Raw genomic sequence first — 113,056 nt, forward strand, 5'->3', positions numbered from 1 at the left:
TCGGTGGCTTGGTCCTGCATTGCGACGATCATGTTGTTGTTTGTCCTTAGTGAATAAAAACTTAACTCTGCTTTTCATCTCGACGTTGCAAAGTCCGCATCACGTCGATAATGCGTTCGTAAATGTGTTGCATCTCTGCATTCGGAAGCGGGCCCGGATTGGCGGCAAGTACGTTCTGGAAGACGATCTTTTCGCGATCGGGTTCATACACCGGCAGGGCGCTTCCCTGCTTTAGCTTGCCAATCTCCTGTGCCGCTGCGGCCCGCTCGGAGATAAGCTTTACGATCCGCGCGTCCAACTCATCGATCTTCTTACGCCAGTCTGCGATTTCCATGGTGACGATTCCCTTGCAAATATGCGTTAAGCCGGACTGCAATGCTTCGCCGGGCGGCAGATTCCATCATATCGATTCAGCGCCGCCGCGAAGGGTACGGATGAACTGGCCCACGGCCTGGGCAGCTTCTGTTGCAGGGGTATCTTCAATCAATTTCACAATGGCGGAGCCCACCACAGCGGCATCCGCGAACTTCGCAATGGCGGCGACGTGTCCCGGGTTGGAGACGCCAAATCCGATCGCAATGGGAAGATCGCCCGCAAATTTGCGCAGCCGCGCCACGAGATCTTCCGCCTCGCTGGTAAACGCAGAGGTCTGCGTACCCGTAATGCCCGTGCGCGAAATCGCATACACGAAGCCCTGCGAGTTCTCCGCAATCGCCTTCAGCCGTTGATCCGGACTGGTAACCGCCGCCAGGAAGATCGGCTGCAGACCGTTCGCATGCATCGCCGCGAGATACTCGTCCGCTTCTTCGACGATCAGATCGGTGAGCAGAACACCGTCCGCGCCGCTTTCTTTCGCGAGCTTGCAGAACTCAACCATGCCCACGCGCACCACAGGATTCAGGTAGCTGAACAACACGATCCCTGCTTCCGGACGCGCTTCGCGGATCTTTTTTGATAGCGCGAGCACATCGGTCAGGCGCGTCCCGCGAGCCACGGCACGTTCACTCGCTCGTTGGATCACAGGGCCATCGGCCAGGGGATCGGAGAACGGAACACCAAGCTCCAGCACCTCCGCTCCGTTATCCAGAGCAGCCAGGGCAATGTCGTAGGTCGTCTCAAGATCGGGATCGCCCACGGTCAGGTAGACGACGATGCTGGGTTTGTTCTTGAAGGAAATCGCCATGGTTATTTGGCTCCCTTCAGATCGAGCTCACGCGAGATGATGCCCATGTCCTTATCGCCACGCCCTGAGAGATTCACCATAATCGACGCCGTCTTCGGCATCGTTGGTGCAAGCTTCAACGCCTCCGCCACTGCATGCGCGCTCTCCAGCGCAGGCAAAATGCCCTCCGTCCGTGAAAGCACCTTCGTTGCGTTCAATGCTTCGTCATCCGTAGCGGAGGTGTACTCCGCGCGCTTGGAGTCATGCAGCATGGCATGCTCCGGCCCAACGCTGGCGTAGTCCAGACCCGCCGAAACCGAGTGCGTCGAAGCCACCTGTCCCGCGTTGTTCTGCAGAACATAGGAGTACGTTCCCTGCAGAACGCCGGGGAGACCGCCCTTGAAACGCGCGGCATGTTCGCCCAGCGCGGTTCCACGTCCACCGGCTTCTACACCGATCAGGCGCACATTCTCATCCGGCAAGAACTCGTAGAAAGCACCGATCGCGTTGGATCCGCCGCCGACGCAGGCCACCACCGCATCGGGAAGCTTGCCCTCCTGCTCCAGGAACTGGCGGCGCGCCTCGATCGAAATCACGCGATGAAAGTCGCGCACCATCGTGGGATACGGATGCGACCCAAGCGCCGAACCGAGGATATAAAACGTCGTGCGGACATTCGTAACCCAGTCGCGCATCGCTTCATTAATAGCGTCTTTCAGCGTGGCCGAACCCGACGCGACACCGCGCACTTCCGCGCCCAGCAGACGCATGCGGTACACATTCAACTCCTGGCGGTGCATGTCCTCTTCGCCCATGTAGATCACGCACTCCATACCAAAGAGCGCACACACCGTCGCCGTCGCTACACCGTGCTGGCCTGCACCGGTCTCGGCGATGATGCGCTGCTTGCCCATGCGGCGCGCCAGCATGCCCTGGCCGAGCGCGTTGTTGATTTTGTGCGCACCGGTGTGGAGAAGGTCTTCGCGCTTCAAATAGATCTTCGCCCCGCCCGCCTGCTCGCTCAGACGCTTCGCGTAGTAAAGCGGCGTGGGACGTCCACAGTAATTCTTCAGCAGATCGGCAAGTTCGGCCTGAAACGCCGGATCTTCCTTGGCTTCGGCGTAGGCATGCTCCAGCTCCTGGAGCGCCGCCATCAGCGTCTCCGGCACATAGCGGCCGCCATAGGCGCCAAAGCGTCCCGCACCCAGTGTGCGCATGACTTCTGTCGTAGAGGTAAGAACGGTTTCCGGCACGGTGTAACTCCTGTCAATCAAAAAACAAGAGCCGCGACCTGGTTTGGGTCGCGGCTCCGGTGGATGTCGTCTGAAACTTTCGCTCTGCGGGTGGTGCGGTGTTGCAGGCTTGCCCGTTTAGAGAGAGTTGACTCCGCCGTTGCCGCTCTTGAAACGCCAAGAGCGGTAAGTAAATCCCGTAAACGGACGGAAGTAGTTCATATCGACTTAGAGATTACACGCTTCGACGATGGGTGTGCAAGGCACACGAAGAAGAGGATAAGGAGAGCTTCTTCCGGATTGCTGCGTTATCGGGGCGTTTGTACCCCTAACAGAGCCGATACGAGGAGGTCGAGGTCGGCGGGGTTGACATCACTGACGGCGATGATGCGCAGGTCATGCGTCATCGCTTGACGCATGGCGAAACCAGACTGAGTTCCAGGCAGCACCGTGACCATAGGACGACCAGATCTCTGGGTAAGAAAGACCGAGACCTCGTGCTTATGGATGGTGAAGAGGAGCAGCGCGGCGGGCTGTCCGTTCAGATACGCCAGATCGCCGCCCTTGAGAGTCGTATCTGCGGGAAGAACGTCTGGCAGGTTGAAGCTGAACGGCAGCTTGCCCTGGAACCAGGGCTTTACCGTGTGGCGGTCTGTGGAGACGACTTCGGGGGATGCGCCGCTGGATAAGGCGGCCAGGTGCTGATCAAGCAATTCAGCGGAGAGAGTATTGGCTTCACGGGTTTGCCTCCAACCAAGGAGTGATACCGCAAGCACGAGAGCTGCGGCCGCTGCGGCCCATGTGGCGGAGCGAAACGAGTAAATACGCGCAATCTTCTTCGGTTCCTGCGGACGGAGTTGCGCTGTCAGGCGGGCGAGAGCATCGGCGGGAACGTCGAATTGTTGCGCGGCACGCGCTGTGGCAGCTTTGAGTCGCGTGGCAGAGAGAACGCGTAACGCACATTCATGGCAATCGGTCAGATGTTGCTGAACTTCGTAACTCTCACTGGAAGATAGCTCGCCGTCGATGAACGCACTGAGTTGATCCGGGCCGAGATGTTCGTTGGCTTGTGTCGTTTGAGTCATAGCGATTCCCCGAGTTGCACTTTCAATTCTTGATGAAGCGTGCGCCGAGCGCGAGAGATGCGTGACATGACAGTACCGATCGGAACATCGAGGACGAGCGCAATGTCCTTATATTTGAGCTCCTCCACATCGCACAGGAGTAACACCTCTCGAAGCTGCGGGTGGAGATGATCGAGGGCCCGGTTGACAGCCGCTTGGTTGTCGAGACGGATAAGGTGGTCTTCCGGAGTCGGACTCTCATCGGTGGCGTCGGGCAGATCGGAATAGTCTTCCAGAAAAACGGTGCGTGCGGCCGCGATGCCCGTACGCGAGGTGAGGAAGGTGTTGCGGAGGATGCGGAAGATCCACGCTTTGAAGTTAGTGCCGGCCTGAAAAGAGTCGAAAGCACGAAGCGCTTTGGAGAGAGCTTCCTGCACAAGGTCTTCCGCGTCCGCATGATTGCGGCTGAGCCAGAAGGCGTGGCTGTAGAGCGAGGGTAAGAGAGGCAGCGTAAGGTGTTCGAACGACGCGCTATGGAAGGGGGAGGACATGGTGCGAAGTTCCTCGAAGTATCTGGAGGCGGAGCTGCTCTGCCGGTTGGGACGTGGTCGACGAGATGGCCTTGAAGATGAGACACACTCCCTGTAACTAAATTACAGCCGGTTTATTCCATTCTATTTATTTGCGGATTTTCGAGAATAAAAGCGTGCTTCCTCAGTTCTCCATCGTGCAGGCAATCAAACAATGGAGCGAGATATGAATAAATTTACAGAAGATGAGATAGCGCGGGACAAACAGGCGGAGCCTGCGGGCGACGGAATCGACAGGCGTAACTTTCTGGGGTGCATGGCCTGGGCAGGTACGGGGCTCCTTTGGTCCATGGTAGGAGGAGTTCCGGCATCCAGGCTGCTGTCTCAGACCATGAAGGTCGGTGGGCCGGCCGCAGGAAAGATCGAGGACTTCTCCTTTGTCCAGATCAGTGACAGCCACATTGGGTTCAACAAAGGCGCGAATCCGGATGTAACGGGAACGCTGCAAAAGGCCATCGATAAGATCAATCTCGTCCCGGCAGGCATGAAGCTGCCAGACTTCATGATCCATACCGGTGACATTACGCAGAACTCCAAGGCTTCGGAATTTGACACGGCGGCACAGGTGATCAAAAGTGCGAAGGTCGGCGAGGTCTTCTACGTCCCCGGAGAGCATGATTTCTCGCTCGACGATGGTGCACTGTATAAGCAGCGATTCGGCAAGGGCACCGTTGGGAATGGCTGGTATAGCTACAACCACAAGGGCGTGCACTTCGTTGGACTGAACAACTGCGTGCAGGTCGATGCGATGGGAAACCTTGGCGCGGAGCAGCTTGCGTGGATGAAGTCCGATCTGGCGGGCTTGAGTTCATCGACGCCGATTGTAGTATTCGCGCATATCCCGTTGTGGATGGTCTACGAGAAGTGGGGCTGGGGAACGGCCGATGGTGCGCAGGCGCTGGCCCTTCTGAAACGTTTTGGCTCGGTCACTGTGTTGAACGGTCACATCCATCAGGTGGTGCAAAAGGTAGAGGGCAATGTCGCGTTCCACACGGCAATGGCGACGGCGTTTCCGCAGCCCGCACCGGGAACTGCTCCGAACCCTGGACCGATGACTGTTCCCCCCGGCAAGTTGCAGAGTGTGCTCGGCGTAACCAACGTCAAGGTCGTTCGTGGACACAGCCACCTCGCCGTGGTCGATCACTCACTGGCGGAGGGAGCTTGAAACGCCTTGGTGCTGTGATCGTGCTTTCTGCTGTTTCTCTCACGGGACTTGCGTTTGTACATCCCTTCGGTAATCCGCGTGTCGAGCCCGCAAAGGGGCTCGACACGTTGTTTCAAGGCGCCAGGATGTCTTCGGATACAAAAAGGGTTCTGGTTACGAAGTGCGCTGACTGCCACTCAAACGAGACGCGGTGGCCGGTCTATGCACGTCTGGCACCTGGTTCCTGGCTGATCGAGCGGGATATCGTTGAGGCGCGCAGGAAGATGAATCTCTCGCTTTGGGACCAGATGCCCGCCGATGCGCAGAGTGTATTGGCCGGACAGATCATTCATGAAGCGAAGAGTGGGGACATGCCACCTCTGCAATACCGTCTTCTGCATTGGAACTCCGAGCTGACAGCAACGGACATTGCAGCGCTCTCGATGATGGAAACCGGGGCGCAACAGGAGGCGAGCGTGGGCGGCTCCGGCGATGCCGCGCGCGGCAAGTCCGTATTCGATAAGCGATGCACCGGCTGTCATGCGATGGAGGGAGATCGGGAAGGGCCGAGGCTTGCCGGAGTCTTTGGCAGAAAGGCTGGAAGCGTGGCAGGCTTCGACTACTCTGCCGGGTTGAAGAACTCCGGAATCACATGGGATGAAACCACGTTGGAGAAATGGCTCAGCGATCCCGACACGTTAGTGCCTGACAACAAGATGGACTTCCATGTTCCGGCCGCCCAGGAACGCTCCGATTTGATCGCCTATTTCAAACATCAAAAGGGTCAGAACTAGATAGACCCAAAGCAAACGCTCATTCTTAACCGTGGCTTGCCACGATAAGTAAGGATAGGCCGTCTTCTGTTGAGTGGTTGGAAGCGATCCGGAGTTGCAAATAGGCGATAAAACGATCCTTCGCCCACATGGTTACCTCCGGATCGCCCTCGATCCGCCAAAGACCTCTCGCGACATGAAAGGTGATCCAGCTTTTTAGTTCGACTTCAAGCGCATATTTTCCGGCAGGAAGTCGGTGTAAAAGAGCTTCGCATCCTGCGTAAGGTAGAACGTCGGAATGTTTGGAAACTTCTCTTCCACGCGCTGGAGGGTGCGGAAGTCAAAGCTCTGGATTTCGACGCGATCTTCCATGTGATGCCGCGCGATGGTACCGGCAAGTGTATCTGCGAAGACCTCGGGGCCTACGGTATGGTTTGGCGCAAAGAGTTCTTTCGGAATCTTTTCTCCACGGACGACGCTTGGGAACTGCATGCCTCCAAGTGGACGCAGGTTCGGCATGATCTTGGTTTCGATATTGAAGCGGACATGCGCTGCGTTTTCTGCGCGCGCCTTTGCTTCGGGAAGATGGCGTCCCTCTCCCGTGCGGTAGTACTGCACATAGAAATCGACAAAGCGGAAGAGCTGATCGACATTGGTGGCGGCATAGGGGTTGATCATCCCATCCTTCTTCGCAAAGGCCACGGAGACCGGCGAGAGCGATAGGTCGTTGCTCTGATCGAGCGGGAAGCGGAGCTTGTCGCAGATAAACGTCTTGCCGGCGTCAACGGACGAGATGTCGCTCAGATACACGCGGTTTTCCATCGTGTACTCTGCTCCATCGGCGCGACGGCAGGATTCGGGATTGTAGAACTGGTCGTGCCAGAGCGTGGAGACATGGTCGGTGGCCACGCCGGAGTCCGTCTCAAGCGAGCTGCTCAGTTGGTCCAGGCCGCCTTCAAAGGAAGGCAGGGTGTTCTCCGGACGCAGACGGCGTCCGCCGCGATGCGCCGAGACATCGAACTTGGCGAGCCGCTCCCGATCGTCCCCTGTGGCGCGCTCGCGTTCTTCGCGCAGCACGCGCTGCAGAAGGTCGGGCCGGTCTGTGATCAGCCCATCGACTCCGGTACGAATGATGCGGCGCATCGACTCGGAATCATTCGTCGTCCACGGAACGACGCGGATGCCCATGCGATGCATCTCCTGAACATCCACCATGATCTGGCCCGGCTTTCCGTCCTCCAGGGTCACAACGGAGACATCCATGGGAGAGAGCGTGGGTGCGACTGCGTGAAACTGCTTCGCGTGCGCTGCCGCTTCGGCCATCACGGCGGCGTAGGGATGCTCCTGTTGAGCGTGCAGAGAGACGGAGCCAAGGAAAGTAATACAGGCGAAAGCAAGCAGACGGGTAGGATTCATGCGGCGAGGTTAACATCCCTCCGTTACGTTCTGATGAAACAGGCGTTTCTGCGAACGAACGAATCAGGGCGCATTGCCAATACTGCGTTCTTGCGCACCGGCTTTGCCTACGGGTCCTGGCCACCCTACTGGAGGCCGTACACCACATCCATCATTGAGCCGCGCATCACATTTGAGGTGAAACGGCTGCGAGGATCGTTTCGCGCAAATTCTAACTATTTGGTGAGCTTGGTGGCGGAGCCGTGAACCTAAACCCCGGCGCCCGCAAATAGCAGTTTGTATTTTTCCCCCTTTGAAAAAGCATAACGAGCACTCTCCGGCCCATCTTATTCTTCACAATAAATTCAGCATCCTCTTTGGTGATCCTCAATTTGGTTTCGACAGTCCTTTTGTATGAAGAAGTTCCCATGCTCCACACCTTCACGATCACATCGTAGTCGCCGGGTAGTATGTCAAATGCATGCAGCGTTTCGATTGCCACTCGTTTGCTGACAGCCTCTTCTCCCGGAATGAACCACGTGGATGGAAAACTCTCGAATCTTGTATCGCGTCTACGATCCTCCTCCACAAAAATAGTTGTAACGTTTTCCGTCCATATCAGGGGCTCTCGTCTGTCATCTGCAATACGTAGAACTTCAAACTCCATCTGCTTGATCACCGCTGTTTTTGAACCGGGGTTATAAATAGCAACTTCGGGCGTAATCCGAATTCGACTATCATCGAACATCTGTAATTGCAGTACCTCGCCGAACTTAATCATGAGGGTGCCTTTACGGAAAACAGAATAGTAGAGATTTCCGATGGAAACGGCGAGGGCGGATGCAGAAAGTACCTGTGTCCATCCAAAGGCGCCTAGAGATGAGATCACACGAAACCATGTCATGGGTCACGCTCCACTCGGCAGGAATTTTACCGTAACTAAACGCGTATCCTGCAAATCTGGACGCAAATATCTGTCAAAGAACACATTGGCTGCGGCTAAGAAAAAGACAGAGGTAATCATTCGTCTTACTTTTTGCAAATAGTCAAAACCCTGAGTTGCATCAGACAAACCTTGCCCAGATTTCCATTGCGGCGAATCTCGGCGGGGCGGAAGCCATCGAGCTATGGAACGAGCGGTTCGCATGTTGGTTGGATTGACCGCTCTTGCTCTCGGTCTCATATCTGAGCCTTTGCAGGTTTCCTGACATCAAGGGGTTTACCCGCATTCCTCCATTCAGGGACGACTCCTGGAAACCGGGCTGCATCCTATTCCTCGTAAGACGTACCGGAAGTACGCTTTTCATTCTCCTGAAGCAATGGAGAAGCGATCTCGAGAGGAGCACACATGGCACTCACAAAGACGTTTTCCACTCTGGTTCTTCTGGCGACCTTTTCTCTCCCCGCTGTGATTACCGCACAGGACACCGCAGCGGAGCGCCGTCACCGCCGCGCTCAACGCGCGCAGGATGCACACGATAAAGCGCATCACAACACCGCTAAGGTCGTCGGCGGATCTGCTGCCGGAGGAGCCGCTTTAGGAGCCGTTGCAGGCGGCGGAAAAGGCGCTCTTATCGGCGGTGCCGTCGGAGCCGGCGGTGGCGTTGTCGCCGACAAAATCCGCAAACACAAAGGCGTGGAGAAGCGCGAAAATCAGGATCCCCGCTAGGAACCGGATCAGATCAGCTAAACCGCGGCGCATCGGGATTCTCGTCCCGGATGCGCTTCGTCCGCGGTCGCCTTCGCGTTGGCGATGAACAACCGCACTTTCTCTGGATCCTTAATCCCAGGCTCAGCTTCTACTCCGCTGGCAACGTCTACTCCCCACGGGCAGAGTGTCTCCACGGCCTCGGCAACGTTGATCGGACGCAGCCCTCCGGCAACGACAATCGGGATCTCCGCAGCGGCGATGGCCTGGGCCGCGCGCTTCCAGTTGAACGAGATCCCGGTGCCTCCGCTACCCGACTTCGTGGAAGAGTCGACCAGAATCGCGTCGGCCATCCCGTCCCCTGCGATCTGCCTGATCTGCTTTGTAAACCGTTCCAACTGACTCGCACTCTCGCTGTCACTGGCCGCAATATCCCAGTGAACCGTCTGCAGAATACGGACGCGACCTTCTTCTCTCGGCAGCGCCCGACGCAACTCCGCTACCAGCCCAGGCACATAAGAGCGATGAAGCTGCACGCCCGTCAGGGCCGCCTCCTTCACGACGGAAAGAATCTCTTCAGCATCCTGCGAGTGAAAGACGCCGATCTTGTCCAGCTCCGCAGGGAGGAGCGGCGTAATCGCCGCCACCTCCACCGCCGTCACCTGCCGCGTACTGGGAGCGAAGACGAACCCCACCGCATCCGCATGGAGCGAAGCGGCGAGATGAGCGTCCGCGAGATTTGTGTTAGCGCAGATCTTGACCCACATGAGGATCTATTTTACTGCCGCAGCGTGACTAATTGACCGCGACCACCGGACTAAGCAATGCGCGTAACGGTACAGCCGGGTCCGGTTGACGCATCAGACTCTCGCCCACCAGAAAGGCGTTGTAACCCACGGCCTTCAGGCGTTCGATGTCCGCTGGCGTGTGAATACCGCTCTCTGCCACACGTACCGCATTGCCAGGAAGCTGCGCACACATACTCTCCGCAACGTCCAGCGACACCTCGAATGTCTTCAGATTGCGGCTGTTCACGCCAAACGCTTCGCAATCCAGATCGAGGACGCGATGCAGTTCATCCTCGTTATGGACTTCGCAGAGCACATCCAAATGCATCGACCGAGCCGCGTTCCGCAACGTCCGTAGTTCACCATCGGTAAGCGCCGCAGCGATCAGCAGAATCGCATCCGCGTGGTTGGCCCTGGCCTCCAAAACCTGGAAGGTGTCCACCATGAAGTCCTTACGCAGGCAGGGAATATTGCACGCCGCCGAAGCCGCGCGCAGGTTATCGAGCGACCCCAGGAAAAACTTCTCGTCCGTCAGAACGGAGAGACAGGCCGCACCTGCAGCTGCCAGCGTCGTGGCAAGCGGAGCCGCGTCAAAGTCAGGACGGATCATTCCCTTGGAGGGTGAAGCCTTTTTCAACTCGGCAATGACGGCAACCCCGTCGGTGGAGGCCCGCAGAAGGGCCGAGGCAAAGCCCCGCGGCGTATGTTTCGCCGCAGCACGCTCCAACTCCGCAAGATTTGCACTTTGTTTGCGTTCGGCAACCACGATACGTGTGTGGCTCAGGATGTTATCGAGGTGTGTGCTAGACATGATGCAGTACTTCTCCAATCTAAGAAGCTCTCGTGAACTTCTGACTTAAAGACGAAACGCGCAGAACAATAGAAAGCGCTGCGCGTTCAAAATGTCTTTGGTGCCGAAAAGAGGACTCGAACCTCCACACCCTTGCGAGTACGTGGACCTGAACCACGCGCGTCTGCCAATTCCGCCATTTCGGCACTGGATGCCGGGACATGGCAAAACCAAACTCCCGCCAGCAGAGCTTTCAGTCTTTCAAAGCAGGGGCCTGCTGTCAATGCAGCCTACCATTTGCCCTTCCACTACCGTATGCTGCGATGCAGTGTCAACTTCTAGTCGGCAAAGACCGTCTATGGAAACGATCCTGTATTGGAGACATAATTTCTACCATGGTTGAAAAAAACAAATTGAAGGAAGCTGAGTCAGCAGAGACGATCCCGGAAGATCTCGCCATCGAAATCCGCAAACTCGCGCACGATCTCAGCAACTCGCTGGAGATCATCGTGCAAACAAGCTATCTCCTCGGTACGACTGAGCTGAAACCGCCCGCTGACGACTGGATGCGCATGCTCGACAACGGCGTGCAAAAATCGCTCGAAATCAATCTGCGCCTGCGTGAATACATCAAAAACCACACCACCCGCTAACAAAAGGTTTAGTGCCCCATTCCCTCGCAGCTTCATCGCGAAACCGGGGTCCCCGGCGAACGGCTTTTTGTTCGCTGGAGTGGGATAGGGTGGGGTCGCGCGGAGCGCACAAACAGATTCCTTAGGAAACTCAAAGCTGGGTGCCCCATACATCGCGTTCTTTGCGATGTGTGGGTATGCGCAAAGCGCATCGTTCGCTCGAAGAGCGACCAGCGTATCCCTCCGCTTCGCTACGGGATGACGAAAATTCAGGTTGGTGAATGATCAGGATCGTGAACTTACCCCACCCTTTCGCAAAGAGCGCGAAAGAATGGGGCACGAAGCCTTCCAATCAGAGACATTTGCGTTCTTCAAAGCACAGAGAGGGCGGCCACCATGGCCGCCCTCTCTGTGTTAACTCCAACAAAACTACCGCTTCTTAGCAGCCTTCTTCACAACCACTTTCTTTTTCTTCGCGGGAGGCTTGGCTTTCTTGGCGGGAGCAACCTTCTTCGCTGGCGCAACCACCTTCTTCGCCGCAACTCTCTTCTTCACCACAGCCTTCTTAGCCGCCGTCTTCGTCGACTTCTTCACCGTAGCCGAGCGCTTCGCAGCGGACTTACCCGTCGTCCTCACAGGCGCAGCCTTCTTCACGGTCACGCCGCTCAATTCATTCTGGCGCGCCACGAAAAGATCCTCCAGCTGCTGCAGAAGCACACGCGTATGCATCGGCTTCACCAGCATCTGGTCCGCTCCCATGTCCTGCCAGGAGATATCGTCCACCGGAAACGCCGTCAGCAGCGCGACCGCAGGTTTGTAGGAAACCTTGCGCGCCTCGGCGATCACATCCTCACCCGCGCGCTCATCTTCCATGCGCATATCGGTGATCACCATCTCGTACTCGCGATGGCGGATACGCGCCTTCCCCTCGCGGGCAGAGGTGGCAGTATCTACATCGAATCCACTGATCTCCAGCACAGCTTTAAGCGTAAGCAGAACAGCAACTTCATCATCGACAAGCAGAATGCGGCGTTTCATATCTTTTGATGTTCCTCTTCATTCGAATATGCTTCCATCGCACTGCGCAGTCTGCTGTGTAGCAGGCGCAACACTACGTTTTACAGCATAGAAGGTTTGCGCCCTCCGCGGGGCTCTTGGGCTACTATCCCTCACAACAACCCTTTACTTTTCGCGCAAATGATATACTTTGCCTTGCAGACGACCCTGTGAAACGCGTGCAGCATCCAACTTCTCGCGCATGATTTCACCAGAGAGTCGCATCTGCGGAGGCAATTATTCCACCGTTTACTGACAAGCGAGCCATCAAAAGCTTCATCCGTACCAACGAAAAGATCCGCGCGAGAGAGATCCGCGTCATCGACGAAAACGGCGAACAGATGGGCATTATGGCCCCGTTCGACGCTCTGAAGGTCGCCCGCGAACGTGGGCTGGATCTCGTCGAGATCTCCCCCAACGCCGTTCCCCCCGTCTGCCGCATCCAGGACTACGGCAAGTACCTCTACGAAAAAGATAAGAGCGACCGGGCTGCCCGCAAGAAGCAGAAGGTCATCGTCATCAAGGAAGTCAAATTCTCGGTCACCGTGGACGAGCATGACTACCAGACGAAGAAGAACATGGCTGTCCGCTTCCTCGGCGACGGCGACAAGGTGAAAGCCTCCCTGCGTTTCCGCGGCCGCCAGATGGCGCATCGCGACCTGGGCTACAAGATCATCAACCGCCTCATCATGGATATCGGCGACGCTGGCATCGTAGAGTTCATGCCCCGCATGGAAGGCACCACGCTGCACGCCATCATCGCCCCGACCAAGAAGGCGGAAGCCCCCGCACCGCCCAAGAAGGTCGAAGCTCCAGCGGCTCCAAAAGCCGCCGAAGCCGCCGCACCTGTTCCCGCTCCGGTCGCAGAGACAGTTCCCCAGGCCTAGCTCTACCGCAACAAACCAAAAAGGGCGTGCCTTCCGGCACGCCCTTTGTTTTCCCGTGACCCATTCTTTCGCAGTTTTATCGCGAAAGGGTGGGGTTCGCGCGGAGCGCATAAACCAGATTTCTCAGGAAACCCATAATCGGGTGCCCCACACATCGCGCTCTTTGCGATGTGTGGGTATTCGCGCGGAAGCGCGAACCGCTTTTACAACTTCCACTCCATCGGATCCAATAACGGAACCAGCATCCCTCCCGCACATCGCAAAAACGCGATGTACGGAGCACCCGGCACCCGGATCTGCGGCTTTCCCGAAAGAAAGCGCGTTTATCCCGCCTTCTGCCCCCGCCGACAGACAATACTCAACTTCTCCGTAGCCAGAATTCGCCGCGCCTGGGTCCGCGCATGCGTCGCCCAGGGTCCCACCGGGTCCAGACGGACATAGGCCTGCCAGTATTTCAGGGCTTTCCGACGCTGCCCCTGCCTTTCGTAGGCCAGCGCGAGGTTGTAATGGGCGTCCGCGTACTCAGGGACCAGCGCAATGGCACGCTGGTACGCCACAATGGCCTCTGGAAGCCGCTGGAGCTCGTCCAGGACGTTCCCAAGGTCGAAGAAGGCCAGGGCGTAGAAGGGATCGACCTCGGTGGCGTAGCGATACCTCTGCTCCGCTTCCTCAAACTCTCTCTGGTTGTACAAAATCGTCCCCAGATTGATCGAAGAAGCCGCATGCTTCGGCTGAATCCGCAGGACCTCGCGATAAAGCCCGGCGGCCTCTGTCACAGTCGTGGGCTCCTCTTCCTTCTGGACGGCCTTCAGGAAGAGCTCCTGCGCCTGTTGGGCGATGCGAGAGACGTGCTCGGCGTCCGGTTTGCGGGTCGCCACCATCTGCGAGGGAATCTTTCCCGCCAGCTCAAAATCGAAGACCAGCTGGTGCGTCTGGGGATCCACCAGCGCTCCGCTATGGCGGAAGACGAGCCGCGAACCCCGCGGGACCGGGCTGGCCTCGCGCAGTGGGTTGAGCGTGCCAACCAGCTTCTGCATGGCGGAGACCGAGTTGCGAATATTCCGCGGCGAGATACGCGCCGCGCAGATCTCCCGCAAGCGGCGGAGATGCGATAGATCTTCAAAAGTGTACGATTCGGCCACGTGCATCAGGCCAGAGCGCTGCCACGACGCAATCTGCCGCGCAGGCAGACGCAGAATCCGCGCCAGATCCTGACGGGTAAACCGCGTCACAGGCGAGGAAGCATTCAGCGCAGCAATGGCAAGCGTTTCAGGCACGTTACGTGCGAGTATGCGGCCACAGACACGCACAATCAAGGCTTCGCAAGCGCCAAACGCAGAAATGCGTGGATAACTTGTACCAACATGGGTTCCGGAGGCTACGGAAGGGTGACTGGAGCCGACGAGCGGACTTGAACCGCTGACCTGCTGATTACGAATCAGCTGCTCTACCAACTGAGCTACGTCGGCCTGCAAGGTCGATTCTAACGGCAAGTTACTGGTTCCACCAAACGCGAGAGCCTATGCCGCCCTGAGAGTCGCCAAAGCCGCCTCAGACGCCCCCGGAAACATGAAAAGGCCGCCCGGAAACCGGGCGGCCTTTTCGTCAGGGAGAATAGTTCCAACGGAGGCAAAGCCATCAGAACTTTCTGGCGAAATACTATGTTTCATGGAAAGCCCATGTCAAGGATAAACCTATGGCATATTCAAATACTTTAGAATCAATAGTTTGAAGATTTGCATGAATCGCTAATCGGCCATCTTGCTTTGCCTTTTGTTCGCCTTTTTCCTAAGCTTCGCCGAGCCCGCCTATGGCCGCTGCGGCTCAACCGGCGGTTTGGAATGCTGGAGTTTCGTACTCGGTTTTCCACCGAGATCGAGCCGAATAATTTCCATGTCTTCGAGCGAAGAGAGCGGCTTGCCCTGCATCTTGCGGACCAGCGCTCTACCTCCTCCGAAGAAGATTCCGAGAATCAGCGCGGCGAAGGTCATGATCCCAACGAACGCGAGGATCTTCACCATCACGCTCGCCGTCTGTTGCACCTTATCGACAAAGCCTTCCGGTTTGTTCCACGTGACCTGCGCGTTCTCCGTGACCTTGCCCACCAATGCAGTCGCCTGCGCCTGCGTGAAGCCATGCGTCGCAATCGCCACCATCGTGCTCACGCGCCGCACTGCCGTGTTGGGCTCCGATTTGAAAGCGGCTTCGATCGCGCGACTACGGTCTGCGGCGATCTGCGGCGTCGGGTAGAAGAAGATGGCCAGCGTTCCGCTTCCCGGCCGGCCAACGTAATGTGCTGTGATGATCTCCGGCGATTTGCTGAACTCCACCACGTCCGCAGGCAAGGAAAATCCAAGCTTCGCGTACGTTGCCGGTCCCACCGCGTAGCGAATGCTCTCCGCCTCCAGGCCCTGCTTGGGAAGACGCGTCGGTAGCAGCGGCAGAGCTCCCTTCGTTCCGCCAGGCTTGGGCAGCGTCGTCAACAGGTCGCGCAGTGCGGACAGCTTAATCCCCTGCAGGCCCGTCGCCGTCACATCGACTGCGGTATCGCCCGCCCAGAACATCAGGTGTCCCGGAGCCAGAGCGCAGTCTTCCCCCAGCGTGGCAGAAGGATCGCAGCGATGCATCTCCGCGCGGTGTAGCGTGAAGTAGCTATAAGCGCCCGTCGCGTCCTGCATCTCCGTGGCGGCGATGGTGAGCGTGGTCTTGCCCCCGTCCGTCTGGTTGTACTCGGCGGTCTCGCTGCGCTTCACACCGAACTCTTTGGCCTCATCCGGTGCAATGACGACCGCAGCGGAAGCCGTGCTTGTGCGATGAAAGACACCGAAGCTCTCCGGAAGCAGAGGTGCCGGAGGAAGAGAGACATTGGCGGGCGAGGGTCCCTGCGCGAACACAGCAAGGGACAGAAGAGGAAGGAGAACAGCGGCGATACGAAGGGGAGGCATACAGCCGTCAGACTACCACCGCCCCCGGAAGGTGAGCAGCCCCCGTTAGGTCAGGTCACTGCCCGCCAGATTCCGAACCTGCACCCCGCGCGGCAACGCGCATCCCGCTCAGCCCCCCGGCGTAGCGGGCGACCCCCTTGTACAGACTCTCCGCCACGCGCTGACGATACTCCGGCTGTCGCAGCTGCGCCGCGTCGCGAGGATTGGTCACAAACGAGATCTCCGCCAGGATCGAAGGCATATTTGCCCCGATCAGCACCACAAACGGGGCTTTCTTCACGCCACGGTTCTTCAAACCGGCGTTCCCTTGCTGCAATCCCTTGTAGAGCGAGTCCTCTACGTCCGAGGCAAACTCGCGCGACTCGTCAATCTTGTCCTTCAGCGTGATCTTCTTTACCAGGTCAGCCAGCTGGTGGATGCTCTGGTCGGAGACGGCGTTTTCGCGCGCGGCAACATCCAGAGCGTCCGGCGAAGAGGTGAAGTTCAGGTAATACGTCTCCACGCCCCGCGCCGTCTCGTCGCTCGAAGAGTTCGCATGCACGGAGATAAACAGGTCCGCCTGCGCCTTGTTAGCAATCGCCGTACGCGTCTCCAGCGGGATAAACGTATCGTCCGAGCGTGTGTAGATAATCTCAGCGCCGAGGTGATCATGCAGCATCTTGCCCAGGCGCAACGCGACGTCCAGTACGACGTCCTTCTCCATGATGCCGCCCGCGCCCAGCGTTCCGGAGTCATGTCCGCCGTGTCCGGCGTCGATCACAATCCGCCCGATCTTCAGCCCCAAGGCACGCACCAGAGATCGCTGCCCATCCGCCGTAGGCATCGCGGCATGGTCTGCGGGAACATCCGAATCGCTGTCCTTCGTCGCTGCCTTGCGCCGTCCCTTGCGTGTGGCGACGCCCGAAGTGCTCGCGGCGTCCACGTCCGGTTGTAACGGAGAAACCACCTGCGCAATCGGCCTGCTAGTCGGTTGCGTCGTAGCCGTCTGCCGGTCCGGTTGCTGGCTCAGCGCAGCCACGTCATGCGAAGAGAGCGCATGTGTCACGGTCGTGCTGGGCACATTGGCCACCGGAGCAGCCGAGCGTTCGGTCGTGGAAAAACTGGGAAGCTGGGTAGAGCGGGCTGGAGGAGGAACGGTGTGGACTCCATCCGTCGGCAGTTTCTCCAGATAAGGCTTCGCCGAAGCGGGCGCGCGGAAGACCGGGAGGTCAGGGTTCACTACCGTCGCCGTCGGCGCGGGCGCCGGTGCCGGATCTCCCGTCGTCGGGATCTTTTGTTTGCCGTGGATATCGATGATGAGCCGATATGGATTGGGTAGAAGAAACGCCGAATACTCCGTGACGTCGTTCACATCCAGAACGACGCGCGTCATGTCATTCGAAAACTGCGCGATGCGGATCTTCTTCAGAAAGCCATCGTCCGTAACCGTAAAGCTCTTGCCCGTAAGCTCCTGCGCCAGACGTGTTCCGTGCAGATCGAAGTAGATGCGGTCAGGATGCGGAACACGTGCCGCTTCGTACTCAATGTCATCGCCGAGGTCAATCACCACGCGTGTGTACGTCGGCGTGCTCCAGTGCCGAATGCCCGTGACAGAAGCCAGGCGTCCCGGCTTGCGCGGCGCGGTATGCTGCGGCCCCGGAACCGGTACTGCCGTAGGAGCCGCCGCTGCACTCGCTGCTGAAGAACCCGGAATGACTACCGGCGTCGCCACAGGTGGAGGAAGCGGTGCGGAAGCCGCATCCGCATTCTCAGGGATCGGTGTCGTGACCACCGGCGTCGACTTCCGCCCCGCACGAATGTCCGCGAGTGCGGTCTGCGCATCGGCCACCTGAGACGCTCGCGGATACTTCTCTATATAGAGTGAGTACTTTTCTTTCGCCAGCTTCGTGTCCGAAAGATCGTTCTGCGCGATCTGCCCTTCGGCAAACAAAGCGGAGATACGCAGGCTCGACGTCGGATACTGTGTGCGCAAAAATTCATATTGTCCAATCGCATTCCGCAGCGCCTTCTGATCATGCAACACACGTCCCTCATCGGCCAGCAACGATGCCACTGTGAAGATCGCATCCGGAGCCTTCAAAGCACCGGGGCTGTCATGATAGATCGCGCGATAGGCATCCATCACCACGGTGTAGTCATTGCGCGTGCGTGTTTCGGCGGGCTCCTGCAACAGCGTTGCCCGCGCACTTTCGGCGAGCTCCCACGGCGTCTGCTCCAGCGCTTTTCGCTTCGTCGCTCCATGCGCAAACAGGAATGCAGAGCCAACGCAGACAGCGACAGCGATACGAGAAGAGCGAGATGTGCGACGTGCTGTCATGGCTTCGACGGACCTTGGGGAAGGGGTCCGTTCGGCTTCAGTTTACCGACCCGCCGAGGCCAACCGGTCTGCAATCGCCGGGGGGTGCTCACGCTGGCACCTCCCGGCAGATCTGAAACTTTCTTTAGGCCAGCAGATCTTCCACGACCTTCGCCGCTGCCGCGAGCGCCGCGTCCAGTTGCGACGGATCGCTGCCGCCCGCCTCGGCCAGATCGGGACGTCCGCCACCCTTGCCGCCAACCTTTGCCGCAAGAGCGCCGACCACCTTGCCCGCCTGCACTTTGCTCGTAAGGTCTTTCGTTACACCGGCGATGAGCGCTACCTTGCCGTCCTCCGTCGCCATTCCCAAAACGACAACGCCTTCGCCAATCTGCGTCCGAAGATTATCCACAAGCTGACGCATCTGATTGCGATCCAGGCCGCTTACACGCTGCGCCAGCACCTTGATGCCCTTCACCTCAACCGCAGACTCCGCCGCGTTCGCCGTCGCCGAAGAAGCCGACTTCATCCGCGCCTGGTCCAGCTCCCGCCGCAGCTTCTTCAGCTCTTCATCCTGCGCGGATAACTTCTGTTGTAACGCTTCAGCAGGAGGAAGACTCGATCCACCAATCACCTGCGTGGCCACGCGCGCCACATCGAAGTCGCGCCGGAACTCCTTCAGCGATCCCGTTCCCGTCACTGCTTCGACGCGACGTATTCCCGAAGCGGCACTGGACTCACCCACGAGCTTCAGCAAACCGATCTCGCCCGTCGCCTTGGTGTGGATACCGCCGCAGAGCTCCGTCGAAAAATCGCCGATCTTCACAACGCGCACCTTGTCGCCGTACTTCTCGCCAAACAGAGCCGTTGCTTTGAACTCATGCACCGCGACATCGATGGGCACATCCTCGAAGGTTTCGACGCGCGTGTTGCCGAGCACCTGCGCGTTCACGATGTCCTCGATCTCCTGCAGGTCTTCCGGCGCGATGCCCGCGAAGTGCGAGAAGTCGAAGCGCAGACGCGCGGAGTTCACCAGCGAGCCCGCCTGTTTCACATGCGTTCCCAGGACCTCGCGCAGGGCCGCATGCAGAAGATGCGTTCCCGTGTGGTTCCGGATCGTCGCCGAACGTACCTCGCCATTCACCACGGCATCCAGACGATCGCCCACGGAAATGTCCCGCTTCACCACAACCTTGTGCGCGAAGACGCCCTGCACCGGCTTGGTACATCCCTTCACCTCGGCGAGAGCGCCGGTATGGTCCGTCGGATAGAGCCAACCTACATCGCCGACCTGTCCGCCTGAATCTGCATAAAAGCTAGTCGCATCGAGTACGACCTCGCCCTCGTCACCGGGATGCAGCGCCTGCACGCCAACGCCATCCTTCACCAGCGCCAGCACCGTAACGCCATCGGCACGCAGACCGCCGTAGCCGAGGAAATCCGTCTTCGCCAGCTCGCGGAACGCGGGGCTCGCCGACTTCTGCGATCCACCCCTCCACGAAGCGCGTGCACGCTGCTGTTCTTCTTCCTTGGCCGCTTCGAAACCCGGCAGATCGAACTCGATGCCAGCATCGCGCGCAGCGTCGGTCATGAAATCCAATGGCATACCGAAGGTCTCGTAGAGACGAAATGCGGCAGCGCCGGAGCTTAGCGTCTCGTTGGTCATCTGCGAAAGACCAAGCTGCAACGTCCGCGCAAACTGCTGCTCTTCCGCTAGCACCACCTTCGCCACGCGCTCTGCAGAGTCAATCAACTCCGGATAGGCCACCTGCATCTCGTCGCGCACGGCATAGACCATCTCGTGCATGAACGGCTGCTCCTGCCCGAGAAGACGTCCATGCCGAATCCCGCGACGAAGGATCTTGCGCAACACATAGCCGCGCCCTTCGTTCAGAGGAATCACACCGTCGGAGATAAGAAACGTAGCCGCGCGCGCATGGTCCGCAATGATCTTCAGCGACGACGAAGTCAGGTCGGTTGCTCCGCTAAGCTCTGCAGCCTTCGCGATCAGTGGAGTAAATAAGTCCGTCTCAAAGTTGCTCGTTACGCCCTGCAACACTGCCGCAATCCGCTCCAGCCCCATGCCCGTATCGATGGAAGGCTTCGGCAGCGGGGTAAGTTGCGCGCCGCCCGTGGCCGCGTCTATCATGCGGTCGAACTGCATGAAGACGAGGTTCCAGATCTCGACGTAACGCTGCTCATCCAGCGGAAACGGCTTGTCCGTTCCGGGTTCATCGGCAGCTTCCAGGCCGAGGTCATAATAGATCTCGCTGCACGGTCCGCAGGGGCCGGTTTCGCCCATCTGCCAGAAGTTGTCCTTCGCGGACATCTCGAAGATGCGTTCCTTCGGAACGCCCGCTTCGATCCAGAACTGCTCCGCCTCATCGTCGCGCGGTACCTGCGCATCGCCCTCGAAGATGGTTACGTAGAGCTTCGATTTGTCGATGCCGAACCACTCCGCAGCAGTCAGCAGCTCCCACGCATACGCAATCGCGTCGCGCTTGAAGTAGTCGCCAAAGCTGAAGTTACCGAGCATCTCGAAGAAGGTGTGATGACGCCGCGTGAAGCCCACGTTCTCCAGATCGTTGTGCTTGCCGCCAGCCCGAACGCACTTCTGCGAAGTCGCCGCGCGCACATAGCTGCGCTTCTCCGCGCCCAGAAAAACATCCTTGAACTGATTCATCCCGGCGTTGGTAAAAAGCAGCGTTGGGTCGTTATGCGGAACGAGCGACGAGGAATGGACGCGGCGGTGTTCTTTGGTCTCAAAAAATCGTAGAAAATCTTCGCGAATCTGGCTTCCGGAACGATAGGTCATAGGACTTTAAGTCTAGCAGTGACGCGAGTAATGCTTCTTTTGTGGGATGCGATAAGGGCGTTGCTGTGAGAGAGTAGAGGCATCCATCTGAGCGCCTAAAGATCTGTAGAGGAAAGTAGTACCCATGGACCGTCATACGGTCTTCACCATGCAAGCGGTAATGCTGATCTTTCTCAGCCTGATCCTGGCTGTTTGCTTTCGCTCTCAGCGTCGCGAACGGGAGGACAAAGGTCCGTATTGGCTTGCTGCCGGGTTCTTCCTCGGTGGCCTAGGTCTTCTGCTCCAGGCGGAGCGCGGCTTGATCACGCCCGTGCTGGCGATTCTTGTAGGGAACGGCCTCTTCCTGCTCCTGAGCACCTTCATGAACCGCGGCTTAGCGGAGACTACCGGACAGGGCAAAGGGCAGTTCTATTACATGCTCGCGCTCTCCGCCGCTACCGTCGCCAATTTCTGGTACTACACCTGGATCAAACCGGACGTTCTGCTGCGGGTCATTGAAGCGGCGATTGTCATTCTGGTGATGCACGCGGTCACGGCGATCATGCTCCTGCGGTCGAAAGATCCGGTGACACGTCCGGCAGTGCGCATGATGGCTACCTTTCTCCTGATGCACGCCTTCGGAAGCGTTCTCCGCGTCACCGTCGCCTGGCGTCTCCATCAGGCAGATGCATGGTTCACATGGACCGGGACCATGAGCATCATCGGTCTGGCGCTCTGCTTCCTGTGGATGGAAGGCCTGCGCCAAACCGCCGATCTGAAATATCGCGCGATGACGGACTCCCTGACGGGTCTCTTCAATCGACATGGGCTCGATATGCTTTCGGTACCTGAGCTCGATCTCGCCGCCCGCTATAACTGGCCGTGCTCGGCGCTCATGATGGACGTCAACCACTTCAAAGAGATCAATGATCGCCGCGGACACGCCGCCGGAGATCTTGCGCTCTCTTCCATCGCTGGCATTCTGAAATCCACGCTGCGCACAAGCGATCTGGCGACGCGCGTCGGCGGCGACGAGTTCTTCGTCCTGCTTCCCAACGCGGACGCGAATACCACGGCCATTGTGGTAGCGCGCATCCGCGTGGCACTGAAATCTCTCATCCTGCAGGGACCCACAGGGGCAGCCTTCAGCGTCTCGGCCAGCATCGGCACGGTCACCATGCCCGGCAGAACGACCAGCCTGGGAGAGCTCCTGCGCGAAAGCGATGAAGCTCTTTATCGCGAAAAATTCGGCCGAACTGGGGTCTCGCAGGCAAGAATGGGTTCTGGGGCGAGCACCCAGGTTCAGACCTCGCTGGGATAGCTGTCAGGCGCCCGGCTCCGGTGCCCAGGTCCAACCCTCCAGCATATAAAGCGGATCGCGCGGACGCGGCAGTGTAGCAAACTCCCCGCGTCGCTCCGCCATCACCATACAGCTCACCAACGCATCGAAAGCGTCTTCCCCCGCAAGCGCCTTTGCCATTGCCGTGCGTCCGATGGCCGCGTAGGCGGGATCTTCTTTCTTCTTCCGCGAGAGATACGCCTTGCGCGCCTCCGGATTCGATTTGTGCACCGGGCCGGTGTTCAGGCGCGAGTACATCTCCACCACAACCGGAGCGCACATCTGCGGATCGGGTCTGTCGAAGGGCCAGATGCGAAAACCCGCTTCCTGCAGACGAATCAGGGTTGGCATGCCGCGCAGGCTCGCCGTACCGACTGAGCCCGAACCACCGATCTGAAACACCGACTTCGGCGTGATGCCCTTCACACGCATCTGCCGCTCTTCTTCTGGGATATGCGCGATCAGCTTGCAGTCGATGTCGGTCGCCCGCATCATGCGGTGGAGGTTCTCTCCGCTGAACTCTGCGGGTCGCTTATGCGGTTTGCCCCAGAAGCGGCGGTCGTGCGTTCCCGGAACAGTCTCCCGCGTGAGCCAGCGCTCGCCGTGTTCCGCCGCGACGATGCGCCAGAACTCGGGCGCCGACTTCGCTCCATGCTCGTCCCGCACGAACCATGCCGGAAAGCTGAAGCAGAAATCGAAGCCGACCACCAGCGCTGGCTCTTTGGCGGCGAGCGCGATCAGCCACTCGGCGATCTCCTCGCGCGTTCGGCCACTCTCCACGCGCACTTTGCCCTGGTTCCAGACGGCGGCCACGATGTGGCGGCGCTGTCCCGCGACGTCCACGCGGCCAGACCAGTCAATCCCAACAACTGTCTTTGCCTCGCTCACCTGGCCCATCGAGCCTTGAGTCCGTCCCACTTATGCCGCCCCTTCTCCAATACCTTGCGTGCCCAGGCATAATCCTTCGCCAGCAGAGCCAGGCCCGCGATCAGCAACGGAAGCCCCGGCGCAATCGGCAACAGGCAGCCGACGAGACCCAACACGATAAGTGCCCAGCCGCAGACCTTGCGCCACAGCGGACTCTTCGGTGTCAGCGGCTTTAGCTTTTCGGCAACCGAGGGCATTTCGGTTGGATGCAGGCTTCTACGACTCCGGTTCGTCCAATCCCTCGACGTCCAGCTCTTCAATCGGCGCTTTCAACTCGCGGAGAACCTTGAAGATCGTCGGCGTGGAGAACCCCGCACGAATCAGCCGCCGGAGAACGCGCGCGGTCTCCTTCTGGTCCTGCGGAATCTTGATGCGCTTGCGCTCGATGTACTGCTTCGCCAGCGCGGCCTCGTTCACGTCTTCGTAGGCCGTTTCCAGCGTGGTCTGCACCAACTCCTTGTCGATGCCCTTGTTGGCGAGGTCCTGCTGGACGCGGCGGCGGCCAAAGCTTTGGTTTTCCTGGCGAAGCCGTGTGAAATCAGCGGCAAAGCGCGGATCGGAGAGGTATTTCAGCTCCTCCAGCCGCTGAATGATGCGGTCCATCTGCGCTTCGCCTTCGCTGCCGGGTTCGGCGCGGAGCTTCATCAGGCGGCGGAGGTCGCGGACGCTGCGCATCTTCGACCCCAGCGTTTTGACTGCGTATTCAAAAAGCTCCGCCTCGGTTGCAGGTGGCTTACCTTGACGTGAGCGCTGAAAGGCCATGAGGAGAAGGATACTGCTACTCGCGCGCCGTTGCTGCGTCTAACCTTAGTACGAGGGACTTCTGATGCGTTGGTTGGCTTTGGTACTGGTGGGATTGGCTTTGGGCGCGCAGGCGCAGGATCAGGAAGGCTTCGGCAAGCTCGACTCCTCCCCACCGAACGGCAAGACCGCCGAAGAGATCATCGCCTCCTTCGGCGTGAAGGAAGCCCAGTTCGCCGAAGCGCGCTCGAACTACACCTTCCGCCAAAGCGTCCGCTTCCAGACCATCAATGACGACACCAACAAGCCCGACGGCGAGTACTTTCAGGTCACCGATGTCGGCCTGAACAAAGACGGAAGCCGCAACGAAAACGTGGTCTTCGCCCCGCAGAACACCATCGAACGCCTCATTCTGGAACGCAAGGACTTCGACGATCTCGAACACCGTCTGCCCTTCGTCCTCACCACCGCCGACCTGCCGCAGTACGACGTGACCTACGTCGGCAAGCAGAAGGTCGATGAGATCGACACCTACGTCTTCGACGCCGCGCCCAAGGTGATGGAGAAGAACAAGCGCTACTTCAAGGGCCGCGTCTGGGTAGACCAGCAGGACCTGCAGATCGTCCTGATCAGCGGCAAAAACGTGCCCGACGACCTGCGCAAGGGGCATGAGAGCCTCTCGCCCCCGTTCACCACGTACTACGAGCAGGTGGACGGCAAATACTGGTTCCCGACCTACACCAAGGCCGAGGGAACGCTGCACTTCGCCGCCGCCAATGGCTCCATGAGCCAGGATGTCCGCGTCCGCGACGTGGTGAAGTACACCGACTACAAACAGTTCCGTTCGTCCGCGCGCATCATCTACAACGGCCAGGACATTACGGACAAAAAGGAGACCGACCCGCAAAAGCCCGACCCCAAGAAATAACTCCTCTCTTCTTTTGTCATCCCGCAGGGATCTGCTTGTCTCAAAAGCAGATCCCTTCACTTCGTTACGGGAAGACAAAAGAGAGGAAGAACACCCAACCGGGTGCCCCATGTCCCGATTTTGGGACATGGGGTATGCGCGCAGCGCATCCTTCGCTCAAAGAGCGACCCCATTACCCCAGAAAAATTCCCTCGAAAAAGTGAGATCCCAAACCCCTCCAACTCAATCTAAACAGACGATTTAAAAGGAGGAGCCATCCCAAACCGCATTCTCACCGCGACCCTCTTCTTCGTCTCGACCCTCGCCTCCGCGCAGGCACTCCAACCCGAGCGCACGATCCAGGGGAACACCATCATCTCCGAGCGCGATCCTGCGATACGCATCACCCTACCGCAGGACGTCCATTATGTCGGCGGCGGTCGCTTTGTCCTCCACGGAATCGAAGACTGCGAGATGCACGTCTTCGTAAAGGCCGACGCGCGGAAGAACGTGCTGGAGCTCTACCGCGTGCAGTTCTCAAACTTCCTCCCCGGCCAGGGGCAACACCAATACGATCCGAGAAACTTTCGGAAGGTCGACGGAGAGGACACCTACATCCAGACGGACCTGGGCCCAGCCGACGCTCCCCCCGCAGGAGATGCCGATACGGAAAGGCGTCTGCAAAAGCTGCTCACCGACAACGGCTACACCCTGCACCCGGAGATGCGGTACGTCCTTCTGACGCGCCCCCTCGGCGCGCTCGGACGAAAAGAGATGACGATCGTCTACGCGGAAGACCTCACCCCCACCGGCCTGACCGCGAAGAGCCTGAGACCAGGAGGCAAAGCCGCCTCCCGCTGGCCCGCGATGCAGAAGGAGTTAGTGGAGCGGGCGGATAAGAAGATCCAGATGGAATCTACAAAATAAAAGATGGAAGCAGCTCCATGAATCTCTCTAGTGGGCACCACATTTGCTAGAAATTGTCCAAGAGCCGTTCCAAGTCATATCGAAAACTGAAAGACCGTCTGCCTGCCGCAACCTGACAAAAGTAACTATGCCTTGATTTGGAACACTTGATGTTTATGAGTGAGGCAAGATCCACCAGTCCGCTCTTAACAAAAACGGCCACGTTGGCGATTTGGCTCTCAGATGTATTCTTATTCCATGCCAAGATTCTTTATTCAACGTTCGAACATTGACGAGAATTTGTTCTCTTTGCGAAGACTAGCTTCTAATGGGAATTGGTCCCGGAAAATGGTTTTATGTGTTCCGTATAGTTTGGATGAATTCCTAAGAACGGAAGGCTTCAGCGAAGCCGAGATTAGTGCCGTGTCTTCTATGTCACTTGGCACTGACATAACCATTGATATAAATCTATAGTTCAGCCGGTTCCGGCGACTAACCTACTATTGACAATAGTGATCGCGGAGGCATGGTTTCAGTGTTCAACTGCCATGCTTCTCGCGGAGGGACCTTGAAAAAATACTTTTGGATCCTCTTATTTTGTTTGGCTGGCCAAAGCTTCATAGCTCAGACACTGATCAAGGGCCATCGTGTTGGAGAGACGATTGAAGAATTCTTACAGACCGCACCCGCGATCCAAACTCAATTGGCGACCTGCCACACGAGCAAGCCGCGTCCTCTCACTCCTGACGAGGTTTCTAAGATGTCCCAAATTCAGGTGCAGCTTCTCGCTGTTGGACTGCCCGGTTTTCCCAATCGTAAAGGTCTTATAAAACTGGCTCAGCAGGGAACACTGATGAGTGTTGATGCAAGGACGGCACGAGAGAAAACTGAGTGCCAAATGCTTGTAGATGCTCTCGAAAATGGAAGTAAACTTCCTTTCACCTCCGACTACAACCGCACATTTTGGTTTTTCTCTGATCGCAAGTTAGTCGAGATCATGCTCAGTCTGCAAGTGGGTACGTATGACGAAGTCTTGATCGACCTGACGAAGAAAATTGGATTTATACCGATTGAAAGTAAACCAAGCTTTTCCAATGCCTATGGCGCAACATGGAACAATCGCGTTGCAATATGGCTATCATCTGAACTCGAGGCGAAACTCTTAGACAACCGAAATCCTGCAGATCCATCTGTTGATCTGACAGTCATGACACGAGCAGCGTATGACGATAGCGTGAAGCAGGAAGCAAATAAGCCTAGCCCTCTAGACTGACTTCACTCTGGCTGGTCACTTTAATCATTGGTGACCATGTTAAGAACTGTGTGGAACGGAAGGCGGTGCGCAAATCTGAAGTTCCGTGGCTAGTTCCTGGACGGTTATGTTCTGAAGCCATGCATGACGGTCGTCCGTATAATCACCAAAACCCGCGCGATAGACGCGAAGGAAACGGGCAAGTCCGTACACGCCCAGTTCGCGATGAAGAATGCCGAGGGCATGCTTTTCGAACTGTTCGTCGGTCATTTGTTCCGGAGCATCCATCGTCGCACCTTCTGAAAAGATGCTACGCACTAGCGGCGAGTTCTTCCGCTTCTGCCTGTGCGGCGTAAGCGTCGGGATCGATGCTGGTGACGAGAATTCGCTCCTGTTCGGGAAGGTATTGCAGGATGATGCGAACGTTCCCCGCGTGCGAGACGCGGAACTGATCCGTACTGGAGAAAGACAGCGGCGAGCTGTTTCCGTCCACATCTTCGCTCAGAGATTGCAGGGTAGCTAAGACGACTTCCTTCTGGCTGGGGGACAGCTTCTCAACGGATTCAACAAGGCTGGGGGCGATGTAGAGAGTGTTAGCCATTGATCTTCTTCCTTAGCTCATCGAGTTCGAGCACCTGATCCAAGTGACCGGAGTCGATCGCTTCCTGCATCTTGGTGGCGATCTTCTGATCCAACTCGATCGATCGCTTGCCTAGCTCGATGCGCTTCGTTCTGCCTAATGATAGCTCTTCTTCCTCTTTGGATTCGACGAAGATGAGCGCCAGTTGACCGCCGAGACAGATTACCAGAACCGTGGCGGGCACTCCCCACGGTTTTCCAGCGGCGTCAAAAAACCAGTGAACGGCCAGTCCTGACGCACCGCTTGCGATGGTGGCGAGGACGAGAGAGGCGATATTTTTTACCTGGAGAGCGACTCGAGCCATAGGTAAGTTTTCTTGATCGGATCAATTTAGCGGAGTTCTCGAAGAAAACAATGGGTTTATTGCAAAGAAAGCCGCCGAGCGTCCTGTTTAGGGAACGCTCGGCGGTTGGGGTGAAGCAGATTCCTCCGCTTCGCTACGGAATGACAAAGTGGCGCTGGAAAAGGTAGTGCTGCTTACTGCAGCAGCCCCTGTTCCGGTTCCGGTTTGGCTTCCTCAGGCGGAATGGTAACCGCCGCGGCTACCTTATCGTCCGTATCCAGGTTGAGCAGCTTTACTCCCTGGGTGGAGCGGCCCGCGGCGCGGATGGTGTTGGTGTCGATGCGGATGATCTTGCCGAACTGCGAGATGGCCATGAGTTCGGTAGTTTCGTCCACGAGCTGGATGCTGGAGACCTTGCCGGTTTTGGCGGAGGCCTTCATGTTGATGACGCCGGAGCCGCCTCGGTTGGTGAGGCGGTACTCTTCCACATCCGTCCGTTTGCCGTAGCCGTTCTCCGTGACGGAGAGGATGAGGCAGGGGCTGAGGCCGAGTTTGCCGTCGAGCTTGCAGAGCTTCTCTTCCACGACATCGAGGGCCTTGCGGGCGGCCTTGGCTTCTTCTTCGTTCTTGCTGTCGCGTGCCTTCTGGAGTTCGGCTTCCGCTGCGGCGATCTCTGCGCGGACGGCGGCGAGCTCCTTTTCCAGTTTGGTAGCCACGGCGAGCTCGTCGCGCTGGCCGTCGCGTTTTTCGCGCGAGTCGGTGACGGCTGCGCCGATGACGTAGTCGCCCTTCTTCAGCGTGATGCCCTTGTTTCCACCGGCGTTGCGGCCCATGGGACGCAGGCCTCCGGATTTTTCGGGGTCGTACTTCTCGGAGAAGCGGACGGCCATGCCTTCGCGCGTGGCCAGGAAGACGACATCTTCGCCGCTGGTGATGCGGACGGCGATGAGTTCGTCATCCTTGTCGATGTTGATGGCGATGATGCCGCGGGCCATGACGTTGGAGAAGTCCGGCAGCGGTGTCTTTTTGACGATGCCCTCGCGCGTGGCGAAGAAGATGTACTTGCTGGCATCTTCCAGGTTGCGCACGGGCAGGTAGGCGACGACCTTTTCGCCGGGCTGCAGTGCAAGGAGCGAGGCGATGTGCTTGCCCTTGCCTGCGGCCAGGACGTCCGGGATCTCGTAGATCTTGAGCCAGAAGACGCGGCCGGAGTTGGTGAAGCAGAGCAGGTAGGCGTGGGTGGAGTCGACGATGAGCTGCGCGACGAAGTCTTCTTCGCGCGTCTTCATGCCGATGCGCCCGGTGCCGCCGCGGCGCTGCTGCCGGTAGGTGGAGATCGGCGTCCGCTTGAGGTAGCCGGAGTGCGAGACGGTGACGGCCACCTGCTCGTCGGCAATGAGGTCTTCGAGGGTGAGCTCGGAGGATTCATCGATGATCTGCGTGCGGCGCACGTCGCCGTACTTCTCGCGAACCTCTTCCAGCTCCTTGATGATGACGCGGCGCAGCTTCTTGTCGGAGGCGAGGATCGATTCGTACTCCGCGATGTTTTCGCGCACCTGGCCGAGTTCCTTGAAGACCTCGTCCATGGAAAGCTGCGTGAGGCGATAGAGCTGCAGTTCCAGGATGGTGTCGATCTGGCGGTAGCTGAGGATCAGTGTTCCCACCGTGCCGCCGGGGCCGAGCGGCAGAAGGTCCGCCGAGATGCCGTACTTCGAAGCGTCCAGGGTCACACCGGCGAGCTCCGTTCCGCGCAGGGAGATGGTCTTGCCGGAGAAGTATTTGAAGAGGTTCTCGCGGGCGTCCGCACGGCTGCTGGAGTTACGGATGGTGCGGATGACGGCGTCGAGATGATCGAGCGCGATCTGGTAGCCGAGGAGGATGTGTTCGCGATCGCGCGCCTTGTTGAGAAGGAAGGCGGTGCGGCGGCGAACGACGTCCACGCGGTGGTCGATGAAGGCGCGGATGGCGTCCGGCAGGGGAAGCTCGACCGGGCGGCCGTTGTGCACGGCCAGGAAGATCATGCTGAAGCTCTCCTGCATGGAGGTGTGCTTGAAGAGCTGGTTGAGCACGATCTCAGGCTGCGCGGTGCGCTTGAGTTCGATGACGATACGCATGCCGTCGCGATCGGACTCGTCGCGGACGTCGGAGATGTCGTCGATGATCTTCTCGGTGACCAGCTCCGCGATGCGCTTGATGAGGGTGTTCTTGTTGACCTGGTAGGGGATCTCGGAGACGATGATGGCCTCGCGCCCGCCGGAGATGTTCTCGCGGCTGCACTTGGCGCGCATGAGGAACTTGCCGCGGCCGGTGCGGTAGGCGTTGGCGATGCCGCTCTTGCCGTAGATGAAGCCTGCCGTGGGGAAGTCCGGGCCCTGGACGTGTTCCAGAACCTCGGCCAGACCGGCGCTGGGGTTGTTGACCAGCGTGATGCAGGCGTTGATGACCTCCGTCAGGTTATGAGGAGGGATATTCGTCGCCATACCGACGGCGATGCCCGAGCTGCCGTTGACGATCAGGTTCGGGTAGCGCGCGGGAAGAACGGTGGGCTCTAAAGAGGATTCGTCGTAGTTCGGTGTGAAATCGACGGTGTCCATGTCAATGTCGGCGATCATCTCGCCGGCGATCTTCATCAGGCGGGCTTCGGTATAACGCATGGCGGCTGGCGGATCGCCGTCGACGGAGCCGAAGTTTCCCTGGCCATCGACCAGCGGATAGCGCATGGAAAACGGCTGGGCCAGGCGGACCATGGCGTCGTAGATCGCGGAGTCGCCGTGGGGATGGTAGTTACCCATGGTGTGCCCGACCACCTTGGCGCACTTGGTATATTTTTTGTTGGCCTGCAGACCCATCTCCTGCATTGCGTACAAGATACGCCGATGCACGGGCTTGAGGCCGTCGCGGACGTCGGGCAGGGCGCGGCCGATGATCACGGACATGGAATAGTCGAGATACGAACGCCGCATCTCGTCTTCAATGTTGATGGAGATCATGTGGAGGGCGCCGGGGCCGGTGGGAACGTTTTCGCCGTTATTTCCGTCTCCACCGAGGGGGAGTTGTGGGTCTTTTTCGTCAGCCATGTGTATCTATAAGTATAACTGTTGGCGAGCCTGAAGAGGGCCAGAGGAGGGACTGTCTCATGCGGTTTGGCGGGATGGCGTGTGCCGCGATTTTATTGGGTTCTTTCGGGATTTCGGGGGCTTTTGCCCAGATGCCGGCCGGTCCCGTTCCGGACCAGTTTCTGACGGTTCCGGCGCAGGGCGTGAAGACGCTCCGTCTGCCGGGGACGCTGATCAAAAAGGCCCATTGGAAGGGCAGCTTCCAGGCCCAGGGAGGCGGCGGCGCCCGCGTGGCGTTCTCCGTAGCGAACGAAAAGGGCGTCCTCTGGCAGGTGGAGAACGTGGCGACGGCAGAGTTCGATGTGCCGATCGGCAAGGATGGCCTGATGCTGACGGTGCGGGACGATTACCCCTCGGGGCGGCGGGTGGTGGTGAAGTCGCGGGTGGAGGCGGGGAAGTAACTGCCACAAGCCGACATCTCGTACCGACAGCGTTGCGGTAGAACTGCGTGACATTCATGTGACGAAGCGCTGACCCTTCCCTGACACGCTGCCGCCCGTCGAACGCTCTACTGGCCGTACTGCCAGAGCATTCTCAATCCGGCACCTACCATCCGATGAGTAGGCGGGAGTTTCGTTATGAGTAAGTTGAGCCGTCTGAAGAACGACTGGGATTCGCTAGCGCAGAGGGATGCACTGGCCGCCATTCTTACCGACGGGAGCAAGTCCGGTGGCAAGTGGGATATTACAGAGTTCATGGCCACCGGAGATGAGGAGATCGAAACTGTTCTCCGGCATCTGGAAACCATCGGATTGCAGCCAGACCGGGACGGTGCAGTTCTGGACTTCGGCTGTGGTGTGGGACGGCTTACGCAGGCCTTGGCCCGACGCTTCCAGTCGTCTGTCGGCATTGATATCTCGCAAGAGATGATTACGCAGGCAAATGCGCTGAATCAATACGAGCACTGCCGGTATGTAGCGAACGCAACGCCCCAGCTACCGTTCGCCGATGAAAGCTTTTCTTTCATTTACAGCAATATTGTCCTGCAACACGTGGCCCGGAGTTTTGCCGCGAACTACCTGCGGGAGTTCACACGGGTGCTCGCTCCCGGAGCAGTGATGGTCTTCGGCGTGCAGGACTCCTTTGCCGCTCCGGACCTTGCTTCCACACTGACACGCTTCCGCCACATTCTGCACCCGCGCTCGCGCGTAAGAGCCTGGTTCAAGGGATCGAGCGGCGACATGCAGATGCATTGCCTGCCCGAGCAGGTCGTCCGGCAGGCGCTGGGGACCGCGATGATCGCGGACATTCGCCATACCAACACCGCCGCGAAAGACTTCAATGGGAAGCTTGTCTATCTTGAGCAGCCGCCACGGTCGGGCTACGTAGGCAGGCAATACTGCGTCAGGAAACCAGAGTTGGAAATATCACGAGGTGTGTAGCTGCTAAGGCTGCTACGAGAGAGGCTTTAAGTTGCTGATCAGAGGTTAGGGCTGTAGCTACAGCCCTAACCTCTGACTCAAATGTGCAAAGCTCAACTTGCTCTTACCAGGGAAGCGTCTGGTCCATGTGGAAGTAGCCGCCGGTAGGGCCGTCAGCAGGTAGCGTAGCGAGGCGAACTGAGGTCTTGGCGCCGTCAACGATTTCCATCGGAGCGGCGTCCGTTCCCATGTCCGTCTTCACCCAGCCGGGATGAGCAGAGTTGACCTTGATGGGCGTATCCTTCAGCGCCGCAGCCAGGTGAATGGTGAAGAGATTGAGAGCGGCTTTCGACGCGTTGTAGGCCACGATCTTGGTGCCGGCTATGGGCGAGTTCGGGTCGGCATGCAGCGTGAGCGAACCCAGAATGCTGGAGAGATTCACGATACGGCCAGCGGGACTCTTCTGCAAGAGCGGTACCAATGCCTGCGTGAGCTCTATCAGGCCAAAGAAGTTGGTATCGAAGATGCTGCGGAGTGTCTTCTGGTCTACGGTCAACGCGGTATTTTTCACCAGGTCGGTCCCTTCACCGACCCCGGCATTGTTGATCAGAATGTCGAGCTTACCGAAGGTGGTATCGAGAAATTCGTAGACTTTAGCGAAATCGGAGCTGCGAGTCACTTCCAGTACGACCGGATAAGCATCGATACCGACAGCCTTCAACTTCTGCGCGGTCTCATCCGCCTTCTTCTGATCGCGAGCGGCAACGACCACGGTGATCCCCTGCTCGCCTAGCTGCTTTGCGGTCTCAAACCCAATTCCCTTATTCGCTCCGGTAATGAGCGCAACCTTCTTTGCCTCTGCCATGATGCCTATCTCCTTGTGCGCGCATTCTGTGCGAACACAGAACTTCGATGACCGTCAAAACTTGGCAGATTCAAATTACCTCAACCTCAGGGACTTTCCATGGGGCAAGAGGAGTGATGGCTGCCCACTGGCCCTTAAGGTTCATGGATTTCGTTGAAACTTAAGGATGGCGCACCTGTCTAACGCGGGCAGAAAGGTGGGATCCTGCGATGCATTTCAATGGAATGTTCAGTCCGTTCATAATGCGTACTTACTTTAAGAAAAGCCTGCTGACTGTGGTGAGATGTATGGCTGCCGTTGGAATGGTATTTGCCCCAGCGGGCAGATGTGCGCAGACGACCAATCCACCGTTGGCTTTCGATGCGGCTTCCATTCGCAAGAATGTAAACAATATCGGTGTGTGCAGTCCGGAGCAGGTGCAGGCTACGCCAAGCGGATTTCGCCTGACGAATTGTCCCCTGATCGTGGCGCTGGGGACGGCGTATGTTCCCATGACCGGTGAGGCTCTGGGCTTTGTGATTGGCATGGGCGACCGCATTGTGGGCATGCCGGATTGGATGAAATCGGAGCACTATGACATCGTTGCGCGGATCAGCGACGCGGACGCGGAGGCGTGGAAGGACCCGGCACGCCAGAAGGTGATGCTGCGCGCGATGTTGCAGACGCTGCTGGCTGAGCGATGCAAGCTGGTGGTACACCGCGAGATGAAGGAGAGGCCCGTCTTCGCCATTGTGGTAGGTAAGAATGGACCGAAGCTGAAGGCGGCGGAGACGACCGACATGGATGCTCTTCATACGAAATATCCGAATGCGATGACTGTTCCCGGAGGAGGAGGAATGCTTGCCGGGCGGACGAACGGCGGCAGCGATCTTCACGGGGCCACGATTGGAACGCTGTCGCTTGTGCTCTCCTATCCCGCCGGGCGGCCGGTGGTCGATAAGACAGGATTGACCGGACGATACGACATTGAAGTGCCGAGGATGCAGAACTTAACCGCGGACAATGCAGGAGCCGATGGAGCCCCTACCATTTTCGAAGTGGTGGAGAGATTTGGGCTGAAGCTGGAGATACAGAAAGACCCCGTGGAGATGCTGGCGGTGGATCATGTGGAACGGCCCAGTGAAAATTAACTTTCCCGAGACTCCGTCTACTTCACTTAGGATGGTCACTCCGCTCGAAGCGCGAGCATGGGTTCGACGCTGGCGGCACGACGGGCGGGTAGAAGACATCCGACCGTGCCCACTGCGAGCAGCACGCCGACCGCACCTGCAGTCAGCAGCGGATCGTACGGGCTTACCTCGAAGAGCAGGCTGGTGAGCAACCGGGACGAGCCGAACGCCAGCGCAACTCCTGCGGCCGCGCCTATGATGACCGGCAGCAATCCGTCGCGGAGCACTAGCCGATACACGTTCGCGCGCTTCGCTCCCAGGGCCAGGCGCAAACCGATTTCGCGATAACGCTGCGTGACCGAGTACATCAGCACACCGTACACGCCCAGACCGGCGAGAAAGAGTGCGCATACTGCGAAGAGGAGCAAAAGGTCCATCTCGAAGCGCTGATTGGCCACCGAGTCTGCAACCATGCCGCCCAGAGCGCGCACAGTAGGAACCGGCACACCGGGGTCGACGCTCCAGATGGTTTGCCGAAGCGTATCTTCCATCGCGGTGGGTTCCAGACGTGTTCGCACCACCAGCCCAGCCGTGGGCTCGCAACGGTACCAGTAGGGAACATAGATCAACATGGGGTCAGGCTTCGCCAAGGAGATCGTCCGCGCATCCGCTACAATGCCCACAACGGTGAATGGCATCTCCGTCGGGTCCCCTCGGTTGAACTGCTGCCCGATAGGATCTTTTCCAGGCCATAAGGTTCTGGCCGTCTTTTCCGATACCAGAGCCAGATTCCTGCCCCAGTCCTTCTGGTTGAAGATCTCTCCCCTCGTAACTGGCAGATGGATGGATGCGAAGTATTCGGGGCTGACCGAGCGAAAACTCTCAAGCGGCAGTTGCGTTATGGGGCGATGGTCCCCAGTCACCCGCGCGAAGTCTCCCCAACTGTCGCCCGTCAACGGAAGGACGCTTGCGATCGCGGCATGTTCAACGCCTGGCAACTGCGCCATGCGACCGAGAACTTCCCGGTAAAATGCCGCGCGGTGGCTGCTGTCGCGATAAGACTCCGTGGGTAAGTCAACTGTGGCGGTTATGGTTCGCTCGGTGGTAAAACCACGGTCTACCTTCATCAGCTTGACGAGGCTCGCGGTCAATAACCCTGTCATCAAGACTAGAGCAACGCTCACCGCCGCTTCGACTCCTACGAGAACAAGCCGCGCTCTGCGACTTCGAGGCGATTCGCTGCTCAATCGCGAATCGCTTTGAAGGGCTTCCTGAGGCGATGTACGAGAGACCATGAACGCAGGCGCTGCCCCTGCCGCAAGCGTTGAGAGCATCGCTAAGAACAACGCACATCCCGCGCCAGTCCAGTCCAAATGCAGAGGTCCGCGAAAATCAAGTGCCGCAGGCAGATACCGCTGCATGACCGGAATGATGGCCGCTGCCAGAAGAACGCCCAAACCACCTCCCAGCACGGCCAGCAAAGTGATCTCACGAATCGCCATGCGCATCATTTCGGCGCGGCCCGCACCGAGCGCGGCTGCAATGGCAATCTGCTTCTTGTTCCCGATGGCGCGTGAGAGCAAGAGGTTCGCAACGTTGACACAACCCACCAGAAGCAAGCCCGCCACGGCCACAAGAAGAATGATGAGAGGCTTCTGATTGTTCCCTACAAGCTTTTCCTGGAAGGGCGTGATGGTAGCAGAGAGCGTAGCTCTTTCATCGGAGCGTAGATTCGCAGAGATCCTTTGCTGCAGTGCATTCAGCTCGGCATTCGCTACGGGGATGGATACTCCAGTCTTCAATCGCGCCAGACCGAAGTAATTGAAGTCTCCTATCTCCTCGGCCAGCCGCTCCTTGGAGAACGCCAGAGGCAACAAGATACCGATGGGAAGATTGCGGTGGGCGCTTCCATTGCTCTCCACGATCTGTGGCATATGGAAGGACGGTGGCATGACGCCGATGACTTTGTAGGAAAATCCGTCCAGCAGGATCGGCTTACCCAGGATGGCGGGATCGCCGCCGAACTGCTCACGCCATGTATCGTAGGTGAGCACCGCGACGTATTCGCGCCCTATCTGCGCTTCCTCCACGGTGAAAACTCGTCCCTGGGACGGTTGCACTTGAAGCACCGAAAAGATTCCTGGCGTCGCTTGCAGCACTTCGGCCTGCATAGGTCGTCCACTCCTTCCGAGCGGCATGGTGAACTGCCTCATGAGCGCGATGGAATCAAAACCACTGTTGTGCTGCTGCCAGAAGGTGAAGTGATTCGCGCTCACCGGCAAGTTCGGGTGGGGGAAACTCCACTCCGCAACCCTCTCTTCAATCGTGACAATCCGGTCCGCCTGCGCGAATGGTAGCGGACGCAGCATCACATCGTAGACCAGCGTAAAGATTGCCGTGGTTGCGCCGATGCCGAGCGCGAGCGTCAACATTGTGACGAGGCTGAACGCCGGAGATCTCCGTAGTTGCCGCATAGCATAGCGAGCATCCTGTAAGAGACGCTCGAAAGTCGCCGAGCCCCACGCTTCGTGGGTTTGCTCACGGATGAGCGTCACGTTCCCAAAGGCGCGGCGCGCGGCATAGCGGGCTTCTTCCGCGGATAGACCGCTTTCGCGCTGCTCTTCTTCTTCCAGTTCGAGATCACATTGCAGTTCCCGCTGAAGGTCCGCATCGCGCTTCCGAATCCGCCACAATTTCATCTCAGGCCTCCTCGGCTGCAGGCCACATGACGCGCGCAACCGCTTCCGACATCTGCTTCCACTGCGACTCTTCGACCGCCAGTTGCTTTTTGCCTTTGTCCGTCAATCGGTAGTATTTGAACTCGCGATTTCGGTCCGGTGCGGTCTCCCATTTGGCGCTGACCCAACCTCTCTCCTCCAGACGATGCAGTGCGGGATAGAGCGAGCCGTGCTGCATCTGCAGGAAGTCCTGGGTGGTGTGCTGAATATGCTTGCCGATCTGGTGACCATGCGCGGCTCCATGCAATAGAGTCCGCAGAATCAGCATGTCCAGGGTGCCCTGGAGCAGATTTGCTCGTTGCTGTATTTGTTTCGCCATGGAGGACGGTCTACCCTCGCTATGGCCATGAGGGTAGACATTCGACTATCAGCTGTCAAGAACTTTAAAATGATTTTGGATCGCAAATTTTAATGCTTGTTAATTGTCCGGCGCTAAAATACCCCGTGTTCGACGATCTCCTGGAACAATCGCGAAGGCAGGCCGAACGGGCTCGGCATTCTTTTATCAGGTGATTCCATCGCTGTTCTTCCATTTCTGGACCTTACAGACAAGATGAGCGAAGAACCTTTCGCGGATGGAATGACCGAAGAGCTGATCGATAAGTTGAGCGGCGTTCCTGGCCTCAAAGTGCCAGGCGCAACATCGTCTTTCTACTTCAAAGGAAAGCGGATTGCCATCGCCGATATCGCTAAGACGTTGGGCGTCAGCTATGTTCCCGATGGAAGCGTGCGTAAGTCAGGACTTATGCTGCGGGTCGTTGCGCGTCTTATCCGTGCGGACAATGGCTACGTTGTCTGGTCTGAAACCTATGATCGGCCCTTCCAGGACAAGATCTGGGTTCAAGACGACATCGCCAGCGAGGTTACAAAAGCCCTGCGTCGAGGAGTGGTGGGATCGCGGTCGGAACAGGGCAAATGAAGTATTAGTGCTGCCAGCTCTTGTAAACAAATTCGAGACTGTATCCATCCGGGTCGAAGACGTTGGCGGCGTAGTAGCGGGGATCGTAGTAGAGCCGGGCGCTCGGTGCGCCGTTGTCCGTGGCACCTGCGGCAATGGCGGCAGCATAGGCTGCATCCACTTCGGATGGGCCGTTGGCTACAAAACCGACGTGCGCTGCGCGACTATCCACCACACCGGCCGCACCAGCGGGCCGAAGCCAGAAGAAGATGCGCCCGTTTGCGCCGAAGCCTTTCAGATCGGGGTGTCCAGGCGGCCCGTTCTTTCCGTCATAATCCACGCGTTTGGTGATGCCGAGCGGAGAGAGCACGGCGGTGTAGAACGCAATCGAGCGCTCAAGGTCACTCACCGTAAGAAAAACGTGATCCAGCATGCTTGCTTCTCCGTTCCAGTCGTTAGATGTAACGTCCAACGACTTCGACCCGGAAGCGACGATCTATTCCGGACCGACGACAAGCTTCATTGCATTTGTGTGCATTAGGCTGCCGCTTATGCCTGTGACCTGAATCGTGTACGTCCCCGGTGGGGTGTAACCGGGCAACTTGCCGCTGCAGCCGTTCAACGTAGCGAGGGCTGCAAATGCGACGAAGACCACGGCCAGAAGGCGAGGAAGTTTTCGCTTTCTGGAGGAGACACATGCTGCGGCAAATAGAAACGCAAGAAGCGGTGCGCTGGGATCTTTTTGCGTCTCGCTCTTATAACCCTTCACGTCCGAGGTCTCCAGATCCACCACGACTGAGCCGGTACCGTTTGCTGCCAGAGTGACGTCGCTCCCGTGATCGAAGTAGCAGACAGCATGCACGGGCAAATTGCCGCAGGAGAGCTGCACCGTTCCACTGAAGCTGTTTACCGAAGTCACGATGAAGTTCATCGAAGTATGATGCTCGGCAACGACATTCAAAGTAAGCGGCGAGGTCAGCGTGAAGTCAGGCTTGACGATTACGCTGACGACCTGCGTGAGAGAGACCGTACTCGAAGCAAAGACAGCGGTTGGCAAATACGTGGCGGTAATAATGTGGCTGCCCAGGGAGAGACTGGACGTCGTAAAAGCGGCATGGCTCGAAGCTCCGCTGGGAGCGAGCGTCTCCGTGGCGAGGGTAGTCGCGCCTTCGGAGAAGACCACAGAACCAACAGGTGGCGTGACGGGTCCATCCTTGATCGCCGCAACGTCGGCGGTAAAGGTGATGGCGGCTCCGGCCGCCGCGGGATTTGCCGAACTCTTCAGAGAAATGGTCGAGGGAAAGCCGAGCAGGACTTCTTCGACAAGAGAGACTCTGGATGGTCCATGAAGGCTGTCCCCGGCGAATGCGGCGCTTACCGTATGCGAGCCGATGGAAAGGGAGGTTGCGGTGTAAGTACTGATTCCGTTGGCGTCCGGCGTAAGTGTGGCTACCTGCTTTGCATCGATCGCCAATGTAACCGGTGAAGGTATGCTTCCATCGACGGAAGCGGAGGTTATCGTGAAAGTGACGGGGCTGCCAAGGACAATGGTCGCCGACGGAGATGCAGTGATCCGAAGCGATGTCTGGTAAGTGAAAACGGAGTATTCGACGTACACAGAGATACCGGGCGCGAATCCCGCCTGTCCGTCATAGCGGACATAAACCCTGTGAATACCGGGTGTGGTTGTGGGAATCGTCCAACTGGCCTGACCACCGTTGAGCGTGGCCTCACCAAGCACCGTCGGTCCATCCTGAAAGAAAGTCACGGTACCTGTGGGAGTACCAAGCGCTGAGGTCAGTTTGGCCGTGAGAGTAACGGGTGTACCAGCGCCGACCACGCTTGACGAAGGCGTGACGACAATCGACGTAGACGGAACTTCTGCTAAACCGGCCGCTTCATAGGCACCCATATCCACTATGGGGTGCCCCTTCCCGGTGCTGTCCTGTGGGCGGGGCGTGCCATCGATGTCGACCGCAGGAATCCCGTCGGCGCTATCGGTGCCTGCATCAATAGCTGGAGAAGTATGGAGAAGATGAAAGTCGGCAAGGGCAGCCGCGCGGAACTGCGGGTCTACGTTCAGATTGCCGTACCGAGTGAGATCGAGCGCGCAGGGATCTGCTGCGGCCGTCACAGGCCCCTGACCGTTATAGATAAGGTTGTGATCCCAAATCTCCGGAAGGACGGAAGTCATAGAGACATTACAACCAATCGCAGGAATAGGAGAAGTCCCAACGATGATATTGTTCACAATCGTCTCAGTACCCAAACTCCTGATGGATATCTCAGTAAACGGTTCTACTAAACCAAATGAGCCACTTTGGATAGAGTTTCCGTAGACGGTGTTATTGACGAAGACAACTTCTTTCGATCCAGAATCGACAAAGCCGGTCCCATGGTTTCCGGAAATAACATTACCCGAGACAGTGTAGGAACCGGATACCACAGCCGAGATCCCGTTCGCCTGATTGTTTTGGATCACGTTACGCTCGATCGTAACGGCCGCCGAAAGAACGCCCGTTATTCCAGAGGCAGCATTGTCTGAAATTGTGTTGTTGCGAATGGACGTAGGTCCATCGAAAGGGTACGGCGCTCCATGGGCGTCCCGGAGCGGACTTGCGCCGAATAGATAAATGCCGTGTCCAAAGCTTCTACAATCGATACCAGAAGTGCGGGTTGCTGCGTTTCGCAAAATGCTGTTGCTGTCGACGGTCACTTGCCCAGACCAAACGTAAACGCCGCAGGTCTCATTATCTGTGATCTTATTGGCTGAAATCACGGAAGGCGCAAAGGCCATTACAGCCCCGCCGGTGTTCAGGCCGACAACGATGTTCTGTCCCATGAACGTGACGCTCTGCGCGTAGAGACCATTCCGAATGGTGAAGCCGCGCAGCGTCGCAAGATGGTTGGGATCGACAGACCCGATGTACACCAAGGGTATGGTTCCTCCGCCATCGAGGATGGTTGTGTCTACCCCGTCTGTACTTGCGAGAGTGATCCCTTTGCCGTTGAAGTTTACCGTCTCGTGATAGGTGCCGGGCGCTACAAGGACCGTGTCACCATTGTTTGCGGCATCCATTGCAGCCTGAATCGTAGGCTTGTCCGCTGGCACGTGGATCGTATTTTGAGCGGAAAGGAGAATGCAGGAACAGAGCCCTACTAAAATTCCAAAGAATAGATAAAGCCTGAGGTGTTTCGGCATGGAGGTAGAAAAATCCTAGCATCGCTTCAGGGTGAGGCGATTCGGGATTACAACAGGAATAAGTACCCAGGACCGATATGGAACTCGAGAAAGGTATGACACCGTCCACCAAGCAAAATTGTTCACCACAGGTAACTGAAACCAGAGATCTTATCCCCCGACCACATAAATCGAGCACGGTACACCCGCCGTCAGGCATCACGCATCCTATTTCGCTGGCTGGAGTTTGTATGAAGTGGACACAGTCCAGTTCCGGTTAATCCGGCAGGAGAACGATATGAAACTCACACGACGTATCACCAGTTGGGTTTTAGGAAGTGCGATGCTGCTCGGCATAGCAGGCCCCATGGCGCTGCCGGTCTCCGCGCAGAATGGATACTACGACGGGGCGCGCAATCGCCATCCCTATAACGATCAGTATGACCGCCGCTACTACGATCAGCGTCAGAACCAGGGCGGCATTGGTCCCGGCAAAGGCGCATTGATCGGAGTTGCAGGTGGCGCTGCACTTGGCGCACTGTTTGGTGGAGGCCTTAAAGGCGCGCTGATCGGTGGCGGTGTTGGAGCCGGTGTCGGAGCGATTGCAGGCAAGGCGCACCAGGACAATCAGCGTCGTGACTATCGCGAGCGTTACGACCGCGATGGTCGGCCCTACTAGCCGTTAGTTCCCCCACATTTTCTACGGTATCTGTAACAGGAGATAGAACGATGAAGATCCTACAAGCAGTAGCAGGTTTAGCGTTGGCAGGTGCTTTGGTTACGGTTCCGGTGCATGCACAGGCTCCGGCCTCAGTCCCCGTGGCAACGCAGGACGCAGGTCGCGATGTCAGCAATAGCGATCTTGTGATGATGACTGTGCATGAAGCCTGGCTTGCCAGTGGTCGCAACGAAGACCGCTTCTTCGATATGGTGAAACGTCTTGCCGAGATGAGCGCACAGAAGCGCGGTCTTGCTCTGTCGGAGACGGAAGCCGCAGGATCGAAGGCGGGCGACTGGATCAAGAAGCAGGCGCGCAAAGATCCCGACCAGCTTCTCTACGCTGTCGTCGACAGCGCGGTGAAACACACAGGGATGATGAAGAAGATGTAGCACTTCTCCGCTGGTTCTCATGGCCGTCCTCCGGGGCGGCCTTTGAACGATGGAAGTAAGCAGCTACGCGGGCCGTTCTAAAGCTGATAACTTGGGGTCGCACATGCGCCATCGTGCGATCTCGTTCTAAAGAAGAGTTGAGTCTATGGCGAAGTATGTTTTGGCGCTGGACCAGGGAACTACCAGCTCGCGCGCAATCCTGTTCGATCACGACGGCACGATCGTAGGCACTGCTCAGCACGAGTTCAAGCAGATCTTTCCTACGGGTAAAAACGGCTGGGTGGAGCATGACGCCTTTGAAATTCTCACCTCGCAGATGTCCGCCGCCGTGGAAGTCATGGGCAAAACTGGCACGCGTCCACGCGATGTCGCCGCGCTTGGCATCACCAATCAGCGCGAGACCGTCGTCGTGTGGGACCGCGAAACGGGCAAGCCTATCTACAACGCCATCGTTTGGCAGGACCGCCGCACCGCGGATGTCTGCGCGCGTCTCGTGAGCGAAGGCGCGGAAGAGACGGTCCGCGCAAAGACCGGTCTGCGTCTCGATCCATACTTTTCCGGCACCAAGGTCGCATGGATTCTCGACAACGTGGATGGCGCACGCGCCAAGGCAGACGCGGGCAAGCTCGCCTTCGGCACCGTGGATAGCTGGCTCGTCTGGAACCTCACGAGCGGTGCACGCCATGTGACGGATCGTACGAATGCGTCACGCACGTTGCTCTACAACATTGTGGAAGACAAGTGGGACGACGACCTGCTGACACTGCTCAATGTGCCGCGCAGCATAATGCCGGATGTGGTCTGGTCGAGCGAGAAGCTCGGTATGGTCACGACGACACTCGGTCTCGGCGAGATAGAAATCGCAGGCATCGCGGGCGATCAGCAGAGCGCGCTCTTTGGCCAGCTCTGCGTCGAACCCGGCAGCGCTAAGAACACCTACGGCACGGGCTGCTTCCTTCTCCAGCACATCGGCTACGACTTCAAGATCAGCGACCAGCGCCTGCTCACCACGCTCGCCTGCTCCGTCGATCGCAAACTGGAGTACGCGCTCGAAGGCTCGGTCTTCATCGGCGGCGCGGTGGTGCAGTGGCTACGTGACCAGATGAAGTTCTTCGCGAAATCGAGTGATGTGGAAGCGATGGCTGCAACGGTGAAGAACTCCGGTGGAGTCGTCTTCATTCCCGCGTTCACAGGTCTCGGCGCGCCGCACTGGGACCCTTATGCCAGTGGAACCATCATCGGTCTGCAACGCGGCACAGAGCGAGGACATATTGCACGCGCCGCGGTGGAAAGCATCGCCCTGCAGGTTGCCGATGTGCAGCGTGCCATGAATAACGACACGCCGGTGCCACTGAAGACTCTGCGTGTGGATGGAGGCGCGGCTTCGAACGACATGCTGATGCAGTTTCAGGCAGACATCCTTGGCGTGCGCGTGGAGCGCCCTGCCGTGGTAGAAACCACCGCGATGGGCGCAGCGTATCTTGCAGGAATTGCCACAGGTTTCTGGAGCGGTGTGGAAGAGATTCGCAAACACCAGGGGATCGGAAAGGCCTTTGAACCGAAGGCTGATCGCGCGGAGATGGATTTGCTGATTGCGCGATGGCAGGAGGCTGTCAGCAGGTCGCTTGGTTGGAATGCACCACGATGATGGACTGGATTCAGGAGTGAACATGAAGCGCGAAGAGATGCTACAGCGAATCAAGGCCCGTGGCGAAAAGCCCTGGGACATTGTCGTCATTGGCGGCGGAGCCACCGGCGTAGGCGTGGCCGTCGACGCAGCCGTGCGTGGCTATGACGTCCTTTTGCTCGAGCGCGAAGACTTCGGCAAAGGCACCTCCTCACGCTCCACCAAGCTCGTACACGGAGGCGTGCGTTATCTCGAACAGGGGAATGTTTCGCTCGTGATGGAAGCGCTCAAAGAGCGCGGCCTGCTGCGCCAGAACGCTCCGCATCTCGTACACGATCTGCCCTTCGTCGTGCCGAATTACTCGTGGTGGGAGGCGCCCTTCTACGGCATCGGCATGAAGATCTACGATCTGCTCGCCGCCAAATACAGCTTTGGTAAATCGAAGATCCTCAGCCGCGAAGAGACGATGGAGCGTCTGCCCAACATCGAAACCGCAGGCCTGCGCGGCGGCGTCGTATATCACGATGGCCAATTCGACGACACGCGCCTTCTCACGCATCTTGCGATGACCGCTGCAGACCACGGAGCGACGCTGCTCAACTACGCTGCCGTCACTTCGCTCACTCTAGGAGAAGACGGTTTCATCCAGGGCGTGATCGTTGAAGAGCGCGAGAGCGGCGAAACGATCTCCATCGCGGCAAAGTCTGTCGTCAATGCCACCGGCATCTTCACCGACGAAGTCCGCCGCATGGCCGAACCAGATGTGAAGGCGATGGTCGCGCCCAGCCAGGGCATACATCTCGTCTTTGAACGCAGCTTCCTACGCGGCGAGACTGCGATCATGGTGCCGCACACCAGCGATGGACGCGTGATGTTCGCTATCCCGTGGCATGGACACACCGTCGTAGGCACCACGGACACGCCCATCGACGGCCCCAGTTACGAGCCCAAGCCCTTCGAGCAGGAGATCGAGTTCGTTCTCGAAACCGCTGGCCTTTACCTCAGCCGCAAACCTACGCGCGCGGACATCCTCAGCATCTACGTCGGCATCCGCCCTCTTGTGAAAGCTACGGAGACGAGCGAAAAGGGCGGACAGACCAAGACCTCCGCACTCTCGCGCGATCATACGATCCACATCGACGGAAGCGGCCTGCTCACCATCGTCGGTGGCAAGTGGACGACCTATCGCCACATGGCGGAAGACTGCGTCAACCACGCGACCACGCTCGGTACACTCCCCGACGTTCCCTGCGGCACGCGCGATCTTCACATTCACGGATACCTTCCCGATGCCGAAGCCACACTCGGCGAGATGGCCGTCTACGGCTCCGACGCTGCTGCCATCGAAGCGCTCGCAGTGGCCTCTCCTGAGCTTGCAGAGAAGCTGCACACCTCACTCCCCTATCGCAAGGCCGAAGTCGTATGGGCCGTGCGCGAAGAGATGGCACGAACGCTCGACGATGTACTCGCGCGCCGCACCCGCGCACTTCTACTGAATGCACGCGCTGCCATTGAAGTCGCAGAAGATGTAGCCAAACTGATGGCCCGCGAACTGGGACGGGACGGCGCGTGGATCGCCGCGCAGGTCACGGAGTTTCGTGCGATGGCTGCACAGTATCTGCCTACGTAATGAAGACGGGTGCCACGCAGTGATATCGTAGGGCGTTGCAATCTTGAGGTGAGAATGCGCAGTCCGTTTCTCGGCGAGTTGATGGGAACGTTTGTGATGATCGTGCTCGGCGGCGGTGTGGTCGCGGGCGTTCTGCTCAAGAAGACCAAGGCCGAAGACGGCAATGCAACCGGCAAGTGGATGGTCATCACCACGGCGTGGGCATTCGCCGTACTCTGCGGCATCTTCACTGCGCAACTCTTTGGTAGCGCGGACGCACATCTCAACCCGGCCTTTACCCTGGCCTTCGCGATCAAGGGTGGAGAGTTCAACAAGCTGATCCCCTATGTTATGGCGCAGATCCTCGGCGCATTTCTTGGCGGCGTCTGCGTCTGGCTCTTCTACTTTCCCCACTGGGGGGTGACGGAAGATCAGGGAGCGAAGCTTGCGATCTTCGCCACAGGCCCGGCGATCCGGATGCCGCTGGCGAACCTCTTCTGCGAGTTCCTCGCGACGTTTGTACTGGTCATCGTTGCAGGCGGCATGAGTTCGAAGCTTGTACTCACAACCGGTGCGGCGGCAGGCCTGAGTCCTCTGCTCGTGAGCTGCCTCGTCTGGGGAGTTGGTCTTTCGCTCGGATCGACGACGGGATACGCCATCAATCCGGCACGCGACCTCGGCCCACGTCTCGCACATGCCCTTATGCCGATCGCGGGCAAAGGCAGCAGTGACTGGGCCTATGCGTGGGTGCCTATCCTTGGGCCATGTGCCGGGGCTGCATTGGCTGGGTATGTTTTACGTTTGTTGAATGCTTGAGAGATAAGGCAGGACTTTTGTCATCCCGTAGGGCAGCGAAGGGATCTGCTTTTGGCTTCCACGCAGATCTGGTTTATGCGCTCCGCGCGACCCCATCCTTTAGCGAAAAGCTGCGAAAGAATGGGGCACAAAGCGAAAGCAAACTTACTTCTTAGCAAGCTCCGCTTCAATCGCCTTCACAATCACAGCATCATCCGGCAGCGTGTCTGGGGAGAACCGTGCGACGATCTGCCCATCCCTCGCCACAAGAAATTTCTCGAAGTTCCAAAGAAGCTCAGGCTCCTTATTCGGCGAGATACCGTACTTCACCAATCCCTCGATAAAAGACTGCTTCCCTTCACCGACGGAGGTAGGTTTAGCAGCGATGAGCGCCCGATAGAGCGGATGCTTTTCCGGTCCGGTTACGGTGATCTTCGAAAAGAGTGGGAATTCGACGCCAAAGGTCGATTTACAGAAGGTGGCAATCTCGTCGTTGGATCCCGGCTCTTGACCGGCAAAGTCGTTCGCCGGAAGTCCGAGGATTTCGAGGCCGTTTTCGCGAAAGCGCGCGTACAGCTTTTCGAGCGCGTCGTACTGTTTCGTCAGGCCGCACTTGGAAGCGACATTGACGACGAGCAACACCTTGCCACGATAGGGAGCAAGGGAGGTGGTCTCGCCGTCAATGCGCTGGAGAGGAATGGAATAGAGATCGTTCGCCATAGACATAGAGTACATTCGGGCAGGGCAGTCCGAATCCCTCAAACGGACTAAGAGACTTCGACCGGCAGCTTCTGGCGGCGCTTTTTGTAGGCCGCGAGATCGCTCTGCCAGGCGGCGAGAGGACTTTCACTGTCCGTCTGCTTTTGCAGAAGGGCAACCTGCTCGCCAAACGTGGTGGGCACAGAGGTCTTCTGGAACGCAGCTTCGTCGCTGGCCGTCTCAGCAGAGACGGAAGCCGCTTCCGCTGCTGCGGCGGCTTTGGCGACAGTGGACGTGGCATCTACGGTTTCGTCCGTACGGAACGAGCGAGGAAGCTCCGAGGGATTGAACTCGATGCCGAGTGCGGCCAACGAGCGCGCCTGCGTGGCGAGCTGTTCGCGCTTGGTAGTCGCCTTACGGACAGCAGCCTCGCGCAGGGTCTCCGTCGGGAAGATCTCGTGCTTGACGAGGTGGATCAGCTTGCGGTCAAAGAGATCGATTTCGCGATGGATGTCGCGCAGGGTGTATTTATCTTGCGGAAGTGTACGCATACGGGTGACTTGCTCCGTGGATCGCGATTGGCGTTGGTTGAGAAACGGCTGCAGGAAAGAAGTACGCTGCGGGGTGCAGCATTTAACCTGCTACTAGTGAGATGCCAACTGACGGGAAGATGCGAGCCGGAAGAACGATTATATTTCGTAGCGCAGAGCTTTTGTGGGGCGTGACGGTTAAATGCACAAGGGAGACAGCGGTAGTGCCGTCCCCCTCCTGCGAAACTGTGTGTGACGTAGCGATTTAGGCTACGGCGCGGACGTTTTCTGCCTGCCAGCCCTTGGGGCCCTTTACTACGTTAAACTCAACGCGCTGACCCTCTTGCAGGCTGCGGAAGCCCTGTGCCTGGATAGCGGTGTGATGAACGAAAACATCTTCGCCATTATCGCGCGAGAGGAATCCGAAACCCTTGGCGTCGTTAAACCACTTCACTGTTCCCTGTTCCATTTGCGTTTCCCTTGTCGTATTACTATGAATTACCGCTGGATCATGGACTAGGGTTTGCTGGTGTAGCAGTAGTGCGGACGAGCAAAGGACCAAGATCGGATCTGCGATTACGGTAAATATTAGCACGAATGTGTAAAAAAGGTGCAAACCTTATTTGGCTTCATACGTCCAATTCGGTTTTGCTCCCGGTTTCTTCGGTATTGCCCGGAAGCAGGCGTTCCAGAAGTAACCGGAGCGTCGAGACCTCCTCCTCAAGACGCTGCACACGCATTGCCAGAGATTCGCCAGCCTCCCTCGGGACAGGATTCACGGCATCGATTTCCACAGGGCCACACAGCAGGTGTGCATAACGCGATTCCTTTGAACCGCTCTGCCGGGGCAGTACTGTGACCAGCGATTCTTCCCTCTCGGCCAGACGGTTCAGCGCCGAAAGTACCGCGGGGATGTCGTCGAAGCTGAAAAGGCGGTCCGACCGCTGTCGCAACTCGCCCGGCGTCTGCGGTCCACGCAGCAGAAGCAGACAGAGCACTGCCGTCTCATCCCGACGCAGATTAAAGACAGTCCGCGCACGGTTTTCATATCGGGGTACACGCGTGTCATGCGTTGTGGAAACCAGATCGGCGTCCTCCAGATCGCGGAGAGCGGAGCGGATGTCCCCCTCCACCAGCGACATCACCGGATCGCGTGAAGACTTCTGGTTACTTGCCGCCAGAAGAGCGTTCAGCGAAAGCGGATAGTACTCAGGCGTCGTAATCTCTTTTTCGATCAGCGCCCCAAGAACGCGTGCCTGTATGGGAGTCAGTTCCATGGCTCCATGTTACGGCTTCGGCGGATCCGGCTTCGCTTCGGGCGTAGCCTCCTTCGTCATAGGTGCCACAATGTGCGCGCTCACCTGCGTGCGATGAAAATCTGTGTACGTAGCCACAAAGCTCCACGTCGTATGTCCATTCCCTACGATCGTTGCCGACCCTTCGCGTCGAGCGATGCCGCTCGAACTCATCTCCGCGCTCGTATCCTGCCTGGCCTTGGACCGGATTTTGACGGGCATCCAGAAGAGCTTGTCTCCCAGCAGCACCTGTCCGTACTCCGCGCTCCATGTCCACGGCCCCAGGACGCCCGGAAAGAGTTGGTGTTCCCGAATGTGCCTTTCCACACGGATGACCTCCATACTGACGGGGTCAATCGTCGCCTTGCCGCTCACCTGCTCAAACTGCGGACAGTCCGGTCCACGCTCCTCCTTCGGCAGGTCGGCAAAGTCCACCTCGATCCGCTCCAGTTCGCCATGCGACCGGTGCGTCTTCAGCTTGTAGTTGAAGCAGGCCTCTGAAGGCGTGGAGACCGCCTCCAGTCCAGAGCCGAAGACACCCGATAGAATACTCGGCCCCTGGATCTTCTGCTCTTCCCCGGAGAGAGCTCGGCCATTGATCGCCTTCACCGAGCGCGATTCCTCGAAGTTCGCCACACGTTTCACAACGGTCCGCCGCAGCCGGAAGACGGAATCCGTCACCGTCCGCATGAACCCTCGCGTATCGCCCATATCCATCTCGGAAACCACATGTTCGTTGCAAAAGAAGTTCGGCACCGACTGGTAATAGGCGATGCGGTTTTGATCCAGCCGCGCAAGTACCTCGTCCAGCGTTGGGTCGGGGGCGGTCTGTGCGCCCGCCACTACATGGACAAAGGCTAGGAGCACAAGGAAGAGATGACGCGGCATGCCGAGAATGATAGCGCGGAGAAACTTATCTCGTGTCGAAGCTCCCCAGAGCCTAGACTTTGCACACTTTCGTAAGTCTTCCCAGAAAAGGAATAACAACAATTTCCGCTCAAAAAGATAAGCCTGGGAGGGAGGCTTCTATCCCCTCAATCATAAGATAAAATTTGCACCTCCGTAATGGCCAATCCCAGCCCTTGCGGAGATCTTTCGGGGCTGAAGATAGCCTCCACCGGAATAACCGCGATTACCACAAAGTGAGAACAAGGATGAAAAAGAGACCGCCAAACGTCTTAATTCTGGTGCTGGCTCTATTTGCGCAGGGTGCCGTACTTGCCACAGCGCAAACAGCGAGTGCGCCCAACTATCTTCAGGAGCGCTCTCAACGGGCGAAGGCGCTTACCCAACCCTACGGCTGGTTCTCTCTGATTGCGCTGGAGTGGATCAAACCGGGACTCAACACCATCGGTTCGGCGAAGGACAATTCCATCGTTCTACCCAAGGCCCCGGCACATTTGATGACGCTGAATCAGACAGGCGGCAAGGTAGAGTTGATCGCGGCAGATAAGTCTCTGACCGTGGCGGGAACGCGGCCGGAACTGCATGGCGCTCATCCGGTCATCAGCGCGGACGAGGGCGACAAATCCGCGATGGCTGTCGGCGCTCTGCACATGTGGGCAATCAACCGAGGCGACAAGCGATATCTGCGCGTCAAGGATTCCGAGGCTCCGACCCTGAAGCAGTTTCATGGATTGCGCTGGTATGCGCCGCAACCTCAGTATCGCGTGACGGCGCGATGGATTCCTTACAGCGGCCCCCACACCTTACAGGTGATCAACAAGCTTGGGCAGAAGACGCCAACCAAGGTCCCGGGATACGTGGAATTCGAAATCGACGGGAAGAAGCAGAAGCTTGTGCCAATGGAAGCAAGCCCGGAAGAGCTTTTCTTTGTATTTCGCGATATGACTTTTCTAAAGACCACAGACGGGGGGCGCTTTCTCACGACCGCTGGACCTTCCGCTGGCCTGAACAAACCCGGCACCGTAGTTCTCGATTTCAATAGTGCGGTAAATCCGCCGTGCGCCTATTCTCCCTTTGCGACTTGCCCTCTGGCCTCACCTGAAAACAGGCTTCCGGTCTCAATCCCGGCGGGCGAGAAACGCTACGAAGACTAGCGACCTTTATCCTCTGCAGGTATAAGGCCCAAACACAGCCCGGACGCCGCCATTCTCCACAGCACTGTCCACCACCAGGATGCGATAGCTTCCGCCGCCGGTAGCTACCCGCACCACCACGTGTCCGCGCCGACTCTTCAGCAAAGGCGTAAAGCGGCGGTTCATCAGTTCGTTCGCCGGGAGCACGTCCAGCGCGAAGACGTCGTGCGTTGCGCCACGTCCCCAGGCTCCGAGCATCCGCTGCAACTGCATCGCGCCCGCATGGCCCACATCCCATGCCTGCACGATGTACGCCTGCGCGTCGAGGTTGCGCACAAACTCCGGTCCACAGGCATCGAAGTAGCCATGATGATCCGCTGCCGCTACTTCGGTTCGACCAGCGGCCTTCGTCACAGGCGACTCCACATCCTGCCACGGCACACGACCGTCGTGCGTGTCCGACGAAAGATCGCCGCCTGCGAAATAACTGAATTTGCCATAGGAAAGCCGCAGCGCGACGGACGAAAGATTCTCGTTGGGACGGTCTTCCGGAGCGAGATTCTGCGCCGCCGGAAAATCCGTGTGCGTTCCGTCACCCTTGCCGTTCCAGATCACTCCATTCGCGGAGAGCATGCGCACCGCGAACTCCGGATATTTTTCTGAGCTGCGCAGCTTCACCTGCTCCGTCGAACCGACCTTTACTTTCTCTACCGCGCGCGCCGTCTCCACGCGATGCTTCAGATACGCGATGTAGTTCGTCGTGAACGCTCCCGGCGGTGGGGCAAAGGGAGCGTACTCGGGATACCCACGGTCCAGCAGAGTCGTAATCGGCATCAGCGCATCCACATCGCTCACGCCAGTGAGATGAAATCCACCGCTCGCGGCCAGCGGCGTTTCGGTGCTGACATCGCCGACATGGTCTGGGTGCACATGTGTCACCACCATATAATCCAGCTTCGCGCTTGCAGAATGTTGCAGCGCATACCGTGCCTGCCATTCGCCTGCGCGACGCGAGGCATCGGGTCTCGCCTCGCTACTCGTCGCCACGGCAGCATTCGGAGATCCCACAGCCGACGCGCCCGCATCGATCATCATCGTCGTGCCGTCCGGCCCGACGATCAGCGTGCAGTTGCCGCGGCCCGTATCGATGTGGTGGAGATCAAGTTCGCCCTCGCGGCGTGACGGCAGCGGAGATCCAATCTCCCTGCCCGTATCCGCGCGCATCACACCACCCACCAACGCTGCCGCCGCAAAAGATTTCAACATCACACGCCGATCGATACCCGCAGAGATTCTCATGAGATTGCGTTCAGTCTCTCATCCCTTGCGCAGTCGCAAGAGGGATGGGGGTCGCTCGCAGCAAGTCATTTCCTTTCCAACAGCAGGACATGCGCGCTGTATTCATTTCCAGCAAGGTGCAGGATTCCCTTGTCCATCGTGACCAGAACCAAATCCTCCCGCACGGCAAGGCCGAGCAGATATGCATCTGTGACCTGCTTTGTGCCATACAACCGCGTGGAAAAGGGGCTGCATAAACTTCGCCAGTCGGCAGTGATGGGCAGGTAGTGATAGCCCGGCACCTGCGCCATCCTTGCAAGAACCGCCGTGGCCTCGGTCATGGTGATCTGCCCAGGACGCGGTGCGGTCGCATTCCGAAGAAAGCCCGCCTCCGTAAACGGGCAAATGGCCCATAGAAGACTTGGAGTGTTGAACCACGCCGTCACGAGTTGATGGTGTGTGTGATCTTCCGACAGCAGCGCAACGAACACGTTCACGTCCAGCAGGTATTCGGCTTTAGACAACCTCATCCTCCGAGGCTTCCTTCACCATCTCCGGAGTGAGCTTGTCGCCCGTTCCGGCGACCACGAGATATCCATGCTGGCTCGTCTTCAGTCTGGGCAAGTCGCTCCCCGCCTCCGGTGCTTGCTCCGCCCGGCGAACAAGTTCGCTGAGAGCGGCAGACAAGGTGATTCCCTTTGCACCTGCATACGCAGAGGTAAAGCTGTACACGTCTGCATCCAGATTTACAGTCAATCTCACACCCACATTCTGCACCAATTTAAAAATTGGTGCAAGACGCAACAAATGGTGAGTAGCTGAGGATAAGGATTTGGCTCCCGGAGATCACGAAAGCAAATCCCTCCCGCTGCTGGGATGACAAAAGGTGGTTGCTACGAAATCCCGGCAGCCTGATAGATCGCTTCCATTGAAAGATGGTCCTTCAACCCCACCTCGCCGTTCGCCCTCGGCTCCGTATTGGTACGGATGTTCTCCGCCAACGCTTCAGCCTCCAACCGTAACTGCGTCGCCTGTTTCGGGCTGCTCAGGTCGATCTTGGCATCCCCGGTTCCCACCAGATGAACGCCGCCATTCCCATAAGGACTCTCAAACGAGAACCTGCCTTTCTCACCATGGATCTGCAGCGTCCCCGGCAGGTTCGCGCCATAGCTCGTCGTGCAAGCCGCAAGCGCGCCGGAGGGAAACTTCATCGTCCACGCCACCGTCTCTTCCACTTCGGCGAACCGCCCGGAGGTCGTGTCCTGCGTCGTCGCCACGGCGGTGTAGGCCGCGGGGTCTTCGCCCAGCAAAAAGCGAATCGCATTCAACGGATAGACGCCGACATCCAGCAGAGGTCCACCGCCCGCCATCTTCTTATTCAGACGCCAGACATTGGGCCTGCTGTTGAAGCCGAAGGATCCCTGCGCCTCGACCACTTTCCCAAGCACGCCGGACGAGATCATCTCCCGCGCCTTCAGGTGCAGCGGCTCGTACTGCATGCGATACGCAATCATCAGCTTCACATTCGCCGCGCGGCAGGCATCGATCATCGTGCGCGCCTCGGCCGAGGTGCTTGCCATCGGCTTCTCGCACAACACATGCTTCCCCGCCTTCGCCGCAGCGATGGTGTTCGCCGGATGGATGGCATTCGGCGTGGCGACATACACCGCCGTGATCGCAGGGTTCGCGCTCATCTGGTCCATCTGGTCGTAGGTATAAATCTTCGCGTCGGGACGGTTGTAGCGCTTCGCCCACTCCTTCGCCTTGTCGGGATGGCCCGTCACAAACGCCACCACCTCCACCGTCTGCGAAGACGCAACCTCTTCCATAAAATCCTTGGCGATCACGCCGAGGCCAATGACAGCGAAGCCCATCTTCTTCGAAGCCCCGGAAGTCTGCGCTGGCAACTGCGTCGCGGCGAGCGAAAGGGCGGAGAGTCGTGTGAAATCTCTGCGATTCATAAATCTTCGATGCCTCCTGCCGAATGAGTGTGCCACAATCTGTGGTCTATGATGTCAGCAAAACTTCTCGCCGCCAACCTCCTTTTGCTAGCGCTCATCGCATCGGCACAGGCTCCCACTACTCCGGTTCCCAGCCCCATGCTCGATCCGCTCCGCTTCAACGACGGCACCGCTGTCACTAGCGCAAAGCAGTGGCCCGCTCGCCGCGCGGAGATCTTTCAGATCTTCCAGCGCGAAGAGTACGGCCAGCGTCCGCCCGGTACCGAAAAGAAACTCCGCTGGCACGTGGATGAAGTCGCCCCCGTAACCTCCGGCTCGCTCGCCGGGATTGCCCTGCGCAAACGCATCACGCTCTTCTTCCCCGCGCCCTCGGCCACCGTCGCGCGCCAGTTCCCACACACCGCGCGCGAGATGCACCTGCTCCTTTACACTCCGCTGGCCAAAAAATCCGAGCGCGTCCCCATCGTCCTCGGCGCTTCCTTCGCTGGAACCTGGGCCACGGCGGATGACCCCGGCGTTCCCCTCGGCACGGCCTGGCCGATGGGTTTGCCCGATCGCGATCTCGCCTTCACCGACGCCCACACCGCTACCGAAGCCGACCGCACCCACCAGACCATCCAGGGACACAGCCAGTGGCAGGCGAAGAAGATCCTCGAACACGGCTTCGGTCTCGCCACTTTTTACTACGCCGATCTCGAACCCGACGCGAAGGGAGGCTGGCCCTTCGGCGTTCGTCCGCTCTTCTTCCGCCCCGGCCAGACTGCGCCTGCCGAAGGAGAATGGGGTGCCTTCAGTGTCTGGGCCTGGGGATCTTCGCGCGCTCTCGACTATCTGCAGACCGACCCCAACGTCGATCCGCTCCGCGTCGCCATCACCGGCCACTCGCGCCTGGCAAAGACGGCCGATTGGACCGCCGCAACGGACACGCGCTTCTGGCTTCTTCTGAGCAATGAAGGAGGCAAAGGCGGCGACTCCATCCTCCATCGCTTGCAGGGCGAACCCATTGCCCATCTCTGGGACAAGTTTTCCTACTGGTTCACACCGGCCTTTGGACACTGGTCAGGCCGCGACGCCGAAACACCCTTCGACGGCAATCTTCTGATCTCTCTCACCGCGCCGCGCCCCGTCTACGTCGGCTCTGCCATCGGCGATGCGTGGAGCGACCCCCTCGGCGAATTCCTCAGCGCCAAAGACGTTGGCCGCGTCTTTGCTCTCTTCGGCAAGCAAGGCCTCGGCGTCACAGAACAACCATCGCTCGACACCCCTGTGATGCATGACGTCGGCTACCACCTGCGCGCCGGCAAGCACGACGTCACAGCATTTGACTGGGATGCGTACCTTCAGTTCATGGAGATGCACCTGCACTAAACCCAACATGAACGAAATGTCTATCGAGGCTTACCGCCAAAAGAAATCTTTCGACGGTAGATCTCCACAAGACGGTCCGAAGATGGAATGCGGTCATATTTTTCATCGACGACATGTTGAAGCTTCGCTGGAAATCGAATATTGCCGTTGTAAATGCGCGGAGCTAAATAGAGCGTGTCAAATCTTTCCTGATCGAATATTTCAGCAAGTCTGGGTTCGTCTTCAACGGCATGAGATGATCCTCTGTGCCACCAGGGGGGCAGATTTTTCGGAGACTCCAGGCCAAGTCTGGCGTACTCAAACTCAAATCGAGAGCCAAAGAACACCTTCTCTCTTGGATGGGAAATCCTGTCGTGGTCGATCAAGGAGAGTGTCGACCAGAAGTCAGACCTGGCAAAAAAACCCAAAAAAGGAGTCGTGCCGTGAGGTCAACGTTCCAGAAACATCGCCTGCCCATATTCCAACGCTTTGCATTCTGGCCCTCCGCAGAGACACAACGCCCACCAAGACCAAGGTAAACAAAACAGTATTTCTTATCGCTATTCTGAGCCATCCATGAGGACGCACATAGAATTGTTCTCTTTCGCGAAGGTAGACAAAAACGCCGAAGAACGCGGGAGCAAGATCATTGAGTCGAATGTCCCAGTTCGTGCAGATTCCAATCAAAGTAATCAGGCTTCCGAGACCCGCGACTAAACCAGCTGCCGTGAGAGACCTTGTGGTTTGGTACCGCGCCTGCAACAAAATAAAGATCAAGACCGCAATCAGAATGGCGTAGGTAGCAGTCGCTTCGAGAATGACACTCCAGTCTTTCCCCTCGGTCAGGAAATCCGATAACGCGTCGAGTGGAGATGGCCTTTCACTTACATGTCCATAGGAAGTGATCGCCGAAAGAAAGCTAATGTGGCACAGCCTCAATACTCCGACAGCGACAAAGGCTCCGCCCAAAATCGTCTCGATCCAGAAAGCGAAAAATCTCCGTTTATCTCTGCAAGCGAAGCTGAAGATGCCGCTCATAATCAAGGCGGGGAATGCCGCGTTCGGCTTACTAAGCCAGAGCATACCGGCTGCAAAAATTCCAGCGCAAAAGAGCGGAAGGGTGGGTCTTCGCCGAGTCTCGAGACACTGAAGCTCCAGATACAGGATCAACAGAAACAGTACGACACACTGCGATGCAATCGCGGAATGCCAGAGGTGATTGGTCGCGAGAAGAGGCACCATCATCGAGACAAGGAATATCTTCGCCAGAAAGCTCGCCCGCTCCGTTGTTACAGAATCATGACTCGAGGAAACAAGATAAAGACCCAACCCCGACAGAAGCAGCCAGATCAATGAATTCAGCACGGTGAAAGACCACCAATGCACACCGAAGAGATCAATCGCTGCGTGTGCCAACAAATAGAAACTCGGGGGCAACATGCACGGAAAATCTTTGTAGGGCTGTTGACCAAGATGTTGTCTCCACCCGAGGTCGATCAACATACTACTGTCGTAACCACCAAATTCAACCTGTCCAAGGGCAACATTCAAGGCAGTTAATAAAGCCAAGAGCGGAATAGAGGGGGCCCGACCAATCAGGAAATTACGATTCAGCACACAAGAAATTATCGTCGTCTTTCTTGACAGCACCTAATAGAAGAACGACGGTTTTCCCAATATGGAACCAATGACTTGGATCGGCGTTTGCGTCTTCTCATCGTGATCGCCACACATCCTAATGCTCGTGTTCGACTACAACTTCGATCCCAGCGCAACTGCTTGCGTCATTTCCTTCAGATCAGGAATATTCCCCCCACATTTTTGTCCCTATTCATAGCATCACCCATAATGGGCGAGCTTGAAGAGGTTGAATGAGAGTTGCATTTCTAGGGGTTCGCGTACCGGGACATCTTAATCCCACCACCACACTTGCCCGCAAGCTCCAAGCTCGTGGACACGATGTGGTGTTCCTGTCCGTTCCCGATACCGAACCTTTTGTGCGCGCAGCGCAGCTTCCGTATGTCCCCTTCAGCGAGAAGGATTTCCCCGTGGGTTCTCTCGCCAAGTCTTTGGATCAGTTGAACAAGCTGAAGGGACAGGAAGCCCTGGAAATGGTCATGCGTCTGGTTTCCGCCAACATGGAATCTGCTTTCAGAAATCTGCCGCAGGCACTGCAAGACGTAAAAGCGGATGCGCTCGTCCTCGATGAATCCGAGCGCGGTCTGGGATGTGTTCCCATGCACCTGGGCATGCCGTACGTGCATATCTCGAACGCTCTTCCGATTGATCTTGCGGGGATTACTCCAGTCTGTACCTTCGACTGGCCGCATGAGACGACACCCGAGGCACGGACACGGAATCAGGCAGGCGTGCGCAGCCTGCTACGCATATACGAACCCATTCTGTCCGTCGCGCGCGCCTATGCCGAGCGCGTCGGTCTAAAGATCGACTGGTCCGATCCGTACGCTACGATTTCTCCACTGGGCTGGCTTACGCAAATGCCCAGGGAGTTCGACTTCGAGAGCTCGCACTGGCCCCCATCCTTCCACTACACAGGCCCATTCCACGACGGGCTGGGCCGGATCGAATCCGATTTTCCCTGGGACCGATTAACGGGTGAGCCTCTGATCTACGCCTCGATGGGAACGCTGCAGAACGGTCTCGAATCCGTATTCCAAACGATTGCAGAGGCGGTGGGTACCAGACCCGGAATGCAACTTGTGCTCTCCATCGGTCCCGCGCTCGATCCTGAAAAGATCAGCCCGCTACCCCACAACTGCATTGTCGTAAAGAACGCGCCCCAGATGGAACTGCTCAAGCGTGCCGCCTTATGCATTACGCATGCCGGTCTGAATACTGCCCTCGAATCTCTGACGCAGGGCGTACCCATGGTCGCGGTTCCGGTTTCGATCGATCAACCGGGCGTTGCTGCCAGAATCGCCTATACGAAGACGGGCAAATTTGTACCGATAAAAGAGTTGACCGTGCCTCGCCTCGCGGCACTGATCGACGAGGTTCTGAGTAATCCGGAGTATCGCCAGAACGCCATGAAGATGAAGGAAGCCATCGTTCGGACCAACGGTCTGGAAAAGGCAGCCGACCTCATCGAGCAGGCGTTCCACCTCTCACCCAAGAGCGAAGCTCACCCACTTGCCGCCAATTAACGGGATCGCTTATTCATACCGAAGCGCTACGATTGGATCGATCCGGGTCGCTCGCCGCGAAGGCATGTAAGCCGCCAACAGGGCAATCAGGAAGAACAGCACCGACACACCGACAAAGGCGAATCCGCTGTCCACGGTGCTCAATCCGTAGAGAACATCACGTAGCAGATACGCCGCTCCCAGTGAGAGGACCATCCCCGCAAGAATCCCAACCATCACGGGCCGGGTGCTCTCACGAAGAATCAGGCGAATGATGTTCGGCCGGTTCGCTCCCAGCGCCATACGAATGCCTACCTCGCGCGTGCGCAGGACAACGATATAACTAACCGTTCCGTAAATACCCATGAGTGCGAGAAGCAGACCGACTGCACCGATGGAAGAGGCAACCGTAGCCGAAAAAGTGGACACGAGAAAGCGCGGAGTCTGCCGCAACATCTGGTCCAGCGTGGATGAGCTGAAAGTTACATCCGGATCGAGTGATGCCACCACTGGACGCAGCGCATTCCTGAATGCCGCGTTATCCATTTGCGTACGCACCAACAAAGGGGCGTCCCGCGTCTGGCCCTCGAGCATCGGCACGTAAATCTGTTCGACGTCACTTCCGTCGATCAGTTGACCCAGCACATCATGCACCAAGCCGATCACCTGGAACGTCGGCCCATCGGGCAGTTGCTCTCCTTTGCTGTGGTACAGGTCACCTACGCCCATGCGCAGGCTTCGCCCGATGGGATTTTCTCCCGGCCACAGGCGCTTCGCGGCAGACTCGCTAAGAATCACCGACGCCTCAGACTCTCCACCCTGAACTGAAAAGCTGCTTCCGGCGACGTGCTCTATGCCCAGCGTCTGAAAATAGTTCGGCTGAACATAGGTGTAGTACAGGTACGCCTTCGCATTTTGCTTTGTGGGCACTTCTCCATTCGTCGTGACCGCAGCCGTACGAACTCCGCCACCGTCCGGTGCGCGACCGAACGTCGTCGCGACCACGCCGGGCATGGCATTCACGCGAGCGCGAAGCTCTGCCGTAAAGACGCGCTTTCGCTCTGCGTCATACTTCTTCCCCTCCGGAAAATTCCACTCGACATCCACTGCATGTTTTGTCTCGTAGCCGGTTTCTGCAAAGAGCGCCTTTACCGAACTCCGAATCAACATACTGCCCGTAATCATCAGCACAAGCGAAACAGAAACCTGCGCTGCAATCAGTGCGCTGCGAAGCTTTCGGTTGCGACCCGGCGACGTCTCCGCATTGGCTTTGAGCGAAGACGCCAGTGCGGACCGCGAACTTTCAAGCGCTGGCGTCAGGCCGAACAACACACCCGCCACCAGCGAGATGGCGCACACATACGCGAAGATCTGCATATCCGGTGCAACGCGGTAGACCAGCGTGCCGTACTCCGGAGGAATAATTCTTCCCATGGCGCGCAGCAGGATTTCGAGCAGGCCCCAGGTCACAAACAACGCCAGCACACCCGCAATCAGGCCCAAGAGAACACTTTCCGTGAGCAGTTGTTGCACCAGGCGCGCGCGACTTGCGCCGAGACTCATCCGCATGCGCAGTTCGTTCTGTCTCGCTGCTGCGCGTGCGAGCTGCAGACTTGCAACGTTCGCGCAGGCAATCACCAACACCATCCCGACGGCGATCATGATCAGCGTGACGGCAAACTTCAAACCTCCGTCGAGCTTGCGTGGAAACGGAGAGGCTGGCCACACCAAAGCGTTGCCGGGCTTGCTCATCGAAGAGGTGGAAGCGTGGAGCGGCCGCAGACGCTCTGCAACAGCTGTCATCTCTTCCTGCGCCTGCGCCATCGAGACGCCCGGAACAAGACGACCGAACAACCTGCAACAGGCTTCATTCACATCGCGCAGGCCCCTGTCGTCAGGATGCAGGAGCGGTTTATAGACCAGCGGAAGCCAGAAATCCGGCACGGCCAACCCCGTGCCCGCAAAGTTATGCGGGGTCACACCAATCACTGTAAGCGCTACACCATTCAACTGCAGCGTCTGTCCGATCACTGAGACGTCTCCGCCAAAACGGGTCTGCCAGTAGTTCTCGCTCAGCATTACCACTGGATTCGCCACAAGCTGCGAATCCGTCGTCCCATCAAAGGTGCGACCCTTCAGTGGCGCAACGCCCAGGACGGAGAAGTAATTTCCGGAGACGAAAAGGGTGCCCGCATACTCCACGTTCGTGACGCCGCTAGGAAAGAGTCCCAGCTTCCCCATGAGGGAATCGGATTCGCCCTCCTTTTGGCTGAGTGTCGCACCCACACCCGACAGCTTCAGCATGTCAACGCTTTGCCCCTGCGCGATCAAACCATCAAACGAATGAAGATTCGATCTATAGGCGAGATAGTCGGGGTAACTGAAAATAGCGTCGACCTGCCCGTCGCCGTGCATCATGCTGAGGTTCGTCATCGAAGCAGGGTCGCGGCTATCAATGGAACGAGAGAAAATCGTTTTATATGCGGTGTATGCTGCCGTATTCACGCCTATGCCAAGTGCCAGGGCGATAATCGCTACGCACGTAAATCCGGCATTGCGATAGAGCATCCGGAAGCCATAGCGCAGATCCTGCAGAATCGTCTGCGGCAAGACCATCAAGTCGATCTCGCTCATGCGTTCGCGCCACACACCTGGATTTCCGAAGCTCTTACGAGCCGTGCGCTTCGCTTCCTCGCGCGGCATCCCTTGCTTCAGGTTCAACTCCTCACGCATCGCAAGATGAAACGCCAACTCTTCTTCGAGTTCGTCCGAGAGCTTTTCTTTCCTAAACAACGCGAGTAGTCGTGCACTGAATCCCATGGTCGTCTCCTAAGCCTTCGCCATTCCAAAATCGAGCACCAGCGCAACCCCGGCCATGACCTTCTGCCAGTTCTCGCGCTCCGCAGAGAGTTGCTTGCGACCCATGGCGGTCAGTTTGTAATAGCGTGCTCGTCGGTTGTTTTCGCTCTGGCCCCACTCCGAAGCGATCCAGCCTTCCTGCTCCATGCGGTGCAGCGCGGGATATAAAGAGCCCTCTTCAACACGCAAGGTATCCTGCGAGACGTTTTGGATATGGAGGGTGATACCCCAGCCGTGCATCGCGCCCTGCTCCAGACTTTTGAGCACAAGGAGAGCAAGCGTTCCCTGCAAGTTGTTCTCACTCTTCGCGCGAGCCATATGCTTCCTCACTCCCCTAGATATCTATAGAAGAATATGGATGCTGGCGCTGAAACCGTCAAGATATTTCTTGCAGAGAGGATGCAAGAGCCTGAGGAAGACAGAGTTTCCCATTATGGCGTGGTCTGGCGCAAAAGAAGAACCAAACTGTGACACAAAAGAACCACTTATGGTTGCCCGGCTTAGGTTATTCTTTTCATGGCAGGCGAATGCGGTTCGGCAAATGCGATTCACCCGAACCGATTGCACCGATGTTGAGGCAATCAGCTTTTGCCCCCAAATCTAAGGTTTGGAGAACTTCCCCTTTTGCTCTCAACGATCCGTTCTTCTGTCTTCGCTCCTAAAGTTTTCCGTCGTGTCGCGCTCGGCGTCGCTGCTCTCACCTTCACTTTTGTTGCTGTAAGGACGCCGGTTCGAGCGGAAGCGGGTGATTCGCTCCCGACCGTCGGTATCGCACATGTCGCTCCCACGGAAGTCAAAGAAAGCTATGTGCTCCGCCTGCGCCATCTCCACACCGGCGAAGCGCTGAATGTCGTCTACCGCCAGGGCACGGAATACTCTGCCGAGGGCATTGCCAAGCTCAACACTTTTCTCCGCGACCATCGCACGATGGATACCGCCAACTACGATCCCGCCGAGTTCGAGCTGCTGCACAAGCTCATGGCTAAGCTAGGCCGCCCGAACGGCGAGATCGACATCGTCTGCGGCTACCGTACGCCGGAGACGAACCACATGCTCCGTACGCGCGCCGCGCTTACCGGCGTCGCTGAGCACTCGCAGCACATGCTCTCCAAGGCCATCGACATCCGCGTCCCCGGCATCTCTACGCGCGCCCTGCGTGATGCGGCCCTTTCGCTCGGCTTAGGCGGCGTCGGTTACTACCCCATCAGTCAGTTCGTCCATGTGGACGTCGGCCCCGTTCGCCAGTGGAGCTTTGGCGGCGGCGGCACTCTGCTGGCCCGTGCTCACCACAAGCGTCACAAAGGACGCGGACGTAACGCGTAGTTCCTCTCTTCCCGGTCATGAAAAGCGGCAGCCCAAGGGCTGCCGCTTTTTGTTTGGATATCTGGGTGCCCCGTACATCGCGCTTTTGCGATGTGCGGGAGGGATGCTTGTTCCGCTTTGGCTTTGAGATAGAGATATGAAGGCGGTTCGCGCTTCGCGCGAATACCAAGTCTTTGCTTAACCTTTGTCATCCCGTAGCAAAGCGAAGGATCTGCTTTCGTTTCCTGATAAATCCGATTTTTGCGCTCTGCGCGACCCCCACCCTTTCGCAAAAAGCCGCGAAAGAATAGGGCACCAGTAAAGCTAGATGTCGGCTTCGACCTTCTCCGCGATGGGAGCCTTGGGGTACGGAGGTCCATGGTGCAGGGCGTCTTCCAGCTCCTTGTCGTATCCGTAGATGTCGGTGAAGAAGTGCATGTCTCCATCTTCCCCGGGATAGGCCGTGGCGTAGAAGATCACAATAGGGATTGGATGCGAGAGCAGGACGGTCTTATTGTCCTGCCCGTTTTCCATTGCTTCGTGAATGCTGTCGTCGTTCCACTTCGAGTTATCGCGGAGCACCCACGCCGCCAGCTTTTCCGGCTCCTGCAAACGCACGCAACCATGCGAGAAGTCGCGTTTGGAGCGGGAGAATAGCTCCGTCGCAGGCGTGGAGTGGAGATAAACATTGAAGGTATTGGGGAAGAGAAACTTTACCAGGCCGAGGGAGTTCTTAGGACCGGGCTTTTCGCGGACGATCACACCCGCGCGTGCCACCTGCTCCGCACTCGCGGAGACTGGATTGCCTTTGTTGTCGACTGTCTCAAAGTTGTGCGATGCCAGGTAGCCACTGCTGGCGCGCATGTGGGGCGCGATCTCCGCCTTCATGATCGAGGGCGGCACATTCCAGAAAGGACGGAAGACGAGGTACTTCATGTGGTCCGTGATGACCGGCGTGCGGTGCTCCTTGACGCTTTGTCCCACGACGACGCGCATGGAGAACTCCTCATGGTGTCCGTCGGAAAACGCGCGCAGCGTGTACTCCGGCAGGTTCACCATGATGGCCGCATTCTGGTACTCATCCGACAGCCAACGCCAGCGTTCGAGTGTATCTGTCAGCTGATTGATGCGCACGCCGAGCGGCGTGTTAAGCGCGTTGACGGTATCCTTGCCGATCTTTCCGTCTTCTTCGATGCCGTGCCGATGCTGGAATTTCTTGAGCGCATCGGTGAGCTGCGGATCGTAGGTCGAAGCGCTGACGGTATCGGGCACGTTGTCCAGATCGCCGAAGAGCGCGAGCCGACCGGAGAGTGCCTGCGAACCAGCCCAGGGCTTACCGGGTTCGATGGATTTGCCCGTCACCATGGGAACGGGCGAGGTATGGTCCTGCGGCAGCAGGCCGACGTAGTGCACGATGGCAGCCTTGGTGGCGCGATACTCGGGCGACTGCGGCTCTGCGTCGTTGAGCGCATCGTCCACATCGGTGGAGTCGATCAGGCGCTCCTGTACGAACTGCGCGAGGTCGTACTTCTTTGCGTCCACGTTAACGCCGAAGGAGAAGTGTTGCGGATTGACACGGCCGATGTGCAGGTCAGAGATGAAGCGCATGGCAACGACCGTCATCATCACGTCGAACTGTGCGGTCTGGACAGGGTCTTTCTTCTTCAGTGTGGCCATCCGCGCATCCCAGCGCCAGGCGTCGTAATCGTCCGGAATCAGGCCGCGCTCGGAGGCGTGTTGGAAGTTGCGCACAAGCGCGTAGGCCTGCTTGGTCGGCTTTCCGTTGTCGCTCCAGACGATGTCCCAGTCTCCGTTATTGTAGAAGGTTTGGACGGTCGACTTGTAGTCGGAGAAATCCGGCCAGCGCAGTTGCGGCAGCGTCTTGCTGTCCGCAAGCTGATGAAGCTGCGGCGCAAAGTCGGGAGCGGCCTCGCCAGCAGTCTGATGACGCTTGCGATGTTTGCAGCCTTCAACCGAGAGCAGAAGCGCGAAAAAGCTGAGAGCGATGAGCGAGCGGCGAAGCTTTGAAGTCACTAGGTTCCGTTTCAGGTGCGGGGATAGTTGTGAGATGCAGATTTACCACAGATGGCTTTTAACAAATGCATTCTGGATCAGGACGGCAGACTCAACGTGATCACCGGGTCCGTCATGCCGCGCAGGGCCAAAAAGCAAAACGTGGCCTGCGCGAGAAGAATCGCTGCGGAAAGAGCCAGATAGAGCTTGCGCGAGCGGGTTTCCAGCGCGTCCGCGAAGACGCCCGAGATAAAGGTAAAGAGAAACGGCAGCGCCCACAGCCAGGGCGAACTTGCGATCTGCGTCGTAGCCAGAGAGAACAGACAGAGGGCGACCAGAAGGGGCGTCGTGTTGCCAAAGTAGCGCGAGCGCCTGATAAAGAGGTAAAGCACCAGAGCAACGGTGAGCGCGGCGATGGTGGGCAGGTTCTGCTGATTTTTGACGTAGAGCAGAAACGGCGTGCTGCTCAGAACGAAGCGTGCCGCTCCTCCCGTAAAAGCGTAGAGGAACGCGTGCAAACGGAAGGCGTACGACGCCAGAAGGATGAAGAGGGCACCGATGGATGTGAAGGCAAGCAGCGGCAAAACGGCAGAGCGGCGGCGTTCCGCAACGTAGAAGAGGAAGATGGTGGCGGCGAGAAAGCCGAAGAGCGCTGCCAGCAGATGCGCTGCTGCCGTAAGGCCGAGCGCCAAGGTGAAGATCAGAATACGCGGCTTCCACTTGCGGCGCGGGCCGTACATGGCATGCGCGATCCCAATCGCGGTGTAGATGAGGCCGTAGAGACCCCAGAGGGCGAGGATCTCATTATTCGGCGTGGTGCTGGAGCTGACTACCGACGGCGAAAAGCAGAAGAGGCCCAGAGCGAGGAAGCCACCGAGGTTGCCGAAGAGGCGGCGTGAGACCCACCAGACGCCGCCAGCGATCCAGACGCCAAACAGAGTGAAGGGAACGCGCAGGAGGTAAGGGATGCCCTTGATCTGGTGGCGAAGGTCGTGTGTGGAACCACCGACGGGATTGGGAACATAGGTACGCTTGTCGGGCGCTTTGAGGTGATCGAGGCCTTCTGCGATCTCATCTTCCAGGCGAAGCACAAGGATCGCCGTGGTGAGCGGCAGACCCGCCACGCGATACGCCAGCGTGCCGTCTCCCTGCATGTTGCCGCAGGTGGTGAAGTATCCGGCAACGGGCGCAGGCTTCTCCCACATCTCGCGGCCGCAGAGGGCGTAGCGATAATCCGTCTCTGAGAGAGGTGTGCGGCCAATGACAAAGAGGCACTGTGCGAAGAAGATCAGAAGAAAGACGGCCGCGATGCGCTGCGGCCATCCGATATGGATGTGGGGAAACCTCATGTTTACTTTGCCGCTTCCGTGGAATGAATGAAAGCGGCCACGTCGTCATGGAAGCGATGGAGTACTTCCTCGTTCACGTAAACCATGTGGCCCGAGGGATAGAAGTGATAGCTGATGTTGCCCGCAAGCGAGCGAGGAATCGGAAGGTGGTGCATCTCGTACGTCGCCGCGAAGTAAGGCGTCGCGAGGTCGTAGTATCCGCCTGCGAGGAAGACCTTCATCTTCGGATTGCCCTTCATGGCAAGCGCGAGGTCCGGCATCACGTTGACGGAGGTAGAGAAGTTAGCCGGAGGTCCCCCGGGAGCGCCGTGGCGCAGGTCCCATGTGAAGCCAGGAGCGGAGTATGCACCGGGCAGGTAGGTCATGTCCTTGCCGAAGTTCAGCGTGCCACGGACGTACTGGTTGATCGCCGTTGTGTAAGCGGACGAGATGGCGTTCGACTGCGGATCGTACTCGGCCTCTTCGCTGGTGCGGCTGAGATCGGGGCCAGCAAAGCGTGTATCCAGACGTCCAGTGGTGGTGCCGGTGTCGTCCTGCTCGTTCTTCGAGAAGAAGCCGCCGGACATGCGCAGATCCGTCTTCAGAATCATCGCTGTGGAGATGCCGGTGTAGCCGTGCAACTTCTCCGCAATGGCGTTGCGGTCCGCATCGGAAAGGTCAGAACCCTGCATCAGCGCCTGCGCGTACTCGTTCAGGGCAAAGTGCTCGACCTCTCTCAGGAAGGGTTCGAGCACTGCGGGCTGCGAAGGAAGTTTGTGATGGTAAAAAGCCGTTGCTGCGTAGGTGGGAAGGGCAAGCTCATAGGGATAGTCGACGCCGGGATTCCAGCGTGGGCCATCGGCGGAGTTGTCGAAGCTGAGGATCTGCGAGAGAAGAATGACACCATTGAGATCGACGTTCTGCAGGGCGTTCGAGAGCACGGCCGAGCGCGTGGTTCCGTAGCTTTCACCGAGCAGATACTTCGGCGAATTCCAACGGTCGTGTTTCGTGAGAAAGCGGCGGATGAAGCGCTCGAAGGCATGCGCGTCCGGGTCGGTGCCCCAGAAGGCCTTTTCTTTGTCCTTGCCGAAGATGCGCGAGAAGCCCGTGCCGGGCGCATCGATGAAGACCACATCGCTCACATCGAGGAGCGAGTAGACGTTGTCGACGATCTTGTAGGGCGCGGCGGCGTCATGCTGCGTGTCCGTGGTGACGACACGCTTGGGGCCGAACGAACCCATGTGCAGCCACATGCTGGCCGAGCCGGGGCCGCCGTTATAAAGGAAGGTGACGGGACGTGTGTTCTTGTCCGCGTCCTTCTTAAAGTAGGCGGCGTAGAAGATACGCGCCGTAGCGGGAACGTCTTCCGGCTTGTCCAGCTTCACGCCCGCTTCGGGAAGCCACTTGCCGTCGAGGTCGAGCTGCGCATCGTGTCCATCGTCGCTGCCGACGGTGAGCGTACCGGCGATGGCACGATAGGCGATGCCGTTCACGGAGCCTGAGGTCTCAGAGTCCTGTACTTCGCCCGGTGCCGGCTTGATTGCGCTGGCCGTTTCGGCGGGCTTGGCGTCGGCAGCCGTGGCGGGTTTATTGACCTTGGGCGCAGCAGCCTTATCTGCAGCGAAGACAGTAGAGGCGGTGGACGCGATGAAGACGAGAGCAAGGAGAGATGGCTTCATAGACCTAGTCTACGGTCGTAATGAGACATTTCAAGTAAGCGGTCTCGGGCAGGGTGAGGACCTCGGGATGGTCCAGAGCGGCGGCACGGGTCTCCAGAAGGCGGACGTGGCGTTTGGCATCGGCGGCGGCGGAGGCGATCGTCGCCGTAAACTCCGCCAGTGAGACATGGTGCGAGCAGGAGCAGGTGACCAGGATGCCACCGGGACGCAGCATACGCAGCGCGCGCAGGCTCATTTCTTTGTAGCCGCGCATAGCGCCCTCAGCGGCGCGCTTCGATTTTGCAAAGGCGGGGGGATCGAGGACGATGGTGTCGAATTTCTCCATATCGCTGTCGTAGGCACGGAGAAGTTCAAAGGCATCGGCTTCGACCCAGTCGACCTGTGCCTTGAGCTGGGAACGGTTCAGGTCGAGGTTACGCTCGGCGACTTCCAAGGCGGAGCGGCTTTGGTCGACCCCGGTAACAGAGTCGCAGACCTTCGCCATATGCAGGGCAAAGCCGCCCTGATAGGTACAGATATCAAGGGCACGTCCACGGGCGTAGCGCGCGGTGGCGGCGTAGTTGAGGCGCTGGTCGAGAAACGCGCCGGTCTTCTGCCCGGAGTTGGCGTCGAAGTGGAACTGCAGGCCGTTGAGGTGGAAGACCGTGGCGAACCTGGCGGTGTCCGGGGTGTCGGCCGTGGTGAAGAGCGGCGTCGGATTCGGTGCTGGCAGCTCTTCCAGTTCGCGGATGCGTGCATCGGGGCGTTCGAGGATCGTCGCCGGACTCAGCGCCACGGCGAAGGTCTCCGCGAGGAGCTCTCGCATGTCGTCCTGCGCGGTGGCCTGGGTAAGGAGTTGCAGGATCACCAGGTCGTTGTACTTATCCGCGACGACGCCGGGAAGGTCGTCCGCTTCGGAGAAGATGAGGCGGCAGGAATCGGTTCCGTCCGTCAGCATGGGTTTGCGAACGGCGAGGGCCTGGAGCGCACGCGCCTTCACATCCGTCAGATACTCTTCGCGCGAGAGCCGAGGCGTGTCGGAGACCTTGCGCAGGGCGATCTGCGAAGCAGCACTGTAAATCGCCGAACCGAGGGGGATTCTGCGCGTGTCCAGGAGGGTAACGATGGAGCCGTTGACCAGCCCCTCGGCACCGAGCGCGGGAAGAAGTTCTTCGGCGTCGGAGCGGTAGACCCAGAGATGCCCTTCGCGAAGCCGGTCGGAGGCACGCCGCGAGACGATAACCGCAGGCCCGGCGGCGTCCGGAGGAGACAGACGCGGTTCACGGGCCTGAAGAGGTCTGGTATGTTCACGCCGGGACGGGTATTTCGACTTCTCACGCATAGAACTATGGTCGCATGTCAGCGTCTGCGGGACGTGTGTTTGCGCCGAACCACTCCGTTAGTTCGGCCTCGGAGATGGATCCTTCGGCTAATTTCAGGAAGGTCAGATACCGATCCTCTTTTGATGCCGTGAGTTCAAAGCCATTGACAGCAAGAAAGGTCACGGAAACAACAAACGCCGTGCGCTTGTTGCCGTCGACGAAGGGATGATTTCTCGCAATCCCAAAGGCGTACGAGGCCGCCAGACGCTGCATGGACGGCGCTGGATCATCGTACGCATAGAGATTGAGCGGTTTTGCCAGGGCTGACTCAAGAAGAGCGACATCCCTCACGCCGCTGGAACCGCCATTCTGGGCGAGTTGCTCCAAGTGATATGCGAGCGCATCCTGTTTTTCGATCCAGACCGGGGTATTCATTCCGCGAGTTTGCGCAGAACATCGCGGTTTTCCCTCATCACGCGCCGTGCCACGTCCATTTTTGCTGCAAAGTCAGGTTGATGAGGAGACAAGTGAAGGCCTTCTGGTGTCTCGGTAACGTATAGCTCGTCACCCTTCTCCAGATTGAACTTCGCCATCAGCTCCTTTGGCAGAACAACACCAGCCGAATTGCCGACCGTGATGATACGCAGGGTCATTCCCATGGCTTTCACCTCAGGCTTGATTATAACAAGCGTATGTACGGCCCAAGGCTACTTCTTTATTTTGACGATTTTTATGGTCTTATGCAGAGTGCGATAGCAGGGAATTATGTCTCCAGCATGAGTGCGGAGGGTATCGCGCGTGGAGGCGTCGAAGACGCGGGCGTCGGCGGGAAGGTAGATTTTGGAGCCCAGAGTATCGCACTCGGTCACACGGATCAGCTGTATCTTCAGCAGTTCCCGCTCTCGCAGAACAGCAGGACGGATTGGATAGCCGTAGCCCTCGTACTGGTCAACGACCTTGGCGAGACGGTGTTCGCCATCTTTCATCGAGATGTCGGCGAGGTAGACGTCCTGGTTCCCGGCCCAGCTCTGATGGGTGGAGGTACTGACGGCAAGGACACTGACCGTCGCCGGATGCGCGTCGGCGTAATCGCCAAAGACGCTCTTGCTCTGTGCCGTGGCAACCAGGGTCAGTGACGTAGCGAGAAATGCGGTGAGCAATTTCATGGGATTCCTTTACAGCTTAGACGCTCCCGCCCCGTCTGCGCGTCAAAGTCCGTCATCTTTCCTGCGATATCGTAAAGAGATGGATTCGATTGAGTTTCAAGCCGGGAAGGTCAAGTTGACCTCGTTCTCTCCACTGCCCGAGCATCCCTGGCGTGTGATCTTTGAGGATGAGGGCGACGCAGCCTACTGCTACGCCTGCGACGGCCGCCTGGAACGCGCGGGCGAGGGCTTCGATGCCACCGTTCTGGACGCTATGCTGGTCTACAATGTACAGGCCTTGCGCTCTGCAGACGAGCGTGCGGAAGAGAACTTTGAGCGAACACGCCTTGCCACCATCGAATGGTCCCGCGACGGACAGCGTGCCGTGCTGCGTCTGGATGGCGTACCGCAGGTGCTGATCGATTTCGCGGAACGCTGCGGCTACTCCCGCTCCAACTTTCCCAACTTCCTTGACGACGGCCACGGCAACTGGCGCAAGGCGAGCCACGCGTGGAGCGATACGGCCATGCAGGCCTTCGAAGCCGAAAGCTATGCCTAGCTTTAACGCACGCTGAAAAGCATAGCCTTCTGGCATGAGATGGCGGGGCGACCGGCTTAGGCAACGTCCCGTCCTATCCCCTTGAGTGAAGCCTCACTGCTTGAGTGAAGCCTCACTGCATTCACTCTAAGGGGATGGCTTATGAGCACAACACCTGCGTTCGATTCTTCCACCGTGAGATTTCCTCTCTCCGGTGCCGACTACACTCCGCTTCCCGATGAAAAGAAAGACGGCCACGTCCGCGCACATGCCGTGCAGACCGTGAATGCCGACGCGATGACGCTGTACAACCTGTGGCGCAATGAGATGGCGCTGCCCATCTGGATGGAAGGCGTCGTCTCCGTCACACGCACGGGAGACGCGACCAGCCATTGGGTGATGCAGGCCCCCGGCACGGAGAAACAGTTCGAGTTCGATGCTGAAATAACAGAAGACATCCCGGGGAAGAAGATCTCCTCACGCGTGACCAGTGGACCGATGAAAGATACGACGGACACGGTGACCTTCGAACCGCATCCTTTTGGCCGTGGAACGATTGTGACCCTGATAAGCGACTTTGTCGTCCCCGGCGGCGTCCTTGGCAACGTCGTAGCCGCCATCGGTTCGCGCAGCCCTGAGCAGATCACCATCGAAAATGTTCGCCACCTCAAACAGCTTGTCGAAAGCGGAGAGATTCCGCGCGTCACCTCGCAGCCCGCGGGTCCGCGCGGCGTGATCGGTAAGTGGAAGGAGTTCATCCTTGGCGAAACCAATCCAACACCTCCTGGCACAAGCGAAGCGGAGCAGCCGGAAGATCTACCCCGCAAGAATCTCGTAGGAGGCGCGAAATGAAGGCAGTTTGCTGGATGGGAACAGGCAAAGTAGAAGTACACAACGTCGACGATCCGAAGATCCTCAATCCACAGGACGCGATCATCAAAATTACGCGGACCGCGATCTGCGGAAGCGATCTCCACCTCTACGATGGTTACATTCCGTCGATGGAGTCGGGCGATATCCTCGGCCACGAGTTCATGGGCATTGTGGAAGAAGTCGGCAGTGAAGTGAAGAAGCTGAAGCGCGGCGATCGCGTGGTGATTCCTTTCACCATCGCCTGTGGTAACTGCTTCTTCTGCAAAAAAGATCTGTGGAGTTGCTGCGATAACTCCAACCCCAACGCGCATGTCGCGGAAGAGATGTATGGTTACTCCGGTTCGGCGCTCTTTGGCTACTCGCATATCTACGGTGGATATGCCGGTGGGCAGGCGCAGTATGCGCGCGTACCGTTTGCCGACGTCGGCCCGATCAAGATCGAAAACGATCTACCAGATGAGAAGGTGCTGTTCTTGTCCGACATCTTTCCGACGGGCTATCAGGCAGCCGTCAACGCAAACATCGAGCCCGGCGATACTGTTGCCGTCTGGGGCGCTGGGCCTGTGGGCCTCTTCACCATCGCCAGTGCCTATATGCTGGGCGCAGGCAAGGTGATCGCCATCGACCGCTTCCCGGAGCGACTTGCGCTGGCACGCGACTATTGCGGTGCGACGACCCTTGATTACTCCGATGGAAAGAGTGTTGTGGAAGCACTCCGCGATCTCTCTTTCGGTGCAGGCCCGGATAGCTGCATCGACGCCGTGGGAATGGAGGCGCACGGAACGGACGTCGCCGCTACCTACGACAAGGTGAAGCAGGCGCTCATGATGGAGACGGACCGTCCTACTGTTCTTCGCCAGGCCATTCAGTCCGTCCGCAAGGGTGGAACAATCTCGATCCCGGGTGTCTATGGCGGCACGCTGGACAAGGTAAATTTCGGCGCTGCATTTGGAAAGGGCGTCATCATGAAGATGGGCCAGACCAACATGCATAGCTATCTGCAGCCGCTGCTTGAACGCGTGGAGCAGGGCCAGATCGATCCGAGCTTCTTGATCTCGCACCGCGTCGGCATCGAGCAGGTGCCGGAGATGTACAAGATCTGGCGCGACAAGAAAGATAACGTCACTAAGATCGTGATCGATCCCTGGGTCGATACGACGGCGGCATAACCAACCGTTCAGACTAAAATCCACACATGCGCTAAGAACGCATGTGTGGGTTTTGTCATTCCTTAGCACTTACTTTGCCATCCCGTAGCAATCCCTAACACCCTCCAATTTGTCATCCCGTAGCGAAGCGAAGGGATCTGCTTTTTCAAACCCGGAACTCCTGACAAATCAGGTTTGTGCGCTCCGCGCGACCCCACCCTATCCCACCCCAGCGAACAAAAAGACGTTCGCCGGGGACCCCGGTTCGCGATAATGCCGCGAAAGAATGGGGCACGATTAACGTGTCAGCCGATAGATGCTGCAGTCTTCGTATCCCACCGTGACATACATTCCGTCCGCGTCGTGCGCGATGGTGGCCTTGTCGGCGTTGGCATCTTCGCGTGAGAGGTGCACACGGCCTCTCCAAAGCTGCGTAAATTTAGGATGCTCTTCCGTGATCACGGCGCGCTGTTCGTCGTTCACATAGAGGATGTCGAGTTCGCCCGGACGATCGACGAAGATGCGCTCAAGGTGTGTGAGAAAACGATCCAGCAAAACAAATCCGAAGGGATTGAAGAGGAAGAAGAGGCACGGGCCAGCAGGGATGCGCAGACGCATGACGTCGTCTTCCACCAGCGTCATCTTCGGAGCGTCGGGATAGAGCGCCTGCCAGTGGTCCATGTTTTCGTACGTCGCGGCAGCAAGCGCGGGATGCAGCTCAACGCCAACGATTCTGCGAAAGGGATACTCCGCCGCGAGCAACATGGCACGGCCCTTGCCTGCACCGATGTCCATGAAGGCTGTCTTCTCCAGCGGATGCAACTGATAATCATCCTGCCAGCGCTTGAGCAGCTTGCGAAAGAGGGAAGGCGCTGTACCGTGATACGCCGTGATGTGCCGGTCATGAGGGTGTCCGGTTGCGAGATTGTCACCCGGAATAAGCGAACCGGTGTCCGTGCCGTGGAGGACATCGAAGGGGTGTGGCGGTCTTGGAGTGCGGCGTTTACGGGGTGCGCGAGGCGGAATCATCGGACTTTAGTTTATCTTTCATGCCGTATGTAGTTGGCATTCGAGGCCACAAAGGTTAAATTGCTCCTTGGGTTTACCTTTGCAGCCCCACGGAGTCTTTCCTTTGAAACAATTTCTTTTGCTTGCTGTTGCTGTCACTTTCTCTGTGGGCCACGTCGTAGCCCAGAACGAACGCGCACCCGCAACGCCTCTCATCGCGTTCGATCCATACTTCAGCGTCTGGTCGATGACGGACAAACTGACTGACCAGGGCACAAAGCACTGGACCGGTAGCGACCAGCCCATGCGCGGCCTGCTGCGTGTGGACGGCAAGGTCTATCGCTGGATGGGACGCGACCCACGCGAAGCCGCAGCGATGGAACAGAAGTCGTTGACCATTGCTCCGCTCCACACCATCTACACCTTTGAAGCCGGTGGCGTTCGCCTGACGGCGACGTTCCTAACGCCGTCCATCCCGACAGATCTCGATCTGCTGGCGCAGCCGGTGACGTATCTCACGTGGAAGGTTGCGTCGACCGACGGACAGCATCACTCGACGGAGATTTATCTCGGCATCGATGCGCGCATCGCCGTGAACAGCAGTGATCAGCAGGTGACGTGGAGCTCCGCCCATACCACTGGACTGCGTGTCCTGAGCGTGGGTTCGCGAGACCAGCAGACGCTCAACCGCTCGGGCGACAATCTTCGCGCGGACTGGGGCTATTTTCATCTTGCCGTTCCGGATGACGAATTAGCCACCCTTGCGGCTGCCTCCACGGAAAAAAATACAGACGGCTTTCCTTCTTCCAAAGACGACGATATGGAAATGCCGCAGACCGCTGGCAATGCGCCGCTGCTTTCGGTCACCTTCCCCATCGACCTCGTAGGACCGGAGACAGCGGAACGCCACGTCCTGCTCTCCTTCACGCAGGACTACGCCATCGAATATCTCGACCGCAAGCTGCGTGCGTACTGGCGGCATAACGGAGAGCCCGTTCCGCAGATGCTCGCCTCCGCAGAACGCAACTACCCTGCCATCGAAACGCGGTCGGCGAAGTTTGACGCGGACCTGATGTCCGACATGGAGAAGGCGGGCGGCCCGGTGTACGCGCGCCTGACCGCGCTCGCGTTCCGGCAGACGCTGGCAGCAAACGGTCTCGCCACCGATGTCGACGGAACGCCGCTGCAGTTTCCTAAGGAGAACTTCTCCAACGGCTGCATCTCAACGGTGGACGTACTCTATCCCGCCTCGCCCTTCTTCCTCTTCTTCAGCCCCACGCTGCTGGAAGCACAGCTCAAGCCGGTGATGGCCTACTCTGCTCTGCCGCGCTGGAAGTGGCCCTTTGCGCCGCATGATCTCGGCCAGTATCCGCTGGCCAACGGACAGGTCTACGGCGGTGGCGAACGGACCGAAGAGGACCAGATGCCGGTGGAAGAGAGCGGCAACATGCTCATCATGATCGCCGCCATGGGACGCGCGCAGGGCGATATGCACTTTGCCAAAGAGTACTGGCCGATCCTGACCAAGTGGGCAGAGTATCTCCGCGCCAAGGGTCTCGACCCGGAGAACCAGCTCAGCACAGACGACTTCGCTGGACATCTCGCGCACAACGCCAACCTTTCTATCAAAGCCATTGACGCCCTCGGTGCGTACGCCGATATGGCGCGTGCCCTGGGCCGCAACGACATAGCGCGTGATTACAGCCGCGCCGCGAAGGACATGGCCACCAAGTGGGAGACGATGGCGAAGGAGGGAGACCACTACAAGCTCGCCTTTGATTCCGCCAACACCTGGAGCCAGAAGTACAACCTCGTATGGGACCGCCTGTTGTCGCTCAACCTCTTCCCGCCGCGCGTGCGCCAGACCGAGCTGACGTACTATGCGACGAAGCTGCAAACCTACGGCCTTCCTCTGGACAGCCGGAAGGATTACACCAAGCTGGACTGGCAGCTTTGGACGGCGACTCTGAGCACGGATCGCGCGCAGTTTGACGCGCTGGTGACGCCGTTGGGCAAGTGGCTGGACGAGACGCCGACGCGCGTTCCGCTCACCGATTGGTACGACACACGAACGGGCAAGCAGGAGGGCTTCCAGGCTCGCTCCGTTGTCGGTGGCCTTTATATCAAGGCGCTGAGCGATGACGTTCTAGCGAAGAAGTGGCGGACGCGCACGGAGTAGAAATTTCGCAAACAATGCTTTCTCGCAATGCTTTCTTTCGACAACATTCTGCGACAATTCACGCCGGGCTTTTGCACATGCAAAAGCCCGGCATCTCACTTGGGGTATCGACTTCTATCCGTGCAACTGACACTGCTCGCCACCAGTTTCGGATGAAGAAGCGATCCAAAAGGGGAGCGACTCGTGAAAGAGACAGAATCACAAAAGGGTGCCGATCACGGCATTGGTAACGGCGGCGAACTACACCAGTACGCAGGCGGAACACATCCGCAGCTGACAACGCAACAAGGCCAGGTTGTTTCAGATGATGAGAACTCTCTGAAGCTCGGCGGTACAGACCGTCCCGGCCCGGTGTTGCTGGAAGACTTCGTCCTGCGCGAAAAGATTAATCACTTCGATCACGAGCGCATTCCTGAGCGTATCGTCCACGCACGCGGCGCGGCCGCACATGGCTACTTTGAACTGACCGATTCTCTGCAGGAGTTCAGCAAAGCACGCATCCTGAGCAAGGTTGGCGAAAAGACTCCGCTCTTCGTTCGCTTCTCCACCGTTGCGGGCAACGCCGGGTCGCCTGATCTCGCACGCGACGTGCGCGGCTTTGCCGTCAAGCTGTACACACCGGAAGGCAACTGGGATCTCGTGGGAAACAATATCCCTGTCTTCTTCATTCAGGACGCCATCAAGTTCCCCGACCTGATTCATGCCGCCAAGCAGGAGCCAGATCGCGGCTTTCCGCAGGCACAGACGGCACACGATACCTTCTGGGACTTCGTCTCTCTGACGCCCGAGAGCACGCACATGCTGATGTGGATCATGTCCGACCGCGCCATCCCGCGTTCGTTCCGGACGATGGAAGGCTTTGGCGTTCACACCTTCCGCTTGATCAACGCGGAGAACAAAGTCACCTATGTGAAGTTCCACTGGCGTCCGAAGCTCGGCATGCAGTCCGTCATCTGGGATGAAGCGCTGAAGATCAACGGAGGCGATCCCGACTATCATCGTCGCGATCTTTGGAACTCCATCGATCAGGGCCGCTTTCCGGAGTGGGAGCTTTGTGTGCAGCTCTTCGATGAAGAGTTCGTCAACCGTTTTGAGTTCGACGTTCTGGATGCGACAAAGCTGATTCCTGAAGAACAGATTCCTCTGCGTGTCGTCGGAAAGATGGTGCTGGATCGCAATCCGACCAACTACTTCTCCGAAACGGAACAGGTTGCGTTCATGACGCAAAACGTCGTTCCGGGCATCGACTTCACGAACGACCCTCTGCTGCAGGGACGGAACTTCTCGTATCTCGACACGCAGCTCTCGCGTCTGGGAAGCCCAAACTTTGCACAGCTGCCCATCAACGCAGCGCGCTGCCCGGTGATGAACTTCCAGCGCGACGGCCACATGCAGCTCCAGATTCCCAAGGGGCGCGTCTCCTACTCGCCAAGTTCGCTCGAAGGCGACACGGCACGCGAAGATCCGCATGCTGGTTTCAAGACCGGTCCGGAACGTGTGGAAGGCGACAAGCTGCGTGCTCGTCCCGAAGCCTTCGCCGATCACTTCAGCCAGGCCCTGCAGTTCTTCAACTCGCAGACACCGACGGAGCAGAACCACATCATCGCCGCGTTCATCTTCGAGTTGAGCAAGGTGGACACAAAGGCTGTGCGAGAGCGCATGGTCGGTCAGCTTGCGAACGTCGATATAGGGATCGCGCAGCGCGTGGCCGATGGCCTGGGCATGCAGGGCGAGATCAAGAAGGTAGCTACCACCGTGCCTGCGCGGACGGACCTCCCTGAATCCCCTGCGCTCAGCATTCTGAAGAAGGCGCAGGTGTCGCTTGAGGGTAAGCTCGTCGGCTGCCTCATCGCCGATGGAAGCGATACCGAAAGCATCCTCGCACTGGAGACGGCCATCGCCGAAGCCGGTGCGGAGATGAAGATCATCGCTCCGAAGATCGGTGGCGCTACGGCCACGGACGGATCGACGATCGAAGCCGACTTCCAGCTTGCGGGTGGACCTTCAGTCCTCTTCGACTGCGTCTTTCTCGCACTCTCGCAGGATGGCGCGCAGACTCTCTCCACGGAAGCTGCAGCAGTCGCCTTTGTGCACGATGCGTTCTCGCATCTGAAGGTGATCGGCGCAACACCGGAGTCGGAGATCCTTCTCGACAAGGCTGGCGTTCTGGCAGACGCAGGCGTCGTCCTCATAAGCGAAGGCGACTCCGCGCAGCCGTTCATTGAACGTGCTGCGCTCGGTCGTATCTGGGATCGCGAGCCATCGGTGCGCACGATTTACTAATCAAACCTGCAAAACAGGAAGAGGCGTCGCGGAACATCGCGACGCCTCTTCCTTTTATTAATGCGAGTGACTTATACGCCAGTGGATCCGCCTGCGACGGAGATCAGTTCGCCTGTGATCCAGCGGGCATCTTCCGATGCGAGGAAGGCGACGGGATCCGCAATGTCCTCAGGAAGGCCAACGCGGCCGAGGGGTGTATGGGCCACAGCGGACTTCTCAAAGTCGCCCCCAGCCAGGCCAGCAGTATGCGTGCCCTCAGTACGGACGAAGCCGGGGTTGATGGAGTTCACGCGAATCTTGCGTGGTCCAAGCTCCTTGGCAAGCACCTTCGTGATCACGTCCACCGCACCCTTGGTGCTGGAGTAGATCGAGGAAGCAGGAGGTGCAATCGTGCTGACGACCGAACCGATGTTGATGATGCTTCCGCCCGTCTCGGGGAAGTGTGCGGCAGCCGCCTTCGAAGTCAGCAGAAGACCAAGAACGTTGAGCCCGTGCTGCTTCAGGAAGTCCTCCGAGGTCACAGCATCAATCGGCGAGAAGCCATAGATACCGGCGTTGTTCACGAGGATGTCCACCTTGCCGTAAGCCTTCTTCGTTTCGTCGAAGAGGGTCTTGATCTCGGCTTCGTTGGCCACGTTCGCGCCCACTGCAATCGCCTTACCGCCCGCCTTCACAATCGCTGCGACAACTTTGTCCGCGCCTTCTTTGCTGCTGGAATAATTCACAACGACAGACGCTCCGTCAGCCGCCAGCCTCTTTGCGATCGCTGCGCCGATGCCCTTGGAAGCGCCCGTAACCACCGCTACTTTGTTTGCAAGCTTTGCCATGATCTTTCCTTCTTTCGGTCGAGCGCTCAGGCTTCGACATTTCGATAACTGTCGAATTGATGCGCGCCGATTCAAGGACGATTCAGGGCAAAGCTAAATTTTCCGTAGATCTACGACGACTTTCCCCAAGGCGCCGGACGCCACAAGCGCGTGCGCCTCGGCAATTCCTTCCGGGCCAAAGCTTTGTGCATGCAGCAGAGGTTTAAGCTTTCCGGCATCGGCCAGTGCTGCGACCTCACGAAGAATTTCTCCATGATGCGCCTGACCGAAGCCCGTAAGAAGCGGCATGAGCGTAAAGACGCCGGAGTAGGTCGCTCCGCGAAAGGAGAGCGGAGCAAGAGAGTGCGTGCTCCAGCCAAGACAACTCACAACGTGGCCTGTGTAGCGCTTGACGGCAGAGAAAGAAGCGTCGATCGTCGCGCCACCGATCGTGTCGTAGATAACGTCAAAGCCTTCGTCCTGTGTGTATTGCTCAACATACTGCTCAGGGGTCAAGACGCCATAGTCGATGGGTGTTGCGCCGAATCCCTCTACGATATGCTGCTTGCCTGCGGAGACCGTCGCGAAGACTTCAGCGCCAAAGGCCTTTGCTAGCTGGACCGCGATGTGACCGACGCCACCCGCGCCTGCATGCACAAGCACCTTCTGACCGGCATGTGTCTGGGCGCGATCCACAATCCCCTCCCAAGCCGTGATGGCAACAAGAGGAAGCGTCGCCGCTTCGCGCATGGAAAGCGACTTCGGTTTCAGCGCGATCAGGTCGGCGTTTGCGACCACAAGCTCGGCGAGTGTCCCCTGCAATCCACCCACGCCACCCACCAGACCGTACACCTCGTCGCCAACGCGGAAGGCGGTAACGTCAGGGCTAACCTCTTCAACGACACCTGCCATATCCACGCCCAGCACCGCAGGGAGCGGCTGTTTCGCATGACCCGCCTGGCCAGCGCGGATCTTCGTATCCAGTGGATTTACGCCGCTGGCATGGATCTGTATCAATACCTGGCCCGCTGAAGGTACGGGACGGGAAAGCTGAATCTGCCGAAAATCTGCCCCCGGCCGATCGACGAGATACGCGCGCATAAGGTACCCCTGAGTGCAATGAGTAGTTATATGGATGCGGCGCGGTCCGTTTGAGACTCCGAAAAGCTAGATCTCCGAAAGCTGCTTCAGGTAGGCATTCCACACATCGCGTTGCAGCTCAAGGTTAATGAACTTGCCTACGCGTTCGATGCGGATCAGACCGGCGTTTTCCAGCTCTTTGATGTGGTGCGACAGCGTAGGAGCGGAGATGCTCATACCTTCGCGCAGATTCGAGCAGGCAAAAGTCTCCTTCGCGCTTCCAATCTTTTGCAGGATGCAAAAACGATTGGGGTCAGAGAGGGCCTTCGCGATGAGGTGAAAGCTGCGATCATCGAGTTGAAGGGGCCCATCCATACTGATTGGATGCTATCGCGGCCCGCATCGCTTCGTGTGACTGGCGGCCCCAAAGAAAGAGGCGCTGCGAATGCTCGCAGCGCCTCTTCGTTTGGATCCTCGAAAGTTTATTCGAGTTCCGTGTAGTGATGCTGACCCATATCGTACGTTCCGCTGATCGGAGCCTCTTCGAGCTCCTGCTTCTGCGAACCGGGGATATAGTTCGGGTCGTCGCTCTTCACGGTCACCTTGAGGTGGGCCGTAACTTCGCGATGCAGCTTGATCGGCACGTGGAACTCGCCGAGCTGCTTGAGCGGCTCGTCGAGCGCGATCTTGCGGCGGTCGACCTTGAAGCCCTGCTTGGCGAGCTCAGCGGCGATGTCGGACGAGGTGACCGAACCGAAGAGGTGATCGCCAGCGCCGACCTTGCGCTCAAAGGTGAGCTCGGCTGTCTCCAGCTCGGCTCCCAGTGCGGCAGCGCCGTCTTTGTCGCCTGCAGACTTGCGCAGAGCGGAGGCCTTCATCTGATCGATGACAGCCTTGTTGGACGCAGTGGCTTCGATGGCCAACCGCTGCGGGAGGAGGTAGTTACGGCCGTAGCCGTCGGCGACTTTAACAACGTCGCCGGCGTGGCCGAGCTTGTTTACATCTTCTTTCAGAATGACTTCCATTGCGATTCTCCGAACTTTGATCTCGCCGTAAGCGGCGGTATTGCATTTCTCTCAGGCAGGAATCTGGATGCGGTCTGCCATCGTCGTTGGCTGCAGAATTGGGTCGCCGAACTCTCGCATGACCGAGAGATGACCTTCGACCGCCTCCTGCATATTGCGTCTGGTGTCCTCAAGCGTCGGTCCGGTCGAAATGCAACCGGGCAGATCGGGAACATAGGCGCTGTATCCCGTTGCCGTCTTTTCGTAGATCACCAGATATTCACTCATCGCAAACCTGCCTGCTTCAAAATGCTGATTAGAACTTTGCGGCAAACGGCAGCAGGGCGATATTGCGTGCCTGCTTGATGGCGAGCGAGAGCTGGCGCTGGTGCGTGGTGCAGACACCGGTCAGACGACGCGGAACGATCTTGCCGCGCTCTGCAACGAAGCCCTGCAGAAGACGGACGTCGCGGTAGCTGATCTGGTCGATCTTCTCGACACAGAACTTGCAGACCTTCTTGCGGCGGAAGAACTTGCGTCCGCCAGGTCCACCTGCGCCGGTACGTGGGCGGGGCGGTCCGGAGTGTCCGCCGGGGCCGGAGTGGCCACCCGTGCGCTCAGGACGATCGGAGGGAGTACGCTCAGGACGCTCACTGGGAGCGCTGGGAGTTGCTACTGCGGTGCTGGTTTCGTCAGCCATTGCTGAAATCCTTTCGTACAGGTTGGGGCCGATTTCGCGCTTCGGGACTGCATGGAGTCCCACGGTCTAAACGGAAGCGGTGTGCGGCAATTAAGTGCATTCCATTGCGGTACAAGTTGAAAATCTTTATGCCGTTGCGGTGGCTGCGGCTTCCGTCTGCTCAGGCTCAGCCTGTACGGGTTCTGCAGCTGCGGTGGGAGCGGCTGCAACCGTCTCAGGAGGCGGAGGAAGAGGCTCGGTGATCGAAGCCTGAGGCGTGGGAGCAACCTCAGCGCGCTGGTCGGAGACCTTCTTGTGCGCATCGCGGTGCTTCTTGACCTTGGCCAGACGCTTGTTCTCCTCGTCCGTACGGACGGTGATGAACTTGATGACCTGCTCCGTAACGCGGAGACGACGCTCGAGCTCGAGAACGACCTTGCCATCGGCGGTGATCGTCAGCAGGATGAACTGGCCATCCTGAAACTTGCGCACGGTGTAGGCGAGACGGCGGCGGCCCATCTTCTCTGCGGTTGTGACTTCTCCACCACCATTGGTGACAACGGCGTTGAAGCCTTCGACAAGCGCGTCGAGGGAAGCTTCGTCGATGTCCGGACGGACGATGTACATCACTTCATAAGTGCGATTCATATGCTTCTGCTTTCTGCGGAGTTCTGCTCCGCGCCCCTATGACGAGGCCTGGAAATACTTGGTGCTGCTCACTGCTCAACGGTGTTACTCACTGCCCAAATCCGCCTCGCGGCGGTTGTACTGTGTCATTGCCTTCGCAATGCCATCCTTCAAGATCGCTTCGACTGCCTGGAGAGCACGGTCGAGAACCTCATCCATCTGCGCAAGATCTGCCTTGCGCATCGGCTGGAGGAGATAGTCCTTTCCTCCGGCCTTAACCTCTCTGCCATCCGGTGCGTTGGGTCGCCCCACGCCGATCCGGACTCGCATCCACTCTTCCGTGCCCAGGGAGGAAGAAATACTCTTCACGCCGTTGTGCCCGTTCGCGCTTCCATTCTGTTTGAGCCGAAGCTCGCCCAGGGGAAACGCCAGCTCGTCGTACAGAACGATCAAATCCTTCTGCGGATCGAGCTCTAACTCCTGAACCAGGGCGGCCACGGAGGCTCCGCTGCTGTTCATGTACGTCTCCGGCTTGGCCAGCAGGCATTCGTGCCCTGCCAGAATCGCCTTGCCGGTCAGTGCTCTGCCTCTCCGGTTGCTCACTACCGCGTTGCGATCTTCTGCAATGCGGTCGATCGCCAGAAAGCCGGCGTTGTGCGGCGTGAAGACGTATTCGGGACCCGGATTTCCCAGGCCAACAATAAGCTTCACGCCGCGCGCCCTTTACTTCTTGGCTGCAGGCTTGGCTGCACCAGCTGCGGGAGCTGCTGCCGCTGCGGCCTCCGGCTTACCCTTACCCTTGGTCACTTCAGGCTCGGCGACAACCGGTGCGGTCACATCGGCCGCGGCCTCTTCCTTGATGACGGTTACGTGCGCCACGAGAGCAGTTTCTTCCTCGAGGAACTTGATCTTGCCGCCGTGCGGCAGGTCCGCAACGTGAATCGCGCCGTAGAGCTCGAGCCCTGCAACGTCCACGTCGATATGCGAAGGAATGTCTCCAGGGAGGCACTCGATCTGCACTTCGCGCAGAATCTGGTCCAGGATGCCGCCGCTGTTCTTCACGCCAACCGGAACGCCGGTCAACATCACAGGAACGGAGACACGCATCGCCTTGTCCATTGCAATGCGCTTGAAGTCGATGTGCAGAAGCTTGCCCTTGATGGGCTCATACTGCCAGTCCACGATCATGGCCTTCACAACGCCCGTGCCCTCGACGCTCAGGTCGAAGATGGTGTTGTGTCCGGACTCCGAATGCAGAATGCGGGTGATGGCCTTGGGGTCGACGGTGACGGCGACCGAATCCTGTCCTGCGCCGTAAACGACGGCGGGGATCAGGCCGGAGACGCGCACACGACGCGCGTGGTTCTTATTGAACTTGCCCGTACGGGGTACGGCTGCGATTGCTTCTGGAATTGTGGTTGCCATGATGTCCTCTGTCGGGCGAAGAAGCAGTTGGTAGTTGTCAGTCCTTAGTTGTTAGTGACTTCGAACCAGCTCCAACCCTGTCGACTCCCTTTGCGGCTCTTACTTCAGCCGCTGCTATATGGTTTCGTTTACCTCAGGGCTGACAGCTTGCACTAACAACCAGCCACTGAGAACTTACAACTCAACAACTCAGGAGAAGAGCGTCGAAACGCTGGTCTCCATATGAATGCTCTCGATCGTGCGTCCCAGCAGACCGGCGACAGAGAGCACTTTAACTTTGCCCGTCGCGATCGCATCCGCGCGGATTGGAATCGTGTTGGTGACGACGAGCTCTTTCAACTGCGAGGCTGCGATGCGTTCCACGGCAGGACCGGAGAGCACACCGTGCGAAGCGCAGGCATAGACCTGAGTCGCGCCGTTCTTTAGAAGAGCTTCGACCGTCTTGGTCAGCGTTCCGGCCGTGTCCACAATGTCGTCCAGAATGATGCAGCTCCGTCCGGCAACATCGCCGATGACGTGCATCACTTCGGTCACGTTGATATCCGTGCGGCGCTTGTCCACAATGGCCAGCGGAGCTTCCATCTTCTGCGCGAAGAAGCGCGCGCGCTCCACACCGCCCGCATCGGGCGAGACCACCGTAAGGTTCGGCAGCTTGAGCTCGCGAAAGTACGAAACGAGGACCGGCGACGCAAACATATGGTCCACCGGAATATTGAAGAAGCCCTGGATCTGCGCCGCATGCAGATCGACCAGAAGGGCGCGGTTCGCACCTGCGGTCTGCAAAAGGTCGGCGACGAGCTTGGAACTGATGGCGACGCGGGGCCTGTCTTTACGGTCCTGGCGCGCGTAGCCGTAGTACGGAATCACCACCGTGATGCGGCCCGCCGAGGCACGCTTCAGGGCGTCGATCATGATGAGCAGTTCCACCAGATGCTGGTCCACGGGAAAGCACGTCGGCTGCACGACGAAGACATCCGCGCCACGCACATTTTCCAGAAGCTGAAAGTGAATTTCGCCATCGGAGAACTTCTGCATTTTGGTCTGCCCCATAGGCACACCCACGAACGCGCAAACCTCTTCGCACAACGGTTTGTTCGCAGAACCACTGAAGATCTTGAAACGCTTATCGTCGGAGAGCCGCCCACGTTTACGGTCGGCTGCGGCTTTTACGGGTTGTCCCCCAGTAGCAATGGACGCCGGCACAATGCCAGGGTCTACTACGATCGTTGCCGTGTTGGGAGTCGCCTGCGTCATCTCGTCCTGCGTTTCTTCACTCACTAAAACCTCCAAGCCGGTTAGCGTTGGTTGCTTCTTGTTCTCGCCGCGACACGGTTGCCACGACAAATCGATGCACCATCCAAAAAGGGGACGGCCAAAAGTTTGGCTGGGCGACTAGGATTCGAACCTAGACAAAGTGCGTCAAAGGCACTTGACCTACCATTAGTCGATCGCCCAATAGCCAGGTAAATCAAGCGCGGACAGCTTTTTCCGCTCTCTCTTCCACCTCTTCAAACATGGTGCCCCAGTACAGACTGCGCGGCAAAGTCGAGGTGACGATGGCCCGCGTGCCCTGGCCCAGAACGCGCTGCTGCGCCGCCATGGCGTCCGCTTCAGTCCGATAAAGACCAAAGAGCGAAGACCCGGAGCCTGAGAGCATGGCCGTAACGGCCCTGTTCTCGACGGGAGTTTCTTCCGTGCCCTGAAGGGCGTGCAGGATGTCGCGCAAGGGGGGATGCTGCTGAAACACGACCTCTTGAAAGTCGTTTTCAATCCCGGTGCGGACAAGCGCAGGAAGGAGGTTCCCGGCCAGGTCTTCACTGATCTTGTCAGCAAAGACACCGGAGGCGCCGGAACTACCTGTGCCCGCCGGTGTAAAGGCAGACGCGTAGACGCGGCTCAACTCCTCAAGTCTATCGAATCCAGTGGCTTCGGTCAAAGCATGCAGGCGGTCCCACTCCCGGAAAGCCACCGGCGTAGACACCCCCACGGAAGGCACCGCCATCACGCACGGCGTTGGCGGCAGGTCCGGGTAAGGCACCAACACTTCCCCCCGCGAAAGTCCCATGGACGTCCCTCCCAGAAGGAAAAGCGGTACGTCCGACCCAATCTCCCCCGCCAGCGTGAGGCGTTCCGGCCCGGAAAGCGCCTCGCCCAGCTCGCGCTCCAGCCCCAGCAGAGCAGCCACGGCGTTCGCGGAACCCGCACCCATCCCACCCTGGATCGGCAGGTTCTTCTGGATGTGGATCTTGACCTCGGCGGTGACTTTCATATGCTCCAATGCCGACAAAACCATGCGCCAGGCGGTGTTTTTCGCGCTGGCCGGGACAGCGGGGTGGTTCGACTCCAGGGAGATCTTCGTCTCCGCCGCGCGGGTCGCCGAAACCGTGACAACATCGTGCAGGGCCAGGGTCTGATAGAGCGTGCAGAGACCGTGAAACCCGTCCGGACGCGTGGGTCCGATGCGGAGGCCGAGATTGATCTTGGAAAACGAGCGGACATGAACGGGCATACCCCCTGATTGTAGAGATTTCCGGATGGAAGCAGTTCTTCCGACCTTCTTTTCGGCCCTCTAAACTACCGGCATCGAAAACCTTCCAGCCTTTTGACCTGCATTTTCGGAGATACTTCTTTCCGCTATCTCCGCGATTGCCTTAAGCGCATTCGTCTTCGAGATGCTGGAACCGAGCACTTTGGCGCGCTCCCGGTAGCTCGAATCGCGCAATACCTGCAAGACCGCATGGCGGATCTGTTCCCCTGTGGGAGCGCCAGTCTGCAGATCGATGCCCACACCGCTCCATCTCACCCGCGCGCATACCTGCGGCTTGTCCTCAGTCGCACCGGCCGTAACCACCGGAATGCCATAGCTCAGTGCCTGTTGGATACCGTTATAACCGCCATTCGTGACGAAGACGCTCGTTTTGGGAAGGATCAACTCATAGGGGAGATACGGTTCCACAATTGCGTTCTTTGTCGCAACAATCGTGTCCCTGGGACCACCGCCTGCGGTCACAACCACTTGAACGTCTTCACCGGAGAGACCGGCAAGCGCGGGATTTACCAGCTGATCGAAGTTGAAGTTCGCCAAAGTACCCTGCGTTACAAAGATCACAGGCCTGGAATCGTCCAGCCAGGGAACTTTCACCAACTCCTTCGATTGAGGCAGAATCGGCCCGACAAAACGCAGATTCGGTCGCCGGTTGTGCTGAGGGAACTCAAATTCCTCTGTGCCCATCTGGAGAAAGAGGTCTGGAAGGCTGTACATCGTATCGCCGAGCCTGAACCCACCGGGAACCTGGGCCCCAAGCTTCTGGAGCACTTCGTCGACATAGCGGTCCGCTGGCGCCCGCTCAACCTCCCATTTCCGATTGTCTTCGAGGTTCCGCCTGAGCCCGTCCGGTGTCTCGTCCGGTCCGGTCAGGATCGAAAAAGCAGGGTCGAGCCACATAGGGGCGGTCGTACCACAGGCGAATACGGGCGGCCGAGGCCCCTTGCGTAAGAGCAGAGGAAAAACTCCCCAGAAACCGACGTCCGTCAGAATGAGGTCAATCTTCTCCTCGTCAAGAATCTTGAGTAGGCCGCGATACTGATCCGGGATGCGGTCGCCAAGTAGATGCTTTACAGAAAGGAGAGACTGATCGAGCGGAGAGGTGGCGGTTCTCAAGCTCGGGATCAGTTCTCCCAGCTTGTGATAGTCGTAGTTGGCATTTCCCATGAGGGGAAGGAAGCGCAGATCGCGAGCCTTTGCTTTTTCACGATAGAAATCAGAACTATGGAAAAAGACGTCGTGCCCTTGTTGACGCAGAAATTCAGCGACAACCAACATCGGTCCGGCATGCCCCGCCAGGGGAAATGTTGCTACAAGTATCTTGCTCATACAGGAACTCCTTCACGGCCTCGGAAACTGTCCGTACCTCCATTGACACCAAGCGCCGCTCCTTATTCCTGCTCGTCTTCCTTCCATTCGGCTCTTTGTGCCCATTCTTTCGCGGCTTTTGCGAAAGGGTGGGGTCTCGATGCTGGCCCGACTGAGGATTCGGAGGTGACGAAGATCTAGAAGCGTAGCCTTCTCTTTGTCATCCCGTAGCGGAGCGAAGGGATCTGCTGTTTCCTGAAAAATCAGGCTGTGGGCTCCGCGACAACGGCATGAGTCCAAGACGCTCATATTTTCTGCAACCTTTTCGGCATACCCTTCGTCGAATGTTGTGTGGGCAGGAAAAGCCCATGCGCGACCGAGGGTCGCGAAATTCTTGATCCAGAGGATTCTGACGATGACGATCACTCGATTCAGCCCCCTTCATGACGTAGCCGTCCTGCAAAACCGCCTCAACTCCATCTTTTCCGACTTCGCCCGTCCCACGACGGGAGAGACCGAGAGTCTGAACTCCGGCTCCTTTACGCCGCCCGTGGATATCTACGAGGATCCGCAGAAGCTCGCGCTTCGCATTGAAGTTCCCGGCATCCGACCCGAAGATGTGGACATTCGTGTGGAGAACACGACATTGACCGTGCGTGGCGAACGCAAATTTGCCACAGAGGATAAGGAAGAGAACTTCCACCGTGTGGAGCGTCGCTACGGATCGTTTGTCCGCAGCTTTACCCTGCCCCAGACGCTGGACACCGAGCAGATCAAGGCGAACTACGAGCACGGTGTACTGACCCTCGAGCTTCCCAAGAAGCCTGAGGCGAAGCCGAAGCAGATCAAGATTGAGATCGGCACAGGCGCAAGCCCGAAACAGGTAGAAGCCGCAAAGTAACAAAACAGGAAGAAAGAAACAGAATGCGCGGTCTGTGGTCTCTCTGGGCCTGGCCGCGCATCTTTATATCAATTCGATTTTGGATCGAAAGAGGTCTACCGAACATGGCAATCAACTGGGAAAAGATGACAGTAAAATCGCAGGCCGCCCTGCAGGGTGCGGGGCAGCAGGCGACGGAGAACGGCAATCCGGAGATTCTGCCGCTGCACCTGATGGCGGCGCTGCTGGAAGACCGCGAGGGCATCGTCCTCCCCGTCCTCGAAAAGATCGGTGTACCGCCGCAACAACTTCTTTCGAATGTGAATGCTGCCATCGAGAAGCTGCCCAAGATCCAGGGAGCGCAGCAGTCGCCCTCCCTCGGCACCGCGCTGAACAAAGTTTTGGAGCAGGCCTTTAAAGAGGCACAGAACTTCAAGGATGAGTACGTCTCCACCGAGCACCTTCTGTTGGCGCTCGCGCAGGGCCGCAATGAACCTGTGCAGCTTGCGCTCGCAGCCGTCGGCGCGACGCACGATGCGATTCTGCGCGCGCTGACCGCCGTCCGTGGAAACCAGCGCGTCACCGACCAGAATCCCGAAGGCAAGTTCCAGGCGCTGGAAAAGTACGCGAAGGACGTCACGGCGCAGGCACGCGAAGGCAAGTTGGACCCCGTCATCGGCCGCGACGAAGAGATTCGCCGCGTAATCCAGGTGCTCAGCCGCCGCACGAAGAACAATCCCGTGCTCATCGGCGAGCCCGGCGTCGGCAAGACCGCCATCGTCGAAGGCCTGGCGCGCCGCATCATCTCCGGCGACGTTCCGGATTCGCTCAAGGACAAGCGCGTGATCTCGCTCGACCTCGCCTCCATGCTGGCCGGAGCGAAGTTCCGTGGTGAGTTTGAAGAGCGCCTGAAAGCGGTCCTGAAAGAGATTGAAGACTCGAACGGCGAGATCATCCTCTTCATCGACGAGCTGCATACCCTCGTTGGAGCAGGTGCGGCGGAAGGCTCCATCGACGCCAGCAACATGTTGAAGCCGATGCTGGCACGCGGCGGTCTACGGGCCATCGGCGCGACGACGCTCAACGAGTATCGCAAGTACATCGAAAAGGACGCGGCGCTGGAGCGGCGCTTCCAGGTGGTCTACGTCGGCGAACCCAACGTGGAAGACACCATCAATATCCTGCGCGGTCTGAAAGAACGCTACGAGGCGCACCACAATGTGCGCATCAAGGACGCAGCCATCGTTGCGGCGGCGGAGCTTTCGCACCGCTACATCTCGGACCGCTTTCTGCCGGACAAAGCCATCGATCTCGTCGACGAAGCCGCGGCTTCGCTCGCCATCCAGATCGGCAGTGTGCCGGTAGAGATCGACGCACTCGAACGCCGCGCCACGTCGCTCGAAATCGAGCGCACGGCGCTGAAGCGCGAAGAGGATGTGAACTCGCGCGAACGCTTCGCCGTCGTAGAAAAAGAACTGGCCGAACTGCAGGAGCAGGCCAGCGGCTTGCGTGCGCGCTGGCAGCGGGAGCGTGATGCGATCACACTTATCGCCGAACTAAAGAAGAAGATCGAAGCCCTGCGCTTCGAAGCCGAAGATCAGACGCGTCGCGGCAACCTGGAGCGTGCGGCACAGATTCAGTACAGCGATCTGCCGCGCGCCGAAGCGGAGCTGCGCCAGCTCGAAGCCACGCAGGACGGCTCCGACACCTCGCAGCGCATGCTAAAGGAGGAGGTCGACGAGGAAGACATCGCCGCCATCGTCTCGCGCTGGACGGGAATTCCGGTCAGCAAGATGCTGGAGGGCGAGGTGCAGAAGCTGGTGCAGATGGAAGAGCGTCTGCGCGAGCGTGTGGTCGGACAGGACGAAGCTCTCTCCGCCGTGGCGAACGCGATCCGTCGCAGCCGCGCCGGTCTGAGCGATCCCAAGCGGCCCATCGGCAGCTTCATCTTCCTTGGCCCAACGGGCGTAGGCAAGACCGAAACCGCACGCGCGCTCGCCGAGTTCCTCTTCGACGACGAGCAGGCGATGGTGCGCATCGACATGAGCGAGTACATGGAGAAACACGCCGTCGCTCGCCTGATCGGTGCGCCTCCGGGATACGTCGGCTATGACGAAGGCGGACAGCTCACCGAAGCCATTCGTCGCAGACCATACGCTGTCGTGCTCTTCGACGAGATCGAGAAGGCGCATCCGGATGTATTCAACGTGCTGTTGCAGGTGCTCGACGATGGCCGTCTGACGGATTCCAAAGGCCGCACAGTGGACTTCAAGAACACCGTCCTGATCATGACGTCGAACACGGGCGCGAGCATTCTCTCGTCCGCGTGGGCGAGTGGTGAAGACGGCTTCGAAGAGGCCAAGGTGCGCGTGATGGATGAGCTGCGCAAGCAGTTCCGGCCAGAGTTCCTCAACCGCGTGGACGATATCGTGGTCTTCCATCCGCTGGCCGAGTCTCAACTGACGCACATCATCGACCTGCGCCTGAAGGACCTCGAAAACCTGCTGGCGGACCGTCGCATTACGCTGGACATGACGCCTGCGGCACGTCACCTGATCTTCAAATCAGGCTACGACCGCGCCTACGGTGCACGTCCGTTGAAGCGCGCGATCCAGCGCCTGGTGCAGGACCCGCTGGCGATGCGGATTCTCTCAGGCGAGGTGCTGCACGGCGATCACGTGGTGGTGGATGCGGAGGGCGACAAGCTCGCCTTCCGCGTCGCGGACAGGAAGTAACGCCGTCAGGAGATCCACTTCAGCAAACGGATGATCCCCATCGACGCGGGTTTGCGGTGCGCGGAGACATCCGTGCGCGCCGCGATTTCTTTGCGGTTCTTCTTATAAAAGCTGTACGCACGCAGAAGCATATCCTGATTCGTCATCGTCGGAGACCAGCCAAGCTCCTTCTTCGCCTTGGCGGTATCAAAGACGAAGCTCTCCGCGATCATCTTGTAGTGATACGGGCCGAGCGGCGAGACGCGCAGCTTATGCGCCGCAATCATCGCCGCGATGGTCGGGCCCTTGGGCAGGGAACGCACCTTACTCCTGCTGCCGCTCGCACGGATGACGGACTCATACACGGCACGCATGCCCTGCACATCGTCCGATCCGAGATGGAACAGGCCACTGCGTCCGTGCTTCTCCGCGAGCAGGCAGGCGGAGACGAGATCGTCCGCGTAGACGAACTGGTACTGGTTCATCCCGTCGCCCACCACCCATACCGTCTTGTGGTCGTCGATAAACTCGTACAGGATGGCGAGCAGGCCGAGACGGCCCTCGTCCATGATGGTGGGAACGCGCAGGATGACGACATCGAGCCTGTCGGTGAACTCTTCCAGAACCTGTTCCGCCGCCAGCTTCGAGCGTCCGTAGATCTCGATGGGCTCCGGCATATCCTGAGCTTCGTTGACCGGATGACCCAGGTTCGACGCCCAGAGGCAGTTGGTCGAGATAAAGACGAAGGGACGGATACTATGCGCAACCGCAAGCTCCGCCAGCAGGCGGGTTGCGTCGACGTTGCTAGTCCAGAGCAGATGTTCATCCATGCGCATGCCGTGCGCGAGTTGCGCGGCACAGTGGAAGATCGCGTCAAAGCGATGTTCCTGGAAGATCCTCTCCATCAAAGCCCGGTCACGCAGATCGCCCTGAACGCTTGTGAGTCCCGCAGCGCCCGCGTCCTCATCGATTTCCAGATCGACGTTCACGCAGGTGTGTTCTTCGCGCAGGAGCCGTCGCTTGAGAACGCCTCCAAAGAAGCCGGAAGCACCGGTAACGAGATAGTGAGCCATCTCTATTACCCTCTCACAGCCAGGCGGCTGGCGTCATGAGGTGGGTTGCTTCAGCATGGGCACCGGCGTCTGATACGTGTTTTGAAGACTGCCGTCGGAATGACCGAAAAACCTCTCAACAAAAAGCTGCCGATTCTCCAGATCGCGATAATCCAAGGTGAGGATTGAGCCATGGAGGGTCAGGTTAAGAAAGCCGTTCCAGCCCGCATGGGTTCCATCTCCAATGGGATAGTCGGATCTTGGGTCGTAGAACGCGAGTGGGGCCTTCTTGAGGTCCGGATCTCCGGTTTCTACCGGCATGCCACCGTTGCCGAGGCATCGTCCATAGCACTGGACGCTTCCATCGGGAGAAAAGCGATCGTAGATCGCAAGCCGATGCTCGTGTCCCCAGATCCAGACCACGTCCTGGCCTGCAAAGAACTCCTTGAGTTGCTCTGCGGGACGGCGAAATCCCTCTTCCTTCGGAAAGCCGCTGAAGTACTGGTGATGCGAGAGCAACAAGGTCGGCTTCTTGTTTTGCTGCGGCTTCACGTTCGTACGCAGCCAGTCGAGCAGCTCCTCCGGAAGGTGACAATCGGTCTTGAAGAAGGGGAAATTCGGTACAACGTCGGGGATCACACCAAGAACGGGGATGCCGAAGGAGTTGTACCCGGTATCCAGACCGAGGATGCGCCACGCCGCTGTTTCCAGGCAGAAGAAACTCGCCTTCTGGCTTTCGCCCGTTCCTGTGCGGCAGTAGCTCAACATCTCTCCGAAATAAGGAGAGCCGCCACCATACATCTCATGGTTTCCCACCAGGGCGAAGGTGCCTACGGAACCCTTGGGAAAGGACACAGGCGTATACCTGTCCGTCATCTGCCCAAGGAAGTTTTCCTTTACCTCGCGGTCATCTCCCACGTAGTAAACATCGCCGAGGTGCAGGGTGTAATCCGGTTGGAACGCGGACATCTTTTCCGCGACCTGAAATGCCTCATTGGTGCCCGTGCCCCAATCTCCAGCGATGGAGATTTTGATGGCCTCTCCGCCATCGGCGGCGCGCAGGGGATAGATTCCATCCCTTCCATCGCCCGCATAGGTGGGATAGGGCTTGTGTTTGCCGTTCCATATTCCCTTGAGATAGTCCAAAGCATACGGAATGAGAAACAGGCCATGCGTGAGGAAAGAGAAGAGTTTCGGGCGGGGCGTTGAAGATTCCATGCTCGTTTTCATCTGCTGAAAACGGGCCAGCACCCTGCTTCGTCCAAACCCGCGCACATTGCTGAGCTTCGCCGTGGAAAGTGACTTAAAACGTCGAGATCGCGGATTCGGTTCGGGCATTCTTCTTTCAGTTCGGAGATCCAGCGCACTGGATCGGATGCGGGTAAAACACACCAGGGGTTTGAGTTATTCCCGCAACGCGCAGGTAGCTTGATGGATCATACGATCCGCAGGCTGGATTGGCGCATCGTGTCGCACATCATTCTCTGGCCGACGTACCGCGCTTTGGCCTGCAAAGAAAGCCCTTCCTTTCTTATAAGATAGAGGCAGACTCTACGTCGCGCCTCTCTCCAGGTGTAACCGATCGGATTTTTACGTGGCGGAAACCGCACTGATAATTGGCGCCGGACCAGCAGGTCTGACCGCAGCGCTTGAGTTTCAAAAACTGTCCGAGATTAAGCCCGTCGTTCTGGAGGCGAGCCACGAGATCGGCGGGATCTCCCGCACCATCCGCTACAAGGGCAACCGCATGGACATCGGCGGCCACCGCTTTTTCTCCAAGAGCGACCGCGTGATGGAGTGGTGGCTGGAGCAGATGCCGACCGAGGCAGGCGCGGACAACGCTGCCGCCATCAGCTATCAGAACCAGTCGCGTTCGATTGCAGGGATGGGAGACAGCTCCGACAAGACCGCCGAAGAGGATGACCTGGTCATGCTCATTCGGCCCCGCAAGAGCCGCATCTACTTTTTGCGTCGCTTCTTCGACTATCCCATCACGCTCACGAAGGACACGCTCGAAAAGCTGGGCCTTGCGCGCACCGCGAAGGTCGGCATCAGCTACATGGCCTCGCGCATCGCGCAGATCAAGCCGGAAAAAAGCCTGGAAGATTTCCTGATCAATCGCTTCGGACGGCAGCTTTACCTGACCTTCTTCAAGAGCTATACCGAAAAAGTCTGGGGCACACCCTGCGAAGAGATCAGCGCGGAGTGGGGCGCGCAGCGCATCAAGGGCCTTTCGCTGACAACGGCCGTGAAACACTTTTTCAAGAAGGCCTTCACAAAGAAAGAATCCAAAGACCTTTCGCAGAAGGGCACGGACACTTCGCTGATCGAGCGCTTCCTTTATCCGAAGTTCGGCCCCGGCCAGCTCTGGGAGCACGTCGCGGACAAGATCGTCTCGGGTGGCGGCGACATCCACATGGGCTGGAAGGTGGACCGTGTGGTCACCGCAGGCCAGCGCATTCTCTCCGTGGAGGCAATAAATGACGCCGGTGAGACGCAGGCCTTTCCCGCGGATCATTTCTTCTCCACGATGCCCATGCGCGATCTCGTCAATGCCATGGAACGTGGCGGTACGGCGATCCCGCAGAACGTGAAAGAAGTCTCCGAAGGCCTGATCTATCGCGACTTCATCACCATCGGCCTGCTGATCGACAAGCTCTCGGTCACGGAGCCGGATGGCGGCCTGCTGAAGGACACGTGGATCTACATTCAGGAGCCCGATGTTTTGGTTGGCCGTCTACAGATCTTCAACAACTGGAGCCCTTATCTCGTGGAGCCGGGAAAGATCTGGATTGGCCTCGAATACTTCTGCTACGAGACCGATCCCCTGTGGACGATGCCGGATGACGATCTGAAGAAGTTCGGAGCGATGGAGCTGGAGAAAATCGGCATTCTGAAAGCCGATGGCGTTCTGGATGCGCACGTCGTCCGCGTGCCCAAAACGTATCCTGCTTACTTTGGAACCTACGACCGCTTCGAGGAACTGCGCGCCTTTACGGACAGCTTCGAAAATCTCTTCCTTGTTGGCCGCAACGGCATGCACAAGTACAACAACCAGGACCACTCCATGCTGACGGCGATGCAAGCGGTGGAGAATGTGATCGGGGGCGTGACGAGCAAGAAGAATCTCTGGAAGATCAACACGGAGATGGAGTATCACGAGGAAAAGGGCGACGAGCAGGAGATTCCCGATGCCGAAGAAGACTCCATGCGCAGCAAGGTCCTCTAGCCATGCGAAAGTTTCTACTCTTCCTCTTTGTGACCACGGTGCTGCCGGGCGTGCTGCTCTATCACTATCGCAATCGCATCTACCTGTGGGACATGGTGAGCCGCGTTCGCGTAGACGGCACACGCATCACCAGCTTCTATCCCCGTCCTTCCGATGTCATCTCCGCGCGCGTCTATATCAACGCGGCCAACGACATCTACGTGGAACGCAAAGGCTTTTCCCCGGACCGGCTGGTCCTGCAGAAGAGCATGGCCGCACCGGCTGACCCCGGCAAAGAGATCCGCTGCTGGGTGAAGAGCTTCTGCTTTGCTACCGCCGATGCCGTCCCTGTGGCCACGCCACAGTACAACGCGCACGCTGCGATGTCCTCCCGCGTAGTGGAGTGGATGGACGCGGAGCATCACAGTTGGAAGGTGCAGTTGTACTAAGTCGATGAAGCCCTTTAGAAGCTGCTAGCCTTAAATTGAATGAAGAAGAAAGCCCCTAAGCGCGCTGCCGTTTCGACCTCCGTCCCCTCGGGAACAGCGACGATACAGGCGCGTGCTGAAGCTCTATTACAGTGTTGCGGGTGTCACACCTCTCTTTGCTTTGCCGTGGCGGCTGCGGTCTGGGTTCTGGCTCTGTATTGGAAGGCGTTCAAAGCGCCCTTCGTCTATGACGATCTCGAACAGATTCTGAACAACCCTGCTCTCGTCTCCTGGCGTTTGACCATTGCCCGCTTCTTCTTCCTGCCGGTCGCCTTCACCAGCGATTTTCTCGGCGGAGGCGGCTTCACCTACCGTCCTCTCTATTGGGTTACGTTCGAACTCGACCGGCAGCTCTGGGGCATTAATAGTGTGAGTGGATTTCACTTGACCAACCTGCTCCTCCACTGGGTCAACGGCGTCCTTCTCTTTCAGCTTCTGCGACGCGTCAACGTCTCCACCAGGACAGCGGCGATTGCGGCGATCCTGTGGCTGGGCCTTCCCATCAACACGGAGGCCGTCGTGTGGATCAGCGCACGGGCGTACCTGCTGAGCAGCTTCTTTCTTCTGCTCGGCCTGCTCTGCGCGACCTCTTATCTCCGCAGAGAAAAGCACATCACCCTCGTCTGCTACTTCCTGCTTTCCATGGGAGCGATCTTCAGCCACGAAGAAGGCTTCCTGCTTTTTCCGCTGACCCTGCTTCTGATCTACGGAACAAGACGTGGAAGCCGCAAGCTATGGATCAAGCTGGCCAGCGTTGGGCTGACGGCAGATCTCGTCTGCGGCTACGTCAAGTACTGGATCGGTGCGCACGGTGGAGAAGGCTCGCGCTCTCTCTGGTCCGTGGGCACGGTCTTCTGGAAATATCTGGGATGGGTGTTGGCGCCCGTCCACATGAGTGTTGAGCGCTCGACCTCGCTTCCGCCAAATACCTTTTCTATCGCAGCGATTGCAGCGTGGGTGGGGCTGCTCGCTCTCATAGGAACAGCGTTCCTCCTGCGCCGCAAGGCACCCATCGCAGGAACAGGCATCGCATGGGTCTGCATCACGCTGCTTCCGTTCTGCGGCTTCGTCTTCATCTACCAGGGCATGGGCGAGCGCTTTCTTTATCTCGCTTCCATGGGTCTTACGCTCGCACTCGTCTCGCTCACCGAGATCAATCGAAAACAATGGAAGGGAATCGTCCTTGGAGGTTTGTTCCTCTGGACGGCGTGGGGAGTGTGGCGCGTCCGGGCCCGCGTAGCGGACTGGGACAGCCCCGTCTCGCTCTACCAAAGTTCGCTGGAAGCGACGCCTCGGAGTTCGGTGCTTTGGTACAACCTCGGTTTCTCGCTGCGCGAACGAGGCGATCTGGACAAAGCGATTGAGAGCTACCGGGAGGCCGCTCGCCTGCGGCCGAAGTATCAACGGGCCTTCGCCAGCATCGGCGAGATCTACGTGCAGCAGGATAGGCCTGCGGCGGCAATCAAGGAGTACGAGCACGCGCTGCAGCTGCAATCGAGCGACACCAAGACGGTGGTCAACTACGCCGTCGCCCTCGAAGCTGTGGGCAAGAACCAGCTTGCCGAAGAGCAGTTCAAACGCGCGATCCGCCAACTGCCAAATCAGAGTGCGGCGTACATCGATCTGGGCAATCTCTACGTGCAGGAGGACCGCGAAGACGAGGCCATTCAGTGCTTTCAGAAGGCCATCGACAACAATCCCGATGACCCACTCTCCTACTTCGATATGGGTGTTCTATTTCAACGCAAGGGACAAGACGATCTGGCCCTGCCGTTCTATAAAAAAGTCCTTCGCCTGAAGCCAGACGATCCGGAGACGCTTCTCTACATGAGTCAGTTGCACGTACAGCCGGAGAGCAACTGATGCACTAAGGCTTACGAGCTACGATGAGCCGCGGCAAACCCTGCAGGTCCTTGACAGTGTAGACATCGCTCCAGGCCTTCAGATTCGCGCTCAGAGCCTGGCCGGGCTTGCCGATTTCGAGGAAGAGCATGCCACCTGGACGAAGGTGCTTCCATGCCTGCGGAATTAAACGTGTGTAGATCTCGAATCCGTCTTCTCCGCCATAGAGCGCAAGCTCCGGCTCGTGATCGCGCACCTGCGGGTGCAGACTGTCGCGCTCCGACGCCGCGATGTATGGCGGGTTCGAGACAACGTAATCGAAGATACGTTCCCCGAGCGCGGAAAAAAGATCGCTCTCGAAGGTACGCACACGGTCGGAGACGTGATGACGAATCGCGTTCTGTTCCGTGACAGCCAGCGCAGCGGGCGAAAGATCGGCGGCGGTAATGCGCGCCATCTCAAACTCTGCGGCCAGCGTGACGCCAATCGCACCGGAACCCGAACCGATGTCCGCGATCATCACCAGCGCACTCGGATCGATGTAACGCTTTACCTCGTCGATGATGAGTTCGGTTTCGGGGCGTGGGATCAGAACGTCCGGCGTTACGAGAAAGTTGCGCCCATAGAACTCCTGTTGTCCGCGCAGATACTGGATCGGCACAGCGCGGAGACGCTCGCTGACAAGATGTTCAAAGGCCGCACTCTGCCGTGGTGTGAGCATGCGCTCCGGCCACGCCATGATCTGCTCGCGCGAAACCCCAAGTGCGTGCTGCAACAGCAGATGGCTGTCGCGCACGGCCCACTCGCGAATATCTTCGCGCTCGTGCAGCCGTAAGGCACCCTCGCTGAGCGCCTCACGAATCGATTGGGCGACTTCAGGCGGCATTGGCGTCGGCCTTCAGACGCTGTGCGATATCTTCGGCAATCAGGGCATCGACGACGGGCTGCAACTTGCCTTCCATCACATACTCCAGCTGGTGCAGCGTAAGACCGATGCGGTGGTCCGTGAGACGATTCTGCGGAAAGTTGTACGTACGGATCTTCTCCGAACGATCACCGGAGCCTACCTGCGCTTTACGCGCCGTGGCCTGCAGTTGATGCACGCGCTCCATCTCGACTTCATACAAGCGCGAACGCAGAACGCGCATCGCCTTCTCGCGATTCTTGATCTGCGATTTTTCATCCTGGCAGGAGACGACGGTATTCGTCGGCAGATGCGTGATGCGGATCGCGGAATACGTCGTATTCACGCTCTGTCCGCCGGGTCCGGACGAACAGAAGGTATCGATGCGGAGGTCCTTCGCTTCGATCTTCACGTCCACCTCTTCCGCTTCCGGCAGAACAGCTACCGTGATCGCCGAAGTATGCACGCGGCCCTGCGTCTCCGTTGCGGGAACGCGTTGCACGCGATGCACGCCGCTCTCGTACTTGAGCTGCGAGTAAACCTGGTCGCCTTCGAAGATGGCGGTGACTTCCTTCATGCCGCCCACGGCGCCTTCGCGCTCGGAGAGCACTTCCACCTTCCAGCGATGCTGTTCGGCGAAGCGCAGGTACATGCGAAACATCTCTTCGGCAAAGAGCGCGGCTTCATCTCCGCCGGTGCCCGCACGGATTTCCAGAACGACGTTCTTGGAGTCGTTGGGGTCCTTCGGAAGCAGCATGATTTTGAGCTCTTCTTCGATCTCTGTCTTGCGCGGCATGAGGGTAGAAAGCTCTTCTTCCGCCATCTCCTTCATGTCCGGGTCGGCAAGCATGGTGTGGGCATCGGCGATGCCGTTCATCACTTCCTTGAACTCACGAAACTTTTCGATCAAAATCTCTAGATCGCGATGGGCCTTCATTGCCTTCTGGTAACGAGGCTGGTCCTGAACGATCTCAGGCTGGGCGAGCTCGGATTCAAGCTCCTGGTACCGCACTTCCATCTGCTGCAAACGATCAAACATGGCGAAGACTCCTCCCGCATACGTGGTGCGGGGATGCACATTTCAAATTTTTAGAAAAGGAAAAGGGGCGACGGAAGGGCGCAGCTAGTGCAAGCTGTGGATCGAGGCCGGAATGGAGATCGGCGGGAACATCGCGTCTATTGGATGATATCGCGGAGCGCGGCGATGCGGCAGGCGATTTATGCGGAACGCAGGATCCGTCCCGGAAGGGTAAAGATCCCCAGGATCAGCTGCAACACCCCTTCCACGGCAAAACCCACGATCCGGAAGGGCAGCAGGATCAGCCAGATGAGCGGGTAAAGGATCACCAGCGCCACGGCGAGCGGCCAGCAGAGCACGAGCAGGATGAAAAAGAGTAGAAGCTTCATAAATCCCTCGCAAAAGAATACGAAGATCCGGGCTAGTTGGTTCCGACGCCCGCCTCCGCGCGCAGACGGCGCTCCTGGCTACGGTCGTAGGTGCGGCGCGACTTCGTAAAGCGGTCCAGATTGACGGCGGCCCACATCCACAGCGGATGGACCTCCAGCACCATGGCGCGGCCGAGATCCGTCGCGTCATAGTCCACGCGGATAGGAACCTGCGCCGTCACCGTCCGGGTGATCAGGCCATCGCGCTCCAGATGCCGCAGCGTTGCAGTCAGCGACTTCTGACTGACGCCCTCCACACGCTCCAGCACGCGCGAGAAGCGGAGAGGCCCGTGCTGCGCCAGTTCGCTCAGCGCCCAAAGCGACCACTTGTCCGCGACGCGCGAAATCACATCCCGAATCACAGCCTCCTGTTCGTCGCTCATGCTGCTGCACAGACTGATATCTTCCTGCGGAGTAAGGTCTCTTATGCTTTGGATCTTCTCTTTTGTCGCCATTTCAGGATCCTCGCTGATGCCTTGTTACCTCAAGGTACCTGATTGCGTTTGGATACCGCAAGGCGCATATTCATCTTCAAGGACGGTATGCAGCAATGAGTGAACAGAAGATCTGGATTGTGACAGGAAGTTCCCGCGGCCTGGGACGGGCGATTGTGGAAGGCGTAGCCGAGCGCGGCGACATCGTCGTCGCCACGGCGCGGAAGACCGAAGATCTAAAAGAACTGGCCGAGCAGTTCGACGACCGCGTCGTCGCGGCTGCGCTCGACGTGACCAACCCGAAGCAGGCGCAGCGCGTGATCGACGAGACGGTAGCGAAGTTTGGACGCATCGACGTGCTGGTGAACAACGCCGGGTACGCTTCGACGGGAGCCTTTGAGGAACAGACGCCGGAGCAGTTTGCCGCGCAGCTCGATACCAATTTCTGGGGCGTCGTGCACACGACACGCGCCGCCATTCCTGTTCTGCGCAAGCAGGGTCATGGCCAGATCTTTCAGATCAGCTCCATCGGCGGACGTCGCGCCAGCAGTGGTCTCTCCGGCTATCAGACGGCAAAGTTCGCCGTGGAAGGCTTCAGCGAAGTGCTCTACAACGAACTCAAGCCGTTGGGCGTGCGCGTAACGATCGTCGAACCGGGTGGCTTCCGTACGGACTGGTCCGGGGCATCCATGGACTTCGCCCCTCCCATGCCGGAGTACGCCGAAAGCGTCGGCAAGTGGACTGAATTTCGCAAGCAGTACGCGGGCAAGGAGCCCGGCGATCCTGCCAAGGCAGCCGCAGTTCTCTTCGAGCTCTCCCGCGAGAGCGATCCGCCGCTTCGCCTGGTGCTGGGAAAGTTTGCCAAGCAATATGTGAAAGAAGGCTACGACGCCAGCCTCGCAGAGCTGGAAAAGTGGAGCCACCTGACCCTGGCGACCGAGTACGACGAGGTGAAGGAGCACAAACTGCCGTGAGCAAGCCCTGGACGACCAAAGACATCCCTACGCAAAGCGGCAAACGCATCCTGATCACCGGCGCGAACAGCGGCATCGGCTGGAACACAGCGCTCGAACTCGCCCGCGCGGGCGCCGAGGTAACGATTCCATGCCGCACGCAGGCCAAAGCAGACGATGCCGTCGCACGGATCCGTGCCATACTGCCCTCCGCGCACTTGCACACGGCAGTAATGGATGTCTCCAACATGGCCTCGGTGCGCGCATTTGCCGCACAGCAACTGGAAGACAGGCGGCCAATCGATACGTTGATCAACAACGCCGGTGTGATGGGGATGCCCAAGCGCACACTGAGCGTAGACGGCTTCGAGATCCAGTTTGCAACGAACGTGCTGGGTCACTTCCTGCTGACGGGACTTTTGCTGCCAGCGATTCTGCGGGCCTCGGCACCGCGTGTGGTAACAGTCGCTTCTTCAGCCCACGCGATGGGAGGGCCGCTGCAGTTGGACAACCTGAACTCTGACAAGCGCTACAAGCCGTTCGGGACCTACGCCCAGACGAAGCTGGAGAACGTTCTCTTCGCGCGCGAACTCCAGCGCCGAGCTCGGACGCGGCTGCTCTCAACCACCTGCCATCCCGGATACGCTCGAACCAGCCTGCAGTTCTCCGGGCCGGGCTTCGGGATGAAGGTGGCCAGCGTGCTCTTTCTACCTGTTTCGCAGAGCTCCGCGAAGGGCGCGGAGCCGACGCTCTTCGCGGCGACATCACTCGAGGCAAGTCCCGCGGCGTACTACGGTCCGGACGGCATCGGTGGCATGCGCGGCAACGTCAAAGACACGCAGATGGCGAAGTTTGCCTATGACGACGTTGCCGGGAACGCGCTCTTCGAACGGCTGGAAGAACTGACCGGCATACGGTACGCTCTGTAGTCCCTCATAAGCCGAACGCAAAGCGGCCACCCTGCATCAGATGCAGGGTGGCCCTCTTTCTTCAACTCGCAGAACTCGCGGATGTGCTCGCGGCAACCTCCTCGCGCCTGAAAAAGCGCGCGGCCATCGCGGAAGGAATTACTGCGGTCCACGCGCAAAGCCCCGAGGAAGCCGGCCTCTTCGCCCTCTATCTGGCGGGCCAGACCTTCCCCGAAGCCGACCCGCGCAAGCTGAATGCGGGCGGCGCGGTCCTGTCTCGGATCATCGCCAGCATTTCTCATGCGGCAGACACCGCCATGACCGAGGCCTACCGCAGGCACGGCGATCTGGGCGCGGCCACGCACGATCTCTTCCTCGACGCAGGACACAACCCACCACCGACGCTCACCTTCACCGATCTGCATGACGCCTTCGCACAGGCCTCTATCGCCAGAACGACAGTCATCCGACAGATCGTCCTAACCGATCTCCTCACGCGCGCGATACCGGTCGAAGCAAAGTACCTCATCAAGCTGATGCTGGGCGACATGCGCATCGGCGTAAAGCAGTCGCTGGTCGAAGAGGCCATCGCCGTGGCGGCGGAGGCCTCCCTGTCAGACGTCCGCAACGCCGTGATGCTGCAGGCGGATCTCGCCTGCGCGACCGAAATGGCTTTTGCCAAAACTCTGCGCGAGGCGCGCATGCGGCTCTTCCATCCTCTTGGATTCATGCTTGCCTCACCCGTAGAAACGCCCGAAGAAGCAGTGGAGCGCTTCGCAAAGATTCCTGTCGAGTCCGATGCCTCCACACCTCCGCCGACGCACGTCGAGCCGGATCCTCCCAGCGTCTCCGAAGACGCCTACACCGTCACAGCGCAGGAAGAGATCTCGCCTGAAGCCATTCACATTCACGCGCAGATCGAAGACAAGTACGACGGCATGCGCGTGCAGTTGCACTGCGGCGATCCCGCACAGCCGGGACGCGTCGCCCTCTATTCGCGCAATCGCGAAGATGTAACGGAAAGCTACCCAGAAATCGCCGAAGCCTTCGCCCATGCGGAATCGGGCGCGATGATTCTCGACGGCGAACTCCTTGCATGGGACGTGCAGCAGGAACGCGCGCTTCCCTTCGCCGTACTCTCGCCACGCATCGGACGCAAGCGCGTCTCGAACGAAGTGCGCACAGCCACACCGGTGGTCTTCATGGCCTTCGACGTTCTGTATGCGAGCGACTCTCTCTTACTCGACCTCCCGTTGCGCGAACGCCGCAACCGGTTGGAGGCCATCGCGGAGCGTTTGCTAGCGGTCACACACTCTCCGCTAGCGCTTCCCGCAACGGCGGACACAGGCCTCTTCGCCCACGACAACGGCGCAGCACAAACGGGCGTACAGCGCCTGCTGCTCTCGCCGATTTCGCTCGCCTACTCCGCCGAAGACCTCGACCGCGCCTACAACGCGGCGCGCGAGCGCGGGAACGAAGGCGTGATGATAAAAGCCGCCGACTCCATCTATCAGCCGGGACGTCGCGGCATCTCCTGGGTCAAGCTGAAGCGCCAGTTGGGGACGCTGGACGTCGTCATCACCGGAGCAGAGTACGGCCACGGCAAGCGGTCGCAGTTTCTCAGCGACTACACCTTCGCCATCCGCGCGCCGGAAGGCGATCTGCTCAACGTGGGCAAGGCCTACTCCGGCGTCACCGATGCGGAGATCGTGAAACTCACCGCTTGGCTGAAGGACCACACGCTGGAAGACCAGGGCCACTTCCGCACCGTGGAACCAGGCATCGTCCTGGAAGTGGCCTTCAACAACGTGATGCGCTCCAGCCGCCATGCCAGCGGCTTCGCTCTGCGCTTCCCACGCATCCTACGCATCCGTACAGACAAGCCGCTCGAAGAGATTGACACACTGGAGCGCGTGGAAGAGATCTATCAATCGCAGCCCGACAAGCCCGCAGAGGCCTGACTCCGCTATGCCCCCGTCAGATACCAGGGGATATTGATCACAATAATCCTGCCATTACCACGCATCAGAAGCAGCAGCTTCAGCAGTTGCGCACGCTGATTATGCAGCAGCGTCTGCCACCAGAAGTGCACCACCAGCTCCGGAACAAGCACCGCGATCTGCCTGTCGGGATGTTCGCGTTCCACCTTCAGGATGTACTCCACCAGTGGCGAGATCACGAAGCGGTACGGAGAATCCAGAACGACCAACTCAGGCGCAACACGGTCTGTATGCGACACCGGATCCGCGACATACTGCTGCCAGACGGCGCGAATCTGGCACTGGTTCTCTTCCTCGCCCACATGCACTGCCTGCACCTGGTCGGAGAGCTTCATACCAAAGCGCAGGGCCTTCGAGGTAATCCTCGTCCAACCGTCCATCGGCACAATCACGAAGGGCTGCACCAGGTTCGCGGCATTGAGCGGCACTTCACACGTAATCTGCGCCTGTACACCCGCATAGTGGCGCTTGACCGAGTTCATCAGCAGCACGAGCACAGGAATAAGTACCGCAATCATCCACGCGCCTTCGGTGAACTTCGCCACCAGCACCACCAGTAGCGTGATGCCCGTCGCTACGGCGCCGATACCGTTCACGAACATCTTGAAGCCTGTGCCCTTGCCGCCCTGCTTCTTCCAGTGGATCACCATGCCCGCCTGCGACAGCGTGAAGGCAAGAAACGCACCGATGGCGTACAGCGGGATGAGCCTGTCTGTCACTCCATGAAACGCAATCAATAGGAGCGCCGTGAATCCGACCAGCGCATAGATGCCATGCGAGTACAACAGTCTGCGTCCACGAATCTTGAAGACGTGCGGCAGATAGTCGCTCTGCGCGATCGCCCGCGTAAGCCGTGGGAAATCCGCATAGGCAGTGTTCGCGGAGAGAGCCAGCACGGCGAGAATCGAACCGATGCTGATGTAGTAGAACCAGCCTCGTCCCATCACCGCGCCAATCAACTGCGAAAGCACGCTCTGGTAGCCCGCGCCGGACGGATCGGTCGCGCCGATGCCGTACGCACGGCACAGCAGTGCAATGCCAGCCAGCAGAACCATGAGCAGGAGAATGATGATCGTCAGCGTGCGCTTTGCGTTCTTCTGCGTCGGCTCGCGAAACGCATTCACGCCGTTGCTTACAGCCTCGACGCCCGTCATCGCCGTGCATCCGCTGGCGAAGACCTTCAACAGAATCCAGTACGACAACATGGAAACACTCGCAGGCAGAACAGGAGGCGCAACCACCGGAACCGGATGCCCTCCCGTCGCCACGGCGCGAAACAATCCAACACCAATCACTGCCAGCAGCGAGACCAGGAAGAGATACGTCGGAAGCATGAACGTCGCGCCGGTATCGCGCACGCCCCGCATATTCACCAGCGTAAGCAGGGCCAGAATGCCAAGGCAGAGCGCGAGAATATGGGGCTGCAGACTCGGCACAGCAGAGACCAGCGCACCCACGCCCGCGGAGATACCCACCGCCGCGGTCAGAACATAGTCGATCATCAGCGCCGCTGCGGCAAACAAACCGGCACCGTCGCCGAGGTTCTCGCTCGCAACGGTGAAGCTGCCACCGCCGTGTGGATAAGCGTCGATGGTTTGTCGATATGAGAAGAAGACAATCGTCAGCAACGCAAGAATGGCGAAGCTGATGGGGACGATGTAACGAACGCCCATCAGGCCGAGCGGAATCAGAAGCGTCAGTGCAGCCTCTGGACCATATGCCGCCGAACTAAGAGCATCCAGACCGAAGATCGGAATACCTGCAACCGGACCCACGTGCTCAGCCCGCTCCTCTGACGTTGCCAGAGGTTTACCCAATAAAGCGCTGAAGAGTGACAAACGATCCACCATTCCCCTCACATCCTTCGAGAGCATAGGCCGAATCGCGTAAGTAATCCGTTAAAGCCTTACTTTCCTCTGAAGACCAGTTCGACCCCACCCACAAACGCCCGCCCCTGGTTGCGTATGCCCGCGATCTCCTGGTAGCCCGTATTCGCCAGGTTAGTCATCTGCAGATAAGGTCTCCACCAGCTGCGATTGCGCGCAACGGAGAAATCCACCACGGAGAACGGCGTCTGCTGATACCTCTGCGTCACGCCCAGGCGCGCGGTGGTCGAGATCTGCTTCCAACCCCCGCTCCACTCCGCGTTGGCGTTGTTCACGGCCTGATTGAAGACGAAGCGCGACTGAAGCCCCTGCAACGCATCCTGCGCTCCGATGGTCGCCGTGTACGCAAGCCTCACCTGTTGGCCGTGCGCAAGTCCCACCTGCCCGGAGACCTCCACGCCATTGAAGCTGAGGTCACGCAGATTCTGTGCCTGGTACTTGGCGTCTGATGAGGCACGAACATAGTCGATGGCATCGTGCTGCCGCGCGGCAAAACCGGTAACGGAAACGGCAATGCGGTCGCTCGCATACCAATCGACGCCGCCATCGTAGTTCCACGCGCTCTCCGGCTTCAGCGTCGGATTACTGATCGTGGTCGGATCGTTGTAATACAGATCGACAAACGTAGGGATCCGGTAGCCGTAGCCCGCAGAGGCTCGCAGCTTGAACTTCTCGTGCACACGCAGGGCCCCGGCAAACATCGGCGCAGCCACAGTATTTCCGCCACTGAAAACCTCTTCCCGCACGCCAGCGGTCAGCGATCCGCGCGCTCCACGCAGCTCCGCACTCACATAGCCTTCGCCACGATTGCGTCCGTGGTGGCCGAGACTGTTGCTGCCGATCTCATCCGTATTTTCTTCCACGCCATAGAAGATCTGCAGATGCTTGCCCACGTCATCGTGACGCCGCACCGCGCCCTGCCAGCTCTCGTCGATATGCTGGTTCTTGTAGTACGCCGGGTTATCCCGAAAGAGAACGTAGATGTCCGAATGACGGCGATACGCCACCTGCGCCAGCGTCTTCGCACCAAGCGCCTGCGCCAGCGAGCTGAACCACCCCTTCGTCCGCTCATACGACGGATAAGCACCATAGAACTGGTCCGCTCCGAACGCGCGATCGCTTCCGGCAAGAAGAAGGTCTGTATCGCCCAGCGAAGTAGTAACCCGGCTCTCGCTGGAAGCGCTTTCGCTGCGGTAGTCGCGGTCCGCGATGAAGCCCGTCGAAAAGTCCCGCCCTGCGGCCAGCATCTCGCTAGCGCGCCCGCGCACACCGCTTGCCGTAACCGCCTGCTGGTTGATGCCGTAGCTCCCCACGCCCGCGCGGAGACGCAACTCACTGGCCTCCGGTTTCACGGTTCTGACGTCGATGACTCCCGCCAGCGCGTCCGCTCCGTAGAGCGTGGAGCCTGTGCCGTGCAACACATCCAGCGATGCGACAGTCGCCATGGGAACGGGAATATCGAAGTTGAAGTGCGATGTCTCCGCGTCGTTGATGCGCAAGCCATTCAGAAGCACCAGCGTCTGCTCGAAGGTTCCGCCGCGAATGGAGATGTCTTGCTGGACCCCCATCGGTCCGCGCTGCTGCACAAAGACCGAAGCATCTGCCCGTAAAGCAGAGGCCAGTTCAGGAAGGAGCGTGCCCTGCGCGGCAACAGGAAGCGTCTCGACCGACCGCGCATTCTCCCCCTCAGCAACGGGCTCCGCCGCCCCAAGGACCGTAACCGTCTCCTGCACGGAGAGAGGAGCTGCGGGCTGCTGCCCTACCGCAAATGTTGCAAGGCCGAGGCAAAGACCGCCTCCAAACCAAAGCGAAAAATCAAACAGCCGCATAAGTCCAGTGTATCCGGCAGTAGAACGGCATCTACGCGGTGCGCCCCGAAAGCCGAACGGATTTAAGCTCAAAATGGCACGGAAGTCCTCCGAACCTTTTTCACCCTGCTTCGTGACTTTTCCCACCGAGGGGAATCTCATAGGGAGTAACAAGGAGATCTGAACCATGGAATTTCGTCAGCTTGGCCGCTCCGGCCTCAAGGTCCCCGTTCTTTGCTTTGGCACCGGCACCTTCGGCGGTGGCAATGAGTTTTTCAAAGCCTGGGGCAACACAGATGTGGACGAAGCACGCTCCCTGATCGACCTCTGCATGGATGCCGGGGTTAACTTCTTCGATACCGCCGATGTCTACTCGAACGGCCGTAGCGAAGAGATCCTCGGCGCAGCCATCGCGCACCTTCCCCGCGAGAGTGTCCTGCTCTCCACCAAGACCACCTTCCGCTTCGACAACGGAATCAAGGACGACCCCAACTCCGTCGGAAGCTCGCGTTACCACATCACAAAACAGATCGAAGGTTCGCTTCGTCGCCTGAAGACCGACTATATCGACATCTACCATCTGCACGGCTTCGACGCCCTTACGCCGGTCGACGAGACCTTGAATACGCTGGACAAGCTCGTACGCGAGGGCAAAATCCGCTACATCGCCTGCTCCAACTTCTCCGGCTGGCACCTCATGAAGTCGCTCTCGGTCTCCGAACGTTACGGCTGGCAGAAGTACGTAGCACACCAGGTCTACTACTCCCTGATCGGTCGCGACTACGAGTGGGAGCTTATGCCGCTGGCTCTCGATCAGGGCGTGGGCGCGCTCGTCTGGAGCCCACTGGGATGGGGACGTCTTACCGGCAAGCTGCGTCGTGGTCAGCCTCTTCCTGAAGTAAGCCGTCTACATAAGGCCGCCGACGGCGGTCCCGTCGTTGCCGACGAGTATCTCTACAACATCGTCGATGCCCTGGATAAGGTGGGTGCCGAAACCGGAAAATCCGTTCCGCAAGTCGCGCTCAACTGGCTCCTGCAGCGGCCGACAGTCTCCTCGATCATCATCGGCGCACGCAATGAAGAGCAGCTCAAGGCGAATCTAGCCGCAGCCAGTTTCAACCTCACGACCCCGCAGGTAGCCACACTCGATGCCGCAAGCGCGACCCAGCCTGCTTATCCCTATTGGCACCAGCACCAGTTCCAGGAACGGAATCCGCTGCCGGTACCGTCCACGAAATAGGCTTCCGTCCCAAAATAGAACTTTCACCTCAGGAACAGAAGAGTCACTGGACAACAGCCCTGTAAAAATGATCCGATTAACTCCGTCCGGCCAGCATCTCGCCGGGCGGACGGGGCATCGGAATGGGAATGTTGAGAATCAAGAACCCGTCCCGCGGAACAGACGGAGTCGGCACGCCAGAGTGCCCCACATGCAACAGCTTTAATATCTCCAGATCGGAGCGGAAAAGCCTTTTCGAAAAGCGCTTCTACTCCTTCTTTGGATATTTTCCCTGGAAATGCCTCTCCTGTCGGGAACGCTTCCTGATGAAGGATCGCGGCGAATGGCGTCTTCTCCGCTACAGCAGCAAGAAGAGATCCGTCAAAGAATCAGCCAAAGAAAACGTCCAGCAGGAAGCCTGATCGACATCGATCAGTGGCTGTGACTGTGGTCGTGCCCATGATGCGCATGCATCTGGACGACAGAAAGTTCGCCCGGCGAGCAGCAATCGTTCACCGTCTCACAGCGCTCGCGATCCAGTTGGATCGTCGTATGCGCAATGTGGAAGCGATCCCGCACCGCACAATGTAAAGCAGACTGAATCTCTTCCAGACGGTCCATCGTCTGGTCACCTACCGTCACGTGGCTGGCGAGGGCATGCCAGTTCGATCCCAGGCTCCAGACGTGCAGATCATGCACCTCCACCACGCCACCCACGTCCATCATGGCCGTGCGGATCTTGCCGACGTCGATCCCCCGAGGCGTTCCCTCAAGCAGAATATTCAACGTCTCGCGCACAATGCCGAAGGAGCTCCACAAAATCACCGCCGCGATCACCAGCGAGAGGGCAGGATCGATCCACGTCCGTCCGGTATAAAAGATCGCCGCTCCGCCTACGATGACCGCAGCCGTCGAAAGCGTGTCGCCCAGCATATGCAGGAAGGCGCCGCGGATATTAATGTCGTGGCTCGAACGCGAGAGCAGGGCAGCGATCGCCCCGTTCATCAGAACGCCCACCACCGCCACCACCATCATGACCTTCGGCTGCACCGCAACCGGTGTAATCAGACGCTCCACCGCCAGCCATGCAATCCAGACTGAAACCACCATAAGCGAAAGCGCGTTCAGAAAAGCCGCCATCACCCCCGCCCGGCGATATCCAAAGGTCTTCTTCGCCGTTGCAGGCCGCGCCTCAAACCGGACGGCGACAAACGACAACAGAAGCGCCAGAACGTCACTGGCATTGTGGCCCGCCTCGCTCATCAGGGCGAGCGAGTGGGCCCGGAGACCGTAAACCAGCGTTGCAACGACGTACAGCGTCGTAACCACCAGCGAAATCTTGAGGACCCGCTGCATACTCCCGCCCGGACTGGCATGCACGTGCATAGTACAAGTTTAGACCCCTTGTCCAGCCCGGCCTCGCTCCGTCCCGAAATCGGCATAAAATCAACCTGACATGTCTGAACACGAGCACACACCGCTTCCTCCGATCGACCTTTCTCAGCCACCGGCTGAGAACATCGTTCGCGTCATCTTCCAGCCGGAGAACAAATCGGTCGAGTTTCCTTTTGGCAGCCTGCCCTACGACGGCCACGGCAAACCCATGAGCCTGCTTGACGTAGCGGAAAACTACGGTGTCTTTCTGGACCATGCCTGCGGCGGCGTCTGCGCCTGCACCACCTGCCACGTCTACGTAAAGCAGGGCGAAACTGGCCTCTCCGAACCGGAAGACGACGAACTCGACCGCATCGACCTCGCCGCCGGACCGCAGACCAACTCGCGCCTCGGCTGCCAGGCCGTCATTCTGAAACCCGGCACCTACCTCGTAGAAATCCCGGAATGGAACCGGAACTACGTGCAGGAAGGCAAGCCCGCCACCATCAAGAAGTAGCTTCAGGAGAACGACCTATGCCCCTTGAATTCGATTGGACCGACTCTGAGGAGATCGGTATTCAGCTGGAAGAAAAGTACCCCGGCGAAGACCCTCTCGCCATCCGCTTCACCGATCTGCGTCAGCGCGTGCTCGACCTGCCCGGCTTCATCGGCGACCCCGCAAAGTCGAATGAGGGCATCCTCGAAGCCATCCAGATGGCCTGGCACGAAGAGTACGAAGACGCAAAGTAGCCCAAAACAACCACGAACGGCCTCTCAAGCGAGAGGCCGTTCCAGTTTGTAGAACGGGTGCAGAATGTTGAGCTTTCCCCACGGCTCCACGTGGGTGTAGACAAACCCTAAGCGCTCAATCAGCGCTTTTGAGTGGACATTTTCAGGGCCGTGGCCCGCCACCAACTTCCGCGCACCCGCCTTCTGAAAGCCGTACTCGATGACCGCCCGCGCCGCCTCCTCACCGTAGCGCCCACTCCAGAACGAGCGAGCCAGATGGACGCCCACCTCCAGCACATCTTCGCGATCATGGTAAGGCCGCAGTCCAGCGCAGCCCGCGTGGGTGCCGGTCTCGAGCTCAAAGATGGGCCAATACTGAACGCCGAAAGTCCGTTGCCGCTCCATTTCAACCTGTAGCCGTGCAGCAATCGACTCCACGGAACTGGGTCCACCCATATGCCGCATGACCTCCGGATCGGTCCAGAGCGCAACGGCCAGAGGCATGTCCTCCGCAGTCCAGGTGCGAAAACCCAGCCGCTTCGTCGTCAGGAAGTACTCCATGAGGCGCTCCTACGTAGTCTTGGCAGAGCGCCTGCGCAGGACCTCTTGCGGCAGGCGCGATCCAGTCACCCGCAGCATACCGTAGACCACACCCGCCCAGACGACGCTCGCAGTAGCCAACGTGATCAGGTTCCCCAACCGGCCATGCATCGCTGGCAGGACCCGCAGAAAGCCCATCAGTGCAAACCACGACACCACGGACGCCAGCAGAGAGCGGCCAAGCTCACCCCACTCCAATTCCGCCAGGCTCACCAGCCGTTTGCGATGCAGCAGAATCGCGAGCACGGACACCTGCAGCGTGATGCCGAAGTTCGAGGCCCACATCAGCCCGGTCATCCCGCCAAAGTGAAAGAGGAGAGCATAAACCGGGATCGACCCCACCGTGATCGCAGTTCCAGCAATCGCGGGCGTCAGGGTATTTCCTGCTGCGTAAAACGCGCGCCCGTAGATCGCCTGCGCCGCCCACAGGGCGAGGGAAAACGTAAAGATGGTGAAATACTGCGCCGTGGTTGCTGTGTCCTGTGGCGTATACCTTCCTCCACCCACGAGGAGAGCCACAAGAGGCGTTGCGAGCACCACCATCCAGGAGGTAGCCAGGAGGGAAATCGCGGCCACGCGGGTGACAGCG

109 protein-coding genes and 3 tRNA genes (2 of these 112 only partly in view) are annotated in these 113,056 nt (G+C 58.6%); 38 read left to right on the forward strand and 74 right to left on the reverse strand.

The genetic code is table 11. The features are described from left to right. The 6 genes from aroF to ACIPR4_RS19280 all read right to left on the reverse strand — a co-directional run. Positions 1–32, reverse strand: the 5' end (the start) of a protein-coding gene (aroF, locus tag ACIPR4_RS19255; RefSeq protein WP_013570342.1) for a 3-deoxy-7-phosphoheptulonate synthase. 997 nt of this gene lie to the left of the window's left edge; only the first 32 of its 1,029 coding nucleotides appear in the window; it begins with the start codon at positions 30–32; its stop codon lies off the left edge, out of view. A gap of 29 nt (positions 33–61) precedes the next feature. Further along, positions 62–334: a chorismate mutase gene (gene pheA, locus ACIPR4_RS19260; protein ID WP_013570343.1), complete on the reverse strand. Its 273-nt coding sequence runs from the start codon at positions 332–334 to the stop codon at positions 62–64. Between the two features lie 66 nt (positions 335–400). Continuing rightward, positions 401–1,183: a tryptophan synthase subunit alpha gene (trpA, locus tag ACIPR4_RS19265; protein ID WP_013570344.1), complete on the reverse strand. Its 783-nt coding sequence runs from the start codon at positions 1,181–1,183 to the stop codon at positions 401–403. A gap of 2 nt (positions 1,184–1,185) precedes the next feature. Beyond that, positions 1,186–2,379, reverse strand: coding sequence for a tryptophan synthase subunit beta (gene trpB, locus ACIPR4_RS19270; RefSeq protein WP_041586995.1), 1,194 nt, complete (start codon positions 2,377–2,379; stop codon positions 1,186–1,188). A 323-nt stretch (positions 2,380–2,702) separates the two neighbouring features. After that, positions 2,703–3,479: an anti-sigma factor family protein gene (locus ACIPR4_RS19275; protein ID WP_013570346.1), complete on the reverse strand. Its 777-nt coding sequence runs from the start codon at positions 3,477–3,479 to the stop codon at positions 2,703–2,705. Continuing rightward, positions 3,476–4,009, reverse strand: coding sequence for a sigma-70 family RNA polymerase sigma factor (locus tag ACIPR4_RS19280; RefSeq protein WP_013570347.1), 534 nt, complete (start codon positions 4,007–4,009; stop codon positions 3,476–3,478). Before ACIPR4_RS19280 ends, ACIPR4_RS19275 begins: the two co-directional genes overlap by 4 nt. 205 nt (positions 4,010–4,214) lie before the next feature. Between ACIPR4_RS19280 and ACIPR4_RS19285 the strand changes: the two genes are divergently transcribed. Continuing rightward, positions 4,215–5,213: a metallophosphoesterase family protein gene (locus ACIPR4_RS19285; protein WP_013570348.1), complete on the forward strand. Its 999-nt coding sequence runs from the start codon at positions 4,215–4,217 to the stop codon at positions 5,211–5,213. Beyond that, on the forward strand, positions 5,210–5,986 hold the full coding sequence (locus tag ACIPR4_RS19290) for a heme-binding domain-containing protein (RefSeq protein ID WP_013570349.1): 777 nt from the start codon (positions 5,210–5,212) through the stop codon (positions 5,984–5,986). The genes ACIPR4_RS19285 and ACIPR4_RS19290 overlap by 4 nt, the downstream gene beginning before the upstream one ends. Before the next feature lie 195 nt (positions 5,987–6,181). Here ACIPR4_RS19290 and ACIPR4_RS19295 read toward each other — a convergent pair whose 3' ends face one another. Both ACIPR4_RS19295 and ACIPR4_RS19300 read right to left on the reverse strand, forming a co-directional pair. Further along, positions 6,182–7,381, reverse strand: a complete 1,200-nt coding sequence (locus ACIPR4_RS19295) for a glycerophosphodiester phosphodiesterase family protein (RefSeq protein WP_013570350.1) — start codon at positions 7,379–7,381, stop codon at positions 6,182–6,184. Between the two features lie 211 nt (positions 7,382–7,592). Then, on the reverse strand, positions 7,593–8,264 hold the full coding sequence (locus tag ACIPR4_RS19300; protein WP_013570351.1) for a hypothetical protein: 672 nt from the start codon (positions 8,262–8,264) through the stop codon (positions 7,593–7,595). A gap of 444 nt (positions 8,265–8,708) precedes the next feature. On the opposite strand from ACIPR4_RS19300, the gene ACIPR4_RS19310 reads away from it, so the two are divergent. Beyond that, a complete protein-coding gene (locus ACIPR4_RS19310) occupies positions 8,709–9,029 on the forward strand; it encodes a hypothetical protein (RefSeq protein ID WP_013570353.1) in 321 nt (106 codons plus the stop codon). Between the two features lie 17 nt (positions 9,030–9,046). Here the strand turns inward: ACIPR4_RS19310 and ACIPR4_RS19315 are convergent, their stop codons facing one another. The 3 genes from ACIPR4_RS19315 to ACIPR4_RS19325 all read right to left on the reverse strand — a co-directional run bounded on the left by ACIPR4_RS19315 (position 9,047) and on the right by ACIPR4_RS19325 (position 10,792). Further along, positions 9,047–9,775, reverse strand: coding sequence for a phosphoribosylanthranilate isomerase (locus ACIPR4_RS19315; protein ID WP_013570354.1), 729 nt, complete (start codon positions 9,773–9,775; stop codon positions 9,047–9,049). Positions 9,776–9,803: 28 nt separating this feature from the next. Further along, positions 9,804–10,607, reverse strand: coding sequence for an indole-3-glycerol phosphate synthase TrpC (gene trpC, locus ACIPR4_RS19320; RefSeq protein WP_013570355.1), 804 nt, complete (start codon positions 10,605–10,607; stop codon positions 9,804–9,806). A gap of 98 nt (positions 10,608–10,705) precedes the next feature. Then, positions 10,706–10,792 (reverse strand) — tRNA-Leu (locus tag ACIPR4_RS19325). 189 nt (positions 10,793–10,981) lie between these two features. On the opposite strand from ACIPR4_RS19325, the gene ACIPR4_RS19330 reads away from it, so the two are divergent. Beyond that, entirely contained in the window at positions 10,982–11,239 is a 258-nt protein-coding gene (locus ACIPR4_RS19330; protein ID WP_013570356.1) for a hypothetical protein, read from the forward strand. A 408-nt stretch (positions 11,240–11,647) separates the two neighbouring features. Here the strand turns inward: ACIPR4_RS19330 and ACIPR4_RS19335 are convergent, their stop codons facing one another. Further along, a complete protein-coding gene (locus ACIPR4_RS19335) occupies positions 11,648–12,256 on the reverse strand; it encodes a response regulator (RefSeq protein ID WP_013570357.1) in 609 nt (202 codons plus the stop codon). A 296-nt stretch (positions 12,257–12,552) separates the two neighbouring features. On the opposite strand from ACIPR4_RS19335, the gene infC reads away from it, so the two are divergent. Further along, positions 12,553–13,161 carry a translation initiation factor IF-3 gene (gene infC, locus ACIPR4_RS19340; RefSeq protein ID WP_281047471.1) on the forward strand — a complete coding sequence of 203 codons (609 nt, stop codon included), beginning with the start codon at positions 12,553–12,555 and terminating at the stop codon, positions 13,159–13,161. Positions 13,162–13,484: 323 nt separating this feature from the next. On the opposite strand, the gene ACIPR4_RS22300 is transcribed toward infC, so the two are convergent. The 5 genes from ACIPR4_RS22300 to alaS all read right to left on the reverse strand — a co-directional run bounded on the left by ACIPR4_RS22300 (position 13,485) and on the right by alaS (position 21,217). Next, positions 13,485–14,438 carry a tetratricopeptide repeat protein gene (locus ACIPR4_RS22300; RefSeq protein ID WP_144312493.1) on the reverse strand — a complete coding sequence of 318 codons (954 nt, stop codon included), beginning with the start codon at positions 14,436–14,438 and terminating at the stop codon, positions 13,485–13,487. A gap of 116 nt (positions 14,439–14,554) precedes the next feature. Beyond that, positions 14,555–14,630 (reverse strand) — tRNA-Thr (locus ACIPR4_RS19350). 339 nt (positions 14,631–14,969) lie between these two features. After that, the gene (locus ACIPR4_RS19355) at positions 14,970–16,106 is read right to left on the reverse strand and encodes a DUF6599 family protein (RefSeq protein ID WP_013570360.1); all 1,137 of its coding nucleotides are present in this window, start codon (positions 16,104–16,106) and stop codon (positions 14,970–14,972) included. A 55-nt stretch (positions 16,107–16,161) separates the two neighbouring features. Next, entirely contained in the window at positions 16,162–18,423 is a 2,262-nt protein-coding gene (locus tag ACIPR4_RS19360) for an N-acetylmuramoyl-L-alanine amidase (RefSeq protein ID WP_013570361.1), read from the reverse strand. 124 nt (positions 18,424–18,547) lie between these two features. Next, complete coding sequence (gene alaS / locus ACIPR4_RS19365) at positions 18,548–21,217, reverse strand: alanine--tRNA ligase (protein WP_013570362.1); 2,670 nt, start codon at positions 21,215–21,217, stop codon at positions 18,548–18,550. Positions 21,218–21,341: 124 nt separating this feature from the next. On the opposite strand from alaS, the gene ACIPR4_RS19370 reads away from it, so the two are divergent. Next, the gene (locus ACIPR4_RS19370; protein WP_013570363.1) at positions 21,342–22,517 is read left to right on the forward strand and encodes a diguanylate cyclase; all 1,176 of its coding nucleotides are present in this window, start codon (positions 21,342–21,344) and stop codon (positions 22,515–22,517) included. A 3-nt stretch (positions 22,518–22,520) separates the two neighbouring features. On the opposite strand, the gene ACIPR4_RS19375 is transcribed toward ACIPR4_RS19370, so the two are convergent. The 3 genes from ACIPR4_RS19375 to ACIPR4_RS19385 are packed head-to-tail and all read right to left on the reverse strand — an operon-like array spanning position 22,521 to position 24,224. Next, positions 22,521–23,453, reverse strand: a complete 933-nt coding sequence (locus ACIPR4_RS19375) for a hypothetical protein (RefSeq protein ID WP_245536390.1) — start codon at positions 23,451–23,453, stop codon at positions 22,521–22,523. Further along, the gene (locus ACIPR4_RS19380; protein ID WP_013570365.1) at positions 23,420–23,659 is read right to left on the reverse strand and encodes a PGPGW domain-containing protein; all 240 of its coding nucleotides are present in this window, start codon (positions 23,657–23,659) and stop codon (positions 23,420–23,422) included. Before ACIPR4_RS19380 ends, ACIPR4_RS19375 begins: the two co-directional genes overlap by 34 nt. 19 nt (positions 23,660–23,678) lie before the next feature. Further along, entirely contained in the window at positions 23,679–24,224 is a 546-nt protein-coding gene (locus tag ACIPR4_RS19385) for a regulatory protein RecX (RefSeq protein WP_013570366.1), read from the reverse strand. A 64-nt stretch (positions 24,225–24,288) separates the two neighbouring features. Here ACIPR4_RS19385 and ACIPR4_RS19390 point away from each other — a divergent pair, with 64 nt between their 5' ends. The 3 genes from ACIPR4_RS19390 to ACIPR4_RS19400 all read left to right on the forward strand — a co-directional run bounded on the left by ACIPR4_RS19390 (position 24,289) and on the right by ACIPR4_RS19400 (position 27,289). Beyond that, entirely contained in the window at positions 24,289–25,131 is an 843-nt protein-coding gene (locus tag ACIPR4_RS19390; protein WP_013570367.1) for a hypothetical protein, read from the forward strand. Between the two features lie 453 nt (positions 25,132–25,584). Further along, positions 25,585–26,037, forward strand: a complete 453-nt coding sequence (locus tag ACIPR4_RS19395; protein ID WP_041586206.1) for a hypothetical protein — start codon at positions 25,585–25,587, stop codon at positions 26,035–26,037. 505 nt (positions 26,038–26,542) lie between these two features. Beyond that, entirely contained in the window at positions 26,543–27,289 is a 747-nt protein-coding gene (locus ACIPR4_RS19400; RefSeq protein WP_144312494.1) for a hypothetical protein, read from the forward strand. Positions 27,290–27,328: 39 nt separating this feature from the next. Here the strand turns inward: ACIPR4_RS19400 and ACIPR4_RS19405 are convergent, their stop codons facing one another. The 4 genes from ACIPR4_RS19405 to gyrA form a co-directional block, all read right to left on the reverse strand. Further along, on the reverse strand, positions 27,329–27,586 hold the full coding sequence (locus ACIPR4_RS19405; RefSeq protein ID WP_041586207.1) for a hypothetical protein: 258 nt from the start codon (positions 27,584–27,586) through the stop codon (positions 27,329–27,331). Then, positions 27,579–27,869 (reverse strand): type II toxin-antitoxin system RelE family toxin, encoded by a 291-nt coding sequence (locus ACIPR4_RS19410; RefSeq protein WP_013570371.1) that lies wholly within the window; start codon positions 27,867–27,869, stop codon positions 27,579–27,581. The genes ACIPR4_RS19405 and ACIPR4_RS19410 overlap by 8 nt, the downstream gene beginning before the upstream one ends. Beyond that, positions 27,862–28,212, reverse strand: a complete 351-nt coding sequence (locus tag ACIPR4_RS19415; RefSeq protein ID WP_013570372.1) for a hypothetical protein — start codon at positions 28,210–28,212, stop codon at positions 27,862–27,864. The genes ACIPR4_RS19410 and ACIPR4_RS19415 overlap by 8 nt, the downstream gene beginning before the upstream one ends. Positions 28,213–28,385: 173 nt before the next feature. Continuing rightward, positions 28,386–31,268, reverse strand: a complete 2,883-nt coding sequence (gene gyrA / locus ACIPR4_RS19420; protein ID WP_013570373.1) for a DNA gyrase subunit A — start codon at positions 31,266–31,268, stop codon at positions 28,386–28,388. 59 nt (positions 31,269–31,327) lie between these two features. Here gyrA and ACIPR4_RS19425 point away from each other — a divergent pair, with 59 nt between their 5' ends. Then, positions 31,328–31,708 (forward strand): hypothetical protein, encoded by a 381-nt coding sequence (locus ACIPR4_RS19425; protein ID WP_013570374.1) that lies wholly within the window; start codon positions 31,328–31,330, stop codon positions 31,706–31,708. Between the two features lie 177 nt (positions 31,709–31,885). Next, entirely contained in the window at positions 31,886–32,689 is an 804-nt protein-coding gene (locus tag ACIPR4_RS19430) for a class I SAM-dependent methyltransferase (RefSeq protein ID WP_013570375.1), read from the forward strand. Between the two features lie 103 nt (positions 32,690–32,792). Here the strand turns inward: ACIPR4_RS19430 and ACIPR4_RS19435 are convergent, their stop codons facing one another. After that, the gene (locus ACIPR4_RS19435; RefSeq protein WP_013570376.1) at positions 32,793–33,533 is read right to left on the reverse strand and encodes an SDR family oxidoreductase; all 741 of its coding nucleotides are present in this window, start codon (positions 33,531–33,533) and stop codon (positions 32,793–32,795) included. 287 nt (positions 33,534–33,820) lie between these two features. Between ACIPR4_RS19435 and ACIPR4_RS19440 the strand changes: the two genes are divergently transcribed. After that, on the forward strand, positions 33,821–34,663 hold the full coding sequence (locus ACIPR4_RS19440; RefSeq protein ID WP_049781041.1) for a TIGR03435 family protein: 843 nt from the start codon (positions 33,821–33,823) through the stop codon (positions 34,661–34,663). A 35-nt stretch (positions 34,664–34,698) separates the two neighbouring features. Here the strand turns inward: ACIPR4_RS19440 and ACIPR4_RS19445 are convergent, their stop codons facing one another. Together ACIPR4_RS19445 and ACIPR4_RS19450 are read right to left on the reverse strand one after the other, a co-directional pair. Then, complete coding sequence (locus tag ACIPR4_RS19445) at positions 34,699–37,341, reverse strand: ABC transporter permease (protein ID WP_013570378.1); 2,643 nt, start codon at positions 37,339–37,341, stop codon at positions 34,699–34,701. Position 37,342: 1 nt separating this feature from the next. After that, positions 37,343–37,699 (reverse strand): PadR family transcriptional regulator, encoded by a 357-nt coding sequence (locus tag ACIPR4_RS19450; protein WP_013570379.1) that lies wholly within the window; start codon positions 37,697–37,699, stop codon positions 37,343–37,345. A 234-nt stretch (positions 37,700–37,933) separates the two neighbouring features. On the opposite strand from ACIPR4_RS19450, the gene ACIPR4_RS19455 reads away from it, so the two are divergent. After that, on the forward strand, positions 37,934–38,299 hold the full coding sequence (locus tag ACIPR4_RS19455) for a hypothetical protein (protein WP_245536391.1): 366 nt from the start codon (positions 37,934–37,936) through the stop codon (positions 38,297–38,299). Between the two features lie 4 nt (positions 38,300–38,303). On the opposite strand, the gene ACIPR4_RS19460 is transcribed toward ACIPR4_RS19455, so the two are convergent. Next, a complete protein-coding gene (locus ACIPR4_RS19460; protein ID WP_013570381.1) occupies positions 38,304–38,711 on the reverse strand; it encodes a VOC family protein in 408 nt (135 codons plus the stop codon). Between the two features lie 63 nt (positions 38,712–38,774). Beyond that, positions 38,775–41,480, reverse strand: coding sequence for an Ig-like domain repeat protein (locus ACIPR4_RS19465; RefSeq protein ID WP_013570382.1), 2,706 nt, complete (start codon positions 41,478–41,480; stop codon positions 38,775–38,777). A gap of 277 nt (positions 41,481–41,757) precedes the next feature. Here ACIPR4_RS19465 and ACIPR4_RS19470 point away from each other — a divergent pair, with 277 nt between their 5' ends. The 5 genes from ACIPR4_RS19470 to ACIPR4_RS19490 all read left to right on the forward strand — a co-directional run bounded on the left by ACIPR4_RS19470 (position 41,758) and on the right by ACIPR4_RS19490 (position 46,621). Beyond that, positions 41,758–42,138, forward strand: coding sequence for a hypothetical protein (locus ACIPR4_RS19470; RefSeq protein WP_013570383.1), 381 nt, complete (start codon positions 41,758–41,760; stop codon positions 42,136–42,138). Between the two features lie 50 nt (positions 42,139–42,188). Beyond that, a complete protein-coding gene (locus ACIPR4_RS19475) occupies positions 42,189–42,569 on the forward strand; it encodes a hypothetical protein (protein ID WP_013570384.1) in 381 nt (126 codons plus the stop codon). A 145-nt stretch (positions 42,570–42,714) separates the two neighbouring features. Further along, positions 42,715–44,217 carry a glycerol kinase GlpK gene (gene glpK / locus ACIPR4_RS19480; protein ID WP_013570385.1) on the forward strand — a complete coding sequence of 501 codons (1,503 nt, stop codon included), beginning with the start codon at positions 42,715–42,717 and terminating at the stop codon, positions 44,215–44,217. 22 nt (positions 44,218–44,239) lie between these two features. Beyond that, positions 44,240–45,826 (forward strand): glycerol-3-phosphate dehydrogenase/oxidase, encoded by a 1,587-nt coding sequence (locus ACIPR4_RS19485; RefSeq protein ID WP_013570386.1) that lies wholly within the window; start codon positions 44,240–44,242, stop codon positions 45,824–45,826. Positions 45,827–45,880: 54 nt separating this feature from the next. After that, the gene (locus ACIPR4_RS19490) at positions 45,881–46,621 is read left to right on the forward strand and encodes an MIP/aquaporin family protein (protein WP_013570387.1); all 741 of its coding nucleotides are present in this window, start codon (positions 45,881–45,883) and stop codon (positions 46,619–46,621) included. Between the two features lie 144 nt (positions 46,622–46,765). Here ACIPR4_RS19490 and ACIPR4_RS19495 read toward each other — a convergent pair whose 3' ends face one another. The 5 genes from ACIPR4_RS19495 to ACIPR4_RS19515 all read right to left on the reverse strand — a co-directional run bounded on the left by ACIPR4_RS19495 (position 46,766) and on the right by ACIPR4_RS19515 (position 50,012). Beyond that, on the reverse strand, positions 46,766–47,326 hold the full coding sequence (locus tag ACIPR4_RS19495) for a glutathione peroxidase (protein WP_342612305.1): 561 nt from the start codon (positions 47,324–47,326) through the stop codon (positions 46,766–46,768). 41 nt (positions 47,327–47,367) lie between these two features. Continuing rightward, positions 47,368–47,850 carry a hypothetical protein gene (locus ACIPR4_RS19500; RefSeq protein WP_013570389.1) on the reverse strand — a complete coding sequence of 161 codons (483 nt, stop codon included), beginning with the start codon at positions 47,848–47,850 and terminating at the stop codon, positions 47,368–47,370. Between the two features lie 244 nt (positions 47,851–48,094). Beyond that, positions 48,095–48,298, reverse strand: coding sequence for a cold-shock protein (locus tag ACIPR4_RS19505; protein WP_013570390.1), 204 nt, complete (start codon positions 48,296–48,298; stop codon positions 48,095–48,097). 160 nt (positions 48,299–48,458) lie between these two features. Next, positions 48,459–49,106 carry a YceH family protein gene (locus tag ACIPR4_RS19510; protein WP_013570391.1) on the reverse strand — a complete coding sequence of 216 codons (648 nt, stop codon included), beginning with the start codon at positions 49,104–49,106 and terminating at the stop codon, positions 48,459–48,461. A 9-nt stretch (positions 49,107–49,115) separates the two neighbouring features. Next, complete coding sequence (locus ACIPR4_RS19515) at positions 49,116–50,012, reverse strand: hypothetical protein (protein ID WP_041586209.1); 897 nt, start codon at positions 50,010–50,012, stop codon at positions 49,116–49,118. Between the two features lie 266 nt (positions 50,013–50,278). On the opposite strand from ACIPR4_RS19515, the gene ACIPR4_RS19520 reads away from it, so the two are divergent. Next, entirely contained in the window at positions 50,279–51,184 is a 906-nt protein-coding gene (locus tag ACIPR4_RS19520) for a DUF1684 domain-containing protein (RefSeq protein WP_013570393.1), read from the forward strand. A 6-nt stretch (positions 51,185–51,190) separates the two neighbouring features. Here the strand turns inward: ACIPR4_RS19520 and ACIPR4_RS19525 are convergent, their stop codons facing one another. The 4 genes from ACIPR4_RS19525 to ACIPR4_RS19540 all read right to left on the reverse strand — a co-directional run bounded on the left by ACIPR4_RS19525 (position 51,191) and on the right by ACIPR4_RS19540 (position 54,402). Further along, positions 51,191–52,462: a ComEC/Rec2 family competence protein gene (locus ACIPR4_RS19525; protein ID WP_013570394.1), complete on the reverse strand. Its 1,272-nt coding sequence runs from the start codon at positions 52,460–52,462 to the stop codon at positions 51,191–51,193. Between the two features lie 65 nt (positions 52,463–52,527). Next, the gene (locus tag ACIPR4_RS19530; RefSeq protein WP_049781044.1) at positions 52,528–52,965 is read right to left on the reverse strand and encodes a TA system VapC family ribonuclease toxin; all 438 of its coding nucleotides are present in this window, start codon (positions 52,963–52,965) and stop codon (positions 52,528–52,530) included. Next, positions 52,958–53,203, reverse strand: coding sequence for a hypothetical protein (locus ACIPR4_RS19535; RefSeq protein WP_144312495.1), 246 nt, complete (start codon positions 53,201–53,203; stop codon positions 52,958–52,960). Before ACIPR4_RS19535 ends, ACIPR4_RS19530 begins: the two co-directional genes overlap by 8 nt. Before the next feature lie 131 nt (positions 53,204–53,334). Then, positions 53,335–54,402, reverse strand: a complete 1,068-nt coding sequence (locus tag ACIPR4_RS19540) for a Gfo/Idh/MocA family protein (protein WP_013570397.1) — start codon at positions 54,400–54,402, stop codon at positions 53,335–53,337. Between the two features lie 48 nt (positions 54,403–54,450). Here ACIPR4_RS19540 and ACIPR4_RS19545 point away from each other — a divergent pair, with 48 nt between their 5' ends. Next, entirely contained in the window at positions 54,451–55,770 is a 1,320-nt protein-coding gene (locus tag ACIPR4_RS19545) for a glucuronyl esterase domain-containing protein (protein WP_013570398.1), read from the forward strand. Positions 55,771–55,790: 20 nt separating this feature from the next. Here the strand turns inward: ACIPR4_RS19545 and ACIPR4_RS19550 are convergent, their stop codons facing one another. Both ACIPR4_RS19550 and ACIPR4_RS19555 read right to left on the reverse strand, forming a co-directional pair. Continuing rightward, complete coding sequence (locus ACIPR4_RS19550; RefSeq protein WP_144312496.1) at positions 55,791–56,135, reverse strand: hypothetical protein; 345 nt, start codon at positions 56,133–56,135, stop codon at positions 55,791–55,793. Between the two features lie 19 nt (positions 56,136–56,154). Beyond that, a complete protein-coding gene (locus ACIPR4_RS19555) occupies positions 56,155–57,366 on the reverse strand; it encodes a hypothetical protein (protein WP_013570399.1) in 1,212 nt (403 codons plus the stop codon). A gap of 254 nt (positions 57,367–57,620) precedes the next feature. Between ACIPR4_RS19555 and ACIPR4_RS19560 the strand changes: the two genes are divergently transcribed. Beyond that, positions 57,621–58,913, forward strand: a complete 1,293-nt coding sequence (locus ACIPR4_RS19560) for a glycosyltransferase (protein ID WP_013570400.1) — start codon at positions 57,621–57,623, stop codon at positions 58,911–58,913. A gap of 9 nt (positions 58,914–58,922) precedes the next feature. Here the strand turns inward: ACIPR4_RS19560 and ACIPR4_RS19565 are convergent, their stop codons facing one another. Then, a complete protein-coding gene (locus ACIPR4_RS19565; RefSeq protein ID WP_013570401.1) occupies positions 58,923–61,712 on the reverse strand; it encodes an ABC transporter permease in 2,790 nt (929 codons plus the stop codon). Between the two features lie 9 nt (positions 61,713–61,721). Then, a complete protein-coding gene (locus ACIPR4_RS19570; protein WP_013570402.1) occupies positions 61,722–62,069 on the reverse strand; it encodes a PadR family transcriptional regulator in 348 nt (115 codons plus the stop codon). 306 nt (positions 62,070–62,375) lie between these two features. Between ACIPR4_RS19570 and ACIPR4_RS19580 the strand changes: the two genes are divergently transcribed. After that, a complete protein-coding gene (locus ACIPR4_RS19580; protein WP_245536392.1) occupies positions 62,376–63,074 on the forward strand; it encodes a peptidoglycan L,D-endopeptidase MepK in 699 nt (232 codons plus the stop codon). A 303-nt stretch (positions 63,075–63,377) separates the two neighbouring features. On the opposite strand, the gene ACIPR4_RS19585 is transcribed toward ACIPR4_RS19580, so the two are convergent. The 7 genes from ACIPR4_RS19585 to ACIPR4_RS19615 all read right to left on the reverse strand — a co-directional run bounded on the left by ACIPR4_RS19585 (position 63,378) and on the right by ACIPR4_RS19615 (position 70,540). After that, complete coding sequence (locus tag ACIPR4_RS19585) at positions 63,378–65,087, reverse strand: L,D-transpeptidase family protein (protein WP_013570404.1); 1,710 nt, start codon at positions 65,085–65,087, stop codon at positions 63,378–63,380. Between the two features lie 77 nt (positions 65,088–65,164). Beyond that, a complete protein-coding gene (locus ACIPR4_RS19590) occupies positions 65,165–66,415 on the reverse strand; it encodes a hypothetical protein (protein WP_013570405.1) in 1,251 nt (416 codons plus the stop codon). A 2-nt stretch (positions 66,416–66,417) separates the two neighbouring features. Continuing rightward, on the reverse strand, positions 66,418–68,073 hold the full coding sequence (locus tag ACIPR4_RS19595) for a S10 family peptidase (protein WP_013570406.1): 1,656 nt from the start codon (positions 68,071–68,073) through the stop codon (positions 66,418–66,420). A 4-nt stretch (positions 68,074–68,077) separates the two neighbouring features. Beyond that, the gene (locus tag ACIPR4_RS19600; RefSeq protein ID WP_013570407.1) at positions 68,078–69,394 is read right to left on the reverse strand and encodes a class I SAM-dependent rRNA methyltransferase; all 1,317 of its coding nucleotides are present in this window, start codon (positions 69,392–69,394) and stop codon (positions 68,078–68,080) included. A gap of 4 nt (positions 69,395–69,398) precedes the next feature. Then, the gene (locus tag ACIPR4_RS19605) at positions 69,399–69,809 is read right to left on the reverse strand and encodes a type II toxin-antitoxin system death-on-curing family toxin (RefSeq protein WP_013570408.1); all 411 of its coding nucleotides are present in this window, start codon (positions 69,807–69,809) and stop codon (positions 69,399–69,401) included. Beyond that, positions 69,806–70,033, reverse strand: coding sequence for an AbrB/MazE/SpoVT family DNA-binding domain-containing protein (locus ACIPR4_RS19610; RefSeq protein ID WP_013570409.1), 228 nt, complete (start codon positions 70,031–70,033; stop codon positions 69,806–69,808). Before ACIPR4_RS19610 ends, ACIPR4_RS19605 begins: the two co-directional genes overlap by 4 nt. A 48-nt stretch (positions 70,034–70,081) precedes the next feature. Next, positions 70,082–70,540 carry a hypothetical protein gene (locus tag ACIPR4_RS19615; RefSeq protein WP_013570410.1) on the reverse strand — a complete coding sequence of 153 codons (459 nt, stop codon included), beginning with the start codon at positions 70,538–70,540 and terminating at the stop codon, positions 70,082–70,084. Positions 70,541–70,619: 79 nt separating this feature from the next. Between ACIPR4_RS19615 and ACIPR4_RS19620 the strand changes: the two genes are divergently transcribed. The 3 genes from ACIPR4_RS19620 to ACIPR4_RS19630 all read left to right on the forward strand — a co-directional run bounded on the left by ACIPR4_RS19620 (position 70,620) and on the right by ACIPR4_RS19630 (position 73,099). After that, positions 70,620–71,078, forward strand: a complete 459-nt coding sequence (locus ACIPR4_RS19620) for a DUF2251 domain-containing protein (RefSeq protein ID WP_013570411.1) — start codon at positions 70,620–70,622, stop codon at positions 71,076–71,078. A gap of 141 nt (positions 71,079–71,219) precedes the next feature. Further along, the gene (locus ACIPR4_RS19625; protein ID WP_013570412.1) at positions 71,220–71,909 is read left to right on the forward strand and encodes an SRPBCC family protein; all 690 of its coding nucleotides are present in this window, start codon (positions 71,220–71,222) and stop codon (positions 71,907–71,909) included. Continuing rightward, on the forward strand, positions 71,906–73,099 hold the full coding sequence (locus ACIPR4_RS19630; RefSeq protein ID WP_013570413.1) for a zinc-dependent alcohol dehydrogenase: 1,194 nt from the start codon (positions 71,906–71,908) through the stop codon (positions 73,097–73,099). Before ACIPR4_RS19625 ends, ACIPR4_RS19630 begins: the two co-directional genes overlap by 4 nt. Before the next feature lie 276 nt (positions 73,100–73,375). Here the strand turns inward: ACIPR4_RS19630 and ACIPR4_RS19635 are convergent, their stop codons facing one another. Next, positions 73,376–74,107 (reverse strand): class I SAM-dependent methyltransferase, encoded by a 732-nt coding sequence (locus ACIPR4_RS19635; RefSeq protein ID WP_013570414.1) that lies wholly within the window; start codon positions 74,105–74,107, stop codon positions 73,376–73,378. A 103-nt stretch (positions 74,108–74,210) separates the two neighbouring features. On the opposite strand from ACIPR4_RS19635, the gene ACIPR4_RS19640 reads away from it, so the two are divergent. Both ACIPR4_RS19640 and ACIPR4_RS19645 read left to right on the forward strand, forming a co-directional pair. Further along, entirely contained in the window at positions 74,211–76,265 is a 2,055-nt protein-coding gene (locus ACIPR4_RS19640; RefSeq protein ID WP_013570415.1) for a glutaminase family protein, read from the forward strand. Positions 76,266–76,448: 183 nt separating this feature from the next. Further along, a complete protein-coding gene (locus ACIPR4_RS19645; protein WP_013570416.1) occupies positions 76,449–78,548 on the forward strand; it encodes a catalase in 2,100 nt (699 codons plus the stop codon). A gap of 71 nt (positions 78,549–78,619) precedes the next feature. Here ACIPR4_RS19645 and ACIPR4_RS19650 read toward each other — a convergent pair whose 3' ends face one another. The 13 genes from ACIPR4_RS19650 to ACIPR4_RS19710 form a co-directional block, all read right to left on the reverse strand. Next, positions 78,620–79,375, reverse strand: a complete 756-nt coding sequence (locus ACIPR4_RS19650; protein ID WP_013570417.1) for an SDR family NAD(P)-dependent oxidoreductase — start codon at positions 79,373–79,375, stop codon at positions 78,620–78,622. Positions 79,376–79,468: 93 nt separating this feature from the next. After that, positions 79,469–80,455 (reverse strand): zinc-dependent alcohol dehydrogenase family protein, encoded by a 987-nt coding sequence (locus tag ACIPR4_RS19655; RefSeq protein ID WP_013570418.1) that lies wholly within the window; start codon positions 80,453–80,455, stop codon positions 79,469–79,471. A 66-nt stretch (positions 80,456–80,521) separates the two neighbouring features. After that, entirely contained in the window at positions 80,522–80,809 is a 288-nt protein-coding gene (locus tag ACIPR4_RS19660; RefSeq protein WP_013570419.1) for an ArsR/SmtB family transcription factor, read from the reverse strand. 107 nt (positions 80,810–80,916) lie between these two features. Continuing rightward, the gene (rplI, locus tag ACIPR4_RS19665) at positions 80,917–81,459 is read right to left on the reverse strand and encodes a 50S ribosomal protein L9 (RefSeq protein WP_013570420.1); all 543 of its coding nucleotides are present in this window, start codon (positions 81,457–81,459) and stop codon (positions 80,917–80,919) included. Positions 81,460–81,510: 51 nt separating this feature from the next. Further along, a complete protein-coding gene (locus ACIPR4_RS19670; protein WP_013570421.1) occupies positions 81,511–81,726 on the reverse strand; it encodes a type II toxin-antitoxin system HicB family antitoxin in 216 nt (71 codons plus the stop codon). A gap of 28 nt (positions 81,727–81,754) precedes the next feature. After that, on the reverse strand, positions 81,755–82,138 hold the full coding sequence (gene rpsR / locus ACIPR4_RS23370) for a 30S ribosomal protein S18 (RefSeq protein WP_013570422.1): 384 nt from the start codon (positions 82,136–82,138) through the stop codon (positions 81,755–81,757). Between the two features lie 126 nt (positions 82,139–82,264). Then, entirely contained in the window at positions 82,265–82,765 is a 501-nt protein-coding gene (gene rpsF, locus ACIPR4_RS19680) for a 30S ribosomal protein S6 (protein ID WP_013570423.1), read from the reverse strand. Positions 82,766–82,849: 84 nt separating this feature from the next. Beyond that, complete coding sequence (pth, locus tag ACIPR4_RS19685) at positions 82,850–83,455, reverse strand: aminoacyl-tRNA hydrolase (RefSeq protein WP_013570424.1); 606 nt, start codon at positions 83,453–83,455, stop codon at positions 82,850–82,852. Positions 83,456–83,467: 12 nt separating this feature from the next. After that, entirely contained in the window at positions 83,468–84,169 is a 702-nt protein-coding gene (locus tag ACIPR4_RS19690) for a 50S ribosomal protein L25 (RefSeq protein ID WP_013570425.1), read from the reverse strand. A 189-nt stretch (positions 84,170–84,358) separates the two neighbouring features. Next, a complete protein-coding gene (locus tag ACIPR4_RS19695; RefSeq protein ID WP_013570426.1) occupies positions 84,359–85,447 on the reverse strand; it encodes a ribose-phosphate diphosphokinase in 1,089 nt (362 codons plus the stop codon). A 103-nt stretch (positions 85,448–85,550) separates the two neighbouring features. Further along, positions 85,551–85,624: transfer RNA gene (locus ACIPR4_RS19700), tRNA-Gln, on the reverse strand. 13 nt (positions 85,625–85,637) lie between these two features. Further along, positions 85,638–86,678 carry a 4-(cytidine 5'-diphospho)-2-C-methyl-D-erythritol kinase gene (gene ispE, locus ACIPR4_RS19705; protein WP_013570427.1) on the reverse strand — a complete coding sequence of 347 codons (1,041 nt, stop codon included), beginning with the start codon at positions 86,676–86,678 and terminating at the stop codon, positions 85,638–85,640. Between the two features lie 60 nt (positions 86,679–86,738). Then, positions 86,739–88,043, reverse strand: a complete 1,305-nt coding sequence (locus ACIPR4_RS19710; RefSeq protein ID WP_013570428.1) for a glycosyltransferase — start codon at positions 88,041–88,043, stop codon at positions 86,739–86,741. A 394-nt stretch (positions 88,044–88,437) separates the two neighbouring features. On the opposite strand from ACIPR4_RS19710, the gene ACIPR4_RS19715 reads away from it, so the two are divergent. Beyond that, positions 88,438–88,923 (forward strand): Hsp20/alpha crystallin family protein, encoded by a 486-nt coding sequence (locus tag ACIPR4_RS19715; protein WP_013570429.1) that lies wholly within the window; start codon positions 88,438–88,440, stop codon positions 88,921–88,923. 104 nt (positions 88,924–89,027) lie between these two features. Then, entirely contained in the window at positions 89,028–91,637 is a 2,610-nt protein-coding gene (gene clpB / locus ACIPR4_RS19720) for an ATP-dependent chaperone ClpB (protein WP_013570430.1), read from the forward strand. A gap of 5 nt (positions 91,638–91,642) precedes the next feature. On the opposite strand, the gene ACIPR4_RS19725 is transcribed toward clpB, so the two are convergent. Further along, positions 91,643–92,689 (reverse strand): NAD-dependent epimerase/dehydratase family protein, encoded by a 1,047-nt coding sequence (locus ACIPR4_RS19725; protein ID WP_013570431.1) that lies wholly within the window; start codon positions 92,687–92,689, stop codon positions 91,643–91,645. A 33-nt stretch (positions 92,690–92,722) separates the two neighbouring features. After that, on the reverse strand, positions 92,723–93,886 hold the full coding sequence (locus tag ACIPR4_RS19730; protein ID WP_187290215.1) for a metallophosphoesterase family protein: 1,164 nt from the start codon (positions 93,884–93,886) through the stop codon (positions 92,723–92,725). 376 nt (positions 93,887–94,262) lie between these two features. Here ACIPR4_RS19730 and ACIPR4_RS19735 point away from each other — a divergent pair, with 376 nt between their 5' ends. Genes ACIPR4_RS19735 through ACIPR4_RS19745 form a run of 3 tightly spaced genes read left to right on the forward strand, consistent with a single transcriptional unit; the run spans position 94,263 to position 98,227 of the window. After that, a complete protein-coding gene (locus ACIPR4_RS19735; protein ID WP_013570433.1) occupies positions 94,263–95,897 on the forward strand; it encodes an NAD(P)/FAD-dependent oxidoreductase in 1,635 nt (544 codons plus the stop codon). Between the two features lie 2 nt (positions 95,898–95,899). After that, the gene (locus tag ACIPR4_RS19740) at positions 95,900–96,325 is read left to right on the forward strand and encodes a hypothetical protein (RefSeq protein ID WP_013570434.1); all 426 of its coding nucleotides are present in this window, start codon (positions 95,900–95,902) and stop codon (positions 96,323–96,325) included. A gap of 39 nt (positions 96,326–96,364) precedes the next feature. After that, positions 96,365–98,227, forward strand: a complete 1,863-nt coding sequence (locus tag ACIPR4_RS19745; RefSeq protein WP_013570435.1) for a tetratricopeptide repeat protein — start codon at positions 96,365–96,367, stop codon at positions 98,225–98,227. A 4-nt stretch (positions 98,228–98,231) separates the two neighbouring features. Here ACIPR4_RS19745 and prmC read toward each other — a convergent pair whose 3' ends face one another. From prmC to ACIPR4_RS19765, 4 genes are all read right to left on the reverse strand, one after another. Continuing rightward, positions 98,232–99,092 (reverse strand): peptide chain release factor N(5)-glutamine methyltransferase, encoded by an 861-nt coding sequence (gene prmC / locus ACIPR4_RS19750; RefSeq protein WP_013570436.1) that lies wholly within the window; start codon positions 99,090–99,092, stop codon positions 98,232–98,234. Then, a complete protein-coding gene (gene prfA, locus ACIPR4_RS19755) occupies positions 99,082–100,149 on the reverse strand; it encodes a peptide chain release factor 1 (RefSeq protein ID WP_013570437.1) in 1,068 nt (355 codons plus the stop codon). The genes prmC and prfA overlap by 11 nt, the downstream gene beginning before the upstream one ends. 179 nt (positions 100,150–100,328) lie before the next feature. Further along, a complete protein-coding gene (locus tag ACIPR4_RS19760) occupies positions 100,329–100,517 on the reverse strand; it encodes a hypothetical protein (protein ID WP_013570438.1) in 189 nt (62 codons plus the stop codon). Between the two features lie 32 nt (positions 100,518–100,549). Next, positions 100,550–101,011, reverse strand: a complete 462-nt coding sequence (locus ACIPR4_RS19765) for a winged helix-turn-helix transcriptional regulator (RefSeq protein ID WP_013570439.1) — start codon at positions 101,009–101,011, stop codon at positions 100,550–100,552. Between the two features lie 95 nt (positions 101,012–101,106). Between ACIPR4_RS19765 and ACIPR4_RS19770 the strand changes: the two genes are divergently transcribed. From ACIPR4_RS19770 to ACIPR4_RS19780, 3 genes are read left to right on the forward strand one after another with little or no spacing between them, the layout of a single operon-like run. Next, positions 101,107–101,964 (forward strand): oxidoreductase, encoded by an 858-nt coding sequence (locus ACIPR4_RS19770; protein WP_013570440.1) that lies wholly within the window; start codon positions 101,107–101,109, stop codon positions 101,962–101,964. After that, positions 101,961–102,872, forward strand: a complete 912-nt coding sequence (locus ACIPR4_RS19775; RefSeq protein WP_013570441.1) for an oxidoreductase — start codon at positions 101,961–101,963, stop codon at positions 102,870–102,872. The genes ACIPR4_RS19770 and ACIPR4_RS19775 overlap by 4 nt, the downstream gene beginning before the upstream one ends. Positions 102,873–102,919: 47 nt before the next feature. Beyond that, positions 102,920–104,812, forward strand: coding sequence for an ATP-dependent DNA ligase (locus ACIPR4_RS19780; protein ID WP_013570442.1), 1,893 nt, complete (start codon positions 102,920–102,922; stop codon positions 104,810–104,812). A gap of 5 nt (positions 104,813–104,817) precedes the next feature. Here the strand turns inward: ACIPR4_RS19780 and ACIPR4_RS19785 are convergent, their stop codons facing one another. After that, positions 104,818–106,701 (reverse strand): APC family permease, encoded by a 1,884-nt coding sequence (locus ACIPR4_RS19785; protein WP_013570443.1) that lies wholly within the window; start codon positions 106,699–106,701, stop codon positions 104,818–104,820. 56 nt (positions 106,702–106,757) lie between these two features. Continuing rightward, on the reverse strand, positions 106,758–108,566 hold the full coding sequence (locus ACIPR4_RS19790; protein ID WP_041587016.1) for a TonB-dependent receptor plug domain-containing protein: 1,809 nt from the start codon (positions 108,564–108,566) through the stop codon (positions 106,758–106,760). Positions 108,567–108,732: 166 nt separating this feature from the next. Between ACIPR4_RS19790 and ACIPR4_RS19795 the strand changes: the two genes are divergently transcribed. After that, positions 108,733–109,785, forward strand: a complete 1,053-nt coding sequence (locus tag ACIPR4_RS19795; protein WP_013570445.1) for an aldo/keto reductase — start codon at positions 108,733–108,735, stop codon at positions 109,783–109,785. A gap of 411 nt (positions 109,786–110,196) precedes the next feature. On the opposite strand, the gene ACIPR4_RS19805 is transcribed toward ACIPR4_RS19795, so the two are convergent. Then, positions 110,197–111,120 (reverse strand): cation diffusion facilitator family transporter, encoded by a 924-nt coding sequence (locus tag ACIPR4_RS19805; RefSeq protein ID WP_013570447.1) that lies wholly within the window; start codon positions 111,118–111,120, stop codon positions 110,197–110,199. 100 nt (positions 111,121–111,220) lie between these two features. Between ACIPR4_RS19805 and ACIPR4_RS19810 the strand changes: the two genes are divergently transcribed. Together ACIPR4_RS19810 and iscX are read left to right on the forward strand one after the other, a co-directional pair. Further along, on the forward strand, positions 111,221–111,655 hold the full coding sequence (locus tag ACIPR4_RS19810) for a 2Fe-2S iron-sulfur cluster-binding protein (protein ID WP_013570448.1): 435 nt from the start codon (positions 111,221–111,223) through the stop codon (positions 111,653–111,655). Positions 111,656–111,672: 17 nt separating this feature from the next. Beyond that, positions 111,673–111,888, forward strand: coding sequence for a Fe-S cluster assembly protein IscX (gene iscX, locus ACIPR4_RS19815; RefSeq protein ID WP_013570449.1), 216 nt, complete (start codon positions 111,673–111,675; stop codon positions 111,886–111,888). Positions 111,889–111,912: 24 nt separating this feature from the next. On the opposite strand, the gene ACIPR4_RS19820 is transcribed toward iscX, so the two are convergent. Both ACIPR4_RS19820 and murJ read right to left on the reverse strand, forming a co-directional pair. Beyond that, positions 111,913–112,428, reverse strand: a complete 516-nt coding sequence (locus tag ACIPR4_RS19820) for a GNAT family N-acetyltransferase (RefSeq protein WP_013570450.1) — start codon at positions 112,426–112,428, stop codon at positions 111,913–111,915. 9 nt (positions 112,429–112,437) lie between these two features. After that, positions 112,438–113,056: the 3' portion of a murein biosynthesis integral membrane protein MurJ gene (gene murJ, locus ACIPR4_RS19825; protein ID WP_144312497.1), read on the reverse strand. It continues 1,205 nt past the right edge of the window; the window shows 619 of its 1,824 coding nt (coding positions 1,206–1,824); its start codon lies beyond the right edge, outside the window; its stop codon occupies positions 112,438–112,440.

Origin of the sequence: Terriglobus saanensis SP1PR4 (assembly GCF_000179915.2) — a bacterium.
Classification (GTDB): Bacteria; Acidobacteriota; Terriglobia; order Terriglobales; family Acidobacteriaceae; genus Terriglobus; species Terriglobus saanensis.

Coding starts and splice junctions, on each gene's coding strand:
- pheA (WP_013570343.1), bottom strand. CDS start 334: ATGGAAATCGCAGACTGGCGTAAGAAGATCGATGAGTTGGACGCGCGG.
- trpA (WP_013570344.1), bottom strand. CDS start 1,183: ATGGCGATTTCCTTCAAGAACAAACCCAGCATCGTCGTCTACCTGACC.
- trpB (WP_041586995.1), bottom strand. CDS start 2,379: ATGCGCACACTGGGTGCGGGACGCTTTGGCGCCTATGGCGGCCGCTAT.
- ACIPR4_RS19275 (WP_013570346.1), bottom strand. CDS start 3,479: ATGACTCAAACGACACAAGCCAACGAACATCTCGGCCCGGATCAACTC.
- ACIPR4_RS19280 (WP_013570347.1), bottom strand. CDS start 4,009: ATGTCCTCCCCCTTCCATAGCGCGTCGTTCGAACACCTTACGCTGCCT.
- ACIPR4_RS19285 (WP_013570348.1), top strand. CDS start 4,215: ATGAATAAATTTACAGAAGATGAGATAGCGCGGGACAAACAGGCGGAG.
- ACIPR4_RS19295 (WP_013570350.1), bottom strand. CDS start 7,381: ATGAATCCTACCCGTCTGCTTGCTTTCGCCTGTATTACTTTCCTTGGC.
- ACIPR4_RS19300 (WP_013570351.1), bottom strand. CDS start 8,264: ATGACATGGTTTCGTGTGATCTCATCTCTAGGCGCCTTTGGATGGACA.
- ACIPR4_RS19310 (WP_013570353.1), top strand. CDS start 8,709: ATGGCACTCACAAAGACGTTTTCCACTCTGGTTCTTCTGGCGACCTTT.
- ACIPR4_RS19315 (WP_013570354.1), bottom strand. CDS start 9,775: ATGTGGGTCAAGATCTGCGCTAACACAAATCTCGCGGACGCTCATCTC.
- trpC (WP_013570355.1), bottom strand. CDS start 10,607: ATGTCTAGCACACACCTCGATAACATCCTGAGCCACACACGTATCGTG.
- ACIPR4_RS19330 (WP_013570356.1), top strand. CDS start 10,982: ATGGTTGAAAAAAACAAATTGAAGGAAGCTGAGTCAGCAGAGACGATC.
- ACIPR4_RS19335 (WP_013570357.1), bottom strand. CDS start 12,256: ATGAAACGCCGCATTCTGCTTGTCGATGATGAAGTTGCTGTTCTGCTT.
- ACIPR4_RS19355 (WP_013570360.1), bottom strand. CDS start 16,106: ATGCCTCCCCTTCGTATCGCCGCTGTTCTCCTTCCTCTTCTGTCCCTT.
- ACIPR4_RS19360 (WP_013570361.1), bottom strand. CDS start 18,423: ATGACAGCACGTCGCACATCTCGCTCTTCTCGTATCGCTGTCGCTGTC.
- alaS (WP_013570362.1), bottom strand. CDS start 21,217: ATGACCTATCGTTCCGGAAGCCAGATTCGCGAAGATTTTCTACGATTT.
- ACIPR4_RS19370 (WP_013570363.1), top strand. CDS start 21,342: ATGGACCGTCATACGGTCTTCACCATGCAAGCGGTAATGCTGATCTTT.
- ACIPR4_RS19380 (WP_013570365.1), bottom strand. CDS start 23,659: ATGCCCTCGGTTGCCGAAAAGCTAAAGCCGCTGACACCGAAGAGTCCG.
- ACIPR4_RS19385 (WP_013570366.1), bottom strand. CDS start 24,224: ATGGCCTTTCAGCGCTCACGTCAAGGTAAGCCACCTGCAACCGAGGCG.
- ACIPR4_RS19390 (WP_013570367.1), top strand. CDS start 24,289: ATGCGTTGGTTGGCTTTGGTACTGGTGGGATTGGCTTTGGGCGCGCAG.
- ACIPR4_RS19395 (WP_041586206.1), top strand. CDS start 25,585: ATGCACGTCTTCGTAAAGGCCGACGCGCGGAAGAACGTGCTGGAGCTC.
- ACIPR4_RS19400 (WP_144312494.1), top strand. CDS start 26,543: ATGGTTTCAGTGTTCAACTGCCATGCTTCTCGCGGAGGGACCTTGAAA.
- ACIPR4_RS19410 (WP_013570371.1), bottom strand. CDS start 27,869: ATGGCTAACACTCTCTACATCGCCCCCAGCCTTGTTGAATCCGTTGAG.
- ACIPR4_RS19415 (WP_013570372.1), bottom strand. CDS start 28,212: ATGGCTCGAGTCGCTCTCCAGGTAAAAAATATCGCCTCTCTCGTCCTC.
- gyrA (WP_013570373.1), bottom strand. CDS start 31,268: ATGGCTGACGAAAAAGACCCACAACTCCCCCTCGGTGGAGACGGAAAT.
- ACIPR4_RS19425 (WP_013570374.1), top strand. CDS start 31,328: ATGCGGTTTGGCGGGATGGCGTGTGCCGCGATTTTATTGGGTTCTTTC.
- ACIPR4_RS19430 (WP_013570375.1), top strand. CDS start 31,886: ATGAGTAAGTTGAGCCGTCTGAAGAACGACTGGGATTCGCTAGCGCAG.
- ACIPR4_RS19435 (WP_013570376.1), bottom strand. CDS start 33,533: ATGGCAGAGGCAAAGAAGGTTGCGCTCATTACCGGAGCGAATAAGGGA.
- ACIPR4_RS19440 (WP_049781041.1), top strand. CDS start 33,821: ATGGCTGCCGTTGGAATGGTATTTGCCCCAGCGGGCAGATGTGCGCAG.
- ACIPR4_RS19445 (WP_013570378.1), bottom strand. CDS start 37,341: ATGAAATTGTGGCGGATTCGGAAGCGCGATGCGGACCTTCAGCGGGAA.
- ACIPR4_RS19450 (WP_013570379.1), bottom strand. CDS start 37,699: ATGGCGAAACAAATACAGCAACGAGCAAATCTGCTCCAGGGCACCCTG.
- ACIPR4_RS19455 (WP_245536391.1), top strand. CDS start 37,934: ATGAGCGAAGAACCTTTCGCGGATGGAATGACCGAAGAGCTGATCGAT.
- ACIPR4_RS19460 (WP_013570381.1), bottom strand. CDS start 38,711: ATGCTGGATCACGTTTTTCTTACGGTGAGTGACCTTGAGCGCTCGATT.
- ACIPR4_RS19465 (WP_013570382.1), bottom strand. CDS start 41,480: ATGCCGAAACACCTCAGGCTTTATCTATTCTTTGGAATTTTAGTAGGG.
- ACIPR4_RS19470 (WP_013570383.1), top strand. CDS start 41,758: ATGAAACTCACACGACGTATCACCAGTTGGGTTTTAGGAAGTGCGATG.
- ACIPR4_RS19475 (WP_013570384.1), top strand. CDS start 42,189: ATGAAGATCCTACAAGCAGTAGCAGGTTTAGCGTTGGCAGGTGCTTTG.
- glpK (WP_013570385.1), top strand. CDS start 42,715: ATGGCGAAGTATGTTTTGGCGCTGGACCAGGGAACTACCAGCTCGCGC.
- ACIPR4_RS19485 (WP_013570386.1), top strand. CDS start 44,240: ATGAAGCGCGAAGAGATGCTACAGCGAATCAAGGCCCGTGGCGAAAAG.
- ACIPR4_RS19490 (WP_013570387.1), top strand. CDS start 45,881: ATGCGCAGTCCGTTTCTCGGCGAGTTGATGGGAACGTTTGTGATGATC.
- ACIPR4_RS19495 (WP_342612305.1), bottom strand. CDS start 47,326: ATGTCTATGGCGAACGATCTCTATTCCATTCCTCTCCAGCGCATTGAC.
- ACIPR4_RS19500 (WP_013570389.1), bottom strand. CDS start 47,850: ATGCGTACACTTCCGCAAGATAAATACACCCTGCGCGACATCCATCGC.
- ACIPR4_RS19505 (WP_013570390.1), bottom strand. CDS start 48,298: ATGGAACAGGGAACAGTGAAGTGGTTTAACGACGCCAAGGGTTTCGGA.
- ACIPR4_RS19510 (WP_013570391.1), bottom strand. CDS start 49,106: ATGGAACTGACTCCCATACAGGCACGCGTTCTTGGGGCGCTGATCGAA.
- ACIPR4_RS19515 (WP_041586209.1), bottom strand. CDS start 50,012: ATGCCGCGTCATCTCTTCCTTGTGCTCCTAGCCTTTGTCCATGTAGTG.
- ACIPR4_RS19520 (WP_013570393.1), top strand. CDS start 50,279: ATGAAAAAGAGACCGCCAAACGTCTTAATTCTGGTGCTGGCTCTATTT.
- ACIPR4_RS19525 (WP_013570394.1), bottom strand. CDS start 52,462: ATGAGAATCTCTGCGGGTATCGATCGGCGTGTGATGTTGAAATCTTTT.
- ACIPR4_RS19540 (WP_013570397.1), bottom strand. CDS start 54,402: ATGAATCGCAGAGATTTCACACGACTCTCCGCCCTTTCGCTCGCCGCG.
- ACIPR4_RS19545 (WP_013570398.1), top strand. CDS start 54,451: ATGATGTCAGCAAAACTTCTCGCCGCCAACCTCCTTTTGCTAGCGCTC.
- ACIPR4_RS19560 (WP_013570400.1), top strand. CDS start 57,621: ATGAGAGTTGCATTTCTAGGGGTTCGCGTACCGGGACATCTTAATCCC.
- ACIPR4_RS19565 (WP_013570401.1), bottom strand. CDS start 61,712: ATGGGATTCAGTGCACGACTACTCGCGTTGTTTAGGAAAGAAAAGCTC.
- ACIPR4_RS19570 (WP_013570402.1), bottom strand. CDS start 62,069: ATGGCTCGCGCGAAGAGTGAGAACAACTTGCAGGGAACGCTTGCTCTC.
- ACIPR4_RS19590 (WP_013570405.1), bottom strand. CDS start 66,415: ATGAGGTTTCCCCACATCCATATCGGATGGCCGCAGCGCATCGCGGCC.
- ACIPR4_RS19595 (WP_013570406.1), bottom strand. CDS start 68,073: ATGAAGCCATCTCTCCTTGCTCTCGTCTTCATCGCGTCCACCGCCTCT.
- ACIPR4_RS19600 (WP_013570407.1), bottom strand. CDS start 69,394: ATGCGTGAGAAGTCGAAATACCCGTCCCGGCGTGAACATACCAGACCT.
- ACIPR4_RS19605 (WP_013570408.1), bottom strand. CDS start 69,809: ATGAATACCCCGGTCTGGATCGAAAAACAGGATGCGCTCGCATATCAC.
- ACIPR4_RS19610 (WP_013570409.1), bottom strand. CDS start 70,033: ATGGGAATGACCCTGCGTATCATCACGGTCGGCAATTCGGCTGGTGTT.
- ACIPR4_RS19615 (WP_013570410.1), bottom strand. CDS start 70,540: ATGAAATTGCTCACCGCATTTCTCGCTACGTCACTGACCCTGGTTGCC.
- ACIPR4_RS19620 (WP_013570411.1), top strand. CDS start 70,620: ATGGATTCGATTGAGTTTCAAGCCGGGAAGGTCAAGTTGACCTCGTTC.
- ACIPR4_RS19625 (WP_013570412.1), top strand. CDS start 71,220: ATGAGCACAACACCTGCGTTCGATTCTTCCACCGTGAGATTTCCTCTC.
- ACIPR4_RS19630 (WP_013570413.1), top strand. CDS start 71,906: ATGAAGGCAGTTTGCTGGATGGGAACAGGCAAAGTAGAAGTACACAAC.
- ACIPR4_RS19635 (WP_013570414.1), bottom strand. CDS start 74,107: ATGATTCCGCCTCGCGCACCCCGTAAACGCCGCACTCCAAGACCGCCA.
- ACIPR4_RS19650 (WP_013570417.1), bottom strand. CDS start 79,375: ATGGCAAAGCTTGCAAACAAAGTAGCGGTGGTTACGGGCGCTTCCAAG.
- ACIPR4_RS19655 (WP_013570418.1), bottom strand. CDS start 80,455: ATGCGCGCGTATCTCGTCGATCGGCCGGGGGCAGATTTTCGGCAGATT.
- ACIPR4_RS19660 (WP_013570419.1), bottom strand. CDS start 80,809: ATGGATGGGCCCCTTCAACTCGATGATCGCAGCTTTCACCTCATCGCG.
- rplI (WP_013570420.1), bottom strand. CDS start 81,459: ATGGAAGTCATTCTGAAAGAAGATGTAAACAAGCTCGGCCACGCCGGC.
- ACIPR4_RS19670 (WP_013570421.1), bottom strand. CDS start 81,726: ATGAGTGAATATCTGGTGATCTACGAAAAGACGGCAACGGGATACAGC.
- rpsR (WP_013570422.1), bottom strand. CDS start 82,138: ATGGCTGACGAAACCAGCACCGCAGTAGCAACTCCCAGCGCTCCCAGT.
- rpsF (WP_013570423.1), bottom strand. CDS start 82,765: ATGAATCGCACTTATGAAGTGATGTACATCGTCCGTCCGGACATCGAC.
- ACIPR4_RS19690 (WP_013570425.1), bottom strand. CDS start 84,169: ATGGCAACCACAATTCCAGAAGCAATCGCAGCCGTACCCCGTACGGGC.
- ispE (WP_013570427.1), bottom strand. CDS start 86,678: ATGCCCGTTCATGTCCGCTCGTTTTCCAAGATCAATCTCGGCCTCCGC.
- ACIPR4_RS19710 (WP_013570428.1), bottom strand. CDS start 88,043: ATGAGCAAGATACTTGTAGCAACATTTCCCCTGGCGGGGCATGCCGGA.
- ACIPR4_RS19715 (WP_013570429.1), top strand. CDS start 88,438: ATGACGATCACTCGATTCAGCCCCCTTCATGACGTAGCCGTCCTGCAA.
- clpB (WP_013570430.1), top strand. CDS start 89,028: ATGGCAATCAACTGGGAAAAGATGACAGTAAAATCGCAGGCCGCCCTG.
- ACIPR4_RS19725 (WP_013570431.1), bottom strand. CDS start 92,689: ATGGCTCACTATCTCGTTACCGGTGCTTCCGGCTTCTTTGGAGGCGTT.
- ACIPR4_RS19730 (WP_187290215.1), bottom strand. CDS start 93,886: ATGGAATCTTCAACGCCCCGCCCGAAACTCTTCTCTTTCCTCACGCAT.
- ACIPR4_RS19740 (WP_013570434.1), top strand. CDS start 95,900: ATGCGAAAGTTTCTACTCTTCCTCTTTGTGACCACGGTGCTGCCGGGC.
- ACIPR4_RS19745 (WP_013570435.1), top strand. CDS start 96,365: ATGAAGAAGAAAGCCCCTAAGCGCGCTGCCGTTTCGACCTCCGTCCCC.
- prmC (WP_013570436.1), bottom strand. CDS start 99,092: ATGCCGCCTGAAGTCGCCCAATCGATTCGTGAGGCGCTCAGCGAGGGT.
- prfA (WP_013570437.1), bottom strand. CDS start 100,149: ATGTTTGATCGTTTGCAGCAGATGGAAGTGCGGTACCAGGAGCTTGAA.
- ACIPR4_RS19760 (WP_013570438.1), bottom strand. CDS start 100,517: ATGAAGCTTCTACTCTTTTTCATCCTGCTCGTGCTCTGCTGGCCGCTC.
- ACIPR4_RS19765 (WP_013570439.1), bottom strand. CDS start 101,011: ATGGCGACAAAAGAGAAGATCCAAAGCATAAGAGACCTTACTCCGCAG.
- ACIPR4_RS19770 (WP_013570440.1), top strand. CDS start 101,107: ATGAGTGAACAGAAGATCTGGATTGTGACAGGAAGTTCCCGCGGCCTG.
- ACIPR4_RS19785 (WP_013570443.1), bottom strand. CDS start 106,701: ATGGTGGATCGTTTGTCACTCTTCAGCGCTTTATTGGGTAAACCTCTG.
- ACIPR4_RS19790 (WP_041587016.1), bottom strand. CDS start 108,566: ATGCGGCTGTTTGATTTTTCGCTTTGGTTTGGAGGCGGTCTTTGCCTC.
- ACIPR4_RS19795 (WP_013570445.1), top strand. CDS start 108,733: ATGGAATTTCGTCAGCTTGGCCGCTCCGGCCTCAAGGTCCCCGTTCTT.
- ACIPR4_RS19805 (WP_013570447.1), bottom strand. CDS start 111,120: ATGCAGCGGGTCCTCAAGATTTCGCTGGTGGTTACGACGCTGTACGTC.
- ACIPR4_RS19810 (WP_013570448.1), top strand. CDS start 111,221: ATGTCTGAACACGAGCACACACCGCTTCCTCCGATCGACCTTTCTCAG.
- iscX (WP_013570449.1), top strand. CDS start 111,673: ATGCCCCTTGAATTCGATTGGACCGACTCTGAGGAGATCGGTATTCAG.
- ACIPR4_RS19820 (WP_013570450.1), bottom strand. CDS start 112,428: ATGGAGTACTTCCTGACGACGAAGCGGCTGGGTTTTCGCACCTGGACT.